Source organism: Mucilaginibacter sp. (genome assembly GCF_041660805.1).
In the GTDB taxonomy this organism is placed as follows: domain Bacteria; phylum Bacteroidota; class Bacteroidia; order Sphingobacteriales; family Sphingobacteriaceae; genus Mucilaginibacter.
The window spans coordinates 115343-230685 of the sequence record NZ_JBAZVP010000003.1 but is presented as its reverse complement, the minus strand read 5'-3'; the positions used below and the strand labels follow the sequence as shown (position 1 = coordinate 230685).

The 115343-nt window shown below is 44.1% G+C and carries 99 protein-coding genes and 1 tRNA gene (2 of these 100 running past the window's edge); 53 read left to right on the top strand and 47 right to left on the bottom strand.

Features of this window, described 5'->3' with window-relative positions; all coding sequences use genetic code 11:
- Positions 1–1262, bottom strand: the 5' portion of a protein-coding gene (locus WC743_RS06395) for a heavy metal translocating P-type ATPase metal-binding domain-containing protein (RefSeq protein ID WP_373011034.1). 1129 nt of this gene lie to the left of the window's left edge; the window shows 1262 of its 2391 coding nt (coding positions 1–1262); its start codon is at positions 1260–1262; its stop codon lies off the left edge, out of view.
- A gap of 441 nt (positions 1263–1703) precedes the next feature.
- Here WC743_RS06395 and WC743_RS06390 point away from each other — a divergent pair, with 441 nt between their 5' ends.
- Positions 1704–3485, top strand: coding sequence for a hypothetical protein (locus WC743_RS06390; RefSeq protein ID WP_373011033.1), 1782 nt, complete (start codon positions 1704–1706; stop codon positions 3483–3485).
- Between the two features lie 59 nt (positions 3486–3544).
- On the opposite strand, the gene WC743_RS06385 is transcribed toward WC743_RS06390, so the two are convergent.
- From WC743_RS06385 to WC743_RS06340, 10 genes are all read right to left on the bottom strand, one after another.
- Positions 3545–4390, bottom strand: coding sequence for a universal stress protein (locus WC743_RS06385; protein ID WP_373011032.1), 846 nt, complete (start codon positions 4388–4390; stop codon positions 3545–3547).
- Positions 4387–4821: a hypothetical protein gene (locus tag WC743_RS06380; RefSeq protein ID WP_373011030.1), complete on the bottom strand. Its 435-nt coding sequence runs from the start codon at positions 4819–4821 to the stop codon at positions 4387–4389. The genes WC743_RS06385 and WC743_RS06380 overlap by 4 nt, the downstream gene beginning before the upstream one ends.
- 89 nt (positions 4822–4910) lie before the next feature.
- Complete coding sequence (locus tag WC743_RS06375; RefSeq protein ID WP_373011028.1) at positions 4911–5363, bottom strand: pyridoxamine 5'-phosphate oxidase family protein; 453 nt, start codon at positions 5361–5363, stop codon at positions 4911–4913.
- Between the two features lie 672 nt (positions 5364–6035).
- Complete coding sequence (locus tag WC743_RS06370) at positions 6036–6440, bottom strand: hypothetical protein (protein WP_373011027.1); 405 nt, start codon at positions 6438–6440, stop codon at positions 6036–6038.
- Between the two features lie 10 nt (positions 6441–6450).
- Entirely contained in the window at positions 6451–6912 is a 462-nt protein-coding gene (locus tag WC743_RS06365; RefSeq protein ID WP_373011026.1) for an SRPBCC family protein, read from the bottom strand.
- A gap of 12 nt (positions 6913–6924) precedes the next feature.
- Entirely contained in the window at positions 6925–8028 is a 1104-nt protein-coding gene (locus WC743_RS06360; protein ID WP_373011025.1) for a ferritin-like protein, read from the bottom strand.
- 4 nt (positions 8029–8032) lie between these two features.
- Positions 8033–9604, bottom strand: a complete 1572-nt coding sequence (locus tag WC743_RS06355; RefSeq protein WP_373011024.1) for a GMC family oxidoreductase — start codon at positions 9602–9604, stop codon at positions 8033–8035.
- 5 nt (positions 9605–9609) lie between these two features.
- A complete protein-coding gene (locus WC743_RS06350) occupies positions 9610–10134 on the bottom strand; it encodes a hypothetical protein (RefSeq protein WP_373011022.1) in 525 nt (174 codons plus the stop codon).
- A gap of 23 nt (positions 10135–10157) precedes the next feature.
- Positions 10158–11789, bottom strand: coding sequence for a phospholipase D-like domain-containing protein (locus WC743_RS06345; RefSeq protein WP_373011020.1), 1632 nt, complete (start codon positions 11787–11789; stop codon positions 10158–10160).
- Positions 11790–12138: 349 nt separating this feature from the next.
- Complete coding sequence (locus WC743_RS06340) at positions 12139–12294, bottom strand: helix-turn-helix domain-containing protein (protein ID WP_373011018.1); 156 nt, start codon at positions 12292–12294, stop codon at positions 12139–12141.
- 268 nt (positions 12295–12562) lie between these two features.
- On the opposite strand from WC743_RS06340, the gene WC743_RS06335 reads away from it, so the two are divergent.
- From WC743_RS06335 to WC743_RS06320, 4 genes are all read left to right on the top strand, one after another.
- Positions 12563–13867, top strand: coding sequence for an NAD(P)/FAD-dependent oxidoreductase (locus WC743_RS06335; protein ID WP_373011017.1), 1305 nt, complete (start codon positions 12563–12565; stop codon positions 13865–13867).
- 175 nt (positions 13868–14042) lie between these two features.
- On the top strand, positions 14043–14525 hold the full coding sequence (locus tag WC743_RS06330; protein WP_373011015.1) for a hypothetical protein: 483 nt from the start codon (positions 14043–14045) through the stop codon (positions 14523–14525).
- Between the two features lie 632 nt (positions 14526–15157).
- Positions 15158–16738, top strand: coding sequence for a PAS domain-containing protein (locus WC743_RS06325; protein WP_373011014.1), 1581 nt, complete (start codon positions 15158–15160; stop codon positions 16736–16738).
- A gap of 377 nt (positions 16739–17115) precedes the next feature.
- A complete protein-coding gene (locus WC743_RS06320; protein ID WP_373011013.1) occupies positions 17116–17508 on the top strand; it encodes a VOC family protein in 393 nt (130 codons plus the stop codon).
- A gap of 191 nt (positions 17509–17699) precedes the next feature.
- On the opposite strand, the gene WC743_RS06315 is transcribed toward WC743_RS06320, so the two are convergent.
- The 6 genes from WC743_RS06315 to WC743_RS06290 all read right to left on the bottom strand — a co-directional run bounded on the left by WC743_RS06315 (position 17700) and on the right by WC743_RS06290 (position 21432).
- Positions 17700–17784, bottom strand: a tRNA-Ser gene (locus WC743_RS06315).
- A gap of 87 nt (positions 17785–17871) precedes the next feature.
- Complete coding sequence (locus WC743_RS06310) at positions 17872–18852, bottom strand: YihY/virulence factor BrkB family protein (RefSeq protein ID WP_373011012.1); 981 nt, start codon at positions 18850–18852, stop codon at positions 17872–17874.
- A gap of 11 nt (positions 18853–18863) precedes the next feature.
- Positions 18864–19271, bottom strand: coding sequence for an acyl-CoA thioesterase (locus WC743_RS06305; RefSeq protein WP_373011011.1), 408 nt, complete (start codon positions 19269–19271; stop codon positions 18864–18866).
- A complete protein-coding gene (gene mltG / locus WC743_RS06300; RefSeq protein ID WP_373011010.1) occupies positions 19271–20326 on the bottom strand; it encodes an endolytic transglycosylase MltG in 1056 nt (351 codons plus the stop codon). Before mltG ends, WC743_RS06305 begins: the two co-directional genes overlap by 1 nt.
- Before the next feature lie 19 nt (positions 20327–20345).
- Positions 20346–20654 carry a rhodanese-like domain-containing protein gene (locus WC743_RS06295; RefSeq protein ID WP_373011009.1) on the bottom strand — a complete coding sequence of 103 codons (309 nt, stop codon included), beginning with the start codon at positions 20652–20654 and terminating at the stop codon, positions 20346–20348.
- Entirely contained in the window at positions 20638–21432 is a 795-nt protein-coding gene (locus tag WC743_RS06290) for a PASTA domain-containing protein (RefSeq protein ID WP_373011008.1), read from the bottom strand. Before WC743_RS06290 ends, WC743_RS06295 begins: the two co-directional genes overlap by 17 nt.
- 208 nt (positions 21433–21640) lie before the next feature.
- Between WC743_RS06290 and WC743_RS06285 the strand changes: the two genes are divergently transcribed.
- The 5 genes from WC743_RS06285 (at position 21641) to WC743_RS06265 (ending at position 24892) form a co-directional block, all read left to right on the top strand.
- Positions 21641–22624: a D-alanine--D-alanine ligase gene (locus WC743_RS06285; RefSeq protein WP_373011007.1), complete on the top strand. Its 984-nt coding sequence runs from the start codon at positions 21641–21643 to the stop codon at positions 22622–22624.
- A gap of 84 nt (positions 22625–22708) precedes the next feature.
- The gene (locus WC743_RS06280) at positions 22709–23299 is read left to right on the top strand and encodes a TlpA family protein disulfide reductase (RefSeq protein WP_373011006.1); all 591 of its coding nucleotides are present in this window, start codon (positions 22709–22711) and stop codon (positions 23297–23299) included.
- Between the two features lie 52 nt (positions 23300–23351).
- Positions 23352–23810, top strand: coding sequence for a YciI family protein (locus WC743_RS06275; RefSeq protein ID WP_373011005.1), 459 nt, complete (start codon positions 23352–23354; stop codon positions 23808–23810).
- 173 nt (positions 23811–23983) lie between these two features.
- The gene (locus WC743_RS06270; RefSeq protein WP_373011004.1) at positions 23984–24445 is read left to right on the top strand and encodes a DoxX family protein; all 462 of its coding nucleotides are present in this window, start codon (positions 23984–23986) and stop codon (positions 24443–24445) included.
- A gap of 159 nt (positions 24446–24604) precedes the next feature.
- Entirely contained in the window at positions 24605–24892 is a 288-nt protein-coding gene (locus WC743_RS06265) for a hypothetical protein (RefSeq protein ID WP_373011003.1), read from the top strand.
- Positions 24893–24911: 19 nt separating this feature from the next.
- Here the strand turns inward: WC743_RS06265 and WC743_RS06260 are convergent, their stop codons facing one another.
- A complete protein-coding gene (locus WC743_RS06260) occupies positions 24912–25322 on the bottom strand; it encodes an acyl-CoA thioesterase (protein ID WP_373011002.1) in 411 nt (136 codons plus the stop codon).
- A 311-nt stretch (positions 25323–25633) separates the two neighbouring features.
- Positions 25634–27058, bottom strand: coding sequence for an MATE family efflux transporter (locus WC743_RS06255; protein ID WP_373011001.1), 1425 nt, complete (start codon positions 27056–27058; stop codon positions 25634–25636).
- Between the two features lie 325 nt (positions 27059–27383).
- Here WC743_RS06255 and rpsO point away from each other — a divergent pair, with 325 nt between their 5' ends.
- The 3 genes from rpsO (at position 27384) to WC743_RS06240 (ending at position 30357) form a co-directional block, all read left to right on the top strand.
- Positions 27384–27662, top strand: a complete 279-nt coding sequence (gene rpsO / locus WC743_RS06250; protein WP_373011000.1) for a 30S ribosomal protein S15 — start codon at positions 27384–27386, stop codon at positions 27660–27662.
- Positions 27663–27792: 130 nt separating this feature from the next.
- Complete coding sequence (gene pnp / locus WC743_RS06245; RefSeq protein WP_373010999.1) at positions 27793–29931, top strand: polyribonucleotide nucleotidyltransferase; 2139 nt, start codon at positions 27793–27795, stop codon at positions 29929–29931.
- 153 nt (positions 29932–30084) lie between these two features.
- Positions 30085–30357 (top strand): hypothetical protein, encoded by a 273-nt coding sequence (locus WC743_RS06240; RefSeq protein WP_373010998.1) that lies wholly within the window; start codon positions 30085–30087, stop codon positions 30355–30357.
- Between the two features lie 14 nt (positions 30358–30371).
- On the opposite strand, the gene WC743_RS06235 is transcribed toward WC743_RS06240, so the two are convergent.
- From WC743_RS06235 to WC743_RS06225, 3 genes are read right to left on the bottom strand one after another with little or no spacing between them, the layout of a single operon-like run.
- Positions 30372–31007, bottom strand: a complete 636-nt coding sequence (locus tag WC743_RS06235; RefSeq protein ID WP_373010997.1) for a uridine kinase — start codon at positions 31005–31007, stop codon at positions 30372–30374.
- Positions 31000–31989: a LysM peptidoglycan-binding domain-containing protein gene (locus WC743_RS06230; protein WP_373010996.1), complete on the bottom strand. Its 990-nt coding sequence runs from the start codon at positions 31987–31989 to the stop codon at positions 31000–31002. The genes WC743_RS06235 and WC743_RS06230 overlap by 8 nt, the downstream gene beginning before the upstream one ends.
- Positions 31990–32010: 21 nt before the next feature.
- The gene (locus WC743_RS06225) at positions 32011–32772 is read right to left on the bottom strand and encodes a DUF4905 domain-containing protein (RefSeq protein ID WP_373010995.1); all 762 of its coding nucleotides are present in this window, start codon (positions 32770–32772) and stop codon (positions 32011–32013) included.
- Positions 32773–32866: 94 nt separating this feature from the next.
- On the opposite strand from WC743_RS06225, the gene WC743_RS06220 reads away from it, so the two are divergent.
- Entirely contained in the window at positions 32867–33346 is a 480-nt protein-coding gene (locus WC743_RS06220; protein WP_373010994.1) for a Dps family protein, read from the top strand.
- A gap of 132 nt (positions 33347–33478) precedes the next feature.
- Here WC743_RS06220 and WC743_RS06215 read toward each other — a convergent pair whose 3' ends face one another.
- From WC743_RS06215 to WC743_RS06205, 3 genes are all read right to left on the bottom strand, one after another.
- Positions 33479–33721, bottom strand: a complete 243-nt coding sequence (locus tag WC743_RS06215) for a hypothetical protein (protein WP_373010992.1) — start codon at positions 33719–33721, stop codon at positions 33479–33481.
- An 896-nt stretch (positions 33722–34617) separates the two neighbouring features.
- Positions 34618–34956 carry a hypothetical protein gene (locus WC743_RS06210; protein WP_373010991.1) on the bottom strand — a complete coding sequence of 113 codons (339 nt, stop codon included), beginning with the start codon at positions 34954–34956 and terminating at the stop codon, positions 34618–34620.
- Positions 34957–34974: 18 nt separating this feature from the next.
- Positions 34975–35850 (bottom strand): hypothetical protein, encoded by an 876-nt coding sequence (locus tag WC743_RS06205; protein ID WP_373010990.1) that lies wholly within the window; start codon positions 35848–35850, stop codon positions 34975–34977.
- 107 nt (positions 35851–35957) lie between these two features.
- Here WC743_RS06205 and proS point away from each other — a divergent pair, with 107 nt between their 5' ends.
- The 3 genes from proS (at position 35958) to WC743_RS06190 (ending at position 39654) form a co-directional block, all read left to right on the top strand.
- The gene (gene proS / locus WC743_RS06200; protein ID WP_373010989.1) at positions 35958–37430 is read left to right on the top strand and encodes a proline--tRNA ligase; all 1473 of its coding nucleotides are present in this window, start codon (positions 35958–35960) and stop codon (positions 37428–37430) included.
- A gap of 123 nt (positions 37431–37553) precedes the next feature.
- Positions 37554–38693, top strand: coding sequence for a cystathionine gamma-synthase (locus WC743_RS06195; RefSeq protein WP_373010988.1), 1140 nt, complete (start codon positions 37554–37556; stop codon positions 38691–38693).
- A gap of 121 nt (positions 38694–38814) precedes the next feature.
- Positions 38815–39654 carry a TIGR02757 family protein gene (locus WC743_RS06190; RefSeq protein ID WP_373010987.1) on the top strand — a complete coding sequence of 280 codons (840 nt, stop codon included), beginning with the start codon at positions 38815–38817 and terminating at the stop codon, positions 39652–39654.
- Positions 39655–39664: 10 nt separating this feature from the next.
- Here the strand turns inward: WC743_RS06190 and WC743_RS06185 are convergent, their stop codons facing one another.
- Entirely contained in the window at positions 39665–40567 is a 903-nt protein-coding gene (locus WC743_RS06185) for an NAD(P)/FAD-dependent oxidoreductase (RefSeq protein WP_373010986.1), read from the bottom strand.
- A gap of 100 nt (positions 40568–40667) precedes the next feature.
- Here WC743_RS06185 and WC743_RS06180 point away from each other — a divergent pair, with 100 nt between their 5' ends.
- Positions 40668–41036 (top strand): hypothetical protein, encoded by a 369-nt coding sequence (locus WC743_RS06180; protein WP_373010984.1) that lies wholly within the window; start codon positions 40668–40670, stop codon positions 41034–41036.
- A 276-nt stretch (positions 41037–41312) separates the two neighbouring features.
- Here WC743_RS06180 and WC743_RS06175 read toward each other — a convergent pair whose 3' ends face one another.
- Positions 41313–42371: a nucleoid-associated protein gene (locus WC743_RS06175; protein WP_373011206.1), complete on the bottom strand. Its 1059-nt coding sequence runs from the start codon at positions 42369–42371 to the stop codon at positions 41313–41315.
- A 156-nt stretch (positions 42372–42527) separates the two neighbouring features.
- Here WC743_RS06175 and mnmE point away from each other — a divergent pair, with 156 nt between their 5' ends.
- The 4 genes from mnmE (at position 42528) to WC743_RS06155 (ending at position 46165) form a co-directional block, all read left to right on the top strand.
- The gene (mnmE, locus tag WC743_RS06170; protein ID WP_373010983.1) at positions 42528–43892 is read left to right on the top strand and encodes a tRNA uridine-5-carboxymethylaminomethyl(34) synthesis GTPase MnmE; all 1365 of its coding nucleotides are present in this window, start codon (positions 42528–42530) and stop codon (positions 43890–43892) included.
- Positions 43893–44306: 414 nt separating this feature from the next.
- Positions 44307–44864: a helix-turn-helix domain-containing protein gene (locus WC743_RS06165; RefSeq protein ID WP_373010982.1), complete on the top strand. Its 558-nt coding sequence runs from the start codon at positions 44307–44309 to the stop codon at positions 44862–44864.
- A complete protein-coding gene (locus WC743_RS06160; protein WP_373010980.1) occupies positions 44865–45359 on the top strand; it encodes a phage integrase SAM-like domain-containing protein in 495 nt (164 codons plus the stop codon). It abuts the gene before it with no gap.
- A complete protein-coding gene (locus WC743_RS06155; protein WP_373010979.1) occupies positions 45356–46165 on the top strand; it encodes a hypothetical protein in 810 nt (269 codons plus the stop codon). The genes WC743_RS06160 and WC743_RS06155 overlap by 4 nt, the downstream gene beginning before the upstream one ends.
- A 220-nt stretch (positions 46166–46385) precedes the next feature.
- On the opposite strand, the gene WC743_RS06150 is transcribed toward WC743_RS06155, so the two are convergent.
- The gene (locus WC743_RS06150) at positions 46386–48119 is read right to left on the bottom strand and encodes an alpha-glucosidase (RefSeq protein ID WP_373010978.1); all 1734 of its coding nucleotides are present in this window, start codon (positions 48117–48119) and stop codon (positions 46386–46388) included.
- 541 nt (positions 48120–48660) lie between these two features.
- On the opposite strand from WC743_RS06150, the gene WC743_RS06145 reads away from it, so the two are divergent.
- Both WC743_RS06145 and WC743_RS06140 read left to right on the top strand, forming a co-directional pair.
- Positions 48661–48903, top strand: a complete 243-nt coding sequence (locus tag WC743_RS06145; protein WP_373010977.1) for a hypothetical protein — start codon at positions 48661–48663, stop codon at positions 48901–48903.
- Between the two features lie 131 nt (positions 48904–49034).
- Positions 49035–49427, top strand: a complete 393-nt coding sequence (locus WC743_RS06140; protein WP_373010976.1) for a response regulator transcription factor — start codon at positions 49035–49037, stop codon at positions 49425–49427.
- Positions 49428–49640: 213 nt separating this feature from the next.
- Here the strand turns inward: WC743_RS06140 and WC743_RS06135 are convergent, their stop codons facing one another.
- The 3 genes from WC743_RS06135 to WC743_RS06125 form a co-directional block, all read right to left on the bottom strand.
- Positions 49641–51350, bottom strand: coding sequence for a sensor histidine kinase (locus WC743_RS06135; protein WP_373010975.1), 1710 nt, complete (start codon positions 51348–51350; stop codon positions 49641–49643).
- 69 nt (positions 51351–51419) lie between these two features.
- Entirely contained in the window at positions 51420–51860 is a 441-nt protein-coding gene (locus WC743_RS06130) for a hypothetical protein (RefSeq protein WP_373010974.1), read from the bottom strand.
- A 159-nt stretch (positions 51861–52019) separates the two neighbouring features.
- Positions 52020–52739, bottom strand: coding sequence for a LytR/AlgR family response regulator transcription factor (locus WC743_RS06125; protein WP_373010973.1), 720 nt, complete (start codon positions 52737–52739; stop codon positions 52020–52022).
- Positions 52740–53450: 711 nt separating this feature from the next.
- On the opposite strand from WC743_RS06125, the gene WC743_RS06120 reads away from it, so the two are divergent.
- Positions 53451–55289: an RICIN domain-containing protein gene (locus tag WC743_RS06120; protein WP_373010972.1), complete on the top strand. Its 1839-nt coding sequence runs from the start codon at positions 53451–53453 to the stop codon at positions 55287–55289.
- 58 nt (positions 55290–55347) lie between these two features.
- On the opposite strand, the gene WC743_RS06115 is transcribed toward WC743_RS06120, so the two are convergent.
- Positions 55348–59331: a two-component regulator propeller domain-containing protein gene (locus tag WC743_RS06115; RefSeq protein WP_373010971.1), complete on the bottom strand. Its 3984-nt coding sequence runs from the start codon at positions 59329–59331 to the stop codon at positions 55348–55350.
- Positions 59332–59696: 365 nt separating this feature from the next.
- Between WC743_RS06115 and WC743_RS06110 the strand changes: the two genes are divergently transcribed.
- The 6 genes from WC743_RS06110 to WC743_RS06085 all read left to right on the top strand — a co-directional run bounded on the left by WC743_RS06110 (position 59697) and on the right by WC743_RS06085 (position 70927).
- Positions 59697–62777, top strand: a complete 3081-nt coding sequence (locus WC743_RS06110) for a SusC/RagA family TonB-linked outer membrane protein (protein WP_373010969.1) — start codon at positions 59697–59699, stop codon at positions 62775–62777.
- A gap of 17 nt (positions 62778–62794) precedes the next feature.
- The gene (locus tag WC743_RS06105) at positions 62795–64270 is read left to right on the top strand and encodes a RagB/SusD family nutrient uptake outer membrane protein (RefSeq protein WP_373010968.1); all 1476 of its coding nucleotides are present in this window, start codon (positions 62795–62797) and stop codon (positions 64268–64270) included.
- Positions 64271–64292: 22 nt separating this feature from the next.
- Entirely contained in the window at positions 64293–65813 is a 1521-nt protein-coding gene (locus WC743_RS06100) for a SusF/SusE family outer membrane protein (protein ID WP_373010967.1), read from the top strand.
- Positions 65814–65860: 47 nt separating this feature from the next.
- Positions 65861–67624 carry a glycoside hydrolase family 66 protein gene (locus WC743_RS06095; protein ID WP_373010966.1) on the top strand — a complete coding sequence of 588 codons (1764 nt, stop codon included), beginning with the start codon at positions 65861–65863 and terminating at the stop codon, positions 67622–67624.
- Positions 67625–67642: 18 nt separating this feature from the next.
- Positions 67643–70321, top strand: a complete 2679-nt coding sequence (locus WC743_RS06090; RefSeq protein WP_373010965.1) for a glycogen debranching protein — start codon at positions 67643–67645, stop codon at positions 70319–70321.
- A 366-nt stretch (positions 70322–70687) separates the two neighbouring features.
- Entirely contained in the window at positions 70688–70927 is a 240-nt protein-coding gene (locus tag WC743_RS06085; RefSeq protein WP_373010964.1) for a hypothetical protein, read from the top strand.
- Between the two features lie 259 nt (positions 70928–71186).
- On the opposite strand, the gene WC743_RS06080 is transcribed toward WC743_RS06085, so the two are convergent.
- The 10 genes from WC743_RS06080 to WC743_RS06035 all read right to left on the bottom strand — a co-directional run bounded on the left by WC743_RS06080 (position 71187) and on the right by WC743_RS06035 (position 77007).
- Positions 71187–71795: a hypothetical protein gene (locus WC743_RS06080; RefSeq protein WP_373010962.1), complete on the bottom strand. Its 609-nt coding sequence runs from the start codon at positions 71793–71795 to the stop codon at positions 71187–71189.
- Positions 71796–71848: 53 nt separating this feature from the next.
- A complete protein-coding gene (locus WC743_RS06075; RefSeq protein ID WP_373010961.1) occupies positions 71849–72076 on the bottom strand; it encodes a hypothetical protein in 228 nt (75 codons plus the stop codon).
- Between the two features lie 125 nt (positions 72077–72201).
- Positions 72202–72399 carry a histone H1 gene (locus WC743_RS06070; RefSeq protein WP_373010959.1) on the bottom strand — a complete coding sequence of 66 codons (198 nt, stop codon included), beginning with the start codon at positions 72397–72399 and terminating at the stop codon, positions 72202–72204.
- Positions 72400–72605: 206 nt separating this feature from the next.
- Positions 72606–73007, bottom strand: a complete 402-nt coding sequence (mscL, locus tag WC743_RS06065) for a large-conductance mechanosensitive channel protein MscL (protein ID WP_373010958.1) — start codon at positions 73005–73007, stop codon at positions 72606–72608.
- Positions 73008–73117: 110 nt separating this feature from the next.
- Positions 73118–73534 carry a hypothetical protein gene (locus WC743_RS06060; RefSeq protein WP_373010957.1) on the bottom strand — a complete coding sequence of 139 codons (417 nt, stop codon included), beginning with the start codon at positions 73532–73534 and terminating at the stop codon, positions 73118–73120.
- A gap of 640 nt (positions 73535–74174) precedes the next feature.
- A complete protein-coding gene (locus WC743_RS06055) occupies positions 74175–75023 on the bottom strand; it encodes a helix-turn-helix domain-containing protein (RefSeq protein ID WP_373010956.1) in 849 nt (282 codons plus the stop codon).
- Between the two features lie 211 nt (positions 75024–75234).
- The gene (locus WC743_RS06050; RefSeq protein ID WP_373010955.1) at positions 75235–75522 is read right to left on the bottom strand and encodes a chaperone modulator CbpM; all 288 of its coding nucleotides are present in this window, start codon (positions 75520–75522) and stop codon (positions 75235–75237) included.
- Positions 75523–75524: 2 nt separating this feature from the next.
- Positions 75525–76454 (bottom strand): DnaJ C-terminal domain-containing protein, encoded by a 930-nt coding sequence (locus WC743_RS06045; protein WP_373010954.1) that lies wholly within the window; start codon positions 76452–76454, stop codon positions 75525–75527.
- A gap of 95 nt (positions 76455–76549) precedes the next feature.
- Positions 76550–76843: a hypothetical protein gene (locus WC743_RS06040; RefSeq protein WP_373010953.1), complete on the bottom strand. Its 294-nt coding sequence runs from the start codon at positions 76841–76843 to the stop codon at positions 76550–76552.
- A 23-nt stretch (positions 76844–76866) separates the two neighbouring features.
- Positions 76867–77007, bottom strand: a complete 141-nt coding sequence (locus tag WC743_RS06035) for a hypothetical protein (RefSeq protein WP_373010952.1) — start codon at positions 77005–77007, stop codon at positions 76867–76869.
- Between the two features lie 78 nt (positions 77008–77085).
- Here WC743_RS06035 and dnaK point away from each other — a divergent pair, with 78 nt between their 5' ends.
- The 8 genes from dnaK (at position 77086) to WC743_RS05995 (ending at position 87174) form a co-directional block, all read left to right on the top strand.
- The gene (gene dnaK / locus WC743_RS06030) at positions 77086–78981 is read left to right on the top strand and encodes a molecular chaperone DnaK (protein WP_373010951.1); all 1896 of its coding nucleotides are present in this window, start codon (positions 77086–77088) and stop codon (positions 78979–78981) included.
- A 261-nt stretch (positions 78982–79242) separates the two neighbouring features.
- Complete coding sequence (gene fdhD / locus WC743_RS06025) at positions 79243–80118, top strand: formate dehydrogenase accessory sulfurtransferase FdhD (RefSeq protein WP_373010950.1); 876 nt, start codon at positions 79243–79245, stop codon at positions 80116–80118.
- Positions 80108–80458 carry a hypothetical protein gene (locus tag WC743_RS06020; RefSeq protein ID WP_373010949.1) on the top strand — a complete coding sequence of 117 codons (351 nt, stop codon included), beginning with the start codon at positions 80108–80110 and terminating at the stop codon, positions 80456–80458. The genes fdhD and WC743_RS06020 overlap by 11 nt, the downstream gene beginning before the upstream one ends.
- 15 nt (positions 80459–80473) lie before the next feature.
- On the top strand, positions 80474–82849 hold the full coding sequence (locus WC743_RS06015) for an FdhF/YdeP family oxidoreductase (protein WP_373010948.1): 2376 nt from the start codon (positions 80474–80476) through the stop codon (positions 82847–82849).
- Positions 82850–82976: 127 nt separating this feature from the next.
- Positions 82977–84956, top strand: a complete 1980-nt coding sequence (locus WC743_RS06010) for a KUP/HAK/KT family potassium transporter (protein WP_373010947.1) — start codon at positions 82977–82979, stop codon at positions 84954–84956.
- Between the two features lie 6 nt (positions 84957–84962).
- Positions 84963–85760: a mechanosensitive ion channel family protein gene (locus WC743_RS06005; RefSeq protein WP_373010946.1), complete on the top strand. Its 798-nt coding sequence runs from the start codon at positions 84963–84965 to the stop codon at positions 85758–85760.
- 40 nt (positions 85761–85800) lie between these two features.
- Positions 85801–86166 (top strand): two-component system response regulator, encoded by a 366-nt coding sequence (locus tag WC743_RS06000; protein WP_373010945.1) that lies wholly within the window; start codon positions 85801–85803, stop codon positions 86164–86166.
- Positions 86167–86256: 90 nt separating this feature from the next.
- Positions 86257–87174 (top strand): bestrophin family protein, encoded by a 918-nt coding sequence (locus WC743_RS05995; RefSeq protein WP_373010944.1) that lies wholly within the window; start codon positions 86257–86259, stop codon positions 87172–87174.
- A gap of 11 nt (positions 87175–87185) precedes the next feature.
- Here WC743_RS05995 and WC743_RS05990 read toward each other — a convergent pair whose 3' ends face one another.
- Positions 87186–88109 carry a Dyp-type peroxidase gene (locus WC743_RS05990; RefSeq protein WP_373010943.1) on the bottom strand — a complete coding sequence of 308 codons (924 nt, stop codon included), beginning with the start codon at positions 88107–88109 and terminating at the stop codon, positions 87186–87188.
- Positions 88110–88224: 115 nt separating this feature from the next.
- Positions 88225–88671, bottom strand: a complete 447-nt coding sequence (locus tag WC743_RS05985) for a VOC family protein (RefSeq protein ID WP_373010942.1) — start codon at positions 88669–88671, stop codon at positions 88225–88227.
- 265 nt (positions 88672–88936) lie between these two features.
- Between WC743_RS05985 and WC743_RS05980 the strand changes: the two genes are divergently transcribed.
- From WC743_RS05980 to WC743_RS05915, 14 genes are all read left to right on the top strand, one after another.
- A complete protein-coding gene (locus WC743_RS05980) occupies positions 88937–89212 on the top strand; it encodes an AtpZ/AtpI family protein (protein ID WP_373010941.1) in 276 nt (91 codons plus the stop codon).
- Positions 89213–89297: 85 nt separating this feature from the next.
- On the top strand, positions 89298–91313 hold the full coding sequence (tkt, locus tag WC743_RS05975; protein ID WP_373010940.1) for a transketolase: 2016 nt from the start codon (positions 89298–89300) through the stop codon (positions 91311–91313).
- Between the two features lie 31 nt (positions 91314–91344).
- On the top strand, positions 91345–92799 hold the full coding sequence (gndA, locus tag WC743_RS05970; RefSeq protein ID WP_373010938.1) for an NADP-dependent phosphogluconate dehydrogenase: 1455 nt from the start codon (positions 91345–91347) through the stop codon (positions 92797–92799).
- A gap of 61 nt (positions 92800–92860) precedes the next feature.
- Positions 92861–94507, top strand: a complete 1647-nt coding sequence (gene pgi, locus WC743_RS05965; protein ID WP_373010937.1) for a glucose-6-phosphate isomerase — start codon at positions 92861–92863, stop codon at positions 94505–94507.
- A gap of 95 nt (positions 94508–94602) precedes the next feature.
- Positions 94603–95028, top strand: coding sequence for a DUF1003 domain-containing protein (locus tag WC743_RS05960; RefSeq protein ID WP_373010936.1), 426 nt, complete (start codon positions 94603–94605; stop codon positions 95026–95028).
- Between the two features lie 246 nt (positions 95029–95274).
- Complete coding sequence (locus WC743_RS05955; protein ID WP_373010935.1) at positions 95275–95862, top strand: RNA polymerase sigma factor; 588 nt, start codon at positions 95275–95277, stop codon at positions 95860–95862.
- A gap of 133 nt (positions 95863–95995) precedes the next feature.
- A complete protein-coding gene (locus tag WC743_RS05950) occupies positions 95996–97087 on the top strand; it encodes a FecR family protein (protein ID WP_373010934.1) in 1092 nt (363 codons plus the stop codon).
- Positions 97088–97291: 204 nt separating this feature from the next.
- Positions 97292–100741, top strand: a complete 3450-nt coding sequence (locus tag WC743_RS05945; protein WP_373010933.1) for a SusC/RagA family TonB-linked outer membrane protein — start codon at positions 97292–97294, stop codon at positions 100739–100741.
- Between the two features lie 23 nt (positions 100742–100764).
- Positions 100765–102621 carry a RagB/SusD family nutrient uptake outer membrane protein gene (locus tag WC743_RS05940; protein ID WP_373010932.1) on the top strand — a complete coding sequence of 619 codons (1857 nt, stop codon included), beginning with the start codon at positions 100765–100767 and terminating at the stop codon, positions 102619–102621.
- Between the two features lie 19 nt (positions 102622–102640).
- Positions 102641–103552 carry a DUF5017 domain-containing protein gene (locus WC743_RS05935; RefSeq protein ID WP_373010931.1) on the top strand — a complete coding sequence of 304 codons (912 nt, stop codon included), beginning with the start codon at positions 102641–102643 and terminating at the stop codon, positions 103550–103552.
- A 270-nt stretch (positions 103553–103822) separates the two neighbouring features.
- On the top strand, positions 103823–106531 hold the full coding sequence (locus WC743_RS05930) for a sugar-binding domain-containing protein (RefSeq protein WP_373010930.1): 2709 nt from the start codon (positions 103823–103825) through the stop codon (positions 106529–106531).
- 6 nt (positions 106532–106537) lie between these two features.
- A complete protein-coding gene (locus tag WC743_RS05925; RefSeq protein WP_373010929.1) occupies positions 106538–108142 on the top strand; it encodes a glycoside hydrolase family 28 protein in 1605 nt (534 codons plus the stop codon).
- Between the two features lie 45 nt (positions 108143–108187).
- Positions 108188–110164: a sialate O-acetylesterase gene (locus WC743_RS05920; protein WP_373010927.1), complete on the top strand. Its 1977-nt coding sequence runs from the start codon at positions 108188–108190 to the stop codon at positions 110162–110164.
- A gap of 273 nt (positions 110165–110437) precedes the next feature.
- A complete protein-coding gene (locus WC743_RS05915) occupies positions 110438–110767 on the top strand; it encodes a hypothetical protein (RefSeq protein WP_373010926.1) in 330 nt (109 codons plus the stop codon).
- Positions 110768–111024: 257 nt separating this feature from the next.
- Here the strand turns inward: WC743_RS05915 and WC743_RS05910 are convergent, their stop codons facing one another.
- The 3 genes from WC743_RS05910 to WC743_RS05900 form a co-directional block, all read right to left on the bottom strand.
- Positions 111025–112170 (bottom strand): glycoside hydrolase family 105 protein, encoded by a 1146-nt coding sequence (locus tag WC743_RS05910; RefSeq protein WP_373010925.1) that lies wholly within the window; start codon positions 112168–112170, stop codon positions 111025–111027.
- 72 nt (positions 112171–112242) lie between these two features.
- On the bottom strand, positions 112243–113673 hold the full coding sequence (locus tag WC743_RS05905; protein WP_373010923.1) for a RagB/SusD family nutrient uptake outer membrane protein: 1431 nt from the start codon (positions 113671–113673) through the stop codon (positions 112243–112245).
- A gap of 18 nt (positions 113674–113691) precedes the next feature.
- Positions 113692–115343: the 3' end of a TonB-dependent receptor gene (locus tag WC743_RS05900; RefSeq protein WP_373010922.1), read on the bottom strand. The gene runs 1846 nt beyond the window's last position; only the last 1652 of its 3498 coding nucleotides appear in the window; its start codon lies beyond the right edge, outside the window — the gene reads right to left on this strand; it ends in the stop codon at positions 113692–113694.

Genomic DNA, 115343 nt, shown 5'->3' with positions numbered 1-115343 from the left:
ACCCTTTCATTAAAGGTCTTCATGCGGTTATCCTGTTTGCGGGTAAAGGCCTCGTTGTTCCAGAGCTGGGTCAGGTAACTTTGGGAAACCGGCTTGATCACTTCCAGTTCAATTGCCTCGCCAGTCTGCCGGCCGCCGGCATAAACAATCTCGCCCAGAGTTTTATTGACCGGAACGGCTTCGCCGGTGACAAAGCTGAAATCAATTAGCGCCTCTCCCTGAAGCAGGATGGCATCGGCAGGAATAATTTCATTGTGACGGATCACCATGCGGTGCCCGGTCAGCAGGTCGGAGAGCGGTAAGGGTTTTTCCCTGCCTTCCTGCATGACCTGAACGGCAACGGGAAAAAATGAACGGTAGTCCCGTTCAAAAGAAATGTGGTGATAGGTTTTTTGCTGGACGAACTTACCGATCAACAGGAAGAACACTAAGCCACATAAGGTATCCGCGAAACCTGCGCCAGTATGGGTAAGGATCTCGGCCGCGGTCCTGATAAACAGCACCGCGATACCCAAGGCCAACGGGAAATCGATATTGAGGACTTTATTTTTCAGGTTGTGCCAGGCCGAGGCAAAATAGCCCCATCCGCTGTAAAACACCACCGGTATGCCAAATAATACATTCAGCCAGCCAAAGAAATGTTTAAATGATTCTTCGAAGGCAGATAGCCCGAAATATTCGGGGAAACTGAGCAGCATGACATTGCCGAAACAAAAACCGGCGACGGCGATCTTTTGTACCAGGTTGCCTTTTTCTGCTTTATTTTGTTTTTTGATGATATCCTGTAAACTGATCAGCGGTTCGTAGCCCACGTCATTTAACAATTCAACAAGTTGCTGGAGACTGAATTCGCGCGGATCAAACCGGACGACCAGCTGTTTTTTTAGAAAGTCTACCCGGGAATAATGAATAGCCGGATTAAAACGGTTCAATTGCTCCAGCAGCCATAAACAGGAACTGCAATGGATTTGCGGGATATAAAGCGTTATGATCGATAACCAGTCGTCCGTGTAATCCAGCAGTTCGGCCAGTATGGTGGGATCACTCAGGTAATCAAATCGTTTATCTGTCCGGATACGGGTCGTTCCCGGATGCTCATTATAATTGTAGTAGTTGCAAAGCCCGGCACCGGAAAGTATGGTATAAACACTCTGGCAACCCTGGCAACAAAATTGTTTATGATCTTTCTGATAGGTTGTGGTGAGGCATTCATCACCGCAGTGATAGCAACTGGTTTTAACATGCGTTTGGGTTTCCGGCATCTTCCTTGATTTTATTAGCCCAAAAATGATGTATTGGCGATGGTCCAGGAATGACCCGGATGGTTAAAAAAATGTGATCCCCGTCACTTTAGTGAGATGCTTTTTCGGATAGATACTGTTTCTTCTTATTTGCGGCTCGCGGGAACTGGCAGAGGGCTATAACGGTCAGCAATCTAAATACCCTTATAAAGCTGGTTTAAAAAACCTTATTTCATAGCCTTTTACAAGGAGCATGCAGGCCATACAAACTTGCTGTAAACAGGCCGGGAATAAAATAATCGCTGTTTCGGCGGTTTATGACCTGCGTCATTTATTTAACGGATTGCGTAGGATAGCTTTGCCGCAAATGCAATTATCAGAGAATTTAGATTTGAGTGCGAGCGCGCATTAACGAGCGTTTTATTGCAATGGGGATTAAATTGATCAGCTAAATAAAATAATATGAGCCATACATTTCACATACCAGTTTTAGGATTGGGCTACTCAATTGATACTCCATTAAAGATTGCCCGATACGGCATCTCATCAACTATGTCCATTGTTGACGACGATCTGATCGAGAGGATGCGTCAATATCATGCGCAGCTTAATGGCGAAGCCTATGTTCCCATTTATAAGAGGGAAGAAGACGCCCGTGCCCGGCGTATCACGCAGTACCTGGACCTGGTTGGCCGGCTTGTTGCCAGTCAATTCGATATGCTGAAAGCCATGCCATTCGAAGCGGGTAATGATCTGTGCCGTTATTTTGAATTACTACCTGAAAATACCAGGTTAAGACAAGGCTATGACCTGATGCTCGAATATCCGCCGGGTACCCAAAAAACGCATTTCCAGAATTTACTGAAAAGTGAAATGGTGCCGGGGGCCATTGATGTAAATATCATGTCCAAGGTCGATAAAATGAATTACACAGCGACCGGCGAATCTAGCGGGGAACAGAATACTGATGCCCTGGCGGCACTGCGGGGGTTTGCCATGAGCAGCCTCCGGTCTTCGGTGATCATGTCCGCCGGAATGAACCCCCGTTTGTACAGCTACCTGGAAACCTTTGCTGATTTTTATCCTTCGGCGGATGGACAGCTCCGTAAGAAGGTTATCCTGAAAGTAAGCGATTTTCGGTCCGCATTCATTCAGGCCAAATTCCTGGCCAAAAAAGGGATATGGGTTTCCGAGTTTAGAGTCGAGTCCGGCCTTAACTGCGGCGGCCATGCCTTCGCGACCGAGGGGTTCCTGCTTGGACCTATCCTGGAAGAATTTAAACAGAAGCGTCAGGAAATGGTGAATGAACTATTTACCGGTTATCAGCAGGCGCTGGTTGAAAAAGGGATCAGCTGCGCACAGGCGCCCGTTCAAAAGTTGAGCGTTCAGGGCGGGATCGGCACCGCATCTGAAAACGAATTTTTGCTGGACCATTACCAGGTAGATACGACCGGCTGGGGTAGCCCGTTCCTGCTGGTGCCTGAAGTGACCAACGTGGACAAAGAAACCCTGCAGGAACTGGAACACGCCTCTGAAGAAGATTATTATGTTAGCGGGGCATCGCCGCTGGGCATATTGTTCAATAATTTCAAGAAGAGCACCTCGGAATCACTTCGCCTGAAACGGCTGGAAAATAACCACCCCGGAAGCCCCTGTACGAAGAAATATTTATGTACGGATACCGAATTTACCGAAAAACCCATCTGTACCGCATCCCGCGAATATCAGCATTTAAAGTTGCAGCAATTAGCGGCTGCTGATCTGCCAAAAAACGAGTATGAACAGGCCTATCAGAACGTAGTGGAGAAAATTTGCCTTTGCGAGGGGCTTTGCGCTTCCGCCTATATCAAATATGACATACTTAAGCCCCGTGAAAATAAAGCGGTTGCCATATGTCCGGGGCCAAACCTGGCCTATTTTTCCCGGAGCTACAGCCTGGAGGAAATGGTTAAGCATATCTACGGGACCACTGACCTGCTGGAAAAGATCACGCGCCCACATATGTTTATCAAGGAGCTGAACCTTTATATCGATTACCTGCAGCGTGATTTGCAATCGCAGTTAAAAGAATTGACCGATAAAAAAAGGAAACAACTGACCAAATTTAAGCTACAATTGCAGGAGGGTATCGGTTATTACCAGACACTTTTTGGCGATTCGGCCAGCCAGACCTCCCAGCTTTTCCAGGACTGGGTCAGGGAGTTAGCCAGGTCTGAAGCCCAACTGGTTGGAATTAAGATCTGACCATACAACAAAGGCGGCATCGATAAGAATGCCGCCTTTGTTTAAATCACTATATCATTTCAGGGCCTTTTAGGTAAGATCATTACCGGCAGGGTAAGGTGGGAGGTAACCTCTTCATTTTGCCCTCTTTCGAAGAATCGCGCCATTTGCTCTCTGGGCTGCTGTACCACTGCCAGTAGTTCCGTTCTCTTATTAGCTTTCAGCCAGTCCCAATTTTTTTGTTTGTCTGTATCTGTTATACTGCGAAAATATACCCCACCGCAGTCCACCTTTTTATAGAGATCGCGGTTAAGTTTTTCTTCGATAGTCCGGATACCGTTATCTGACGGATCACTGTTTAAATGCGCTACCATCAGTTCGGCCGCGAAACTTTCCAGCAGGCTGCCGAGTTCGGCAATCGAATAGATATCCTCTTCATGAAGCTGCGATGCAAAGGCGATCTTTTCAAAATATCGTAGTGGTGCCGTTTCGGGAACAACAAGCACGGGAACTGTTGCCCAGTCAATGATCCGGTTGCACGCATCACTTAGTATATAAGTCGCCAGGTCATTTTCTGCCGTGGGTGCAGTAACTATCAGGCATATTTCCTCATTGCGCATAATGGCCGTCATGATATCCACGATCTCTGAGCTGTCGCAGTCCACGTTTACTTCCGGCAGATAGCACCCCGGGAAAGTACAGGCGACTAAGTCCTGCGCCATACGGCGACCGAAATCAACCAGGGCATGTTCATATTCAGGGAGTTGCTCCGGTTCGCCTGCAAGGAGAAGTTGCTTTGCAGACGGGATAGCACAGACACTGAACAAAAGCACTTTTGCTTTCATTTTTTTTGCCATATGGAAGGCGAACTGCGTCGCGTGTTCGGCGCTTTTAGAATAATCGGTCAGTACAGCAATGGTTTTCATCTTATCGGGTTTAGGTTAGCCGACGGATTTACAGGGGACATAAGAGATTCAGTGTAATGAAACAGTTCCTTTTTGGTCGTCTGTAACGCGTTAAAAAGTGCTTCCAGCTCGTTTTGAAGTGCATTGTACCGGTCAAGAAAATCCAGGTTCATTACTTTTTTTGAGTCACCGATAAAGGGTTCGAGGAAAGCCATAAATTCCGGAATTTTGGTTTTTAATTCTGCAAGCCGCGTGTCCTGGGCCTGGATATTTACATCAAATTCCTCCCTTCGGGAAAGAACGGCGGCTGGTGGTTGGTAACGTTTAATTATATTCCTGAAAAACTGCGTTTCGGTTTCCAGAAAGGAAATATCCTGTAGCCAGTGGGTTGCCTGCATGTAAACTTCCTGTAATTCGGTTTCCAGTTTTGTATCGGGAGCTGTATTTGTCATGGTTTTAGATTTTAAGTTTAAAGAATTATCAATTATCATGTAAGGGAAACACCAGCAGCCTTGTGGCGCCGCGTACGCTTCACAAGTTTTTAATTTTTTTCGAAACGCCCTGTTTTTTCTCTCAATTTGATCCTGTAAATGATCAACTCTACCGTCGTTCCGACATCGCTATCCTTCTCGATGATACCATGTGAAGGATGACTGGTCGGACTGGTTACCAATGGCATAATCCTGTGGATAATGCCCTGCATAGCCTGCTGCTTTTCTTCGGCATCCGTAATTTCTTCATAAGTGCCTTTGGCAATGACACTTTGCCAGCGGAAAACGCTATTGATATTGTCCACCTCGAAACAGACCTCGGGATTTTCGCGCATCATGCGGATCTTTTTCCCTTCTGCGGAATGGCTGTAAATGTAACCGTTACGGTATACATAGTTAACAGGAACAAGATATATATCACCATTCGCCTGGCAGGCAATCCTCCCGATTACCTGCTCCTTCAATAGATTTTCTATCTGGGTTTCATTAAGTTTACCTAACATGATTTTAAAAGTCATAAAAGAATTTTGTCAGCGAAAAAATGAAATCGGTTTTCAGGTTCCGAGAAGTGTGGCTGTTACCTTACCAGAAAATAAACCACCGCATCTACCGAAACTGAAATCATTCATTCGCCGGGTTTAACAAAATTAAATGATACACCTATACTGAAGATGACGACGGTTAGCCTATTTATGTGATCCTGATCATCTTTTATAAAAAAGCATGTTTGCCTCAATACAGGCCGGTAGAATAAGTACAACGGTAGCGCCTGGCATTTCCGCTATCGGCACAAGGGCATTTTTATGTGTCACATGAGCCTTGTTATGGTTTAAAGGATAGGGAACCCGAGCCGAGCACGGCAGGGATGGTAAGCACCGGTATATCGGTCACCATAGATTTACGGTAGGTAGACCGTCATCTCTTCCGTTTGCCACCGGGCCGGCGCCTGCTGCACCGTTAGTACTGCTGCAGCAGGTGGTGCGCGTGTGTGTAAATATAATAGGTAACCAGCGGACGGTGCTGGTGGGTGTCGGCACAAAGATTGAATTTCAAAGAAGGATACTTTTGTTGTAGCACCTTGGCATAAGCACTATTGATCTTCTGCGCCCCTGCACCCAGGGAGTTTAATAGGGCAAGTACAATTAGGATTGTTTTATAAAAGTCTGGAACGAACCTTATCGGATAAAAAAATTCCGGTCTGGCGGCGCTTCATGTAAGGTGAATGTTTTTTGATAATCGGGCGGGTAAATATCGATGATCTTATAAGTTCCCGAGGTTAACCAATCGCCTTCCTTCCATTCCCCGTTCTCTCCCAGCTTTTTATAGATACTTTGGCTCTGGATGAACACCCTTCCCCAGAATAACCACTTCCCGCCGATATTATGCACATAGTAAACCCGGCAGGGATCATATTGGAAGATGCGTGCACTCGGTTTGTCCTTGAATTCGAAAAGCATATCGCTCACTTCTTCGGTGGTCACCGGAGCACCGGTATGTTTTTCCAGGTTGAGCAGGTGTTCCGGAAAACCCTGCTCGGTTGTTAACTGTAGCGTGTCGTTGATTTCAATAAAGCTGCCCATAGCGTTTGGATTAAGGTTGGTTAGTGTGTGTTGCCGGCCCGAATATCTTTAACAGATTGTCAAAGCCGTTTTTATAAAATTGTGTCAATGCGTCTTCAAAATACCAAAAGGTTGACGACCATTGCACTACACAGGAATTCCCTGATGCGTCAAGTTCCAATATTTTAATCTCGGCTTTATATTGCTGGACCTGCTCACCCCAGGGACCGGCGTGCCACTTATACCGATAATGAAAATTTTCATTATCCATGAATACGAGCTGCTCTACCGTTGGTGCCTGTCCCGGGAAAGTGAGCACCCGCCTGATCTCTTTTTCATCCGGCTGTTTTTCAGGTACTTCGGATAAAGTAATATCCGGGTGCCACTGCGGCAGAATATAAAAGCCGCCAACCAGTTTCCATACTTCTTCTGCTGATGCACCAAGTTGAACGGTAGAGACCACACGCCAGTTTTGATAGGTTTTATTTTCCATTGGATGTTGATTTTATACCGGTATTAATCTGAAACATGGGCCGTAATTACCCTCACCGCCGGGTATAGGAAGCTGCATCAGGGGTAGGGCAAATTTTTCCAGGTCAAACATCACTTCTATGGCCTTCCATAAAGCGGCCTGCCCGCCATCACCCCAGGCACTTTCCAGCAGTTTGATCAGGCTGGAATAAGTGTGGTCGAAGCGCTCGAGTAATTCCCATACCTCCGGGCTGACGTTTTCTTTTTGATAACCGCCCGGGGGAACTACAGCCATAGGCCATACCTCCGGAAATGCCATTTCCCGGCCAAAAAAGAAATCGCCGGTTGCAGGGTCCTGTTCAATCTTTTTACGCTTTCGGATCTCCCAGAACCGGTAAAAGTGTGATAGCTTGCTAAGCCCGGTGCTCTGCGGTCCGTTCCCGATAGAACCCTCACCCTGTTCCTTGATCCAGTGAATGGCGCTGTCGATCTTTTGAACATTGTCCACGACAAACCAGGACAGGGGGCCTGAAACCTGCTTGTCAGGGCTCATTTTTGGCATCAGGCTTTTAAATTCGGTGTTAATGGCATCGTACAGCCCTCCGATGGTCTCGTTCTCCGCGTGCGCTTCCGCTGTACGGCTGGGATAATCACCGAACTCGACTCCATCCTGGGGCAATTCTATTTCCAGGAAATCATCTAAGGTTTTGTCGGTCAGGCCGGATAATTCAAGGAAAAGCTCCGGATGTACGCCGCCGGGCAGGTGCGTAGGATAGGACAGGCCGTTTTCGGACGGATCATATATTTTGGGAACCCCACCGATCGAGGCGAGCATATTGCTGGCCAGGGCCAGGTGCAGCATTTCTTCCTGAACAACGTTCCGGATGGATTTAGCCACCGGGTGCAAATTATCCTTGATAGACCATAGTGCGGAAAGGTAGATAGGAATAGTGGCAAATTCCAGCATCACGGCCCGCTGTAAGGCGGTCTTTAAATTCAGGAGCCGGGTTTCAGCTGACTCAGCCAGCCGGGCCTCATTGGTCAATACCGCTATGGCATCGGTGATACAAGGATCGGCAGCATTGATAAGCTGGCTCGATTTAATGTTATAATCCTGTTGTGCGAACTTAAGCGTCATGCGGTTATGATTTTTGATTAGCGATAAGATGATCTGCCAGCCTCATGGACAAGGCAGTTAAAGTGAGCGTTGGGTTAACAGCGCTTCCTGTTGGAAAAACACCATTAGAACATAGGTAGAGATTGTCGGTCCCGAATACTTTCATATGCAAATCGGTCACGCCATCCGCCGCCGTTTTCCCCATACGGCAAGTGCCGGTGGTATGATGTCCCCCCGGGTCTTCGGTTTTCGAATAAACGATTGCGTACCCCATGGCCTCGATTACCTTTTCCATTTGTTTTAAGCGGATCCCGGTATTAACCATTTCTTCCGGCGTACGGCTAAAGGTGATTTTTGTGAGCGGCAAACCAAATTCATCCGGTTCCCCGTCCATGATCTCCAGCCGGTTATCGAAGTGCCCTTTTTCTTCCATGAAGGCCTGCAGCTCCAGTTCCATCGGCCCGCTTAGAACCGCTTCGATCTGTTCCGGCGTGTTCCCGTCAATCATTAGCTGGGCAATATCCATGTTTGGCAGTACCCGGTTTTTAAACAGGAAGACCTTGCCGATATCCTGGTCAGCCGGTGTATCGTAAGAGCGGGACATGAGCGTAGGAAAATCGTATTCCTGGAACCATCTTTCCTTATTGGTCGGGAACCGCCCCCTTACCTTGAGCATCGAGTGGGAGATCAGGTAACGCCCTAAATGATCATGATCGTTGCCAATCCCGTTCTTCCAGAACTCGTTCTTTGATTTCATCAGCAGCTTAGGGGTTTCATAAGCCCCTGAACAGATGATAAACCTTCCTGCCTGGAGTCGATATTTTTCGGTTTGGGTTTTATCCCTGTTATCGGTTACATCAATCGATTCGACCTTGTTTTTGCCGCTGGTATGCACCTGAGTGACAACGCAACTTGTGCGAACCTCGAAATTAGTATAGCGTTTATTAGCTCTCAGTTCATCCAGCACGTACTGCGCCGAGAACCGCGAACCAAATGGACAATATTTACAGGTACCGGTAGTAAAACACTTGCGGTATCGGGCAACCGGCATTTTTCCGGGCATAATGCCCAGCTTACGAAAAGCCTTGATCATCACCCCGTCCGCTGCCGTCCATTGAAAGGCTGGCATCGGGTAGGGCTTGCTCCTTGGCGCCCAGTTTTCCGTATCATCGCCGCAAACAGAAAGATACTCTTCTGCCTGGTTATAATAGGGCTCAAGCTCGTCATAGCTAATAGGCCAGTCGGCACCCTTGCCGGTATTGGTGTATAACTGGAAGTCTTCTGGTTTGAAGCGTAATGCCCAGGCCCCCCAGTGCATCGTAGACCCTCCGTAAGCCTTTACCCTGGCGCCTTCTGAAATAAAATTGATATTACCCAGGTTGCCGGGCGCCTGACCGGGTTTGTCATAGGTGAAATCATAAGGGGTTTTCCCCAGGGTGATATAGTCCCACCAAAAGCGCCTGTTCTTGGCAGGTATCTCGGGGCCGGCCTCCAGGATCAAAATGGAGGTAAGGGGATCCGCTTCTAAAAGTCTTTTGGCAATGGTGATCCCTGCAACACCTGAACCAACGATAATATAATCATACACTTTGCTCATTGGTGCTATTTTTGATTGTATGTATTTTGTTGTAACTCTACAAACTCCCTCACTTCTGGGTTCAGGCTGTAGCGCGATCCCTTAACATAGCCGGCGTAATTTTCGCCGCCAAAGTGCTTAAACCCACTGGCCATGACCTGCATCCGGATAAATTCATTGATAACGAACTTTTTTGCGTGGGCCAATCGCGTGAGTTGTGTTGCCTTCGGGTCTTCTTTGCCAATACCATTGGCCAGGAACAAATTATAAAAGGCATGGGTTTCATCATAAATATTAATGAGTTCCAGAACGCATTTAATGGCGTTTAGATATTCGCCGGTATAACTGGGTGCTACCGTTGTTTTCGCCTGTACAAATTCGAGCCAGGAACTTTTGAGGTTCGATGATTCGTATTTAACATTCTTCCAGCAATAACCGATCTGAACAAAGATTTTCCATAAAAATTCGATGTTACCGGGTGTTAGCTCGAGCCCGTCCGAAAGGATCATTTCCTTCGGGATGTTTTCACAGCAATATTTTCCTCCTATCATGGTTTTTTAATTAAAGGTGATCATTAGGCAAACAGTTCCCGTTCGGTGGTCTTTTGAAACGCTCCGCCGTAGTATTTTTCTGTCCAGGTATCATCCGGGCTGAGATATGCAGCGCCGGCAGTAGCCTTGCTGGCATACTTATTGGCGATGTCGCGGAAATAGAAATGGTTCCACAAGCGCATAAACTCGCCCAGGTATATGTCCGCCACAACGGTGTCCCCTTTGATCAGCAGCATGTTTTCATCGTTGTTGATGGTTGAAGCATTACTGAAGTTGGCCGATCCGGAGATCACCAGCGGGTTGTCACTCAGCGGGTCTATAAAGAGGTATTTAGTATGCAGGTAGTTGACATTTTCATTAAGGTTAGACAAGGATTCTTTTACCCATTGCTGGAAATCCAGGTCACCGACCGCGGCTGAACCCAGTACCGCCCCAATCGAAATATAATTATTGGGATTAGCGGAGAACTGGTCATAGGTGTCGCCTGTCTTTTCCAGCATCACATACCTAAAGTTTACCTTGTTGCTTCCCAATACTGCAGCGATGGTTTTATTGACGCCGAACGCGGCAGTAAAACCGGATGATTTGGCGGCCTTATCCATTTGCTCGGAGTACCAGTTAAGTACATTGAGCGAGGTCCGCGGGCTGAAGATGGGAGATATGCCGGCGCTGGCCTGGACCGGGTCTGGCGTTTGCGTCACATTGAGCGGGCGAAGTACCTTGGCATCCGTATCGACAGCCAGCAGCTCCCAATAAGCCAGGTACTGGGCAGCGATATCCGGATCGCTGATGACGTGGACAACATTGGACTGGCCGAAAATGCCCCCTTCGGTGAAATTAGTTGAGCCCGACAAGACCTTCACCGGCTTGTTGTTTTTAAGCAGGACGATAAATTTGTTATGGGCAATGTAAGAAGGGTTCGCCTTACGGGGGATCATCAGATCGCCGATACCGGCTTTTGTGATACAGGCATCACTGGTTGTATGGGGCTCCGCTTTGCGGCAGTCGTAAACGATCTTAACATCAGCCCCCGACTTACGCGCACTTTGGAATGCCTGCAATACCGGCATCCAGCTAAACTCATAAACAGCGGCCCTAAGACTGTATTCGGCGCTATTTGCCTGTCCTATATATTTTAATATCGCCTCTTCCGCACCTCTGGATAACCATTGGTACGCTGCAGGTCCTGCATCTTTGGGCTTTTTATCTCCAAATTTACGTACATAAGCCTGACTGCCTGCAACCCCCCTGTTGAAATAAATGGCATGTTTGCCCAGGTCTTCATTTTCTGTTGAAACGTCTGCAATGACCGGGTCCCCGTAAATTAAGTTAGCCGGCGTGCCATATACCGGTACAACTTTGTAGCTGTATTGGTGATTGGGTTTAGCGGTATAGTCGCCCCATAGAAAGCCCTGTACGGGGTGCTGTTCGGTGGAGACCAGGGTGCCGGGCTTCGGGCTGGGTAAGGTGTCCTTGAAAGTTTTAAACCCGGCCAGCCAGTACTGCTGGTTTTCGGTGATGTCGTTTCTCCAGATCGCAAACCCCAGTAAGCCTTTTCTGGCCTGTTCGGTAGCGTTCATTCCCAGAAGTACAACATAGGTGCCGGCGACCGCATTTACGGTTACACCGTTGTTATTGGTGAATCTTTTTCTCATGATGAAGGTTTAGGCGAATTATTGGCAACAAACAACCGGTGCGGTTTCAATGGGGGGGATGAACCAAAAACGGAAATCGTATTGACATATAAACGTAAATATTATTTTTAATAAAACGGAAAAAAATAATAAAATTTAAGATTTAATAAATTAAATAACTTATAGTCAAATAATTAATTAATATGAATTTTAATTATTGTTTTCATTGTATCTGTTTAAATACTTCTCTTTTTTATAACGCTCCCCTTTACTTTTCTCAGTAACATTCCCTTTATACGTAAACCCGCCGGAAGGATATATTACGCCAGTTGTTGAGGCAACGGGTGCAACACCAATCAGATCAGAGCCCTTAAGTTCGATTGGTACGGTCTGTGGTATCATTGCGCTCGGCCAGTTCTCTTGGGGAAAACCCGAAAGACTTTTTAAAAGCAAAAGAGAAATGCGAAAGGTCCTCAAAACCAACTTCCAGGTACACATCGGATGCTCTCCGACCTTTTTTATCCATCAGGAATAAGCTTCTTATTTGATCGTTATTTCGGGTAGCCGGTGATCATAGCCAGTACATATCCAGTCTTTGTCATCCTCCTGTATACAAGAGGAATAAGGAAGCCCCTAAAACACCGGTAATAGTATTCTACATTTGCCTGAAAACCGGGCTATTACCGTCCTGCATCACTACTGTGTAAAATTAGGTATATTTAATAGTGTATAATGTACACTATTCGTAAATTTACACTGTCATTTATAACGGTGACAAACATAATAATAAAGAAATGAGCGATCTTTCTAACCCGGCAGATGCAACAGGCAATAGGCCTGGCACTGCTAAAAAAATTGTGGTTATTGGGGGAGGTTTTGCCGGTGTGAATTTTGCACAAAACGTGGCAAAAAACAAAAATTACCGGGTTACCCTGGTAGATAAAAACAACTACAATTACTTCCCCCCGCTGCTTTACCAGGTATCAACCAGTTTCCTGGAACCATCAAGCATCAGTTATCCTTTTCGTAAATTATTCCGTAAGGATCACATTAGCTTCCGTATGGGCGAACCGGTGAAAGTTGACCCGACCAGCAAAACCGTTTATTTAAAAGATGGTGAGATAAGCTACGATTACCTGGTGTTTGCAACAGGTGCTAAAACCAATTTTTTCGGTAACGAAAACATTGAAAAAAATGCCATCCCCATGAAAACCATTGACGATGGCCTGCGCATGCGTAACGCGTTACTAAAAACACTGGAACAGGCAACTATTACCCCAGACCCTGCCGAGCGTAAAAAAATGCTTACCATAGTAGTTGCCGGTGGCGGCCCTACGGGGGTTGAGGTATCGGGCATGTTAGCCGAAATGAAAAATTATATTTTCAAAAAAGACTACCCAGAACTTATCAATCAGCCAGGCGGTATATATATTGTTGATGGCAGCCCTAATCTGCTAGGCGCCATGAGCGAAAAAACGCATAAGGAAGCTTATAAAGTATTGACCAATCTGGGCGTTAAGGTTAAGTTGAATACCCGTGTGAGCGATTACATTGATGGTAAAATAACCTTATCAAACGGCGAAGTTATTGAATCAAAAACCTTGATATGGGCGGCAGGTATTACAGCAAATACTTTTGAGGGGATACCGGTAACCAGCCTGGGCGCGGGTAAACGTATGATAACCGACCAATATAATAAGGTACAGGGTTTAGATGATATATACGCCATTGGCGATTCCGCTATCCTTACAACAGATGCGGCCTACCCTACAGGCCATCCACAAATAGCGCAGGTTGCCATACAGCAAGGAAAAGCGCTTGCTAATAACTTTATAGCTATGGCCAAAGGTAAACCCTTAAAACCCTTTAAATACTTTGATAAAGGCGATATGGCTATTATAGGGCGAAACCATGCTGTGGTAGACTTGTTTAAACATAAACTACACTTCAGTGGCATAATTGCCTTGTTTATATGGTTGTTTATCCATTTGATATCATTGGTAAACTATCGCAACAAACTGCAAACATTGTATAACTGGGCGGTATCATACATTAGCCGCGATCAGTCGTATAGGATGATATTCCGGTCGGGGTTGTGATGATTGGTGATATTCGATGGAGCACCTGAATATTCAAAGAATGTTCGACTGGAAATTGATGTTAAGCTCCACAAATATCAGCATGGCTATTTATTGATCAGTTCGCCTGTTTGAATTGGCTTACCAAACGCCTCGACAACTCTAAATAGTAGGAGATATTACTAAATTTGCGGCAATGACCGACCTGAACGAATATGAATGCGAGATGCTGGATGCCATGCTGGAAGCCTTCGGCATTCCGGATAGCCTGACGCGCCTGCAATTACTGGAACTTTTTGACCAGGACGAAGCGTCTGCCTTTGCCATGGTACAAGTGCTTATCAGAGAGGGACTGATAACCGAGTCCGGTAAACATGGCGATTATGAGTTACCGGAGAAACTCATCCTCAAACCAAAGGGAGAAAAATTTCTTAAACAAGGCGGCTTTACCCGGCGCTACCAGATAGAGCAGCAAAAACCTGTTGAAGTTGGGGGCACACTTGCCAAATTGCAACAGCAGAACATGCGGCTGCAAAATCTTAAGCTGTCAAATGAAACAGAAATAAGCAATCTTAAAAAGCTCGTTAATGATCTGCAAACCCGGCAGTTTATTTGGTGGGTACTGATCGTTATAGCATTGATCATAGGATTCTTTGTTGGTCACGCGTTCAAAAGCTAAAATTCCCAAAACAAGGGAATATGCCATGCAAACCAGATGCCCCTATGATGATTATCTGCGGAGAGCCAGGATTTGTACCTGAAGGCAAAAACAGCCTTTATTAAACAAAAAATCCTCGCCAGTATTACGTGACAAGGACTATATTTATTCTTAATTATTGTCAACCTGATCTGTGGATGCATAAGGAATAACCAGCAACAACACCCAAACTAAGGCATGTATGGCAAAGGTGAACCGTTTAGCTTTCATCATAACTTAGAAGATAATCCGCAAACCAAAGGTATGTTTCTTTCTTCTCAAAAAAATTGAGAAAAAGGGCGGTAGTTTGTAGACGTAGGGGCTGGAATTGAATCGTTTTGTTTCAAAATACCTGCGATACAAGAATTATAACGGTAGAATATTAATTAACCGAACCCGGTAAGCAGAACCATGCAGACAATTTGAGGCGCTTCCCGCATCAAAGTCGGTTGATTAACCTTGCCCCCTTAAATAAATTAGACCGTATGTGATTTAATATTTAATCAGTGCGTTTGCTGGGTAATTATTGTATATTTCGGTGTCTACCTTCTCTTGCTCATTAAAGCGGATTAATGCCCGTAGCTTTTTTGCAAGCACACCCAAAATAAAGTGTTATGAAGAACTGTCCGCAACCTTTATCTACGTCCCTTACCCAAAACCTTCATTTTGGCGTGACCGAACGTTCTAACCGACTGATCAATTATTTCCTCGGCGGTTATTTTTTGCTGGGGCTTTTCCTGGCCCCCGTCTATGGCACCTGGCTGATTGCTTTAGGTGTCGGCGGACTTTCGCTGATCGCTTATTATTTGGTCAAGGTTGTTTTCCCCGTCTCCTGTCTGTACCAATATGTATTGAGCGTAGTGCTGGGTATTTTTATGGCGCAGTTCATCTACCAGATGCACGGGATGTTTGAAATGCACTTCTTTACCTTTATCGGCAGCGCGCTGCTGATCACTTATCAAAACTGGAAGCTACAACTTCCTTTACTGCTGTTTGTTTTACTACACCACACGCTGTTCAGCTATCTGCACGATATGGGCCTGCCCAACATATATTTCAGCCAGCCAACTCATCTTGACATGCAGACTTTTACCGCACACATCCTGCTGACAGGTGTGATCTGTTTCATCTCCGGTTTATGTGCCTTCCAGCTGCATAAATATCATCAGATCCAACTCATTCAAGCCGAGCAAATGACCCGGCTCCAGGAGGCAGCTCAACTGACCATCGTCCGTGAAAAGAGTGCCGAAGCGCTCGAAGAACGAAACATGATTCTGGAAAGTATCGGTGAATCTTTCTTTGCCCTGGATAAAGACTGGGCGGTAACCTATTGGAACCGGACGGCGGAAAAAACACTGCAAAAAACCAAGCAGGAAATGCTGGGCCGGAATTTATGGGACGCGTTCCCGACTGCGGTAAACTCGATATCTTACCGCCAATACCACCAGGCCACGGACACCGGCCGGGCGGTTCATTTTGAAGACTATTTTGCCCTGCTGGATTGCTGGTACGAGGTCAGCGCCTTCCCGTCGCCGGCCGGGCTATCGGTTTATTTTAAAGATATTTCAGAACGGAAAAAAAGCATCAGCGATCTGAAGGAATCCGAGCAACGCTACAGCGATGTATTCCATTTCAGCCCGCTGCCTATGTGGGTGGTGAACTTAGAATCCCTGACATTCATGGATGTGAACCAGGCCACGATCGATCATTACGGCTACACGCGAGAAGAGTTTTTAACCATGAACTTAAGGGATATCCGTCCTGAAGGCGAACCCGCGAATATGCAGCACGCGCTGGACACGGGTAACAGCGAGTCGGAAACCATCGCGCACCGGCAAATAATCCATCGGAAGAAGAACGGAGAACTGATGAACATGGAAATCCAACTCGCGCCTTTCCGGTTCAAAGGCGTGAAGACCAGCATCGTGATCGCCACCGATATGACCGAACGGCTGCGCTATATCAAAGCCATCGAGCAGCAGAATGAAAAGCTGCTGGCCATTTCCTGGATGCAGTCGCACGTTATCCGTGCGCCGCTGGCCAGGATCATGGGCCTGATACCGATGTTTATTGATCCAAAAACCACCATTAAGGAAAAGCAGGACATCAGTGCTTATCTGGTCTTATCCGCGAAGGAGATGGACGACGTAATCCAGCAGATCACTGATGCCACCGGATCGGTTCCGGTGTCCTGAACTTATCAGGTTTCCTTTATATAAAAACTTTTAATCCTTGGTTTTTATCAGTTGATTTTATTACCGTTATTTAACAGTGCTTGTAAATTCAGCCTTTCCTGTCGCCTGCAAGACCAGATAATGCACTAATCTTTATTGGTGGCCATGCTTATACAGACACCGAATAATCTAATGGCTCTAAAGGAATAAATGCTACTGTTATTACTCACTGATAAACAGTAAATTAAAACGAAAAAGAATGGAAAAGGTTCATTAAAGTTGTTATTGAAAAGGTCGCCGTGGGGTAACATGAATTAAAAATGTACTGGCCCGTTTGTTGTATAGGAAGATGGTAATTTGGTGTGCACTTACGATGATATTTACAAAAGAAAAATAATATGATGGCAAAACTTGACCCTATAATAGCTGTAAAAGATATAGAAGCCAGTTCCCAATGGTACAGGTCTGTATTTAACTGGAGAAGTTTGCACGGAGGCGACCACTTCGATACCCTGGTTGCTGAAAACGATGAAATTGTACTTTGTTTGCACCCGTGGGAGCAACATGAACATCCCACCATGATGAATCCAGGCATTACACCTGGAAACGGGCTGATCCTTTATTTCAGGACTGAAAACATGCGGATCATCCGGCAAAATGCCGAAAAACTGGGTTGTGTTATTGAAGAAGATATTCATTTAAATCCCAATTCAACTAAAATGGAATTTTCGTTGAGAGATCCGGACGGATACTATGTAACGGTTACTGAATTTCATCAATATGCTGGTTAGGTCACCAAAGCTACCTGATATAGTGTACTAAAGGTACAAACTACGGTGCATCATTGTCTCCAAACTGGTAATAGGTCTCGCAATAGGCCCGGGTCAGAATAGATTTTTATGGTTCAATTCGGTATGGGAAAAACAAAAAAGCCTTAAATTTTACATTTAAGGCCTTTTGAATTGATTTGGAATTTTAGATGCGGAGAGCTAGGGATTCGAACCCCAGGACCTGTTACAGTCAACAGTTTTCAAGACTGCCGCAATCGACCACTCTGCCAGCTCTCCGGGGACAAAAGTACAAATCCGGAGCGGATTGACAAACTTGATGTTAACTTTTTTTTAATTAATTGTAACCATTTGATAGTCATTGATTTATTGGCTATTTGAGTCAGTTTTTTTGTTGCGGAAGGTGTTAAAGCGAGGTTTTACAATGCGAATGTTGCGCTTAGAAAGGTCAACACTGGCGTTTAATTCAAACCCAATGAGCAATATCAGCGAGTTTAAATACAGATATATCATCACTACTATGAGTGTGCCTATAGTACCGTAAACCTTGTTATACGATGAAAAGTTATTAGTATAGTAAGTGAACCCTATTGATGTTAATATAGCCAGCGATGTTGCCAGTATAGAGCCCGGGTTAATAAATTTCCACTTTTGCTTGTTTGATGGGCCATACCGATACAGTATACAAACGCTCACAAAAAATATAATAAGGATAATGAGCCATCTTGATAAGGCGATAAGATAAATCCAAAAATGCGCCTCGCTGTTAAACTGATCCTGTACAAAATGGATCACCGTTTGCCCGGCTATCATTATAAAGATAGCAATGAGCAATGCAATACTTATTACCACGGTTAAAGTTAATGCTATTAGCCGCCTCTTGAGCCATGTACGTGTCTCCAGTATCAAAGACGATTTATTGAATGCCTGCATTAGGTTACTTACACCATTGGTAGCAAAATATAATGCAGTTATAAAACCTAATGATAATAGTTTTCCGTTCTGATTTTTAATAATATCTTCAATGGTTGATTTAAATGCCAGGTAGGCGTTAGTAGGCATTATTAAGGAGAACACACTCAACAAATCATCCTGAAAGTGATTTACAGGTATATAGGCTATCAGCGTGAACAAAAAAATAATAGCCGGGAAAAGCGCCAGCATAAAGTTATAAGCCAAAGCCGCCGCACGATTGGTTAATGAGGTTTTCTGGATCTCCTCAATAAAGAAAACAATTACCGTATATAATGGAAGGGGCCTAAAACCTGGAATGTAAACAGTTTTTGCCCAATCAGTTAAGAATTGGTAAAACCTAAAGCGAATAAGAATACGGTGCACCCATTTCATTAGGGTTAAAATTACTCAAAAAAAGGCTTTAGTTTATCAATAAAATCCTGGGGCGGCAGGCAGGGCCGGTTTGTTTTCATGTTGATGAATACCAGCAAAGTTTCGGCAACGTGTATCAGTTCCTGTCTTTCGTTATAGAGGTCATACTTGAAATGGATTTTCACGCCCGGCATTTTTGCCATAGAAACATTAACGGTGATCTCCTCATCATAACGGGCTGGTTTAAGGTATTTGCTATGCAGTTCTAATACCGGCATCATAATGCCCGATGCTTCCATACCACTATAGGTTAACCCAAGGCTGCGCAGCATTTCTACACGGCCTACCTCAAAAAATTCTGCATAGTTGCCATAGTACATATAGCCCATCTGGTCTGTTTCCCCATAACGGACTCTTATTCTGGTAGTGTGCTCAAACATTATTTCTTAATGTTTCTTTCGTTAAGCGCCTGCTGGAATTTACGCGCATTCACCCTATGATCGGCCTCATTAGTTGCAAAATTGTGATAGCCTGAAAAATCTTCCTTGGCGCACATATAAATGTAGCCGCTTTTCTTATAATCCAGTACGGCGTTAATGGCATTAACCGATGGCATCATAATAGGGCCGGGAGGCAAGCCGCTATGTAAATAGGTATTATACGGCGAACTGGCCACCAGGTACTTGTTCAGTACACGTTTAATTGTGAAATCGTTCACCGCGAATATAACGGTTGGATCTGCCTGCAGTTTCATACCCTTTTGCAGCCGGTTTAAGTATAAACCTGCTATTGCCGGCATCTCATCGTCATGCGAAGCTTCGGCATCAACAATTGAGGCCAAAACAGATACTTCCTGCGGGTTTAGGTTAAGTGCTGCAGCTTTTTGTTTGCGCTCAGGCGTCCAAAACTTTTCGTAATTGGCATACATCCGTTTAAAGAATTTTTCTGGAGTAGTATTCCAGTAAAACTGGTATGAATTAGGAATAAAAACGGTATAAATATTATCTCTTGTAAAACCATACTGCTCTGCAAACTTTGCAGAATCCAACAGCCTCAAAATAGATAAGGAATCGGGCTCCAGTTTTTTGGATACAAAACCGGCAAACTGTTCCTTCATTCGTAAATTATGAAAGGTGAGCGTAACAGGTTCCTGTGTGCCTGATTTTAGCATGTTAATAAGGCCGCGGTTACTCATGCCCGCCTTAAGGCGATACTTACCTGGTTTAACACGGCTAATGTATTTCATGTTATGCGCTGCCCACATAAATGTTGTAGTGTCTTTTACAATGCCCTGTTCGCGTATGTTTTTATATACATCATCAAACGTAGCGTTGGTACGTATGTATAGGTATTCCTGTTTATCGGTAACGTTAGGGCCAAATAAGCGCAGGTAATAAAATATACCTGTGCCGGCAAGCGCTATAACAATGATAATTACAAGCGCTATAATGAATTTTTTGAATACTCCGGATGATGACGATTTTTGATTAGTCATATATATGGGAAGATGTGTTTTATTTATTGTTCAGTTTTTGCAATGCCTTTAAGCCGCCTTTTAGGTTCACCACGTTTTCATAACCATTTTGAGTAAGTATGGTTTGTGAAGTTTCGCTCCTGATGCCGGCACTGCAAATAACGATTATCTCGTCTGTTTTGTTGTAGCTGATGCTGTTTATGTTTTCCTTTAGTTTTGAAACAGGGATATTTATACCACCAATATTAAAGGTGTGGTATTCAATTGCTTCTCTAACATCAAGCAGATTCAGCGCCTCGCCATCATTTATACGTTGCTGTAGTTTAGCTGCATCAATTATTTGGTACATCTGCAGGTTTTCCTTGTGATACAGTAAGGTTAATACGTGTACCAATGCTTGTTTTGCTGGTACTATCACTTCGCATTGGCGATTGTGATACCACCACCACATTGGTTGAATCGGTTATACTGCCTTCGTAAGTAATAGTTCCAATAGTTAACCCCGATCCTTTGATGGAGAACTTTGCCGCGTCAAGATCAAGGTTTACAAGTTCAGGAATATCTACTTCACTTGCACCTTCGCCGTTGCCTAATACCAGATCAAGTTTTGAGCCTTTTGGTAGTTTGGTGCCTGGTTTTATCACCTGCCCGTTAAAACGCACCTCCAAAACACGGTCACGGGCAATGTCAGACCGGTAGGTGGTATCACCTATCTTTAACCCGTAATTAGATAAAGTAGCTACTGCTTCGCGGAATATGCTTTGCTCGGTTATAAGATCGGGCAGGGAAACGTTTGGTGCCAGTTGGGTAACCATAGTTAAGTATATGGTACGTCCCTCTTTAACGTTGGTGCCTGCATCCGGGTCTTGCTCTACAACAGTACCGGGTGTTTCGTCGGGTACGTATACGCTATCTATTTTAATGTTAAAACCTTGCTCTTTTAAGGTGGCTATTGCCCTGTCAACATTTAAACCTTTAAGTTTAGGGACAGGTATGCCCGCTCCGTGGCGGGTATAATAACCAAGGCTAAAAAAGGCTATTAAAACTACCCCGATAACCGTGGCTATAACCAAAAGGATAGTGTTTCTGAATTGCCTGGTTTTTAAATAAGCCCAAAAGTTACTCATCTGTATATATAAGAAAATTACAACCAAACATAGGGAATAATTTCGGATTTGACAGTCAGGATTTAGGATTTGCTCTCCAGATTGGCAAATCAATTAAGAACTTAAATGGGAATAATTTTCTGTTTTAAGGTGTTTTTAAATAAAGAGTAATACTTTAGAGCGCTTATAACTAAATTCGGAATTGAACATCCGAAATTCGAAATAAAAGATGAAAACCATAAACGTAGCCCTTTTAGCCGGAGGATTTACCGGCGAATATGAAGTATCCATCAACAGCGCTAAAAACATCGCTGCCAATCTTGATAGTGATAAATACAAGGTATATACCATCCTGATAAATCGCGATGGCTGGGTTCATGAAACCGGTAAAGAAAGTATCCCGGTTGATAAGAACGACTTTAGCATCACACTTAATAGTGAAAAGATAACGTTTGATTTTGCGTTCATTACCGTGCACGGCACCCCCGGCGAGGATGGCAAGCTGCAGGGTTACCTTGATCTGATAGGCATACCATACAATACCTGCGATGCAACAACATCGGCCATTACCATGAATAAGGCTTATACTAAAGCTATTGTGCATGGCATACATGGGTTAAATACTGCCAGATCTATCCAACTGCACCAAAAGGACAGGCATGATACGGCAACAATTGCATCGAGCCTTAAGTTTCCGCTGTTTATAAAGCCAAATAATGGCGGCAGTAGCGTTGGCATGAGCAAAGTATATAACATAGGTGGCTTGCAGGAGGCCATTGATAAAGCTTTTCATGAAGACCCGCAGGTACTCATAGAGGAATTTATTAAAGGCCGTGAGTTTAGCATTGGCATTGCAAAGCTGAACGGTAAAATAACGGTATTGCCGGCAACCGAGATATTAACTACTAAAGATTTTTTTGATTACGAAGCCAAATACACGACAGGTGTAACCAATGAAGTTACACCGGCAGATCTGCCTGCCGAAAAGAACAGGGAGATTGCTGAGATAGTGACACAGGTTTACCTGCGCCTAAACTGCCGGGGCATGGTACGGGTTGATTTTATTTTGCTGGAAGATACACAAGAGTTTTACTTTATTGAGATAAACACAACACCAGGCCAATCAGCCAATAGCCTGATACCACAACAGGTAAGAGCAGCCGGCATGAAAGTGCAAGACTTTTACGGGCAAATAATTGAAGGGACGAGATAAAATCAAGAGCTAAGCATAAGATCGCCCGCTGTTCCGTTCCGCTAAAAGCGGAACAAGCCGGAACAAAAGCGGAACAAAACAAACATGGGAGAAAAAGCAGCAACCAAAAAATGGTTCAGTACGGGCAATATTTTAAACGCGCTGTTTTTTGCAGCGCTTATTGCTGTGCTTTTTATTCCTGCCGCGAAGTCTTTACTGATACGGGGGTTAATGGGAGTAGGGCTTTTTCAACCTCAAACGGAACAAACAGCAAGCCCGTTGCCGGCAATGGATGTTACCTTCAGAGATAGCGATGGTAAAACTATCAGCTTATCATCATTAAAAGGGAAAGTAGTTTTTATAAACATTTGGGCTACTTGGTGCCCGCCTTGCCTGGCAGAACTGCCATCAATTAATAGCCTTCATAAAAAATTAAGCAATAACCCTAACATCGTATTCTTAATTGTTGATGCCGATAACCAGCTCAATAAATCGGTACCGTTCATTAAAAAGCATGATTATAATTTGCCTGTTTTTGAAACTGTAACAGATATACCATCAGCAATGCTGGGTGGATCTATCCCAACCACAGTTGTCATAAATAAACAAGGGTTTATAGTTTTTAAGCATGAAGGGGTTGCTGATTATAGTGGCGATGAGTTTACTGGGTATCTGCAAAAACTGGCAGGGGAATAATCTTTAAAAATCTCTATTTTTTTGCTATCTTTCTTATCCAAAACCAATTATTATGAAAAAGTTTATCGTATTAACGCTGTTAGTTTTTGGCGGCATATATGCCAGTGCACAATCGGCAAAACCTGCCTATGATGCCGCCTTAGCCAAGTCTTTGGGTGCTGATGAATATGGGATGAAAATGTATGTTTTAGCTATCTTAAAATCCGGCACAAATAAAACAGATAATAAAGCAGTATTAGATAGCCTGTTTAGAGGGCACATGGCAAACATAGGCCGCCTGGCTGCAAACGGAAAACTGGTTGTTGCCGGCCCGATTGAAAAGAACGACAAGGCTTACCGCGGTATATTCATTTTCAATGTAAAAACCATTGCCGAAGCTAATGCCTTGTTAGTAACTGACCCTGCAATTAACGGGAAAGTGTTAGATGCCGAATTATACCAATGGTATGGTTCTGCAGCTTTGCCTGTTTACCTGGATACCCATAAAAAGATAGAGAAAACGCAGCATTAAGTATATGGTAACCAGGCCGGGCACATTTGTCAGGATAGCGTTACATTAACTCCACTGCGATCACAAAGAGTGTATAATTATATATATTTATTGGGTTAACATATCAACTTTACGTATTTGCCGGCCTGTTGCAAAAAAACGCGATAACCTTTTTTGCATTTAAACCATTTATTATGAAACTGATAAGCAATATCGAAAATTGGGGCGATAAGCATCATCCAAAATTACTTGATCTGATACGGATTTTATTAGGGGTGTTTTTGATATTTAAAGGCTCACTCTTTTTTAAGAATATGCCTTTTTTGCGCGACCTGATAATAGAGGCTAAACTTATAGATATCTCTCCCGAAACTATTACAGGTTTACTTTATTACGTTACTTACGCGCACCTTGTGGGTGGTGTGTTAATATTTCTTGGTTTAGTTACCCGCCTGGCATCTCTCATACAAATTCCTATTGTGCTTGCCGCCGTGTTTTTGGTTAACATTCCTAACAGGGCCGTTCATTCCGAACTGTGGTTATCTGTACTGATACTTGCGTTATTACTGCTTTTTGTAATTATTGGTTCGGGGCCAATATCTCTTGATCGTTTCTTAACTCCGGAAGAAAAAAGGCAACGCCGAAATAAACCTTAGGCGGTTGTTTTGTTGATGGTGGATTTGTGGTTATCGATTGATAACGAGATTTTTACAATTGGATTACTGTTTGGATATAATGTTTTGTAACTATTTAAGTTAACATTACGTCTATAACGTAATACTACTCGATACCATAATGTAATACCAGGCGATACCATGAAAAACACTTCCCGTAAATTAAACAATGCATTAACCCGCCGGGTTATTGATTTGCATGACAGAGGCTATACTCACGACTTTTTGCCAACAACAGATAATAAATTTTTATGCATTCAGGATTCCGAAGATTTTTCGGTAGAGGACTTGGATATAAAAGTTATTGATCAGCAGTTTGATCAGCTGACCAAAACCTACAAATACATTCATACCATTGAAACTATTAATGGGAGTAAAGGCTTGCTGATAATTGATTTTATTTGCACCAGCGGATTTTTGCTGAATTAAAATTTGTAAAGCCCCGGAATTATATTCCGTAATGCTCAATTACATCGTCAGGTACTTTTACGCCCCGGCCTGATATCATATCTATCATTACGTAATCAAAATAACCATCGCAGCAAACCTTTTTTGTTGCCTTATTGGTAATGACAAAAGCAACCCGGCAACCTTTATCATTAATACTTTCAATACCGGTCCTCACCAAAAAGTAGTCGCCCATAGTTAGGGCACGCTTATAATCTACATGGGCGGTACGCACTACCCAGCCAAAGCCCCGCTCCATAAATTTTTCCATTCCCATACCATAACAGGTTTCCATTTGCTCGTAACGTGCTGCCAGCACATAATCAAAATACTTGCTGTTATGCACATGCTGAAACATGTCTATATCATCGGGGCGTACGCGGTGTTCGGTTTCAAAAGTGGAGTAGGGCATATAAGTTGAAAGTTGAAAGTCAAAAGTAAAAAAGTAAAATTGATTTTATTGTTTTAGTAATATAGCAATTTCCCGGAATAGCTTGTCATCTGAGCCTGTCGAAGGATTTGCAAATGGGAAGTGCGCAAAATGGTTCGCCAAGTTTATCATGACAGATTGAATTCCCGCGTTTGGGATAGGAGCGGATACCGGCCCGTGGCTAAGGCTCGAGCGCGTATGAGCGCATAGCCCGGGCCGAAGGTAACGCCATTATATAATACCTATCGCTTCATTAACACACCCCTAACCCCTCTCAAGAGGGGAACAGCTTCCTAAACCAACGTTTTTTTCCATTTCCCCTTCTTAAACAACACATAAGCGGCTATGGTTAGGCCAACTTCGGCCACAGGGATAGCAATAAATACACCTGTTGGCCCCATTTCAAAATACTTCGCCAATAAATAAGCAAACGGAATCTGGAATAGCCAAAACGTAAATAAATTTATTTTGGTAGGTGTCCAGGTATCTCCGGCGCCGTTAAAAGCGCTGGTGAAAACCATACCCATGCCAAAAATAATAAAGCCTCCGCTTAAAATTTGCAATGACCGGGTAGCTACCTTTTTTACAGCATCGTCATCAGTAAAGAACGACGCGAATAAATGCCCGCAGGTTAAAAACAACACACTCACTATCCCTAAAAAAACTACGGTATATTTTATAGTTTGATATACTGATTGTTCGGCCCTGTCTACACGGCCCGCGCCAAGATTCTGCCCAACCAGTGTAGCCGCGGCGTTACTAAGGCCCCAGGCTGGCAACAGGAAGAACATCATTAACCGCAAGGAGGTTTGATAACCTGCAGAACCCACATCGCCCCCTGTGGTGGCAACCAGCTGCGCTAAAAATATCCAGCTGCAACTGGCTATTACAAATTGCAAAATACCCGGTGCCGCAACTTTTATGATCGCTTTGATCTGCGCCCAGTCGGGTATAAAGTAACTTAAACGTACTTTTAAAGCATTTTTATTATTAAACAAATTATAAACCTGGTACAACACCCCCAGGCCGCGACCAATGGTTGTGGCTATGGCCGCACCCGTTAAACCAAATGCAGGGATAGGGCCGAGGCCCCTGATAAATATGGGGCATAAAATAATGTTGGCTATGTTTGCTATCCACAGGCTTCGCATGGCAATGGCTGCATTACCTGCACCCCTGAAAATGCCGTTTATTAAAAACAACAATACGATTATAAGGCTCCCGCCCATCATAATACGGACGAATGGGGTGCCGTGATCTGCCGTTTCTGTTGAGGCACCCATAATCAATAATAGGTCGCGGGCATGCAGTAATCCAAAAATGCTGATCATTATGTTTATAACTACAGCAATTACAATGGTTTGCATCCCTGCTTTTGATGCCGCTTCAGGATTTTTTTCGCCAATGCGGCGGGCAACAACGGCTGTTGCGGCCATACTTAAACCTATGGCTAAAGAATATATTACGGTTAGTACAGATTCTGTTAAACCTACTGTTTGAATGGCATGACTACTGTTTTCTAAGTGGCCAACAAAATATAGATCGACCAATGCGAAAACGGATTCCATAGCCATCTCCAGCATCATGGGGATAGCTAATAAAACAATGGCCCTTTTAATGCTGATAGCAGTCAGGTCAACTTCTTCGCCTTTTAATGATTGCTTTAAAAGATTAAAAAATGAAAATACCTTACCTCTGGACTTAGCGGTTTGTGACATATAAAGGTTAATTGAACAGGTGCTTATTAAACATATTGCCTTTACGGCATAACGTAGTGAAATATAACTTATACAAATCTATATTTAAATTTAGTTACCCATGCAGTGTATAAATGACATAAACAAGGGGTGATTGCGACAATAAATGAAAACAGGAAATAACACTTTAGCACTGATAATGCCAGAATTATACGCATTTTAACCACTCTCATCAGCCCCTCAAACCTCACTAAATGACTTGTTAAAACTCTTGTACAATTAAAACCATAACCGTATCTTTGCGCCACAATTAATTAATTATTCACACTTTAGTATTATTCACGTAATGTATTTAAGTAAAGAAGCAAAGGCAGAGATCTTTGCAAAACATGGTAAGAGTGCTGCTGATACCGGTACAACCGAAGGTCAGGTAGCATTATTCACTTACCGCATCGCGCATTTAACCGGTCACTTGAAAAAGAACAAACATGATTTTTCAACCCAGTTATCACTGCAAAAATTAGTAGGTAAACGCCGCGGATTGCTGGCTTACCTGTTCAAAAAAGATATTGCAAGATACCGTGCTATCATCAAAGCTTTACAGCTTAGGGATATCATTAAGTAAGCTCTCTGAATATTTTTCAAAAAGCCGTCCGCACTATGCTGGATGGCTTTTTTACTTTTTGAAACAATATCCACACACATAAAAACCGGTGCGCTCCGAAAGATGAAAAGCGCATCACAAAACAAACAAGATGAGTTTAAACGTAATTAAAAAGGTTATTGATTTAGGTGACGGCCGCACCATTGAGATCGAAACCGGTAAACTGGCCAAACAGGCGGATGGCTCTGTAGTTATTAAAATGGGTGACACCATGTTGTTAGCTACTGTAGTATCATCGCAGGAAGCAAAAGAGGGGATTGATTTTTTACCTCTTTCTGTTGATTATCAAGAAAAATACGCTGCTACCGGTCGTATCCCCGGTGGATTTTTACGCCGTGAGGCACGTTTATCAGACTATGAGGTTTTAATCTCCCGTTTGGTTGACCGCGCATTGCGCCCAATGTTCCCTGGCGATTATCATGCTGATACACAGGTGATGATATCATTGATATCTGCCGATAAAGATATTATGCCTGATTGCCTTGCAGGTTTAGCTGCTTCGGCTGCATTAGCTTGTTCTGATATCCCTTTTAACGGGCCAATATCTGAAGTACGTGTAGCTAAAGTTGATGGCCAATTGGTTATTAACCCAACCTTAACCCAGTTGCAAACCGCAACATTAGAGTTTATAGTTGCAGGTAGCGAGCATGACATTAACATGGTTGAAGGCGAATCTGCAGAGATTCAGGAAGCCGAACTTGTTGAAGCTATTAAATTTGCACACACTGCTATTAAAATTCAATGTTTAGCTCAAAAAGAGTTAACTATTGAGCTTGGTAAAACCGAGAAACGTGTTTACAGCCATGAGCACAGCAACGAGGACTTGAAAAAAGCCATCTACGCTGCTACTTATGAGCAGGTTTACGCTGTTGCTTCTTCTGCATCTGCAAAAGATGAGCGTTCAGCTAAATTTAAAGAAGTTAGAGATGCATACATTGCTACTTTAGGCGAAATTGATGATATTACTAAATCATTAGCTAAAAAATATTACCATGATGTAGAGTATGACGCTATCCGTAACCTTGTGTTAGACGAGGGCAAACGTTTAGACGGCCGTACTACTACCCAGATCCGCCCAATATGGAGCGAAGTTGGTTATTTGCCATCTGCTCACGGTTCTGCAGTATTCACCCGTGGCGAAACACAATCATTAACCACTGTCACCTTAGGTGCTAAGGATGATGAGCAAATGATTGATGGCGCGTTCATTAATGGTTACCAAAAATTCCTGTTACACTACAATTTCCCAGGTTTCTCAACCGGCGAAGTTCGGCCTAACAGAGGTGCAGGCCGTCGCGAGATTGGTCATGGTAACTTAGCTATGCGTTCGTTAAAACGTGTTTTACCTGCCGAAGATCAAAACCCATACACTATCCGTATCGTTTCTGATATTCTTGAATCTAACGGTTCATCATCAATGGCTACGGTTTGTGCCGGTACATTGGCTTTGATGGATGCAGGTATCAAAATCACTTCGCCGGTATCTGGTATCGCGATGGGATTGATCACTAACGAAATGGGTGCTAAATATGCTATCCTTTCTGATATCCTTGGTGATGAAGATCACTTAGGTGATATGGACTTTAAAGTAACCGGTACCGAAAAAGGTATTGTTGCTGTACAAATGGACCTTAAGATCAACGGTTTATCATACGAAGTTTTAACCAATGCGTTAAACCAGGCTAAAGATGGCCGTTTACATATCTTAGGCGAAATGGCTAAAACCATTACTGCACCACGTGAGGATTACAAACCACACGCTCCGCGTATAGTAATGATCAAAATTGATAAAGAATTTATTGGTGCGGTTATCGGGCCCGGTGGTAAGATCATCCAGGAAATGCAGCGCGAAACAGGTGCTACCATCTCTATCGAGGAAAAAGACAACCAGGGCATTGTTCAGATATTTGCCGATAACAAAGCAGCTATTGACCAGGCTTTAGGCCGTATCCGCGCTATTGCTTCTAAACCAGAAGTAGGCGAGATATACGAAGGTAAAGTGAAATCAATTATGCCGTTTGGCGCATTTGTTGAAATTATGCCGGGTAAAGATGGTTTACTGCATATATCAGAAATTGATCACCGCAGAATTGAGACCATGGATGGTATATTTAACGTAGGCGACGAAGTACGCGTTAAATTACTTGATGTTGATAAGCAAGGTAAACTGAAGCTTTCACGTAAAGTTTTACTGCCGCGCCCTGAAGCAAATAAACCTGAGAATAATTAATCAGGATTAACCATAATGCAAAACCCTCTTTAGAGGGTTTTGCTATTTAGTTTAAGTTTTTTTTAAAAATGAAAACAAAACCCAACTCTGTTGGTTTGTTTTAGTTAAGTATAGTTATATATCGAGAAACAATAAGCAGGTTCTATATTGCAAATGACATCTACTTCTGCTAATGATCCTTTAGATTTTCTCAATAATGCACCAGGTATACAGGGTGGCGGACAAGCCGACCTCATACAAAAGTTATTGTACGAAATTATAAGGGTTAAAGAATTGATCACCTACTATGATTCCATCCCAAACGGGGCGGGGCAGCTTGGCTCGTCTATATTAAACGAGTTGGTAACAGAGGCATATAACTCCCTGGTTAATTACGATACTATACTAATGAAAAAGTATTACGATCTGTTGCTTAACTGCGATTGATACTTATTAGTGTTTTAGCTTAAAACCTTCTCGCGTAACTCCCTCGAAATCTCGTCTGTGATCTTTATAATATCAGCCGTTTCTTGTGTATTGTTGATGATTATCTTGTCGCACATGTCACGGTAGGGCAGCAAATACTCTTTATAAGCCGGTACAACGTGGTTTACCCATTTGTAATACGCGTCTTCATTAGAGTAGCCGCGCTCTTCAAGGTCGCGTTTAAGGCGGCGCTGCAGGGCTATATGTTCGTCGGCTTCAATAAACACCGTCATATCCAGCACCTCTTTTATTTTGCCAAAGTGCATAATAAAAAGGCCCTCTACAATAATAATAGGGGCGGGCTTTATCTCCAGCATTTTGGGAATGGCGTCCCGGTTGTTAAAAGTGTACTCCTGTTTAATGAACGATTCATTGTTCAGCAGCTTAAAAATATCATTTTCAAAGTGTTCATAATCTATGGTAGATGGCAGATCAAAGTTATATAGCTTGTTCTCCTCCTTGGTCATGTTATGCGCTACAGGTATATAATAGTCATCCTGCGATACAAGGCACACTTCATCGGCCGTAAAGTGCTCTAAAAAGCACTTTAAAAAAAAGGTTTTGCCAGAACCGCTTCCACCGGCAATACCAATAACATAAGGTTTATTCATTCGGAGTACCGTAACTAATATTTACATGAAAACGTTTATCAAGTGCGCCTAAGGCCTGAGCAACATTTTTGGTTACAACAATAATGGCATCTTTATTTGATTCATTATCAGTAAAACGACCAACCACTTTGGCAAATGTAATTTTGTTATTCATAGGGTTGGTTATACGCATTACCGTACCAATAGGGGCTGTGCGGTGCAATACTAAGGTTTTATTTGGGTCAAGGCTGGTATCGTCTATCCAGGTGGCAACGCCTTTTTCATTTTTTTCAAACAAGCCATATTTACTGGCAGGCATACTGCGGCTAAGGCTATCCGGCGCAACGTAGGTCGAATCGCGTTTGGCAGTATCTACCGTTGCAGCAGGTGGCGGAGGGGTAGCAGGTACGCCTGTTCTTACCTGCAAAACCTGGCCGGGTACTATTGTTGATGTTAGTTTATTAATGGTAGTTATATCTTCTACCGTAGTGCCAAAACGTTTCGCGATAGAATAAAGCGTTTCGTTTGCTGATACTTTGTATTGTTGTGTGGTGATGCCGCTTGCATTGCTGTTGGCTACTTCCTGCGCGGTTTTTTGTTCAATAGGTTTAGCTGCAGGCGGGTTGGTGGTTGCCGGTTGCTGCACAATAGGCTTTGTTTGTACCGTAGTTTGCTGCGTTGTTGAAGAAGGCTGAGTAGCTGGCTTTATTTGCGGCTGCGGTTGGGCAGGGCCAGTGCTTTCAACAATTGAACGTTCTGTTGGTACCTTTATAACTTTGCCAATTTGCATGCTGGCATTATTATTAAATTGTTGAATTATTTTGGGGCTGATGCCGTAACGGCGGCCTAATGAGTAGTAATTATCTTTAGGGTCAAGCTTGTGCAGGATAACTTTTTTACCATTAAGGTTCTCAATACCTACAGAATCTACAACAGTACTGGCATAAATTGACGAAGCGAGGGAGAGCAGTGTAGTAGATAATAGCAGTATTTTAAATTTCATAATAAATTATTAATCAGTAATTTATAGGTTTAAAACCTTTATTTCGGTTTTGTTTTTTATGTATACCAAAGCATTTTTATGTAATACAAACGCCTCGGGTTGCAATTTTTGTATATCAGTGTTTAATAAATCCTGGTATACAATATCAAAACCATCCATAATAAACAGGTGCTGTTGCAGTACGCCGTTTTTTAAGGTGTGCAAAGATACAATTCTGTACTTATTGTGATTGAGGTAATGTACTATATTTCCGTAGGTTTCGGCAGGTAATATCCCGGGGATCATTTGATCAGCGGTTGTAATACTAGGTATGACTATACTATTAACCAAAGGTTTATCAAGGTCTGCATTATATGGCTGTTTAATTTCGCCTGTTTTAATATCAACCAGTAATAATTTTTTTGTTTGTATGCTGGTATTGTACACAGCTGGCCCATTTATACTCAAATGGTCAAACGCGATGCTGTAGTTGCTCCAAATATCTACGGCTGTAGTGGCATCAATAGCAATTACCGCTTTATGCTCCGGGCCAGATTCATGTTTGTAATGGTGAAGCAGTATAATATTATTGTAAATTGCTTCAATACCGGTGAGCCATCTTTCGGGCGTTTTATAATCTGTAAAATTAACGTTGCCGGTTTGCAGGCTGATGGATGTAAAGGTGGTTTGCTTGTCCTGCTCGTTACGTACTTCAACCACCATGGTATCGGTCAGCTCGTCAATTTCAAGTCGCCATATGGTGCCATTTAAGCTTTGGGAAATGAATGGTTGCAGCATTGTCATAAAGTTTGCAAATATGAGGTATTAATATTAAAAGTGCTTAAATTTGATAAACAATATCAGCCAGACGCTGTTATCACAAAAACAAATAAATATCATGGACGCTAAAGAAATAAGCTTAGAAGAAGTTAAGGTAAAACCTGTAGTTGATCATTTGAACGATCTTTTGGCCAACTATCATATCCACTACCAAAAATTACGCGGTTGCCATTGGAATGTTAAAGGCAAAAGCTTTTTTACCTTACATATTAAGTTTGAAGAACTATATACCGAAGCTTTAACTACTATTGATGAACTTGCTGAAAGGGTACTTACCCTGGGTAAAGCACCATATAGTACATTTAATGATTATATTACTACATCAACCTTAAAAGAAATAAACACCATTGGTATGTTAGATACCGATATGGTGAAGGTAATTATTGAGGATATGGCAACCCTTATTGAAATGGAACGCCAGATCCTGGATATAACAGTGGAGGCAGGCGACGATGGTACCAATGACATGGTGAACCGTTTTATGCAGTTTCAGGAAAAAAACACCTGGATGCTGCGTTCATTTGTAAATGAAGACTAATAAGTTGTAATAAGTTGAAAGTATAAAGTCGAAAGTAAAAAGTCTTGAGACATAAAAAAGGCGATGAGTTTAACTCATCGCCTTTTTTATGTCTATCCTATCTGCAAACTGCGAACAGATTACTGCAAACTCTTAAAATCTGTAACCTAAAGTTAAGTAACCGTTATTGGTTGATCTGTTTAGCAAAGCACTCGGGCTAAGGCTGCCAATTTCATAAGGGAAAACGGTTTGGTTGCCTGTAACGTGTGTGTAAGTAGCATCAACATAATATGAGCCGAAACGTAAACCTATACCACCACTCGCGGTTTTAATATCGCTGCCGTTTTCTTTGCGGGCATCACCTTGTATACCGTAACCGCCACGGAGTAAAAACATACTGCTTATACGGGCTTCGGCACCAACGTGCGCGTTAATAGCCGATTGGTATAAGCTTTTGATAGTTGCATTATCTCCATTTGCATTAAAGTCTGGGTTGCTGCTTATATGTGCGCTGCTGTAATCAATATATTCAATATCACCGCTTATAAAGCCAAACTGTTTAATAAATACAGCTGCACCACCGGCAAGTTTTAAAGGCGTACGGAAATTATAATTTAAGCTATAGCTTTGTGGCCCGTCCTCGTAGCTTCCGTTATTAGTAATGTTGGTGGCAAGGCCTTCGCTATAGGTATCATCAATATTGTAAAAGGTTGGTGATGTAAAGGTAGCACCTAAACGTACCGCTTCAACGGGCTTATAAATAAGCCCTAATCTTGCACTAAAACCGTTACCCCTGGTAATTTGGTCTTGTGAATAAGCTGAACTATAGGCACGGTCAACGGGGATACCGGTTTCTAAGACAGATGCATTTCCATCTTCATAAAAAGTACTTGAAGAATTATACCTTAAGTTAGTAAAGCTTACACCTAAACCAATGTATAATTTATTGCTGTAATTACCGCCGATAGAAAAATCTAAAGCAGATTGCCCACCGGTACGTGATGTGAAACTTTCCTGATTGGTGCTGCCGAATGCATTACTGCGATACTCCTGGCCAACAGGGTTTGTGGTATTGTATAGGTCTATTAGATTTTGACCATATGCCCAACCGGCTAAACTGCCATCACTAACACCAAACTGATTAGCCTGGTCGGCATAATAGTTATTGATAGTGTTATTAGCATTAACACCATTATAATGTATGTTTTCGTAAAAATCATTGGTCCGATTGTAGGCGGCACCATAGTTTACGCTTAACCAGCCCTTGGTTTTATCAGCACCGCGGGGTTTAGCTACTGATTATAAATTGCAAATGCAGCATGGTTAATATTACCTGTGTTTTTTGTATCGGTAATGGTTTGACCAAAATAAGTGGCTTTTACCTTTGTGCCGTTAAATTCGGGGGTAATGCTTAATTCAGATTTTGTAAAAAAACCTAAACCGGCAGGGTTACCGCTTACCGAACTCAGATCGCCGCCTATGGCAGTACCTGCATTACCAATACCTTTAATACGTGCGGTAGAACCGGTTTGCCCGCCAGAAAAGCGAATAACGTCTTGAGAATATTGAGCAAAGCTATTTTTCGTGATTGCTACTATAGCAATCACACTAAGTATGTATTTTATTTTCATAATGATAGGTTGTTAAAATTAAGGTCTTACTGGTCTGCCGCCACCACCGCCGCCGCTGCTTGAGCCGCCGCCACCGCCGCCACTGTTTGATGGAGGTGAATAAGAAGGTTGTGGTGCACGTTCAATATTTGGTCTTGGCCTGTCAACCTGTGGCCTGTCTTCACGTACGGTACGTGCAGGGCGTGCACTGCCTGTTGAACCATAATTGCCCGGCCTGCCAACAGATGAACCACCGCTGCCCACTCTGTTTGGCCTTCCTGAATAATAACCGGTACTGCCTACACTGGCAGCCCTGCCACCACCGTAAGATGTACGTGGAACGCCAATTGAACTACCCGGACTGCCATTACCCCTGTTAGGGCGAGGGCCATAAGAGTTATTAGCTGATACCGGGCCCCAGTAGCCACCGCCACCATAACCTATACCCCAGTAAGAGTAAGGCGAATAGCCGTAACCGTATCCATAACCTACACCGTAACCAAAACCACCAAAGCCGTAATAGCCGCCAAAACCGTAACCTAAACCACCGTAACCAAAGCCACCGTAACCAAAGCCTAATCCATAACCAAAGGGCGCGTAGCCATAGCCACCGCCATAAACATATGGGCTGTAAGCATAATCATAATATCCAAAAGGAGAATAATAACTAAAACGGTTTATACGTGATGCATAATCATCATAGTAATAATAGTCGTCATCGTCGCTGTATTGGTCATCCGCCTCCTGGCGGTATACAGGTTTTTGTTGAACTGCATATTCTGGTTGTTCGCCCGCAGTAGCGTTTGAAAAATATACATCATCGCTGTTTTTGTTCGATGAGAGTTTGTTGACGGAGCAGGAACTCAGCACTACCGCGCTGATCAATATAATTCCTTTAATAAGGTTCCTTTTCATTTTTTGTACGGTGTAAAAGTTCAAGGTTCAAATAAACGTATAAATTTATAAATTTGGCGGTTACTAAGTATTTATATAAAGTCAAATTCTATTCCAAAATAAAGTATATGAGCAAAGGTGTTATAAGTAAAGACGAAGATTACTCGCAATGGTTTAACGACTTAATAATTAAATCTGATCTTGCGGAATATTCGCCGGTGAGGGGATGTATGATCATTAAACCGTATGGTTACTCTATATGGGAGAAGATACAGGCCGTGCTTGATAAAATGTTTAAAGAAACCGGGCACAGCAATGCTTATTTTCCGTTGTTAATACCAAAATCCTTTTTCTCAAAAGAAGCCAGCCATGTGGAAGGTTTCGCTAAAGAATGTGCCGTTGTAACGCACTATAGGCTTAAGAACGATGGAAGCGGTAATATTGTTGTGGATGAGGATGCAAAATTAGAGGAAGAATTAATTATTCGCCCAACATCAGAAACCATCATCTGGAACACCTACCGCGGGTGGATCCAATCTTACCGCGATTTGCCTATTTTGGTTAACCAATGGGCCAACGTAATGCGCTGGGAAATGCGCACCCGTTTATTTTTACGTACGAGTGAATTTTTATGGCAGGAAGGCCATACCGCTCATGCAACATCAGCAGAAGCTATAGCAGAAACTGAACAAATGCTGGATATTTACGCCGATTTTGCCGAAAACTGGATGGCATTACCGGTTGTAAAAGGCCGTAAAACGCCTAACGAGCGCTTTGCCGGCGCGCTGGATACCTATTGCATTGAGGCTTTGATGCAGGATGGTAAGGCTTTGCAGGCAGGTACATCTCACTTTTTAGGGCAGAATTTCGCCAAGGCTTTCGATGTGAAATTTACCAATAAAGAGAACGTTCAGGATTTTGTTTGGGCAACCTCATGGGGTGTATCAACGCGCTTAATTGGCGCGCTTATAATGGCCCACTCTGATGATGCCGGCCTGGTATTGCCACCAAAACTGGCCCCTATACAGGTTGTTATTGTACCAATTTACAAACACGACGAAGAACTGGAGAATATTACCACTTTTGTAAACGCCCTTTCAAAAGAGCTGCGCTCAAAAGATATCACCGTTAAGTTTGATAAACGCGATACCCACCGGCCCGGCGCAAAGTTTGCCGAATATGAACTTAAAGGGGTGCCTTTGCGGGTTGCAATTGGCAGCCGCGATATGCAAAATGGAACGGTTGAACTGGCCCGCCGTGATACCAAGACCAAAGAAACGGTTAATCAGGAAGGACTTGCCGCGCATATTGAAGCTTTGTTAGAAGAGATCCAAACAAATATTTACACAAAAGCAGCAGCTTTCCGCGAGGAAAATACGGTAGAAGTAGATACTTATGACGAGTTTAAACGCATGCTTGATGAACAGCCGGGATTTTTATCGGCGCACTGGGATGGCACGTCAGAAACCGAACAAATAATAAAAGATGAAACTAAGGCTACAATACGTTGTATACCTTTGAACAATAAACAGGAAGAAGGCAAATGCATTTTGACGGGTAAACCGTCAACCCAGAGGGTACTGTTTGCAAGAGCATATTAACCCCCCAGCCCCCTGAAGGGGGAGCTTTTTATTAGCAGGGGAACTAACATATTATTTAACCGGATGCCGGCGAGTTGCTGGGCATCGCAAAACCAAAATTCCCCCTTCAGGGGGGTAGGGGGTATGAAATTCGCAACAAAAGCAATACACGCAGGGCAGGAGCCCGATCCAACTACCGGCGCTATCATGACGCCGATATACCAGACATCAACTTACTGGCAAAAATCGCCGGGCGATAACAAGGGGTATGAGTACTCGCGTGGTACAAACCCAACCCGCAAAGCGCTTGAAGATTGTTTGGCAGCGTTGGAGAACGCAAAATACGGACTGGCTTTTTCAAGCGGTATGGGTGCAACAGATGCAGTTATGAAACTGCTTGCGCCAGGCGATGAGGTAATTACCGGCAACGACCTTTACGGAGGATCATACCGAATTTTTACCAAAATATATGCTAACTATGGCATCAAGTTCCATTTTTTGGATCTGAGTAACCCTGATATCATTAACGAATATGTTAACGATAAAACCAAGCTGATATGGATTGAAACACCAACCAACCCAACAATGCAAGTGGTAGATATTGCGGCTGTTGGTAAGATCAGCAAGGCTAATAATTTATTGTTTGTGGTTGATAATACCTTTGCTTCGCCATACCTGCAAAACCCAATAGATATGGGTGCCGATGTAGTTATGCATTCGGTTACCAAATACATTGGCGGCCATAGTGATGTGGTAATGGGTGCTTTGATGCTGAATGATGAAGAGCTTTACAAAAGGCTTTGGTTTATTTACAACGCCTGCGGCGCTACCCCGGGCCCAATGGATAGTTTCCTGGTGTTGCGTGGTATTAAAACGCTGCACCTGCGCATGAAAGCGCATTGCGAGAATGGCAGGCAAGTTGCTGAATTTTTAAAAGATCACCCTAAAGTTGAAAAAATATACTGGCCCGGATTCACAGATTCGCCAAACCATGAGGTTGCCAAAAAGCAAATGCGCGATTTTGGCGGTATGATCTCCATTGTGTTAAAAGGTGCCGATCTGCAGGAAACCTACCGAATCGCTTCATCTTTTAAAGTATTTTCACTGGCCGAATCACTAGGTGGTGTGGAATCACTAATTAACCACCCTGTAAGTATGACGCATGGCTCTATTCCAAAAGCTGAGCGTGAAAAAGCCGGTGTGGTTGATAATTTGCTGCGCCTGAGCGTAGGGGTAGAGGATATTGAAGATCTGTTGGACGATTTGAAACAAGCGCTGGCTTAAGCTAAGTGCATAACAATAACCGAGCGTCATTGCGAGGTACGAAGCAATCTCCCGATAGGCATAGTCCGCTATGCGAAGTTCTGAGATTGCTTCGTACCTCGCAATGACGCTTTGAGATACCATGAACGATAACCTCAAGTCCTTTCTCGACCAGAAAGTGGCCCAATACAATCGCCCCGAATTTATTGCGAACGACCCGGTGAGCATTCCGCACATGTTCACAAAAAAACAGGACATCGAGATAATGGGATTTTGGGCAGCTACACTGGCATGGGGGCAAAGGGTTACCATCATAAATAAGTGTAAGGAACTCATCACCCTGATGGATGGTGCACCCTACGACTTTATTATTAATCACGAGGAACCCGATCTGAAAAAGCTGCTGCATTTTAAGCACCGCACATTTAATGATACTGATACGCTGTACTTTATATCATTTTTCAGGAAGCATTATGAGCAATACGATACTTTAGAATCTGCTTTTATACCCCCTAACCCCCTGAAGGGGGAACAGGATTTTCAAAAAACTCCCCCTTTAGGGGGCTGGGGGGTTGAGGCCGCACTTAATCATTTCCGTTCTTATTTCTTCTCCCTGCCAGATTTTCCGCATCGTACCAAAAAACATGTATCCTCTCCATCGCAAAAATCAACTTGCAAACGGCTGAACATGTTTCTCCGTTGGATGGTACGAAAAGATAATGCAGGCGTTGATTTTGGGATCTGGAACAATCTAAAACCTGCCGATCTGATCTGCCCATGCGACCTGCATGTTGATCGCGTGGCCCGCAAGCTTAAACTCATCACCCGCAAACAAACCGACTGGCAAACAGCGATAGAACTTACCAACTGCCTGAAAGAATTAGACCCGCTTGATCCTGTAAAATACGATTTCGCCCTGTTTGGATTAGGGATAGAAGAACGTTGGGGTATTGAGGGAATATTGCCGAACTTTATTGATTGATCTTACCCATTTAAAAACGTTCCTGTATCAATTGCTTATCAATCACTGCTCCGGCTTTGTTACCGTCGGCTATTGCAATGGCTAATGACCTAAACATGGTTGCATTATCTCCCGCCGCAAAAACGCCGTCAATAGTAGTCGCCTGAAATCCATCTACCTTTATAAAACCCATGTCTGTTAATTCGCAGCCTAATAATTCTGGCAGATCACTATGCTGTTTTATTGAAGGGCGCGAGTATATGGCTTTTACATTTTGAATAGATCCATCTGCAAATTCAACATGCTTTAAAACGCCGTCACTATGGTTTAAGCTGGATATCGATTTATCGTTTATAGTAATTTGATGTTCCTGGAGCTTTTGATATTGCTCTTCACTCAGCTGCGATGTACCATTGGTAAATAGGGTAAGGTTTTTAGTCCAGTTGTTAATTAACCTGGCGTACTCAAAGGCCATATCGCCATTTGCTATAATGCCTGTAGGTTGGCTGTGTATCTCATAACCATGACAGTAAGGGCAATGTACAACGGTGATGCCCCAGCAATCGGCAAACCCGGGGATATCGGGCATTATATCAACAATACCTGTAGCAAATAGCAGTTTTTTGGCAGTGTAGGTTTCACCGCTTTCAGTTTGAATAGTAAACAGATCTGTTTGTTTAGAGGCTTTTATGGCCGATCCGTTTTTGAAAGTAACGGAGGGATACTGTAGCACTTGCTTTAAAGCATGTTCCTTAATGCTTGCAGGCGTATCACCATCATGTGTTATTAAATTATGGGCATTTGGAGTTTGCCTGTTACAAGGTTTGCCACTGTCAATGATCAAAATATCTTTTAAGGCCCGGCCTAAACTCATAGCTGCCGACAATCCGGCATAGCTGCCGCCAATTATTATTACATCATAGTTTGCTTTCATACCGGCAAATGTAATGAAGGAAATCAATTATGCAACATTGTTGCATTTGTTAATTTGAAATATGAGATTACTTTGATAAATTTAAGTCGAACAAATTAACATGACACCTGCAGAAGAACACGAGTTATCATCCTTTTTAACAGGTAAATCTGAACATACCTTACTGTTGTTCAATCATTTTGTGGCGCAGTTTAAAACTGTTGGTGATGTAAGCCTTCATCCGGCCAAAACCATGATAGGGGTAGCTAATTCGCACAAACGTATTGCCTGGATCACTCAATTGGGCAGGAACTTTATTCACGTAGTATTTCCGTTTAAACAGGAGTACCCGGATAATCTTTGCTTCCAGAAGATAGCACAAGTGCCGGGTGATGCCCACCAGTTTAACCACCATTTTAGAATGTTGAATTGTGATGATGTAAATGAGGAAGTGCTTAGTTTTATGCGAATGGCTTACGAGGAGAAGTGATGATCTGATGGGAGGGTAATTATTTGACCTGCACTTTCCAAATTATCATTTGTTATATGTTTTCTTTTATCGAAGTAGTTGGGCTCTTTTTTTAAGATAAAATAAATAAATATCGACCAAATAAAGGGGAGCAATAAAATAAGACAGATATTGAGTTGCTTTTGGTTTTTGGTAAAAGCCGTTGCTTTAAAAGTTTTGAAAATGGCCCATGACGCTACAAGTAAATGGGCAGATAGTGACACTAATAATAAAATTTGAGCACCTGTCATAAATGTCTTACGCCTCCTCCTTAAAATAAACCTTATAATAGTTCATCGATTTATCGTCATCAAAGCCTTTTTCAATCAGTTTATTATCACCATGTATATAAATGTGGAAGTTCTTATCCAACTTTAAAACGCTTTTGTAAACACGTGCCTGTTTTTTAACAGCATTGCCAGAGATCTCAAATGTATCGGCAATGGGGCTGTCATACTCTTCTTCGTACTGGCTTTTAAATGTTTTGAATGATGCTATCGCCTCGGGGTTGCTAATCACTTCTTCGCTGAATTCGTCAATATCAAATGTTTCTTTTTCTTTAAAGTACTTCATGGAACGGTTCAGCAGATCAATTTTATCAGCCTTGCTCATTTCAAACTTATCATCAAGCTTTTGGGTAACAAAGTTTTTATAGATACCCAGTGTATTGCTGGTTTGATTAAAACTATCGTTACGGATCTTCAATTGTAAAAACTCATCTTTCCAATAAACAGCGGCATCCTGGCCACCGGTTACTTTATCAATAACTACTACCTTGTAACCATTTTCCTTCTCAATATTAAAGATCAAAACACCTTTGTCCAATTTATTGATGTTAATGGCATCCTGCTCATAATCTACCGCGAAGCCACCCTGATCGGGATATACTTTTAGGTATGTTTCTTTATTTTCTGATTTGAAAATGCCAATAGCATCCAACGGGTTACCCTCAATTTGTACCTTATTAAAATAAACCACATATAATTCGCCGCCTTTAATGTTGGGGTGGGTACTTACTTTAAAAAGGTGTTTGGCAATCTGTTCTGACGCTTCATGAAATTGCTCTTTATTCTCAAATACCTTTGTGCTAAAATTATGCAACTCGTTAAGGACCAGGTCGCCGCTGCTATGGGTAAGATGATAAATCTCGTTAGCTTTTTCAAATGGCTTTAAAAAATATTGCATCAGCAGGGTAGGGATAATGTCATCCTTCAGCTCAAGCGGCTGACCCGACAAAGAATACATTTCATCCTGAGATTGGTTACCAACGTGGTGCACAGAAATAGTATCGAGCGAAGCTTCAAAAAAAGTTACCATAGTGTGGCGAAGGTAGGCAAATGTCATGGAGTCATTAAAATCATTGGGTCATTATTTTTCAACGTTGGCTGACGAGAATATGACTTAGGAAGATTGGGCTTAAATAACGATTTTTGCACCGGTGCGTTAGGCAATAACCTAATGAACCAATGAATAATGACAAACACAGAAGAAACCATTGTAGCGCTTGCTACACCTAACGGTGCGGGGGCAATAGGAGTTATCAGGCTTTCGGGTCCGGATGCTATTACTATTGCCAATAAAGTTTTCAAGGGAAAGAATCTGTCCGAACAGGCATCGCATACTTTGCATTACGGTAGCATTGTAGATGGTGATTTGGTACTGGACGAGGTTGTAGCATCGTTATTTGTGGCACCACGTTCTTATACCCGCGAGAATGTAGTAGAGATTTCTTGTCATGGATCCAATTATATTATTGAGTCTATCATTAAATTATTCATAAAAAATGGCGCACGCGCCGCTAAACCGGGCGAATTTACGCTAAGGGCCTTTTTAAACGGGCAACTTGATCTTTCACAGGCCGAAGCTGTAGCAGACCTTATCGCTTCTAACTCTAAGGCATCACAACAAGTGGCCTTGCAGCAGTTACGTGGTGGTTTTAGCAATCAGTTACAACAGTTGCGGGATCAGTTGGTGCAGTTTGCTTCATTGATAGAATTGGAACTTGATTTTGCTGAAGAAGATGTAGAATTTGCTAATCGCGATCAATTGAAGAAGCTGATACATCAGATAACTAAAATAATAGGCAGCTTAATTCAATCGTTCGAGTTAGGCAATGCTATAAAAAACGGTGTTAACACCGTTATTGCCGGTAGGCCAAATGCAGGCAAATCAACCTTGTTAAATGCTTTGCTGAACGAAGAACGTGCTATTGTGAGCCATATACCGGGTACCACAAGAGACACCATTGAAGAAGTGTTGAACATAAAAGGCATTAATTTTAGACTGATAGATACCGCCGGGATACGTGAGGCAACTGATGCCATTGAGCAGATAGGGGTGCAGCGAACTATGGAAAAAATAAGTCAATCTGCCCTGTTGTTATATATTTTTGATGCGGAGCAAATAACCGTTGCAGACCTGAATAGCGATCTGGAAAGCTTGCAAAAGCCCGGCATAACTATGTTGGTTGTAGCAAACAAAGCCGATTTATTAAATGCTGAACAGCTATCCGCATTACCACATACTGAAAGTGCGATCATCATTTCTGCTAAAGAAAAGCTGCACATTGAAGAATTAAAGTTTAAAATTTACAACGCAGCTGTAAAAGATCAGTTAACCGGCCACGAAACATTGGTAACCAATATACGCCACCTGGAAGCTTTGCAAAAAACTGAAGAAGCCCTTATAAGGGTACTTAACGGAATTGATAGTGTAACATCCGATTTCCTTTCAATGGATATTAAACAAGCCCTGCATTACCTGGGCGAAATAACAGGTGCAGTTACAACCGATGATTTGCTGGAGAATATCTTTAGTAAATTCTGTATCGGTAAGTAGCCCCTTCAGAAAACCCAAAATATCGACAACTACCGACAAGTAAATAACTCATTGTTAATAAGTTATATTGAATTCACTTGTCCAAATTCTTGGATAATTGGCAATGTATTTCCTATATTTGGTTCTATCTTGGTACTCAAAATAAAAAAGTTATGAGTCGTCAAGAATTGGGAGAAATTAAGTAGCTTATATATCCTTATTTACGCTTATTGCGCCTTATATACGCTTAATTGACCCCATAAGTGGAGAAATAACGACAGATGATTAATTACCCCAATCATCGGTTGTTATGACCCCGGTTATTTCGCCATAAGGAGATAATAATCTGATTATTAATGTTTTAAAAGTGGCGAAATTATCGTCCTGGAATTGCTTTGCCAAAAATTCGGTACCGCAGATTTAATTGAAATTGACATGAGTTCGAATTTTACAGTAAATAGGATATGTATTCAATGCGGGAACGTTTTTGTCGCTAAAACTACTGTGACGAAATTTTGCGGCAAACTCTGCGCAAAACGATACGGTGTGCAGCGCAAACGGGAAGCGAATATGGCCGAAATGGATCAGGCCGTAAAAAAAGTCATTGAAGAGAAGAATCCGGACCCGAGCTCTGGAGAGTTCCTCAATGTAAGTTCTGCTGCGAAATTGCTTAAAGCCTCCGATAAGATGATCTATTATCTTATAAATATTGGTAAGCTTAATGCGATCAACTTGTCGAAAAGAAAAACACTTGTCTACCGCAAGGATATCGACAAGTTATTTGAGCTGCCACCGGTAGTTCAACTGAAGGAGTTCAAACCTCCACCGATATCGGAATGCTATAATATGGGTGAAGCGCAAAAGATCTTTAATATTTCGGAGAAGGCGCTGTTCGATATCATTAAACGAAGTAACCTGTTCAAGTTTCAGGATGGTTGGTATACCTATGTCGCCAAAGTTGATCTGGACAGGATATTTAATCCTAAGCTTTAAATGGCTAAAGTACACATCCGTAAAAAGCCGCTTACAAAAGGGCGGCATTCGATTTTTCTTGATTATTCGCCTCCGTTAAGAAGCCCAAAAACAGGAAAACCTCAGCGGTATGAATTTTTGGACTTAATTATTTATGATAAGCCTGCAAATAGTCTTGAGCGGAGGCATAACAGCGAGACGCTGGCTTTGGTTGAAAACCTGCGTGCCAACCGGCTGCTTGACATTCAAAACAGGAAATATGGTTTTGTTTCGGATAGGGACAGGTCTGCAAGTTTTATTGACTATTTCAAGCAGTTCATCGCCACAAAAACAAGTTCGGATTGCGACAATAATGCGATGTCGTACCGATACTTCGTGGCTTTCGCGGGTCATGATCAGATCTTTAATGATCTTGATGAATTTCTTTGCGAAGACTACAAGAATTTTATGCTAAGCGGACCCGGTATCAGCCGGCGAGGACGCCCGATAAGCTTAGTCCCCTTTTTAAAGCTATGAAAGGCGAATTTGAAAAGAAAAATATTTACCGTAATGCCAATGCCTTTTGTGATTCGGTCGAGAGTTATCATCATCGGCTACACCTGGATGACAGTAGTTTTACCTTACGCTATTTAACTTACTGTAATCGAAATTCAGAACCGGCAGATGTTTTTCAGCAATTGTTACAAGCCTTTTATGCTGCAGACAGGGATAGTCTGGTGGTGGGTGTGAATATTTTATCGCCCGAGAATGGCGCTGTCGCTATGGCCGACTATCAGCTTCAGATGCGAATGTTCAGGTACTTTCATTCTCTTTTTCCAAAAGTGAGATATAGTATGCATGCCGGTGAACTTACCTTGGGACTTGTTAAACCGGAGGACCTCACGTTCCATATAAACGGGGCCATTCACACGGCAGGTGCAGCCAGGATAGGCCACGGGGTTGATATGGCTTATGAAACCAATAGCTATCAATTGCTGAGTTACATGCACGATAAAAATATAGCCATCGAAATAAACCTTAGCAGCAACGATTTTATCTTGAATGTAAGGGACGATGCGCACCCGATATCGTTATATTATAACTTTAAAGTACCGATCGTCATCAGCACTGATGATGCGGGCATTTTGCGTATAAACATGGTACGCCAATACGTTTTATTAGCGAGGCGGTATAAATTTATCTCATACACGGATATAAAACAATTTGTGCTTAACAGCATTAAATACAGCTTTATAAAAAATGAGGCTTTAAAACAAAGTATCACCCGTGATATAAATACCAGGTTTGATGTTTTTGAAAAGAACGTAGCTGCTGCCTATTAAGTCTGAAGGAATAACGTGAAAGCCAACCTGAAAGATTACGTAAACACGGGCAAAGTCTGGTAATACCCCAGAGTTCAAGAAGGCTGGTATGAACATGGTCTGTTAAAACGCTGCGAATACTAAACAGTGACGAAACCGATTGGAGCGGCCCGCGGATAGGTACAAAGCCTTGGCATTGCAAATTTTGCAGGCAGTACGATAAAATCATCGGTTTACCCTGTTATTTTAACTCATACACAATGGCCTCATAAGGCAATAACGTGCCATTTTTTGATGGATGTTCATAATTACCTATTAAAACATTAGCATTGCTGATATCGATACCGGTTTGCGTTTGTGCAGGTTTATCCCTAAAGTTTAATAACACAAGTAGTTTCTTCCCGTTTAGCTCGCGTGTATAGGCATAGGTATCTGGATTTTGCGCGTCAAGCAAAATGTATTTTCCGTAAACCAGCAACAGGTTATCCTTACGCAGCTTTACCATACGCCTGAAATAATTTAAAGCGCTGCCTGCGTCTTTTTCCTGCGCTGCTACATTAATGGTTTTGTAATTTGGGTTTACTTTTATCCAGGGCATACCTGTTGTAAAACCTGCGTTCGTGCTCCCGTTCCACTGAAAAGGCGTACGACCATTATCCCGGCTTTCAAAACCAATTCTTTGTAAATATTTTTGCAAATCAGCGCCGATGTTTTTTTGCCGCTGATATTCATTAAGCGTTTGCACATCGCGGTAATCATCAATGGTAGTGAAACCAGCGTTGGTCATACCCAATTCATCACCGTTATAACAGTACGGTGTGCCGCGCATTGTCATCAAAAAAGTGGTAAGCATTTTTGATGACAGCTCTCTAAACTTTGGGTTATCGTTGCCGAACCTGCTTACCAGCCTGGCCTGATCATGATTAGCCAGAAAAACAGAAAGCCAGCCCTTTGCAGCAAAAGCGCTATCCCATTTAGTGAATACCTGTTTAAAATGGGTAATGCTGTAACCCTCAGGCTTAGCAATGTCGACGCCTTCAAAAGCATAGGCCATATTTAATTCATTCCGGTCGGCATCAACTAAATTATGCGCATCCTCAAAGGAGTTGCCCGCGCCTTCGGCAACACTCATAACATTATACTTACTCAATACTTCCCGGTTCATTTCCTGCAGGTAACCATGCAAATTACCCTGCATGGCGTAGTATTGGGTAAAGTTTTTTTCAAATCCCCGGGGGAAAGCGGGAAAAGTGGTATCCTTGGCTGCAAACTGGAATGCATCGAGCCTGAATCCATCTATTCCCTTATCGCCCCAAAACTTCATAATCCCATATACCTCATTTCTAAGTTTGGGATTTTCCCAATTCAAATCCGGCTGTTTACGCGAAAAGTAGTGCAGGTAATAAGCATTCGAGAGCGAATCATAGCGCCAGGCATCGTGGTTTACATCAAACAAGCTATAACGATAAGGTGGTGTGCCTTTTTCAGCATTACACCAATGATAATATTCGCGATAGGGGTTATCGCGTGAACTACGGCTTTGCTTAAACCACTCGTGTTCATCGCTGCTGTGGTTCACCACCAGATCCAAAACCAATTTAATCCCGCGTGCATGCATACCTTTCAGCAAGGCATCAAAATCGGCCATGGTACCAAAATCCTTCATAATGTTCCGGTAATCACTTACATCATATCCGTTATCATCATTAGGCGAACTGTAAATAGGATTAAGCCAAACCACATCCACGCCCAGGCTTTTAATATAGTCGAGTTTAGATGTTATTCCTTTCAGGTCGCCAATGCCATCCCCATTATTATCTTTAAAGCTTCGCGGATAAACCTGGTACACCACAGCCTCTTTCCACCATTTACGGTTTATGCTGTCTTTGTCCGTAACGTTTTGTGCATAACCAATAGTGCCGGCAGCAATAAAGATAATAAGGCTTATAATTAAAAGAAAAAGTGGTTTGTTCATAACGGATCATTATAGCTATGTAAGGAATAAATAACTGCTTTTAAGGCCTGTTAAAAGGAAGTATTAAATTATCAATAATTTATTGAACCGGCAAACAGGAAGCATTGAATGCTCCGCAGAAATCAAAGATTCGCGTTCAGGGATAACAATGTATTTTTGACTTGATTAATCAATGCTGCCGGAATATTTTTTGTCGTACTCTCTTTATTATTTATAAATAATCTGTTTCTGTCCTCACACGCATTCCTGCTTCGTTTTTAAACAGATAAGAAAATGAACCAATAAACGCGTTTTCCCAAACTACAGCTTATTTGACAAGTTCAAAAATTCATACATAATTTACGATAGCATTTTCGCCATGATTTTAGCACATCATGGGCAAGCCCGGCTGCCTTTTACGCAACTCTTTCGGTTGGTTTTTATAACCGGATAGTCTCCATTTTAATTATACCAAGGCATGATTTCTCCGTTTTATTTAATAATAACAGATGAAAGGAATGTTTGACAACTCTTTTCTGTGCTTATTCGTTAAATTAGCTGTATGCTGACATTGGATGAATTTAATGCGCTTAACGGCCCCGAACAGGCCGAAGCTGTATGGAAGGGTATCTTCCTGGCTGACCGCGAGGAGAATGGCTTGATCATCAGGTTATATAGCCTGGATAACTTTTACGCTGAAGTATTCTATAATGTGCATACCAATAAGATACTTCGCTTAAGGGCTTTTAATGCCCTAAGTGAGCTGGCACCTTATCTGGCGGATATCAGGTTTAACCCCCGTTAAGACACTGATTCTTTAAGGTAAATTATATACTAACGAGATAGAGACAGCGTTCAATTATATATATTTATTCAACCAGCGCCAACGCTATTTCTACCGGGGTTTCTATTGTTTATTGATAAAAAATAAAGCCTATGGAAACGATCATGGTACAAGAAAACGATGCTGCCACATTAGATGTGATCAGCGCCGCATTACAAATGGAAGGATTCGGGGTTTGCAGCCCGGCTGATCAAAGCGAAAACATCCTGAACATGATCAGGCAGCACCATCCAAAGCTCGTCTTGCTGGATTGCCGGCTCGGTAATCAATCCGATAAGGAGATCTGTAAGAAAGTCAAAGTGCATTTTCCACGTTTGCCGGTCATCGCACTAAGCTGTGATAACCACATAGACGTACACTACAGAGAACTGGGCTTTGATGATTATCTTAAAAAACCTTTCGATCTGGATCAGCTTTACCAGGGAGTCAGGAAACAATTGTCAGGATATAAACGGAAAAAGATAAATAAGGAACTGACCCTGTAAATATCTTTTAATGGAAAGTCATGGATATCAATTATTGGCGGACGTCAAAACCAATTTTATTTCAACAGATCCAACCTATACCTATCGTGGGGGGAGGTGCTAACGTTTATTTTTGGAACCTGACACATTCAATATAAAAATATCAGCATTCGGGAAAATTTTGGTTCATTGCTTAAATACATCAATAGATATCCCAGTGCCTTTGTTAAAGGGCTACTCGTCTGTTGGATCGGGATGGCCGTCCTCCACAATCCCCTGTTTGTCATAAGGTATTGAAAAGCAAACCGTACAACCTTGTCCTGCTTCACTCGTCAGGTTAATCTCACCACCCTGAAGTAGTATCAACTGCCTGCAAAGATATAAACCCAGGCCGGTGCCTGACTTTTGGCCGCCTGCCTGGTAATATTGCGTAAATAGCCGCGCCTGCCGGTTTTTAGGGATGCCGGCTCCGGTATCTTTCACTTCTACGCTCAACCAAAGTTTGTCATCTCTTTCGGTCAGGTCTCCGGTCAAATCCACCTGGCCTTTATTCGTATATTTAATGGCGTTGCTCAGCAAATTAATGAGGACTTGTTTCAGCCTGAAGCCATCGCCCGTTACCAGAGCGCCCCCGACCATACCGTTAGTCTTGAGGTTAAGCTCAACCCCTTTATTTTCGGCCATAAAACGCATCGCATCCACTGAATCGGTCATGGCTTCAAGCGGAGAAAAATGATTTACGGCCAGCTCTGCGGGCTGCTGCTCTAATTTACTAACGTCGAGCACGTTATTTACGGTTTCAAGCAACAGCGACGACGCAAGATTAATAGAAGCTATTTTCTTCTCTTGTTCCGGCAGCAGGGCTGTCTTTTTCAGTGTGGAAACAGCCCCATTTATCGCCATTAATTTATTACGGATTTCATGGCTCATAATAGCCAGTATTTCAGATTTCTGACCGGCCAGCCTCACCGCTCGGGCATTCTCAACTTTGTAGCGCCGTTCCGCACCGGATGCTTTACGTATGTATACGAACAGCGAAATGATAAATACCAATACGAGCGCAGAGGCGACGCCAGTATAGGTATTCAAATCGCGCGTGGTTGATTGGTACTGCGCAAGTACCTGTTCCCTGCTTTTTTCGAAAGCTAGTTGTTCTATGTCCTGTAATTGCTGTATTACCTGGCGCAACTCGGTAAGCAGGTTTAAGTTTGCCAAAATCAATTCCTGGTTAGATTGTGAAAGACGGCCATATTGTTTTCCCAACTGCTTTAACAGCTTGCTGTCGTTCTGTCGGGCATCAGCCCTGGTCGCACCTGTATTGTGCTGACGTATGGTCAATACCTTCACAGCGTTTTTTTTGTTCAGCGCATCCTTTAACCTTTTTAACAGGCTGTTTTTAGCAATTTCCTCGCGGGTGGAAACCACAGTATCAGTTCTCAACCTGCCACGTGCCGGCAATTCCCTAGCAGGTAACCTAGCGTTGATTGAACCTGGTGTAGTGATATTAAGGAGTGAATCAAACCTTTTATGCAGGTCAAAAAGCTGTTGTGATATAGCCAGCTTTTGTTGCAACCCAAGGGCAATTTGCCGTTTACTTTCAGGCAAATAACTGTTACTATCGGCCCGGTAATGTTGACTGATAGCCGTCATCTGTCCAAAAATAGATTTAAGGTGCTGTTTATACGCCTCCAGGTCACCTGCATGGCCATTTGAACTGGCCTGCTGAAAGCTGTTTTCAGTTAAATTTAAATCAACAAGCAACCGACTTAACTCCGCTTGCTGTGATGATTGCCTAAGCTGGCTGCTAAGCCGCTCAAGCTTAGTATTGATCGTATGGCGTAATATAAATGATCCTGCTGTCACGACGAAGGTAAACAGCAGGAAAATAATAAATAGTTTTCTGATAATTCCGGTAAAACCTCCGGGTTGTTGTTGATTGATCATGAGGCGATTTACTGTCGGTATATAAATACGGAAAGCAAGGCCCCAGTTCTTCTAATGGTGAAGATATCTTTAGCTATCCTGCTGGAGCTTATTGATCTTTCCCTGGATTTTTTCAATTTCACGATTAATGCTCTTTACTTTCTCCTGATCCTTTTCCAATTTATGGCTCGCATCCTCTGCATCGCTGGTTTCGCTGGCGGCTTTTCGCGCTGCTTTCGCAGCTTTACGGGTATCACCGGCATCGCCCCCTACTGCTGCTGCCGCGTTTTTACGGCTTTTTTCCTGCGCGTTATTGGAACTTGACGCGGTTTGCTCTACTACAGCCTGTTCATCTGGAATACGATTCTGTATCTTGGTAAGCTCGGTTTGTAAGTCGACCAGTTTTTCGTTCAATTTCCTTACCTGCCTGTTGGTTTTTGCTGTATCCTTTTTTACTGAATCAATTGGCGCCGATGCTTTGGCGAACGAATATACACAGGCAAAAATTACAAAAAATAAAATTCTTTTCATTATAATCCTTAATTAATGAGCGGTTGTTAGCCGCTTGGTTAAAAAACGATTCAAAGAAAGGCGAGGACTTGAGCAAATAAAAACTCGTTCGACATAAAGCTCTGCTGGTTCGATGGAAACCAAGCGGCAATCGCTGGAAAATTATAGGATTTGAAATAACTAAACCCAAAGCTTAAAGTGTTCTTTAAACTGCTGGCGATATTGTTCGGTAACAGGTATGGTCGTCTTGCCAATTTTTACGGTGTAGTGCTGAATGGCATCTATCTTATCCAGGGCTACAATAAACGACCGGTGGATACGCATAAAACAATCCTGGGGCAGTCTTTCTTCCATTGCTTTCATGGTTGATAGCGCAATGGTCATTTCCCCGTCTTTAGTGAAAACTTTGATGTAATCTTTCAGGCTCTCAACATACAGTATCTCATTTAACGATACGCGAATCAGTTCATCCTTGACTTTGATAAAAATATGGTCATCTGCATCGTTTTTTTGACCTAATGACGAGGTATGCATTTTGGCTTTAACAGCAGCCTTGAAAAAGCTTTCATAAGTGAAAGGTTTCAAAAGGTAATCAATGGCGTCTACCTTATATCCATCTAAAGCATGATCACCGGAACCGCTGATAAAGATTATCCTTGGCATAGCCCGACGGGAACGCTCATAAAGGGTCTTTGCAAAGGTCATCCCGTCTATTCCGGGAAGATTAATATCAAGTATAATCAGGTTAATGTCCGAATGACTCAATATATCTATTGCTTCAGCGGGATTATTATAAGTCGATACAAGATGGAGAAACGGGGTTTCGCTAACAAAATCACTCACGATGGCACTTATGTCTGGATCATCGTCTATAATTATACAGTTGAGTTTAGTAATCATATCGCATTAATGAGGTGTCAGGGTTACGCTTACCGAAGTAAGCATACTGATTGTCGGTTCCAAGCTTGTTATTTATGGTATTAAAAATGGCGTTATTCCGCTGGAGGGGGAAAACGACTGTGATGAATAACGATGTTGACTGCTTAAATGAAACCATTCCAATGATGTATTATGATGCTCACAGGGTCTTCAATATATGGGCACAATTAGCCGTACACTCATAATATGCTTATATAAGTAAAGCTCCTGATGGGCAGGAGCTTTTACTAACCAATTATAAACCTAAATTATGAGAAGAATTTTTTATTTACTTAGTGTAAAGTTAACACTAAGTATTTGAAATTCCAAATGCTTTTTAAAAAAATATAGTTAGGTACATCAACCCGAAAAATTAGAAATTTTATTGCTGCTCTTGTATACAGCGTTTATTTCGGCACCAAAGTTTTTATTGGTGATAACCCAAAACGCTTCCATCACCTTGTTGGCTCTTTGTTTATGCAGATGTTATTGGCATTTTAATAAAAAGACCCTTTAAGAGCATAAAAACAGAAGTTTTGAGGCATTTGGAAAATATGTAATGCTTCAATTGATACGATTTGATAACATATTGATATTCAATGATTATTCTGTTAAAATATTAGCACCGTAATTTGTTTTGCACTGCCCAAAGTGCAATTAATTAACCAATTATATATTGTTAACCAAGTAATTATGATGAAAAGGCTATTTTTCTTATTAATGGCGCTGTGTGCCATTGTTTTTTCCTGCAAAAAGAATGTTGTATCAAAAGCTGACAGGCTTCTTGCGGATGCCGATGTCGGCAGAGCCCGTGCAGTTAATGCGGTAACCGTATCAACTAAGGCGCCCCTTTACTGGAACCCATATGAGTATAACATTGTACACGACGGATATATTCCTGAAGCAGAGTGGCAGGCCAATATTAACTGGGTAGACCAAAATCTGAAATCATACGGGTATAAGATGATCTGCATTGACGGCTGGGGAGATGATGCATCCTATAATGTTAATGGGTACCGAACCAAACATGCCAGCCAATGGACACATGATTACGCCTACTGGTCAACGTATATTCAGCAACATGGCATGACACTGGGAATGTATAACAATCCGCTTTGGGTAAACAAAGCCGCGGCCGATGCCGGCGTAAAAATTAAAGGCACTCAAATTCCCTTATCCAGTATAATAAATCCGGCAGAAAACGCGACATGGTTTACCTGGGTACAGGTTAACAATCCGGGAGCTGAACAATATGTAAAGGGCTATATCCAGTATTATGCCGATATGGGGGTGAAGTTTTTGAGGGTCGATTTTTTGTCATGGTATGAAACAGGCCAGGATCAGAACCTGGGAACAGTTGGTCCCTCAAGGCCGAAAGCTGATTATGATAAAGCGCTGAGCTGGATGCGTCAGGCATGCGATTCCAATGGAATATTCCTAAGCCTGGTCATGCCTAATCTGAAAAATGAGGGGGAGCTGGAAAATAAATATGGACGAATGATCCGGATCAATGACGACACCGGATTTGATGCCGCATGGGGCCGCTTCAATAATCTCAATCGCGGGACCAGGACTGTAGACGTTTGGTCCCAATATGACAATGCGTTTGACGGATATACCTATTGGTCAAAACTGTCGGGCAGGGGGAAACTGGTGCTCGATGGAGACTTTATCAGGCTTAATAAGTTTGCTAACGATGATGAACGAAAAACAGCAGTCTCGTTAAACCTTATTGCCGGCGGTCCGGTATCTGTGGCCGACCAATATAACAGCATTGGCGGGAGTTTATGGATCTATCAAAATACAGAGTTACTGGCCTTAAACCAGGACGGGTTTGTCGGTAAGCCCCTGAATAATGATCCAACGAACGCGCTGAGCCAGGTATGGAAGGGTCAAATGACAAACGGAGACTGGGTGGTAGGCCTGTTTAACCGGGAAGACGTCGCTCAGAACCGTACCATAAATTTTTCAACTGACCTCGGGATTACCGGATATGCAAAAGTAAGGGATATGTGGCAGCATACTGACCTGGGAAGCATGGACTCCTACACGATAAGCGTCCCGGCACATGGTTGTGTTATTTTAAAGGTAATACCTGAAATCATATCGGGTGGTATATACCGGATAACTAATCGTAACAGCGGTAAAGCGCTTGATATTTATCAGCAGTCAATAGCAGACGGGGCAATCGTACATCAGTGGGATTATTCAGGAATACCCAGCCAGAAATGGAAACTTGCCAGTACAGGCAGCGGCTATTTTACGTTAAGCAATACCAATAGCAATAAGAATATGGATGTATACCAGCAATCTGTTGCTGATGATGTGCAGATTCATCAGTGGACAGCATCAGGTGTCAACAGTCAGAAATGGATCCTTGTAACCGTTGGAGGCGGCTATTATAAAATTGTGAACCTTAACAGCGGCAAAGTGCTGGATGTTTATGGCGCGTCGACAGTTAATGGAGGAGTGGTTAAACAATTTACTTATACCGGCGGCACAAACCAGCAGTGGCTGGTAACAAAGTTATAAAAGATAACAAAACATTAATTTTGCTCAGCTCAGGGCTGCCATCTGGCGGCCCTGACTTTTATATCTGTTTTTGATCTCCTTTAAGATTATAAACATAAACAGAAGGGCTTACTCCAAACTGTCTTTGAAAGTCGCGTGAAAAATTAGTAGGCAATGTATAACCGATCATATTGGCAACCTCGTTGATCTTGTGGTCGCCTTCAGCGAGCAATTCTGCGCCTTTTTTAAGACGGGACAGATTGATCAGTTCATTAGGCGTCATGTCGGATATGCCCTTGATCTTGCGGTACAATGTAGGGCGGCTCATGTTCATCATGCCCGACAGCTGATCAACATCCAAATCCATATCCGTAATATGGTCGTAAATGATCTTGTTCAGGCGGTCAAGAAAATCCTTATCAGCCTTGGATACCGCTATTCCTTTAATGTGGGTCAGGGGAGACCGTGCAAAGTACTCCTTCATCATATTGCGGTTCATCAGCAAATTGTTCATTTGAGCCAGCAAATGTTCAAAGGCAAATGGTTTTTCAATATAAGCATCGGCACCAACCTCCAGGCCTTCAATTTTGGAGTTAAGTGAGTTTTTTGCCGTAAGTAAAATAATGGGTATGTGACTGTATTGCAAATCGCTTTTCATTTTTCTGCAAAGCTCAATACCATCCATTACCGGCATCATAATATCACTGATTACTATCTGCACATTTTCTTTTTGCAGCACATCAAGCGCCTCTTGGCCGTTATGGGCTTTAAGTATGTAATATGTGGCAACTAATTCTTTTGTTAAATAATTTAATATCTCTCTGTTATCCTCAACTAATAATATATAGGGTTTATTTGTATCAGTATCATTGCTAGCGGGCGTATTGGTTTCTTTTAATACTAAATCTTCCTTTTCGGTCAGGTCTATTTCTGTTTCCTGATGCATTGGCAGCGAAAGCAGGAAAATATTCTGCGCGTTAATGGATGGTTTTAGCTCCAATACGCCTTTGTGTAATAATGTTAATGACCGCGCCAATGGCAAACCAATACCCGTTCCAGCTTCTTTTTCAGTCTCTTTTATCCTGTAAAAAGGTTCAAATACTTTTTCCTGCAGATCAACAGGGATCAGGAAACCATCGTTGCGAACCTCTATCCTGAATAGCTCATCCTCGCTACTGAATGGTAACAGCTTAATCGCGGCAGTTTGAGCCGCGTATTTAATAGCATTATTAAACAAATTGCTCAATATCTTTTTTAAAGCCTCATGGTCAACATAAGCGTGCAGGGTTATACGAGGCAAGTCCAGCTTATAGGTGAGGTTTTTTAATTCGGCTGCCGGTTTAAAGGTGGCATAGACCTCGTTCAGTAACTCGTTAATATCTGTTTTTGAAAAATTCAGGCTGAACTTATTGGCCTCAGCTTTCCTGAAATCAAGCAGCTGATTGGTGAGCCCTATCAGGCGGTTAGCGTTTTTATTGATCATAGCAAGGTTTTCATTGGTTTCGGGGTTATCGAAGTGGCTGTTTATCAGTTTATCTAAAGGCATCTTTATCAGAGTAAGCGGCGTTCGTATCTCGTGGGCCACATTGGTAAAAAACTCTATCTTGGCATTATAGATCTCCCGTTCGGTATTAATTTCAATAGTTTCAATACGCCTTTTGTTTTTCTCGCTAACGGCTAAGTGGTAATATCTTACAATGGTAGTTATCACGCTGGCTACAATGATCAGGTAAAGTGTATAAGCCCAGAATGTGGCATAAAAGGGGGGTAATATCCTGATATTTAACTTCACTATTTTACCATTCCATACACCTTCGCTATTTGATCCTTTTAAGTTAAAAACGTAATTGCCGGCCGGTAATTTGGTATAATAGATCTTCCTGTTGTTTTTAAACTGTATCCAGTTTTTGTCGATGCCATCCATTTTATAGGCGTAACCATTCATTTCCGGGATAACATAACTTAAAGCAGCCACATCCAGACTAATATTGGAACTGTTGTAGGGAAGCGTGACGGCCTGCGTGTAAGTAATAGATTTTGACAGTGGGGAACCTTGTTTGTTTATTGCCAGTTCGGTATTGTTAACCTGCAATCCTGTTATATAGACGGGCGGCACATAGGGGTTCTTTACAAATCTGGCTGGTATAAAGCTCACCATCCCCTTTACGGTGCCAAAATACATGGTACCGTTTGTATCGTGATAGGATGAATTATAGTTAAACTGTTCGGTCGGCAAACCGTTCACGGTATGATAGTTACTGAATGAGCTGCTTGTCGGGTCAAACCTGGCCAGTCCTTTAGCTGTTGAGATCCATAATTTACCTGTTTCATCCTCTTGCATCCTGAAAACCTGGTTGTCAGGTAAGCCATTTTCTTTAGTATAGTTTGTTATTTGTTTGTTTTTGGGATTATAGCGGCTCAGGCCGCCCTCGGTGCAAAACCAAACCTGCTTGCGGCTATCTATAAACAAACCGTTCACATAATCATTCAGGATACTGTTGGTATTGCCCGGTTGGTAAAAAATATGCCCTTTTTTGTTTTTTGATTCATTATAATAATATACCCCGTTTCCATAGGTGCTTACCCATAAAGTGCCTTCATTGTCTTCATGGATAGATTGAATATGATCGCCAAAAAAGAGCAGCCAGTTAAAGCTATCGGTCGCCCTGTTATATTTAAACAAGCCATTCCAGGTACCTACCAAAATATCACCGCCCTGGGTTTTGTACAGGGCAACTATAAAATTACCATGAAAGCTTTTATCATCGGTATTGGACGAGTAATGTTTAATCACTTTTTCTGTTCGCAGATCCATCACATCCAGTCCGTGCTCATAGGTGCCTATCCATAATTGGTTGCCATCGGCAACAAGGCCATGAATATTCCGGTAAGATATACCGCCAGCTTCCTTTCCAGGTAAAAAATGTTTAATTAAACCCGTTTTATGATCTATTTTGTTCAGGCCGGCATCTTCTGTACCTATCCACAAGTTACCATACATGTCTTTGGTGATCTCGTGAACAATGTTCCCGCTCAGGCTGTTAATACCAGGCTCCGGGAAATATTTTTTAAAGTTGTTGTACTGGCCCGAGTAATAGTTCAGCCCGCCAAAATAGGTGCCAATCCAGGTCCCGCCCTCACGGTCCTTATATATAGCTGAAACGATATTATCGGTAATGGAATACGGGTCGCTGTATTGTTTTTGTACGATGGTGGTTTTACCGTTTACCAGGTTAAATATATACAATCCGCTTTCCGTACCAAGCCAATAAGTACCGTCACTCTGGTGAAAAACAACGTGTACGTGAATGTCAGCCTGTGTTTTTTGATCTTTAAAGATGTTGAACAGGCGGTTGGCTTTGTAGTTATATAAAACGACCTGGTTCATAGTGCCTACGATAACCGAGGTGTCCCCAACAGGGTAGATTTCCTGTATTGCGGAAAACTTACGCCCGCCATTGATCATTGAAATTTCGTAGCCCGCTATCTTTCTGCCGGCGGCGTTATAATGGTTGATAAAACCCTGTGAGGTAGCGGTCCAGACCGAGCCATCTGCGGCCATATTTAGGGTGATGGACTGGTCGTTTTTGAGCGGATAGGGAGTGATGATCTTACTCAGTTCGTCATAACGGTAAAGTGTAAGGTTTGATATGATCCAGATATGATGCTGATGGTCGCCTGCGATATACCTTACCTCCCCAGGAGGTATCTGTTTAAAGACTGTAAAGCTTTCCTCAAGCGGGTTAAACAGGTAAATTCCTTTGTAGGTACCCACCCAAAGTGTCTCGCTGCGGTCTTCGTATAAACTGAAAATTGAATTGCTCCCGATACTGGTGCTATCACCCAGTTTGTTGCCGAACAATTTAAATACATTACCATCAAAACGGTTAAGCCCGTTGCGGCTGCCAAACCACATAAAGCCTTTTTTATCCTGTAAAATGGAGGTAATGGTATTACTGGACAGCCCGTTTTGCACCTGATAGTTTTTAAAATAGTACGATGCCTGCTGTCCGCTGGCAGCCACAAAATTAAACAGAAGTAATATCAGGTATAGTTTTTTCAAAATTGGTTATACTAATCAGGTGCATTGCCCGCGTGGATTTCTCCTTCAGTTAGCGGGGCAGGTAACCGGGCTTAAATATAACCACATATTTCAACCTATATTTTCTCATTCGCAAATTGATACATTTTGAATTTAAATTGAAATGCTGTGATTGCGCCCTTTCTTTTCAAAGCCCTTATTTAGGGCTCATCAAAATACCGCCGCCAATCGGTATCAGATTAGTCCGTAACCAAAATATAAACTAAATAAATAATTATGAAGAAAATCTACGCTGCACATTTTCACGCTGTTCAATCCAGCGTCATCTAATCAATTCAAATAAGGCGGCCAATGCCTTGAAATTATAACCTGAAATCCTAAAAAATATGAAATTTCGTTTACGAAAATTACATTTTGGCGCGTCCAAAATAACAATGGCCATTAGTCCGCTGGTGTTGCTCATGGCGATGCCGGTATGCACTTTTGCGTCGGCAAAGGAGCGGGATGTATCGGCCCGGGTAACTGCCGGCCCGATGCAATCCATAAGTATCAGCGGTAAAGTTACTGATGCCGCCGGCGCGCTGCCCGGTGTATCGGTAACAGAAAAAGGCACCGGCAACGGTACCCTCACCGATGCTAACGGTAACTACAAACTGAACGTGAAAGATCGTAATGCCATACTGGTGTTCAGCTTTATTGGCTACATAAGCCAGGAGGTGCCGGTTGCCGATAAAACCTTCCTTAATATTATCATGACCGAAAACGCAAAGGCCCTTAACGAGGTTGTGGTGGTAGGTTACGGTACGCAAAAAAAGAAGGATGTTACCGGAGCCGTAACCTCCGTTAATATTAAGGAGATTTCCTCGCAGCCTGTGCCCGATATTGGCCAGGCTATTGAAGGTCGCGCTGCCGGTGTGCAGGCCATTACTTCCGGTTCGCCGGGCAGCAATGTTACCATCAGGGTGCGGGGAGTGGGTACCATTAACAATGCCGATCCCCTGATCGTTATTGATGGCGTGCCCACTGATGTTCCGCTGAATACGATCAATCCCGACGATGTAGCCTCATTTGATGTGTTAAAAGATGCATCAGCCGCCGCTATTTACGGGTCGCGCGGCGCAAATGGAGTGGTGCTGATCACTACCAAAAAGGGTACCGCAGGGCAAAGCCATTTAAGTGTTAATGCTTTTGCCGGCGTACAAAAAGCAACCAATATGGTAAAGCTCTTAAACGCGGGCCAGTTTGCACAGTTGAACAACGAGTTACTGGCCAATAATAACCAATCAACCAACCCGGCCTATGCCGATCCTAAATCATTGGGTGTGGGTACTAACTGGCTCGACGCCTTGTTCAAAACTGCACCTATCCAAAGTTATACCCTTTCCTATTCGGGCGGTACAGATAAGTCCGATTATTATGTCTCGGGTAGCGTTTTAGATCAAAAAGGTATTGTAACCAGTACCGCTTACCGCAGGTACACCATACAGTTTAACGGTAATAACAAAGTGTTAAAATGGCTTAAGTTTGGTAACAACATCACCCTAAACCATGACGAAAAGCCAAGCGGCTCGTATGATATTCGTGGGGCCATGTCGGCCAATCCGGCACAGCCTATCTTTAATGCAGATGGTACGTATGCTGGTCCGGTAGGGCAGCCGCAGTTTTATGGCGACGTGAAAAATCCCATCGCGACAGCAAACCTGGTTAAAAATAATACTGACGGTTACAATTTATTGGGGTCGATATATGCCGAGGCCACTATACTACCCGGTTTAACTTTTAAAACCACAGGCGGCATGCAGGCTTCATTCTTTAACAGCCGTACCTTTTCACCAAAGTATAACTACCAGCCCATCCCGCAGCCAAACTCCTATCTGGCCGAGCAGTACAATAAAAGCATTACCTATACCTGGGATAATTTTTTAACCTACGATAGGTTTTTTGGGAAAGATCATCACCTTACCGTATTGGCCGGAACCGACGCGCAGAGCAATGCCTACCATTTTGCAGGCGGTAACGTAAGCGGTTTTGCCAGCGATGTTACCCAGCAGCTTAACAATGGCACGCTTAACCCGGTATTACAGGGCGATGGATCAGAATGGTCGTTATTATCTTATGTTGGCCGCGCCAATTATGCTTATAAAGACCGCTATCTGTTTACCGCTACCGTAAGGCGGGATGGTTCATCCCGTTTTGGCGAAAATAATAAATACGGAACCTTTCCATCGGCATCATTAGCCTGGCGCTTAACCCAGGAGCCATTTTTTAAGAATATTACTTTTTTTGATGATCTGAAGATCCGTGCGGGCTACGGCGAAACCGGTAATCAAAACATCGGTAATTATTCCTTCGCATCGGTATTAACAACGGCGGTATACAACTTTAATGGTACCGTGGTACCTGCCGAAATAGCCCTTAATGCCGCCAACCCCAACCTGCATTGGGAAACCGTTAAGCAGAGCAATTTAGGTATTGATGCAACCTTCCTACACCAGCGTATTACGTTAAATGTAGATGGTTATATTAAAAAAACAACTGGTATGCTGGTACCAATTAACCTGCCCATCTCTACCGGTTACTCTGGCGCGGCCCCTTATGGCAATGCAGGTAATGTGGAGAATAAAGGTATCGAGATTGCTGTATCCTCCAGGAACTTAACCGGCGCGTTCACCTGGACAACCAATGCCAATATCTCCTTCAATAAAAATAAAATCACCGCTTTAAGTGATAATAATTCCTTGTTTGGCGGTAGCATCGGTTTAAATGGCAATATCAATATCAATTCGGTTGGGCATCCCATTAATAGCTTTTATGGCTTTGTAACACAGGGTATTTTTCAAACCCAGTTTGATGTAGATGCCCATGCTGCCCAGCAAACCGGTGCTGATCCTTACAATCGTACCTCGGCAGGCGATATCAGGTTTAAGGATCTGAATAACGACAACGTGATCAATGATGCCGATCGTACCTATATCGGCAACCCCAACCCCAAATTCATTTACGCTATGAACAATACCTTCAGCTATAAAGGTATCGACCTGAGCATATTTTTACAGGGTGTGTATGGCAACAAGATATTTAATGCCAACAATGTGTACCAGGAAAGCATGGCCGTTGCCCAAAACCAAACAACAAGGGTTTTAGGCAGATGGGTGGGAGAGGGCACCAGCAATACTATCCCGAGGGCCATTTATAACGACCCTAACAAAAACTCCCGCATATCTGATCGTTTTGTGGAAAATGGTTCCTATCTGCGTATCAAAAGCGCCACATTAGGTTACACCGTTCCGCAGCTTTATATGAAGCGGATAGGTTTCAGCAGTGCCCGCTTGTACGTTACCGGGCAAAACCTGTTCACCTTTAGCAAATACACCGGTTTTGATCCGGAAGTGGGCAGCAACGGCATCGATTTTAGCGTGTACCCTGTAACCCGTACCATTAGCTTAGGTATCAATTTAACACTTTAATTTTTAAAGCATTAATAATGAAAACCAATAAATATATAACCGCTTTAGTGCTGTTTGCCGCATTAGTGAGCTGCAAGAAAGATTTTCTGAATAAGGCCCCTTTAGATTCTGTGAACACAGCCAACTACTATAAAACTGCCGAGGACGCCGTAAATGCAGTGAATGCTGCCTACCAGCCCCTGCAGCGTCCCAAACTGTATAACTTCAGGATCTGGACAACGGATATCATGGCCGGCAACAGTGTAACAGGCGCCGGCGGCGGTACCGACGGTATTGAAACCCAGGACGAACAAAACTTTGTAACTACATCGGCCAACGCCGGGGTACTGGATGTTTATCGCGGCCCTGCGCCGGGTATTTTGCAATGTAATATTGTACTGCAAAAAGTACCCGATATAAGCATGGATCCCACTTTGAAGAACCGCATTATAGGCGAAGCTAAATTTTTAAGGGCGCTGTATTATTTTAATCTGGTAAGGTTATTTGGCGATGTACCGCTCATCACCAAACCGCAGATAGTGGGTGATGACCTTAAAGTAAAGCGTTCGCCTAAGGCAGATGTTTACGCTTTGATCATCGAGGATCTTACGGATGCCATGGGGCTGCTTCCAGCTGCATCAGCCTATTCCGGCGCCGATATTGGCAGGGCATCAAAGGGCTCGGCAACCGGCTTGTTAGCTAAGGTTTATTTAACCCTGGGCAACTACCAGCAAACGGTTGATCTGTGCAAACAGGTAACTGCTTTAGGTTACTCCCTGAATGCCAGTTATGCCGATAATTTTTCAGCTACCAAAAAAAATACAGCCGAATCGTTATTTGAAGTTCAATATAGCGGTGCCACCACTTATGGTTTCTTTGATGATTTTAACCAGGCAGCCTGGCCAAGCACTTTTACAGGCCCGCGTAATTCAGATTTTGTAGGGGGCTCCTATGGCTGGAATCAGCCAACGCAGGAGTTTGTAAATGCTTATGAAAGCGGCGACGTGCGTAAGGACATTACCATATTGTATCCCGGTTGCCCGGCATTTGACGGTAAAGCCTACAAGGCATCTTACTCGACCACCGGCTTTAACCTGCGTAAGTTCTTGGTGCCGAAATCCATATCGCCTGATTATAATACCAACCCCGAGAACTTTCCGGTTTTGCGCTACGCGGATGTTTTGCTCATGCAGGCCGAAGCCATGAATGAACTGGGCCAGGCCGGCACCGAAGTGCCGCTTAATGTGGTGCGCCACCGTGCCGGAATAGCAAATATCGCCACCGGATTATCAAAAGATGCTTTCCGCACCGTGGTTTTGCACGAGCGCCGCATGGAACTGGCTTTTGAAGGCCAGCGCTGGTTTGATCTTATCAGGGTAAACAACGGCCAGTATGGGCTGGATTTCCTGCATTCTATTGGTAAAACAAATGCCACAGCCAAATTCCTGTTGCTGCCAATACCCCAGCAGGAGATAGATTCAAACCCTAATCTTGTACAAAACACAGGCTATTAATTAATCAACATAAACCTCAATCATGAAAGCTTTCAACTTCAGTGATGTTTATTCATCACGATATAAAAACAGCAGATCCACACTTTGGGGCTTGCTGCTCATATCTGTTTTTGCCCTGCTCACGTTTTCCTGTAAAAAGGATAATATCATGCCGCAGGTTACCTCAACCCCGGTGTTATCGGCATCATCAAGCACTATTGTGCTTACAAGGGATAATAAAGATCAGCCGGCTGTTACCCTGAAATGGTCGGCGGCGGCGGTAAAGGGGATGCAGGGTTCCGTTACCTACTTTTTGCAGTGGGATTTAAAAGGCAGCAATTTTGCCAACGCCACCAATATTAAATTGGGCCGGGATACCCTTACCAAAACCTATACGCAGGAAGCATTGAACAACCTGTTTAATACACTGCCCATAGCTGCAGCCACACAGGTAGAGGTGCGTATCGTAATTGCCACTTCTGATGGTTCCGTATCGCCGTTTAACTCCAATACGGTTGTCTTAACGGTTACCACTTACAACAAAGTTATCCCGCCGCCATACAGCGAGCTTTGGATGGTGGGTGATGCCACGCCAAAAGGTTGGGATATTAGTAACGCCACCCCGATGGTGCAGGATGCTGCCGCCCCTTATTTGTTTACCTATACGGGCTTACTGGTTGCGGGCGAATTTAAGATAGCTACCGTGAAAGATTTTGGCGGCGCGTTTTATCGTCCTTTAACCAATCACCCGGCATTAACCGAAACAACCGCTCAGGTAAGTTCCGGCGATCCTGATAATAAATGGCAGATTGTCGCGGCCAAAGCCGGTAACTACAAAGTAACGCTTAACCTGCATAACAGCAGCATCAGCATTGTAAGTACCGATCCGCCCAAAGCACCGTACAGCCAGTTATGGTTATTGGGTGATGCCTCGCCGGGTGGCTGGAGCCTTGATGCCGCTACACCTTTAGTGGTTGATGCAAGCGATTCATTCATCTTTACCTGGACCGGGCCGCTGGTTGCCGGCGACTTTAAGATAGCTACCGCCAAAGATTTCAGTGCGCCGTTTTACAGGCCAGCTACTAATGCGCCCGATCTTTCGGCTACAGCCATACAGCTCAACGCGGGCGATCCGGATAATAAATGGCACATTACAACGGCCAGTACCTATAAAATTACGCTTAACCTGCGCACCAATACCATCAGCATTGTAAATACCATTGTAAGCACACCGCCTTACACCGCGCTGTGGATCATTGGCGATGCCGCGCCGGGAGGATGGAGTTTGGACGCCGCTGTGCCGATGGTAAAAAGCGCCACGGATCCCTTCGTATTTACCTGGACCGGCCCGCTGGTTGCCGGGGAGTTCAAGATTGGTACGGCAAAAGATTTTGGTGCAAAATTTTACAGGCCGGTAAGCGATCATCCTGCACTTTCGGCCACAACCGTGCAGCTCAGTTCCGGAGATCCGGATAACAAATGGGTGGTTACGGCTTCAACAGCAGGCAATTACAAGATAACGCTCAATATGAAAGATTTGAGCATTGCTATAGTAAAACAATAAACTATAATCGTCCCCGGTTTTTCGGGGCATAAAAAATAAAAAAGCAAATGAAACATTACTGGATAGGTGGATTAATGATGGCGGCCATAAGCTGCGGCTGTAAAAAAGATAAATTGGTCGATAATACCGGCTTAATAAAAACAGCAACGGCTAATGGCCTTACTAATATTACAACAGATAAAGCTTTTTATAAACCGGGCGACCAGGTGAATTTCACCATTGATAAGGCTTTGCCGGCTTCTGTGAAGATCAGGTATAAACAATCGGGAGCGGTTGTTCAGTCGGCGGCGCTAACCGGCATCAGCTGGAAATGGACAGCCCCGGCAACCGATTTTACCGGTTACATGATAGAGTTGTTTGACGGTACCGATGACCAGGAAAAAATTTACGGAACCATAGCGGTTGATGTGTCATCAGATCCGGCGCGTTTTCCCCGGAATGCATTTTTATCTGCCTATGGCAAATTGAGCGATGCCGATATTAAAACTGTCATGAGTTCATTGAACCGTTACCATATGAACTATGTGCAATTCCAGGATTGGGAGGATAAGCACCATAAACCATTGGCCGGTACTGTTGCCAGGCCCGATGCCAGCTGGAAAGATATTGCTAACCGCGATAATTACGGAGCAACTGTGAAAGGTTATATTGATGCCGCGCATAGCTACAATATGAAAACGCTGCATTACAACCTGGCTTATGGTGCTTTGAACGATGCCGCTGCGGATGGGGTAGCCGAAAGCTGGTATTTGTTTAATGACGGCAGCCATACCAAAAAAGAAGTGGCCACCTTACCGCAGCCTTTGTTTAAAAGCGATTTGTATTTGATGGATCCATCAAATACGGGTTGGCAGCAATATATAGCCGCCAAAACCAATGAAGCCTTCCAGGTATATCCTTTTGACGGTTACCAGATAGACCAGTTGGGCAACCGGGATAAAACGTTATATAACTATAACGGAGGTACTGTTGATTTGCCAACGGCTTTTAACTCCTTTATTAAAGCGATGAAATTAGCTATGCCAACCAAAGCCCTGGTGATGAACGCGGTGACCCAATACGGCCAACCGCAGATTGCTGCCGCGCCGGTTGATTTCCTGTATTCGGAAGTGTGGGCACCCAACGAAGCTTATAAAGACCTGGGCAATATTATTAGGAGTAATGATGCATTGACCGGCGGAGCCAAAAAGAGCGTACTGGCAGCCTACATGGATTATGACCTGGCGGGCAGCCCCGGCTATTTTAACACCCCGGGCGTATTGTTTACAGATGCGGTGATCTTCGCCCACGGTGGCTCGCACCTGGAACTGGGCGAGCACATGCTGGGTAAGGAGTATTTTCCAAACAGCAACCTCCAAATGCACGCGGATCTGCAATCAGCCATGATTAGTTATTACGATTTTTTGACCGCTTATGAGAATTTATTGCGTGATGGCGGCGTGTTAAATAACCCGGCAATAGCGGCTGGCGATAGCAAAACCAGGTTAAATAACTTTCCGCCAGTCACAGGCCAGGTATCGGTAATAGGCAGGGACCTGGGCAGCAAACAGGTGATCCATTTGATCAACTTTGCCAACGCCAATAGCCTTGACTGGCGTGACCGAAATGGAACGCAAACAGCGCCTGTTCCTGTAACCAATGGCCGTTTTAATTTTACATCGGCCAAAGCCATCAAAAAAATATGGGTAGCATCACCGGATATTGATGGCGGGGCATCCAAAATCGTAACTTATACCCAGTCTGGAAGTTCGGTTACCTTCACATTGCCAATGTTAAAATACTGGGATATGGTTGTGGTCGAGTACCAATAAAAATCATAAAGACATATAATGAAATATTCAATTCCTGTAATTTTGAACTTACTGCTTGTAGCTGGTTATGTGAACGCGCAAAGCAGTAAGCCCATTTACACTTCCAAAGCCTATACCATATACCCGGATAGGGTGATACAGGGAAAATACCTGGCCAAAGCAATTTCAGCTACTGAACTACAGTCAAATTACCAGAGCCCTATCAACCTGTACAAAAGCCCTGTTGTAGATTTCAAGTTTAGCATTAATGGTAAAGACAATGAGCTGCCATCGGGTAACGATCATCATTTCAGCTGTATTGCCCAGGCGAATGAAACACCGCTCCTTAAATTTGGTGAAAGCTATGCCGATCATAAGGCCATACCGCAAGGCAGCTACCTGAAACCTTTTACCAGTTTCAGGATCAGGCTGGATATGCGCGCCGTATTGGATGCCTTTAAAACCAAGGGATATTATACCTGCTTTAATGGCGATAAGATATATAAAGCTGATTTTAAAGGCGTATATGTAGCAGGCAATACGGCGCCCATGATATGGGATTTTAATAACATCCATAACCGCCCCGAACTGGAACTGAAGGACCCGGACGGAGACGGCATCTATGAAACTACCCTGGTGCTGAACAAACCCCAGGATGCAAACAGTACAGCCTCGTCATGGAAAATGACTGAAGACGTAAGCGCTTTTCCTCAATATCATTCGGGATACAAGATCAGCGATGCGCTGTATAACCTTGCTTTGGAGGAAATGCAGAACGCTGTTGAACCCGATAGTACTTTCCGCACAGGAAAGGAGTGGGGAGGAGTTTGGACAAGAGACATTAGTTATAGTATTATCCTCTCGATGGCTGTGTTGCAACCCCGGGTCGCAGTTTACAGCCTGATGAAGAAGGTGAAAAATGGCAGGATAATTCAGGATACCGGCACGGGCGGCGCTTATCCTGTGTCGTCAGACAGGATGATCTGGGCTGTAGCCGCCTGGGAGGTTTACAAAGTAACAGGTGATAAGGATTGGCTGGAAAAAGCTTACAGGATCATCAAAAAATCGGCTGCTGATGATGTGCTGAATGTGTACGATAAACAAACCGGCATGGTACGTGGTGAATCCTCATTTCTTGACTGGCGTGACGAGACCTACCCCAAATGGATGCAGCCAGCCGATATCTATGAGTCGGAATGCCTGGGTACCACGGTGGTACATTACCAGGTGAACAAGGTGTTAGCCTCTATGGCCGGTTTATTAAATGATAAAGCTGCGGCTGCAAGCTATACTCAGCAAGCCGCGGGGATTAAAAAAGGATTGAACAACCTTTGGTTGCCTTCCAAAGGATACTATGGCCAATACCGGTATGGCCGTAATTATAAAACAGTGTCACCCAGATCTGAAGCATTGGGCGAGGCCTTAGCCGTGCTATTTGACGCGGCCGACGCGGGTAAGCAGCAAAGCGTTATCAATAATACTCCTGTAAATGAGTTCGGTATCCCGTGCATCTACCCACAGATCCCTAATATACTGCCTTACCATAACAACGCCGTATGGCCTTTTGTAGAAACCTACTGGGCAATGGCATCAGCCAAAGCGGGTAACGAAAAATCGGTTATGAGGGCCATCAGCGCCATATACCGCCCGGCAACTTTGTGGCTTACCAACAAGGAAAACTTTGTGGCCAGCAATGGCGACTTTGCCGGTACACAAATAAATAGCAGCAATATGCTCTGGAGCTTATCTGGCAACATCGCATTGGTTTATAAAGTACTGTTTGGGATCCATTACTACGAGAACAGCTTGCAATTAAAACCATTTGTCCCCAAAGCACTGGCCGGCACCCGCTCATTGGATCATTTTAAATACCGTGGGGCAATGCTAAATATTACTATGGAGGGATATGGCAACCAAATTAAAAGCATGGCCCTTGATGGTAAAACTATAACAAGTGCAATTATTCCTGCTGATCTGACCGGAAAGCATAGCATCAAAATAATATTAGCCAATAATGTGTTAACAGGTAAAAGCAATCTTCGGCCAGGTTACACCGCACCAGAAACTCCCGTTGCGGTGTATGCTAAAGACAAACTTAGCTGGCCAAAATCAGATGGGGCTGTAAGCTATCGTATCATTAAAAATGGGCAACCTGTTGCCAATAGTAAAACGACTGGATATACGGTAAATGCTAATGAGTATGCCGAGTACCAGGTTATTGCTGTTGATACAAAAGGTGTGGGTTCATTTGCAAGTGAACCTGTACAGGTTGTTCCCGCCGGTTCGGTTCAAACCATCGAGGCTGAAGGCTCGGTTGATCAGTCGCCCTTGGCTTACCAGGGTTTTACGGGCAAAGGTTTTGTGGAGATCAGCAAAACGGTAAACACCAGTTTAAATGTCGCAGTTAAGGTTGATCAGGCTGGTATTTATGCCATTGATTTTAGGTACGCCAATGGTAACGGACCTATCAATACAGAAAATAAATGCGCCATACGTACATTGGAAGTGGATAAGCATTTTGCCGGCACCGTGGTACTACCACAAAGAGGAAAAGAGGAGTGGAGTAACTGGGGATATAGCAATGTTGTTAAAATGAAACTAAGTAAAGGTCGGCACCTGATATCATTGCAATTGAAGAATGCTAATGAAAATATGAATGGCGAGGTTAATCAGGCAATGGTTGATCATGTACGCCTGATAAGGCTTAGCGATCATTGATACATATTGATTTGAAATTGATATGTGCTGAATATGATAAGTTGAAAATATAGACTTCTTTTGTTATAAGGTCAGCATGAGATTGAGCTGATGTAATTGATATAAATATTTAATGCGTTTCGGGGCTGAGATCCGAAACGCATTTTTTGTTTGGTTTATAATTATTACAACTAAAGTTAAATATTTAGCGCCTTTCATATTTCAATATCAAAGAACACACCCGCCCATTGCGTATTTCGGTAGATGCCATTGCGGAAGTCGTAGACCAAGATTTCATTGAAGGCGCCCATCAGTTGAAAAATAACCAGGCTGAAAAGTACAAGGTGACCCTACCGCAGTAATACAATTCACATTGGTGAATATTGTTTGAAAAGCTGCGCAAACGAACGAATCGCAAATGGCCATTACCAGGTGAACGTTCAGAGTCGTTTCATGAAAGATAAAAAAGAAACCAAACGAAAACTGATCAATGCCGTAGCCTTCATTTTCCGCAATAAAGGCTACGCAGGGTTAGGTTTGAACAAAGTAGCGCGACTGGCTGGTGTAAACAAAAAACTCATAGATCTGAAGAAGGAAAGACAGGGAGCCTTAGCAGCAGAAATTTAGAAAAATGGTAAGACATTGACCAGTCCGATGTAGCTAATGCACGGGAGCCAGCCAATCTTCAAAAGGCCGGGACCGCGTTTAATTAATAATCTCTATTTGACTATTCGATATCGGGTTTTGAGGCAGCCCACGCAAAAATAGCGCCTGAGGGGCAAAAAATACCGGATCTTCCGTAATAGCCAGCCAGGAGGCAGCTCATAGCGGAACTTTTGCCGGCATTCCCGGCAGTATACGGCAGGTGTTTTTACTGGATCATTCATCAAACCGTATTCCCCGTGTCTTTAATATCAAGTTGACCAAGCAAACCACCGCCGGAACGGATCAGAATATTGTCCAGATCGGTAAGCGATAAGACAAGCCGGGTAACCTGCGTTGCTTCTACAACATGGATTGCGCCGCCGCCAAGGATGCTGCTGTTCGGAAAGAAAACAACATTGCGGCCTCCCTTTTCATCAACCAATATGCCTAATTGCTGTGAGTCGCGCCATTGAACCAGGACAGGTATGCCGTCATTTTGCTTGACATGCAGTTTTTCCTCCATCATTGATTTAAGAAAATCGTAACCAGGCATCATATCCAGAACCTGGTGTTCAAGCCAGTTTTTTGCGCGGCTTAGTATGGTAATATGAACCAGGATACCTAATGCAAAAACAAAGGCGATCAATAGCAGGAAAACGAGCGGAAGCAGCAAGAGTAACCCGCCATGCACTTTTACCCAGGGATTATTTTGCGCATTGCCGACAAAGGTCAAAATACCACTTATAGCGCCGCTGAAAACCCAGCCGAGCGCAACGAGCGGAATTAAAAAAATGATCCCGTTGATAAATGTGTTGCGGATAATGCCGCTGGTTTGCCGTAGGATGCTCATGATGTTATCGCTTTTAAAATGTCCGTCCGGAAGCGGCGTGAATTGCCTCTCCTTTATTGCATAAAAATAATAAAGCAGGCGAAAAAAAAGGCCTGCTCTGTTATTTTAGCGGAAAGTTTAGCCGCGATTCTTTTTTGCCGCTGTGCTAAAGTGCGCAGCGGCCATCGCAAATTTGCCGGACTACGATAAATATGCCCCGGAATTTGCTCAGCTCGCTCACCGGCTGACTTGGCGTTATGATGATGGCAGCCTTCTTGTTGGCTGTCTTGTGTAATTACCATAACATTATTGTTTTTATTATTTATTAATTGATAATGAATGCATTACAATATTAAATAATAAACAAGTGGCTGTTTGCGGATAAAACTGTCGAGATCGGTGAGTATACTATCGAAAAATAAGATGATTAACGGGCGTTCTTTTTGTTGCTTATTTCATTTCGCAATAGCTGTGCGGTCGTTTCCATTTGCTCTAAGGTCTTGCTCAACCGTGCACCCGCTGCATCATTCTCTTTAAAATATTTGTCTGCTTCAGCCTCAACGATTGCCATCTGTTCCTTAAGCTCGGTCATCTTTTCCGTATTGTAACTATTAAAGTTTTTCATCCTGTAAAAATTAATTATGCAATAATGGTGGCTTGTTAACGCCGGCATTGTTAATGCTATACAATAGTAGCTAATAACCGATACAGGATTTTAAGCTAAGTGTATTGAAATCTGTGAAAACAATATCGATAATTATTTATTACATCCTTTTTATGCCAATCAACCTGGCACCACTTCCTGCAGACGCCGCGGTTTGCAACAGGACCTTATCGCTTTGACAAGATATCCCTGATCTCGGTAAGCAAAGTTTCTTCTTTGCTGGGGACCGGCGCAGGGGCGGGAGCAGCCGCTTCTTTCTTTTTAAGTGCCATGATGCCTTTAACGATTATAAAAATACAGAAGGCTACAATTAAAAAATCAATGACATTATTGATGAACAGGCCGTAATTGATGGCCGTTTCGGGTACTTTTCCTTCTGCTGATTTGAGCACATATTTCAGATCCTTGAAATCGATGCCGCCGGTAAAGTAACCAATAGGCGGCATCAGGATATCATTGACCAATGAGGTCACGATCTTGCCAAAAGCCGCGCCGATAATGACACCGACTGCCAGATCAACAACGTTGCCACGCATGGCAAATTCCTTGAATTCTTTTACAATAGCCATTTTTTTGTTTTTTAGTGTTTAATGTATTTGTTAATTATTGTTATTAATAAACTATCTGTTATTTGGGCCCCAGCAGGCAGCTCCTTGCTGAAAGGCCCTGAATTAAAACCTCAATAAACGTTTAATTGCGGCAAATGCTGTTGTGTGGCAAGCCGCCGGCCCTCAAACTGGGGCGGCAGCAGCAATTTCTTGCCCAGTCCTTCCATGGGTTCATCGACCGCAAGACCGGGCTGATCCGTAGCAACACTAAACAACATACCGCCCGGTTCCCGGAAATAGAACGAGTTGAAATAGTGACGGTCATGTTCTGCACTGACCCCACAGCCCAAAGCAGCGATGGTCAGACGATAAGTCGACAGCGCTTCTTTATCGTTGCTGTAATAAAGATGATAGACATTGGGGTTATTAAAATGAACTGTGCTCTTGACCAGGTGCGGGTCCAATACCCTGATGTAAAAATCCAGGTTACGTTGTAAACTTCCCGCCACCGTCGTGATATGATGCAATCCCTGGATCATCTCTTTCATAGCTTATTTATTATATATAATGGTACATTAAGGGTGCTGTGGCGGCAAACGCTGAATAACGTTGGAGAACGAGTGGGAAAAGCGACACATCTATTGTCCAGGCGGTAAAGCCCAAATTGAACTTTACCCACACTGAAGACAATATGAAGGCAATATATATTCGCTGGAGCTGTAGATAACAATATATATATAATGGTAGTCAGCAATAAAAAAGAGTTCTTCGTTGAAATTTTTATTAGCAAGTCGCAATAATCCGATGGCATTCCGGCAAAGCTCCAATCGATATACAGTGCAATACAATATTAGCTGATATCAATTAACAGATTCAGGAAAAAACTATCGAAAATGGTGAAACATCTGTCATAAATCATTCTTGATTAAATATGGCAAAGTTTACTGCGCTGTTCTATGTGAAATCGTGACTGGTTTAACCGGTATATCGATATCTATACGCCTTTGGAAAGATTGAAACACCGGCCTCGTAACAACTGACATGACGAAAAGAACTTACGGGCGAATTATTATTCGCGGCGATCTTGTGACAATGCGGGAGCACAAGCTTATGCGCGCTGTTCCACAAGCCGGCCATGAAAGACTCATCCATCAGGACATAAAAATGGTCATTCAATCTTAGCCCGGCTTAACAGTTTTGCATCAGGCTCCGGTATTCACTTGGTGTCAGGGTCGTTTTAGTTTTAAAGAAATAGGAGAAATAAACGAGGTTTTTGAACCCGAGGTGAAATGCGATCTCTTTGATGGACAACGTCGAGCTATGTAATAATCTTTTGGCCTCAAGCAAAACTCGTTCCTGGATCATTTCCAGTGCCGACATGTGGAATTGCTTTCTGCAGATAATTCCCAGATAATTAGGCGTAATGCAAAGGTGATTGGCGTAAAAGGCAACTGATTTCTGTGTCCTGTAATGGTGGTCCACCAAAGAATGGAATTTAAAGGATAACGGATTTGAATGGTAAGCGATTACGTCCCCAAATTTATCTTTTGCCCACAGGGTGATCATCAGTGTAATGAGCCGGCACCTGGCATTGATCAGCTCCGTAAATACTGCGGTCGAGCCTAATTCTGTCTTAATGGCCAAAAACTCGGCGTTTAACTGCTTGAATGTTTTTGAATCCAGGTTTAATACGGCGTGCTGGATAAATTGCGTAAAAGAAAATTGCAGTTTGGAGGAAAAAGTTTCTGTCAGTGCCCTGTTGATAATAAGCTCTTTTCCTTTGATTTCCGGGCCAAACTCCCAATGGTGCGTTTGGCCTGGCGAAACCATCTGGATCTGCCTGGGCATTATTTCGTGATCGTTATTGTCAATACGGTGCACGCCGCTGCCCTGCTCAAACAAAAGCAAAACGAATGAGTCATCTTTGGGGAACTCAATGCTTTTCCCGCTCTCAAATTCGTGGTAAATAACATAATCATTCCTTTCAAACTCCGCATCTTTGATCGCCGGAAGATAACTTTTAACTTTTTTCCTCATTAAAAAATAAAATAATCTCACTATGGGTAACTGATACCACAGGGTATCATCATTCCCGTACACCACTTTGAGTTAGAACTATAGCTAAATTAAACAATAATATTTCAAAAACCTGCCCTATCATCCGGCATACCTGCCATGACGGCATGACCGCCCGGAATAGGAATAATAAAAATAAAATAATAAATCGCGGGCAGCGGCAAATTTTATTTTATTGCTGACCATGATCGTTGCGCAGCCGCCGGAGTTCCTGTTGCAGTTGCTGTACCCTGTTCAATAAATGCGTTATGGCCTCCAGGCCTTCCATGTTGATCTCCAGCTCGTAATGAAGATGGATATATTTTTCAATATCGGCAAGCTGTTCAAAGTCGATCATATCGCCTTGATCTGAGCGCATCAGCTCTATTAAACCATGATCACTCAACGAGTACACAAATGTCGTCTCGACCTGATAATAGACACAAAATTGGTCAACTGATATTTTTGTAGGTGTAGCCATAATTACTTCTTTTGACGCTCCTCGGCCAGTTTATGAAACAATTCTTTTTCCTTGTCTGAAAGATTCCTGGGGACCTGTACCTGATAGGTAACATACAGATCTCCGTATACACCTTCCTTTTTATAAACGGGAACCCCCTTGCCTTTCAAACGGACCTTGGTGCCATTTTGGGTTTCAGGTGCCACTTTTAGTTTGACCTTCCCACCGACGGTATTAACCATTTCCTCACCACCCAGTACGGCAGTAAAAAGGTCCAAGGGCTGGTCTGCATAGAGATCATTGCCTTTTCGGATAAATCCGGTATTGTTGTGAATGGTAAAAGTGATATACAGGTCACCATTCGGGCCTCCATGCTGGCCCGGTGCACCATAACCGGCGATCTTTATTTCCTGACCGTCCTCAATGCCCGCAGGCACAGTCACCCGGATATTTTTGTCATTAATGGTAAAAGTTTGTTTATGGGTTTTGAAAATATCTGACAAATTCAGCTGAACGGATGCGCGGTAGTCCTGCCCCTTAAAACGGGTCTGGCGGCCGCCGCCGCCACCGCGGTTACCGAACATGGAGGCGAAAAAGTCGGAATAGTCGCCATCGTCGCCGTCAAAAGAATAATACTGCCCGCCCTGGTTCTGGCCCTGCCCGAAGGGATTTGCCCTGGAACGCCCCTGCGACTGTTGCTGCCGGCGCGCCTCTTCAAATTGTTCCCCATGTTTCCAGTCAGCCCCGTACTGATCATATTTTTTCCTTTTTTCAGCATCACCCAGCACCTCGTTTGCCTCGTTGATCTGCTGGAAGAGCTTTACGGCTTCAGGATCATTCGGATTCAGATCAGGGTGGTGCTTACGTGCCTGCTTTCGATAGGCTTTTTTGATATCATCAGCTGACGCCGTTTTATCTAATCCTAAGATCTTATAGTAATCAACATATTCCATTCTTTAAAAGATAGTCTTATTTATTATAATATGTTTTTTATACAATTTATGCAATATTATTATTTATTGGTATGGCTTATTATAGGTTTATTATATTATAATTTGATAATACCTGTTATCAGATCAGCTGCCCCCTGTTCCTCTCCGGGTAATTCCGCGACAATACAGAAACCCACCTCACCGCTGACCGGTACTTTCCTGAAACCGGAGGTAAACAGGCTTTTTCCACTTAATAATTGACCCGTCCGGCAACCATAGCGCTTAGCTCTTCCCCATGTGCCTGGGTTGCCTAAACGCATGCCGAAGGTAACAAATGGCGGAGGTAAAGTAATTGGCCCCATGGCCTGATGAATGATTTGCGATATCAAATTCACTCTTTTCGACACCATTATTAAAAGGTGGCTTTTTTTTATTAATTATTATTGCAATATCCGATTCGTAATTTATTGGCATTGATTTCGCCGTTTGCCAGCGGCCATTTCCGGTCAGGTAAAATGGCCAGAAAAAGGTCGTAAACAACAGGAGTCATTTTGTCCGCAATTTTTACATCCATCGGGTTACATCGTAATCATTAAAAAAAACAAGCAGTAAAAGAATTTTAATTAATTGTTCAACTAATCACTTATATATTATGGGAAAAATTATTGGAATTGACTTGGGAACCACTAATAGTTGCGTAGCAGTAATGGAAGGCAGCGAACCGGTGGTGATCGCAAATGACGAAGGACGCCGCACAACCCCTTCTGTTGTTGCGTTTTTAAAGAATGGGGAACGTAAAGTAGGTGATCCTGCTAAAAGGCAGGCGATTACCAACCCGCAGAATACGATCATGTCCATCAAACGCTTTATGGGACGGCGTTTTGATGAAGTGACCGAAGAGATCAAGCACTGCAGCTATAAAGTTGTACGTGGTGATAATGATACGATACGCGTCGATATTGACGGCCGTTTATATACACCGCAGGAGATCTCGGCTATTATCCTGCAGAAAATGAAAAAAAATGCGGAAGATTATCTCGGGCAGGAAGTAACAGAAGCGGTAATTACCGTACCGGCCTATTTTAATGATGCACAGCGCCAGGCGACAAAGGAGGCGGGGGAAATCGCCGGTTTAACCGTTAGGCGTATCGTCAACGAGCCAACCGCGGCAGCATTGGCTTACGGGCTTGACAAAGGTGACAGGAGCCACAGGGCCGCCGTATTTGACCTGGGTGGCGGAACCTTTGATATTTCGGTTCTGGAGCTGGGCGACGGCGTTTTCGAAGTAAAATCCACGAATGGCGATACCCATTTAGGTGGCGACGATTTTGATAAAGTGATCATGGATTGGCTGGCTGATGAATTTAAAAAGGAAGAGAACATAGACCTGCGTAAAGATCCGATGGCTTTACAACGCTTAAAAGAAGCCGCTGAAAAAGCAAAAGTGGAATTGTCGTCGGCCACGGAAACGGAGATCAACCTGCCCTATGTTACCTCTGTTGACGGGGTTCCGAAGCACTTGGTTAAGAAACTAACCCGTGCGATCTTCGAGAAACTGTCTGATAAACTTTTTACCCGTTGTTTGAAACCATGTGAGGCGGCCCTGAAAGATGCCAAATTGAAACCTGCCGATATCGAGGAGGTGATCCTTGTCGGAGGTAGTACGCGAATCCCGAAAGTACAGGAGATCGTTGAAAAGTTCTTTGGCAGGAAGCCCAATAAGAGCGTTAACCCGGATGAAGTAGTTGCACTGGGCGCAGCCATCCAGGGCGCTGTACTGACCGGGGATGTGAAGGATGTTGTTTTACTGGACGTTACCCCGCTTTCTTTGGGGATCGAAACCATGGGCGGCGTAATGACCACACTCATCCCGGCAAATACCACCATTCCGGCCAAAAAATCAGAAATATTCTCCACCGCGAGTGATAACCAGCCGGGTGTACAGGTACATGTTTTACAGGGGGACCGTGCCCTGGCAAAAGACAATAAAAGCCTGGGTATCTTTAACCTGGACGGGATACCACCGGCACCAAGGGGCATACCGCAGGTCGAAGTGACCTTTGATATTGATGCTAATGGTATCTTAAATGTCAGCGCTAAAGACAAAGGCACTAATAAAGAACAAAAAATACGCATCGAGGCAGGCAGCGGGCTGAGCAAGGAAGAGGTCGAAAAAATGCGGGAAAGTGCCAAAGCAAATGAGGCTGCTGATAAAGCGGCTAAAGAAAAGATCGACAAACTTAATCACGCGGATAGTCTCGTATTCCAGACAGAAAAACAATTGAAAGAGTTTGGTGATAAAATCTCCGGCACCAATAAGGAGGCGATTAACGGTGCATTGTCTGCTTTAAAATATGCGCATGAGCAACAGGATATCGCCGGCATTGACCGCGCTATGGCGGATCTGAACACGGCCTGGAGCGCCGCCAGTGAAGAGATGTACAAAACGGCGGATAACAAAGGTGCGGGCGCAGGTCCGGAGTCAGGCGGACAACCGGCCGGCGGGGATGACGAGGCCACAGATGTACAGTTTGAAGAAGTTAATTAATTGGGCCTGGCAATTATCGTAACAGGTATACTATGCGATACCTGCCTAGATATATTTCTGGTTGTTTATATGACGGGTAGCTTTAAATTTAAATAAGTGATACCCGTCATATACTTTTTTATAGAAATTGACACATACGTTCGCGTTTCTCAATGACAGGGAGCCCGATCTGATTAGATATCCTTATATTTATTATTATTTATTTTGATAGCTGCTCTCCCATGACGGGCAGCCCTTTATTCATCATAATAACGCACCAATATGACCGATCTGCCATTAGTTGGAACAAAACACAAACCCATACGGAAAGTGAACGGCTTTATCGGGTCTCCCTCGCTGGACATCCTTTCGATCGAGGAACCGCTCGAAATAAGAATAGGCTATGGACCGGGTGCGGACAGGATCCAAAAAAGCATCTCCGTAACCATGCGTACCCCCGGTAATGACCTGGAACTGGCGCTGGGCTTCCTGTTTACAGAAGGCATCATTTCCTCTTACCATGACGTAGCCAATGTTTATCATGTGGATACGGCCTGTTCTTCGCAAAAAGAGAACATTGTTCACGTAGAACTGGCAGAGGCTTTCAGTCCGCAGCTCCTGCAATCGGAAAGGAATTTTTATACAACTTCCAGCTGCGGTGTTTGCGGAAAAGGGTCTATCCAGTCGATAAGAACAGTTAGCCCGTTCAGCGGCTGGGCCAAACCCGAACTGAGACTGCCGACACCGGTGCTCTATGACCTGCCCCGGAAATTAAAGGCGGCACAGGGCGGGTTCGCTGTTACAGGAGGTATCCATGCCTCTGGTTTGTTTTCCCTGGACGGCGAACTGCTCTTACTCCGGGAAGATGTCGGGCGGCACAACGCCCTTGATAAATTGATCGGTAATGCGCTGGCCTGCGACATGCTGCCTTTAGATCAGCACATTTTATTACTTAGCGGCAGGGCGAGTTTTGAATTGATCCAAAAAGCCGCGATGGCCGGAATCTCCATTGTCGCCGCCATTGGTGCGCCATCAACGCTTGCTGTTGAACTGGCCACGGAATTTGATATGACGCTTTTGGGCTTTTTAAGGGAAGACCGTTTCAATATTTACAGTTCAAGTGACCGGATCTTAATACCGACATCGTATGAAAATTAGAATAAAAGGCAATTCACTCCGCTACCGGCTGACACAATCGGACGTAACCCGGCTAAACCAGGATGGTTTTCTCCAGGAACAGACGGAATTTGCCGGAAAAACATTAACCTATGGTATTGAAGTGACCATCAATGATAGCCTGGCCTCCGATTATATTGGCGACCAGATCTTGCTGAGTATGCCCAGGACAATGATCGAAGAGCTGGCAACTACTTCCAGGGTTGGCTTTGACGACAAGACCGGCCCGGTAAGCATCCTGGTCGAAAAAGATTTTACCTGTCTGGATAACGTGGAAGAAGATCAAAGCGATAATTTCCCCAACCCCTTACTCACCCAATAATCAAATACGCAGGCCATGAAAAAGACAAAAAAAGAACCGTCGGCAGAGCCGCCCTACAAACTATTAGATCTGAAGGTCTCCCCGGTAAAAAAATGGGCGGCAGGCATACCGGCGGTCATGGCGGCTTTCAGCGACCTGTTTGAAGAAGGTGTTCCGGTCAGGGGCACCCGGGCCTTATTCTCCATGAATCAACGCGGCGGTTTTGACTGCCCGAGCTGCGCCTGGCCCGATCCTGACGACGAACGGTCACCGGTGGGTGAATACTGTGAAAATGGCGCCAAAGCACTGGCAGATGAAGCCACTACCAGAAAGGTCACGGCTGAGTTCTTCAAAAGAAATTCGGTGTATGATCTTGCTAACCTCACAGATTTTGAGATCGGCCGTATGGGCAGGTTGGCTGAGCCCATGTATATGCCTGAAAACGGCACACACTACCAGCCGATCAGTTGGGATGACGCCTTTAAAAAGATAGCGGACCACCTGAACCGTTTGCAATCACCGGATGAGGCCGCTTTTTATACCTCCGGGCGAACAAGCAACGAGGCATCCTTCGTCTATCAGCTTTTTGCCAGGGAGTTTGGCACCAATAACATGCCGGATTGTTCGAACATGTGCCATGAAACATCGGGAACGGCATTATTGCCCACTATCGGGATCGGCAAAGGCACCGTAAAACTGGATGATTTTTATGATACCGATGTTATCGTGATCATTGGTCATAATCCCGGTACCAATGCTCCCCGGATGATGAGCGCGCTGGAGAAAGGCAAAAAAAATGGCGCTAAGATCATTGCTATCAATCCCTTGCCCGAGGCCGGCCTGATGGCCTTTCGCAACCCGCAGCAGCTCAATGGCGTGATCGGGAATGGGGTTCAGCTCGCAGACCTTTACCTGCCCGTGAAAATAAATGGCGATATGGCGCTTTTAAAAGCCCTTGAACTTTTATTGCTTGATTTTGAAAGAAAATCTCCCGGCGAGGTTTTTGACCACGAGTTCATTAATAATAAAACGGCGGGTTATGAAGCTTTTATAAAGCAGTTTGAGGATTATGAACTGGATAAACTTGCTGAAGAATCCGGTTTATCGGCGGCGGATATTTACCAGGCCGCACAAATGCTGGCCTTTAAAAAACGCATTATTTTTTGCTGGGGCATGGGACTTACCCAACAGCCTAACGGGGTGGATATGATCAAGGAGATCGTTAACCTGCTTTTGCTTAAAGGAAGTATCGGCAAACCCGGTGCCGGGGTTTGCCCCGTTCGCGGTCATAGTAATGTACAGGGCAACCGCACGATGCTGATCAACGAAAAGCCCACGAATGAACAACTGGACCGCCTGCGGGATTACTATGGATTTGAACCTCCGCGGGAGCATGGCTACGACGTGGTCAGGGCCATTAAAGCCATGCATGCGGATAAATTAAAGGTATTGTTCTGTATGGGCGGCAATTTTTTATCTGCAACACCCGATACTACCTATACTGCCGCTGCGCTCAGAAAACTTCATCTGAGTGTCTGTGTTTCAACGAAATTAAACCGGACACATTTAATACACGGCCGGGAGGCTTTGATATTGCCAACCTATTCACGAAGCGACCTGGACATCGTGAACGGCGAGGCCCAGTTCATCAGCACCGAAAGCTCCATGGGCATCGTCCAGTCCTCCAAAGGGATCCTGAAACCCATATCGGATGACCTGATCAACGAGACGCAGATCGCTTGCCGGATGGCAATGGCGACTTTAGGTTCCAGATCGGTAGTTGACTGGCAGCGGTATGCAAATAGCTATGATGCGGTCAGGGATGCTATCGAAAAATGCATACCGGGCTTTGAAAACTACAATAGCAGGGTTCGCGAACGCAACGGGTTCTATCTGCCCAATGCTGCCCGGGACGGCAACTTCGTTACGGCGGCCTATGGTGACCGTGCGCCATTTAGCCTGACCAGTGTACCGGACAATACACTTGCCAGGGATGAATACCTGATGGCGACTACGCGTACACATGATCAGTTCAACACGACGATCTATGGCCTGGAGGACCGGTACCGCGGGATCAAAAATGAACGCCGCGTTGTTTTCATGAATCAAAAAGATATTGACGCTGACGGATTTGTGAACGGCGAAAAAGTTGACCTGTTCAATTACGATGACGGCATTGAACGGATCGCACCGCTTTTCATTATTGTGGCCTACCCGATACCCGAACGCAATACCGTCACCTATTTTCCGGAAACCAACGTACTGGTGTCCATTAATAATGTCGTTGGTGAAAGCAATATGCCGGCTTCAAAATATGTGAGGATCAAGATCAGGAAGCATGTTCCGGAGATTTTTGAACAGGTAGAAAAAACGCAACAACGCGAACGCAGGAATGAATTGATGCCTGTCTGAATTCGCTCAGCCGTCCGGAAGTTGACCGGTACCCGTCCTTTCGGGTGGGATCTTTTGGCCGGCTTTTATGATCAAGTGCTATTACCATGCTGAAGAAAACTATTTTAAGCTGTCCGGATTTGTCGTTATGGATACCCGTATAAAAAGGCTGTCTGCCGGGGGCATGCTGGTCGCTTTAGGTATCATTTTTGGCGACATCGGGACATCCCCGTTATATGTTTTCCAAACCCTGCTGGAAGAAGGCGGCCGGATCAACCAGGCTTTTGTTTTAGGATCGATCTCCTGTATCTTCTGGACGCTGACGCTCCAAACGACATTCAAATATGTTTTTATCACCCTGCAGGCGGACAACCAGGGGGAAGGCGGCATCTTTTCGCTGTATACCATTGTCAGGCACCATGGCAACTGGCTGGCGATCCCGGCCATCATCGGCGCCGCCACTATGCTGGCTGACGGAATTATAACCCCGCCCATTTCCGTTACCTCGGCCATCGAAGGCCTGCATTTGGTGAATGGCTTGTCGAAAATTATAACGCCCGGTAATCACAACGTCATGCTGATAGTCACGGGCATTCTGTTCCTGTTGTTTTTTGTACAGCAATTTGGTACCCGTCGAATAGGCTCTGCCTTCGGACCCGTCATGTTATTGTGGTTCCTGATGCTGGGCACCTGCGGTTTTTGTCAGCTGTTCCGGGCCCCGGGGATCATGAAAGCTTTAAATCCCTATTACGGGATCAGCTTATTGATAGAGCACCCGCGCGGCGTTTTTCTGCTGGGTGCGGTATTCCTTTGTACGACCGGGGCTGAGGCGCTGTATTCCGACCTCGGGCACTGCGGAAAGAAGAATATTCAGTTCAGCTGGCTGTTTGTCAAAGCGAGCCTGCTGTTAAATTATCTTGGGCAGGGCGCCTGGGTTTTGTTGCAACCGGCCTCCAAAGACTTCAGTAATGTAAGCCCTTTTTTTCAGATTGTTCCCCATTCCGTGCTATTGCCTGCGATCATCCTGGCGATGTGTGCCACGATCATCGCAAGCCAGGCTTTGATAACCGGCTCGTTTACGCTGATCAATGAGGCCATCTCCCTGGGGTTCTGGCCCAGCATCAAAATTAAATATCCGACCGATATCCGCGGACAGGTCTATATCCCGGCGATCAACTGGTTTTTGTGTGCCGGCTGCATAGCGGTGATGCTGCATTTCAGGACATCGTCGGCCATGACCGCCGCCTACGGTTTCTCCATAACGATCGCCATGCTCATGACAACGATTCTGATGTACTATTTTATGCGGGATGTGAAACGCTGGCCTCACTGGATAGTCATTCTCATATTAAGCGTATTCCTCTGCATTGAATTTTCCTTTTTTGTCGCTAACGCCATCAAGCTATCGAAGCTGTTGTTCTTCCTCCTGTTTGAACTGGCGCTAATCGGCATCATGTACATTTGGTTCCGGGCCAGCCGGATCAAGAACAAGCTGTTGAAATATGTAAACCTCAATGACCAGCTTTCTTCCCTGAGCGATCTGAGCAAGGATCAGGACGTCGCCAAATTTGCAACCCACGTCGTTTATCTGACCAGGGCTTGCATCAACACGAAGCAGATCGAACAAAGTATCATCTATTCCATCCTGATCAGGAATCCTAAGCGGGCCGATGTCTACTGGTTCATACATGTTGAAAAGGCGGATGAGCCTTATACCATGGAATATACGATCAGCGAAGTAAGCATGGATAAAGTCATCAGGATAGACTTCCGGCTGGGCTTCCGGGTTCAGCCCCGGATAAATGTGCTCTTCCGGAACGTTATTGAAAATATGGTGCGGGAGGGGAAACTGAACATCAGCAGCAGGTATCCCTCGCTGAAGAAACACCACCTGATGGCGGATTTTCAATTCGTGATCCTGGAGAAATTCCTTTCCAACAATAACGACCTTAACACCTGGGAAAAGTTCATGCTCAATTGTTATTTCAACCTTAAGAAATTTGCCCAGACCGAACAGGAGGCTTTTGGGCTTGATACCAGCGAAACGAAGGTGGAATTTCTGCCTTTGGTCTTTAAACCACTAAAGGTCCATCTGACCTGCGTCCCGGAACCGAACACAGCTATTTAAGATGAAATGAAAACTAACCTGGATCTGCAACAATTTTACGAACATACTTATAGCTGGCTGATCAGCTATGTTCCGCGTTTTATCATCGGCATGTTCATCCTGCTTGGCGGCCTCTGGCTGGTCAGGGTCCTGATGAATCAACTGCTCCTGAAAATGCACGCCAAAGAGATCGACCCTACGCTCAAGCCTTTCCTGATGAGCATGCTTGGGATCGCTTTAAGGATCTCCCTTATTATCGGGGTAATGGAGATCATGGGCATCCAAACCACGCTCTTTGCCACGTTACTCGGGACATTCGGCGTCGCGGTCGGTTTGGCATTGTCGGGTACTTTACAAAACTTTGCCAGCGGCATCCTGATCTTGTTATTGAAACCTTTTGCGGTAGACGACCAGATCAACACGAAAGGTATCGAAGGCACCGTGACATCTATCCAGATCTTTTATACGATCCTGACCACCTTCGACAACCTGGTCGTGATCGTTCCGAACAGCCAGCTTTCCAATCAGGTGATCACCAATATGAGCCGTCAGCTCACCCGCCGCCTTGATATCAGCTACCAGGTGCCGAACAATATCGATGCGGGCGACCTGACCCGGGTGATCAGCCAAACCCTGGAAAAATGCGGGCAATGTCTTAAATCGCCCGCGGTACGTATCGGCATAGGAGAATTACTGCCAGAAGGCTACGCTTTAAGCATTAGTGTTTGGACAAATGCCGCCAATTTTTACGAAAATAAGCTTTTGATCCAGGGCATGCTGCTGCAGGCCATAAAAGATGCGGGTATCAAGATACCAGGAATGTAAAGGATAGACTCCGTAGCTCCATAAATTCAGGCCAACACCTATGACAGAGATCATATACATATTAGAAATCGATACCGACGTTTCTGCTTTAATGCAGTCTGTGCTGGAAGACCTGGGCTATGAGGTGGTTACCGAAAGTATCGGCTCGTCCATGTTGAATTTCGAAAGGCCGAGGGCTGACCTGATCTTTCTCGATTACCGGATCGTTAAAAATCACCCGGAGGTTTGCCGCAGGCTTAAGGATGATCCCCTGACCGAACTTTGTCCTATTATCGTAACGACGACGGAATACCAGCCCGAAAAGCTTCTGCCATCGCTGATGGCTGACGACGTCTTATCAAAGCCTTTCGGTTTGGATGAACTGGTGGCAAAGGTGCTGTACTGGTTAACAAAAGCCCGGGAATAACAAATAAATCCCCCGGTCATTTGTCGGCCCGCCCATACGATATAAAAAAGTAAGTTAACTTTGTTATTAACCATCACATCGCGCTGATATATGATCATTAGAAAAAAAGAACATTGGTTTAAGATGCTGTTTGTCTGGCATGGCTCCGTACTACCCAGGATATTGCCGCGACTGTCCCTGCTCTTTCTACTATCGCTCATTGTGGTTTATCTCCACGGTATTATCTTCTCGTTTAAGATCCCCCTGAACCCGACGCCGTTGACTTTGTTTGGTTTTGTGCTGGCTCTTTTTCTGGGATTCCGCAATAACGTCAGCTATGACCGTTTTTGGGAAGGACGCAAACTTTGGGGCGCATTGCTTAACGATACCCGCTCGCTGGCCCGCCAGGCGCTGACGCTGCCTGAAAAACCGGGCGAACTGGAAAGCGCCAGGCCGTTCGTGCTGCTGCTTATCGCTTTTACCTATGCTTTAAAGCATCAGCTAAGGCATACGGACCCGTCGGGAGACCTGCAAAAACGCTTAAACGGGGAGCAGTTTGCATTGATCAAAGAGGCCCGGTTTAAACCGATCCTGATCATGAAGCTGATGGCACAATGGGTACAGCAAGCGCGTCAGGAAAAGAGATTGGATACGATTCAACAGTCCTGCTTCGATCAGAACTTTGATAAATTATCAGATATCGTCGGCGGCTGCGAACGGATCCAGTCTACACCGATGCCCTATTCCTACCGTGTCCTGCTACACCGTACGATCTATTTATATTGTTTTTTATTACCGTTCGGGCTGGTAGACAGCCTGCAATGGCTTACGCCTTTTCTTGTCGTTTTCATAGCTTACACCTTCGTTGCTTTTGAAGCAATTGCTGATGAGATCGAACAGCCATTTGGAAAAGAACCCAATGATCTTGCCCTGAATGCGATGTGCCGCATGATCGAATCCACATTACTGGAAATGATCGGTGAAAACCTGCCCGATGCAAAAATGAAGGATGGGGCGGTCATCGACTAAGCCCAGTCGTGTCAGGACGAGAAATCGTCCAGCATGTCAAACGAAGGCACAAAAAACATCGTCCCGGTTTTTGCCGTACTGAAATCGAGTATCCGGTCATAATTCCCTTCCGGGATCCCGATGAACATACTGTTCAGCATTTTCTGTACGGTAGAAAAGGTGCTCGCATAGGCGATAAAATAGGTACCCATATCGTTGGTAGACATGTTTCCGAACGGCATGTTATCCCGGACAATTTTGAAATCGTCGCCGACGTTAGCCAGTGCGCTATGTGAATTAGATGGCTTCACATCATCGGCCATTTCAATGTCGTTTTCCTTTGATCTTCCGATTACCTTTTCCTGGGCTTCCGTGGACAACCCTTTCCAGGCACTCAGGTTGTGCATGTATTTCTGCACGAAAAGATAACTGCCGCCCTTGTAAGCGGGATCGTCATCGCCCACAATGGCGAAGAATTCCCGGTCTATCCCATGCGGGTTTTCGGTACCGTCAACAAAACCTAAAATAGACCGGCTATCCCAATAACGGAAACCATGAATCTCTTCGGCACAGTCTGCTACCGGTGTCAGGATCCCGGCTATCGCTGCCGCCATATCATAACAGATACTTGCATTATCCGCCCTGATGTGCAAATGCAGGTCGCCCCGGGTCGCTACGGCAGTATGTTTTGAGCCTGTAACCGGGGCAAAATTCACCAGTTCTTTGGGTAATGGGATAGGAAGGCCGAGTCGTAGCCAGGCGTCATGTCCGATCCCGAGGACGCAGCTTGCCCGTGATACCGGGAAGCGGACATTGGCGGAGTTATTCAAATTAATGACCAGTTTACAAAGCCGGTTGAACTGATCTTTGACCTGGATATCCGCTTTAAAATTCCACACGAGGAAAATGGTGTTATTATTGGTATAGTCCGTTACGTTCTGTGAATCTGGTGTCATTAGGTGCGATTAGATGATGATGAAAATAAAACCGGCCCGCGGAAAATCCACGGAACTGTTTGATATGATAAATATAGACAAGAAAAATATATAATTAGAAAAAGGGAAGGCCGGATCAGTGCGTCCCCTTCACCGCATTTTTTTCATCGAAACTGATCCGCCAGTTGACGCCGAACTGATCAACAACCGATCCGAAGTAAGCGCCCCAAAAGGTATCCGCAAGCGGCTGCGATACCTGGCCGTATTGAGAAAGCTTATCAAAAATGGTTTGTGCTTCCTGTTTGCTGCCGGTCGAGACAGAAACAGCGAAATTGTTTCCCTGCACCAGCGAATCGCCATATTCATCCCCGGCGTCACATCCCATCAGCACCGTATTCCCTATCGGCAGGGCAATGTGCAGGATTTTATGCATATCACTCTGCGACACGACATAACCTTCGCTGGGCGGGATCGTATTGAACCGGGACAGGTGCGTAAATTCACCCCCAAAGGTAGCTTTGTAAACCGCAAATGCTTCTTCACAGAGGCCGTCAAATGTCAGATAGGTGCTTGCTGTTGCCATTGATTTATCTTTTTATTGTCTCGTGTACAACTTCCGTTCAAATTTAATTTATAAGGCAAACCATTTATGCTTTAAATGAAGTAATAAATGATATTCGATATCATTATCACGATTTGCGATAGCTATTGACTACGGGTACAATTTTCTTAGGAGCTATATTGGTAACTCAGGAGCGGGGTGTATTACCTGAGGGGTAATAGCGCTTTCTTCCCCTAAATTTTAACTGAATGTGGATACCATTTATCGGTACGTAAACACGGCACCTATGAGGAAAAACAACCGTAATAAAAAAACAACCGACCCTGATCCATATAAAAGCCCGCCTGATGAACCTGAAGAATCACCGGGTTATGGTTATGCGAAATACAGCGGGCTTGGTATCCAGATGCTCGTTATTATCGGGGCATTTGCTTATGGCGGTTACCGGATAGATAAAGCCGCCCATCACAGTATCCAGTGGGTTACCTGTATCCTGTCACTGGCAGGTGTTTTTATCGCGATCTACCTGGTCATTGCTTCCCTGAAAAAAGACAGACCATGAATAAACGGTCGGGAAATAAAAGACCAGAACACGTCACCGGTTAAGCCGGCTGGCTTTAATAAACTTAATACGATCATAAAGAAAGATGGAAGTAAGCAGTCAACCGATTCAAACCCTGGCGATCGATACCGTGAGGGTACTGGCAGCCGATGCCGTGCAACAGGCAAACTCCGGGCACCCGGGTACGGCTATGGCGCTCGCCCCGGTCGCCAGTATCCTGTGGACATCATTCATGAATTATGACCCCTTTAACCCCCACTGGGCAAACCGGGACCGTTTTGTCCTGTCTAATGGCCATGCCTGTATTCTCCAGTACGCTATGCTTTATCTGACGGGTTATGATCTTACCCTGGATGACCTCAAAGCATTCCGCCAGTTGAACAGCAAAACCCCGGGACACCCGGAATATGGCCTGACGCCGGGAATTGAGGTGACCACGGGGCCCTTGGGGCAGGGTTTTGCCAATAGCGTTGGCTTTGCGATCGGACAAAAGCACCCGGCTGCCCGCTACAATAAGCCGGGCTTTGAGCTATTTAATTACAGGATATTCTGTATCTGCGGGGACGGTGATATGATGGAGGGGGTAACGTCAGAAGCGGCCTCCTTTGCCGGTCAGCTGGAATTGGGCAATATGATCTGCATTTATGACGATAACCATATTACCATCGAAGGGGATACCGATCTTGCTTTTACTGAAGATGTCGGTAAAAGGTTTGAAGCTTATAACTGGCACGTCCAAACAGTAGCCGACGGCAATGACCTGCCGGCTATCGCCGAAGCTGTGCGGACCGCGATCGGGGAAACCAGCCGCCCCTCCCTGATCCGGCTGCGTACCCAGATTGGCTATGGTAGCCCTAATAAGGTCAATACGGCTGCCGCACATGGCTCGCCGATGGGAGCCGGTGAATTAAAACTCGTTAAGCAGTTCTTCGGCTTTGACACGGAGCAATCTTTTGTGGTACCCTGGGAGGTATTGAAATATTATCGTGATGCCGGTACAAAAGGAACTGGCCGGGAAAAGCAATGGAATGATCTTTTTAAATCCTATAAAGAAAATTTTCCGGACTTAGCCGCGGAATATGAGCTGTTCAGCGGTGGCGGCTTGCCCAAAGGATGGGAAGCTGACCTGCCGGTATTCGAGCCGAACGAAAAAGGGATGGCCACCCGGGCTGCCTCCGGACAGGTACTCAATGCGATCGCAGAGCGCTTACCCGCCCTTATTGGCGGCGCTGCTGATCTTTCTCCATCCACCGATACGATCTTAAAGGATTACTATTCCTTTAATGCGGAACACCGGGAGGGCCGTAACTTTCATTTCGGCATCCGTGAACATGCGATGGGGAGCGCGCTCAACGGCATGGCATTGACCCGGGGTTTGATACCTTACGGCGCGACGTTCCTGATCTTTTCTGAATATATGCGCCCCCCGATCCGGCTGGCGGCCATCATGGAGATACGGCCTATATACGTATTTACCCACGACAGTATCGGCCTGGGCGAGGATGGCACTACGCATCAGCCCGTGGAACAATTGATCTCTTTGCGCTCCATTCCCAACCTGACCGTGATCAGGCCGGCAGATGCCAACGAAACAGCCCAGGCCTGGCGCGTCGCTTTGCAGCGCGACAATGGCCCGGTTGCACTGATACTGACCCGCCAGAATATTCCGATCATCGACCAGGCCAAATATGGCCATGCCGATGGTCTTGAAAAGGGGGCCTATATACTTTCGGAAGCGCAGGCTTTCCCGGATATTATCCTGATGGCTTCCGGCTCCGAGGTCGCCCTGATCCTGGAGGCACAGGTCAGATTGCAACTGGAAGGCATTGCTGCCAGGGTGGTAAGCATGCCCTCCTGGGAATTATTTGATGAACAGGACAACGCTTACCGGGAGCAGGTATTACCGAAAACCGTCAGGAAACGCCTGGCAGTCGAAATGGGTTCCCCGCTCGGATGGCGTGAATATGTTAGCGACGAAGGTGCCGTACTGGCTATGTCGACCTTTGGCAGGTCCGCCCCGGCGGCTAATCTGTACGAAGAATACGGTTTTACCGTGGAGAATGTCATCCGGAGAGCAAAAGCGCTGTTAGAGGTCATTTAGTTTATTTTTTACATCCCCTAATCAATGAACCATGAGTAAAATAGAAGTTAAAAAAGAAGCGAAATACGATTTTGGATTGATCGGGCTTGGGGCCATGGGAATGAACTTACTTCTTAACATGGGCGATCACGGCATCAGTGCAACAGGCTATGACACCGACCCCGCCAAGTGCGAATTATTGGATCAGGAAGGTAAGCGCACCCATCTTAAAGGCTTCCATGATATAACAGCATTTGTTGCCGGTTTAAAAAAACCACGGGCCATCATCATGCTGGTACCCGCCGGCAAAATTGTAGATGATGTGATCGCGGAACTGGCTTTCCTGTTGGAAAGAGGGGATATCCTGATCGATGCCGGCAATTCCTATTTTAAAGATACCGAGCGCCGCTCAAAAGAGCTGTCGGCGAAGGGTTTTCATTTTATAGGCATGGGTATTTCCGGTGGTGAAGAGGGCGCACGCAGGGGACCGAGCCTGATGCCTGGCGGCGACAGGGAGGCTTTTGATGTGATCAAACCTGTTCTAACAGCAATTGCGGCGAAAGTTGACCGCACGCCTTGCGTGGCCTACATTGGCCCGGGGGCGTCGGGCCATTTTGTAAAGATGGTCCATAATGGTATTGAATATGGTTTGATGCAGCTGATCGCGGAAACTTATGAGATACTGAAAAAGGGACTTCATATGAATAACGAGGTCATAGGCGCGCTCTTTAATAAGTGGAATACCGGCAGGCTGGGATCATTTTTACTGGAGATTACTGCCTATATTTTCACGTACAAGGAAAGCGGGCAGCAACATTTTCTGTTAGATGAAATAAAAGATGAGGCCAGGGGAAAAGGGACGGGGAAGTGGACCTCGCAGGTTGCCATGGACCTGGAAGTACCCGTTCCGACGATCGATATCGCGGTGTCTATGCGTGATCTTTCCAGGTATAAAAATTTAAGGGAACAGGCAGCAGAACTTTATAATGAGCCGGCCAGGCTTGGCCTTGTCCCGGTCGGCTTTTTGAACGCGTTGGAAGAAGCTTTTTATATCTCGATGATGATGACCTACGCGCAGGGTATGCATTTACTGGCCAAAGCTTCCGAAATCTATGGGTATAAACTCGACCTTGGCGAGATAGCCCGGATCTGGCGGGGCGGCTGTATCATCAGGTCGGCATTTCTAAGCGATGTCGCCAAAGCTTACCAGGCAGAACCCGCGCTCCCTCACCTGTTACTCGATAAACATATACAACGCCTGGTCGCGAACGCTGAAACAGGTGCACGGAAAGTGTTGTCCGCAACGGTCACTGCCGGTATTGCCACGCCGGCCTATGCCGCATCAATAAGTTATTTTGATGCTTTCAGGAGCCAGCGGATGCCCGCCAACCTGATCCAGGCGCAACGTGACCTTTTCGGCGCACATACTTATGAACGGACCGGACAAACAGGCGTTTTCCATACCCAATGGGTAATAGAAGAAGAACGCGATCATCGGCTTATTTAGTTGACGGCCAAAAGTTAAATGCGATCAGTTGATGGATGAATAGTCAGTTAAAAAAGAAAATATGCTGCCAAAAACAGATTTTACAAAAACCCCGGCTTACGAAAAGTTGGCTAAACATTATAAAAAGATTTCAATAAAGCACATGAGGGAACTCTTTGCATCAGACCGGGATCGCTTTCAAAAATACACCCTGGTCTTCAATGATATCTTGCTCGATTACTCGAAAAACCGCATGGATGATGAAACCCTGGCGCTGCTGGTACAGCTCGCACGGGATTGTTCCCTGGACACGGCGATCCGGGAGATGTTCACCGGGGAGAAAATAAACCTGACGGAAAACAGGCCGGTACTGCATATCGCTTTACGCAACCGCAGCAACACGCCGATCTTCGTAGATGGGAAGGACGTCATGCCGGAGGTCAACCGGGTGCTTGACCAGATGAAGCATTTTAGCGAAGCTATCATTTCAGGAACCTGGAAAGGGTTTACCGGCAAAGCCATCACGGATGTCGTTAACATCGGTATCGGCGGCTCGGACCTGGGGCCGGTTATGGTAACCGAAGCCCTCAGGCCCTATAAAAATCACCTGTCCATGCACTTCGTCTCTAACGTAGACGGAACGCACCTGGTGGAAACGCTGAAAGGCCTGGACCCGGAAACCACGCTGTTTCTGATCGCATCCAAAACCTTTACGACGCAGGAAACCATGAGCAACGCCCACAGTGCGCGGGAATGGTTCCTGAAAAGCGGGGCAACAGAAACGGATGTGGCCAGCCATTTTGCGGCATTGTCAACCAATGCTGCCGGCGTGGCGAAATTCGGGATCGATACGGAAAACATGTTTGAGTTCTGGGATTGGGTAGGCGGGCGCTATTCGCTATGGAGCGCGATCGGCCTTCCGATCGTGCTAAGCATCGGTTATGATAATTTTATTGAGCTATTGAGCGGCGCGCACGAGACGGACGAATATTTCAGGTACGCTGACTTTGAAGAAAATATACCCGTAATCCTTGCGCTGATCGGTATCTGGTACAACAATTTTTTTGATGCGCAAACCATCGCCATCCTGCCTTATGATCAATACCTGCATCGTTTCGCCGCTTATTTTCAGCAAGGCGACATGGAAAGTAACGGTAAACATGTCAGCCGCAACGGGGAGCCGGTCGACTATTCCACCGGTCCCGTTGTCTGGGGGGAGCCGGGAACCAACGGCCAGCACGCATTTTACCAGTTGATCCACCAGGGTACAAAATTGGTTCCCTGCGATTTCATCGCCCCGGCACGATCGCATAACCCGCTGGGCGAGCATCATGAAATGTTGCTTTCCAATTTCTTTGCCCAGACGGAGGCGTTAATGAACGGTAAAACCACTGTTGAGGTCGTTAACGACATGATAAAAGCAGGCGTCCTGGATGATCAAATCGAAAAAATAGCGCCGTTCAGGCAATTCGACGGGAACAGGCCAACGAACTCATTCCTGCTGAAAAAAATTACGCCGCGAACTTTAGGGTCCCTGATCGCCATGTATGAACATAAGATATTTGTGCAGGGTATCATCTGGAATATCTACAGTTTTGACCAGTGGGGTGTTGAACTCGGGAAGCAACTGGCCGGGAAAATTCTGCCTGAACTAACGAATGCAGGTGAAGTTAACAGCCACGATGCATCAACCAATGGGCTGATCAATCAATACAAGGCCTGGAAATAGCGCAGAAGCATTTTCGGGTGACCTTTTAGAGCGTTTCCCAATTTAAAATACTTAATTCATCCTATAAATTTAAATCCTTTAAACCACACTTTACAATGGCAATCACTCCAAAAAACTGGTTTCAAAAGCACAATGACTCCATGACCTTCGGCGAACGTTTGGCCGATTCCGTAGCAACCGGCATGGGTTCATGGCGGTTCATTATCATTCAGACCATCATTGTCGCCCTATGGATGACGCTTAACGTTATCGCGATCATCTATCACTGGGATCCCTACCCGTACATTTTATTGAACCTGCTGTTCTCGACCCAGGCCGCCTATGCTGCACCGATCATCATGATGGCACAGAATCGCCAGAGTGACCGCGACCGTGTTAAGGCTGATGAGGATTTTAAAACCAATGTCGAGGCAAAAAAAGATATCGAGAACCTGCAGATACGTCTAAACAAGATCGATGTAGATAAACTGGATAAGATCCTGGCCCTGCTCGAAAAAATGGATCAAAGATCAACTGGCTAAGCAGGAGGACTAATTGTCCTCTTATTTTATTTCATCCTGCATTAGGATCATTCTTCTGAACATTTAATCGCATCCGGTTAAAAGCATAACTTCTCAAAACGATCTGACAAACATTTACGCCTTGTTCTTGCTCAAATTGGTGAGGTGGGTTAGCATATTTATTAAAAGTAATCAGATTAAATTATTTAATTTGCTGATTGTCCCTATTCTGTTTTAATAAACCAATTTAAGATGTCCTCCGGACGTATGAAAAATTCAGCAAATGATTCAGAACTTTGGAAACTTTTCAGAGAAGGCGACTCCCTGGCATATACAAAACTGGTGGAAACATATTCACGGTCGCTCTATGACTATGGATACCGAATTGTTCCGGATAAAGATTTTATTAAAGATTGTTTGCAGGATGTTTTTATGGAACTGTGGAATAGGCGTATCCGGATCAATGATACGGCCTCTGTTAAAAACTACCTGTTTAAAGCCATAAGGCTCCGTATTTTCAGACAGCAATCCAAATGGTCGCTTCCGGAGCAAATTTCTGAAGATTATCATTTCAGGTTTGAAATTGACACTGAAGCCAGCTGGATCGAAAATGATGAAACGGACAGCACCCTGAAAAGGCTCAATACAATTCTTCATACGCTTCCTGCCCGTCAGCGGGAAATTATATACCTTAGGTTTTATGAAAACCTGGAATTTGAGACCATAGCCCAAATCCTGAACATCAGTAAACAATCCATTTACAACTCCCTTCAGAAATCATTCAAAAAATTCAGAGCTGAATGGTTAATACAGCTTATTATGCTCCTGTTGACATGTCAGGTCAGAAATTTCTGAATTAAATATTCAGTTGATTTACAGTAGTTTATGTTTTATCATTAAATATTGTTGATTTTTTTAAAAAAATCAGGGGTAGATTTCTTGTTTTCAGGAATATATAAGTTAGAGAACCATATATAAACTTTTTTTCATGACCGATTATGCCAAATATGAAGTGGAAGACTTCATGACTGACGACTTTTTTATTGAATGGGTGATTGGTGGTTCCGTTGAATCCAACCAGTTTTGGGAAGAATGGCTTGCTATACATCCGGACCGCGGGTTAATTGTGACTAAAGCAGGCCAGCTGATCAGGAGTATGGCCTTTAAACCCAATGAAGAACAACTATCATCGGCTGAGATACGGTCTATGGCAGAGCAGCTCGGCGCATATGCCATGAATGGAAAAACGCGGGTATACTCCATGCGGCCATTTAAAAGGTCGTGGTTGGGTTATGCTGCCGCAATCATATCTATATTTATTTGTATTACTTTGCTTTTTACTCAAAACAAGACTGCCGTCTCCACGTCGGAAATCGTGGATTTAACGAAAAAGAATGCGTTACAGCAGGTAAACAACCATACGGCGCTGCCTAAATATATCCTACTGGCAGATGGCAGTTCTGTTATTTTGAAAAAAAATTCCAGTCTTACTTACCCCCTGACATTTGCCGGTAAAAACAGAGAAGTCAAACTTATCGGTGAGGCTTTTTTTGAGGTGAGTAAGGATGCCGCCCACCCTTTTTATGTACACAGTGGAAAGATGCTGATAAAAGTATTGGGAACCAGTTTTACGGTGATTGCCGGTAAGGAGCTTAAAGTTGTGGTAAACACCGGTAGGGTTAGGGTATCAAAGGATAAAGACCAAACCATTGGTTCAATAAGAACGGATAGTACGGCTGTCGTGCTGGTTGCTAACCAACTGGCAACCTACCAACCTGTTAAGGATGAGTTTAAAAAACAGATGTTAAGCACACCGCTCATGCTTTCCCCTGAAATTGCTGATAAAGAATTCAATTTTCATGATGCAGAGTTTAGTATGGTGATAGCCAAGCTCACCAAGGCTTATGGTGTGTCAATTGTGTATGATGCAAAAAAAATGGGACACTGCCTGATAACGGCCTCTTTATCAAAATACCATTTTGATGAGAAATTGAATTATATCTGTAAAGCATTAAACGCCCGTTATACCATTACAGACGACAATATCAGGATTGATGGAGAAGGCTGCAAGGAACAATAAACCAATTATATAAACCCTTAAATGAAAAATTATGAAAAGATTTTATACCTGAGTTAAATAGATAGAACCGGTAATATTCGACCACTACCGGCTCTATTATGCAGCCCCAAAATGATTGGAATCCATTATTAGCAACCCTTAAAAAGGATTGTCAGGGGCTTTTTGTGTCCAGTTAATAATTTATTACTAACCTATTTCAAATATATGAATAAAAAAGCTTTACTCGTAAAAATCATGCGTATAACATTTTTACAGTTTTTTATCATGTTTGCCTTAATAGGTAGTGTGATTGCCCATGATGGAAAGGCGCAGTCACTGCTACAGCTTAAAGTATCCGTAAATGCAAAAAACACAGAATTAGACCTTATATTAAGTAATATAGAACGGAATTATGGAGTGACTTTCATCTATAGTTCGCCGCTGATTGGTGCTAACCGGCTGGTTACCATTGATGCAACGGAAAAGCCGCTTCCCGAAATCCTTACACAACTTTTAACACCCTTAAAACTGATGTATGAAATAGAAAAGGATGCGGTTATTATTAAAAAAGCACCTGATCATATTTTATCAGTTGTTTTACCCACCCGTATGGTCACCGGCAAAGTTACTGGTATAAACGGGGAGCCTTTCCCGGGGGTGAATGTTAAGGTTAAAGGAACTACTACTGGCATAATAACAGATAACCAGGGACTGTATTCGATTAGTATCGACAATAACAATGCTGTACTGGTATTTAGTTTTATCGGGTTTAAAACCGAAGAACGTGCCGTAAACCGGCAAACGATAATTAATGTGATACTTACAGAACAGTCTAATAATCTGAACGAAGTGGTAGTAGTTGGTTATGGACAGGTCAAGCGTAAAGATCTTACGGGTAGTGTTGGTTCGGTGAATATTGCAGACCTGAATAAGGCCCCTGTGCGTTCTTTTGATGAGGCTTTAGCCGGAAGGATCGCCGGCGTGCAGGTATCTTCTAATGACGGACAGCCCGGCGCACCTTATAACATTGTCATCAGGGGTAACAATTCACTTACCCAGGATAATTCACCTTTATATGTAGTTGATGGCTTTCCAATTGAGGGGGCTGACAATAATGCCATTAATCCTGCTGACATCGAATCGATAGATGTACTTAAAGATGCTTCAGCCACCGCTATTTATGGTGCCAGGGGCGCCAACGGCGTGATCATTATCACCACAAAACGAGGTAAATCACGAACGCCCGTTGTGAGTTTTGATGCGTTTTATGGTGTTAATCAAACAACAAAACAACAGGCGGTACTAAGTCCCTATGAATTTGTAAAGCTGATGAAGGAAACTTTTTCAGCATATACCGATTCCACTTATTTACGAAATACCACCCTGGATGCTTATAACAATGTTAATGCTATCAATTGGCAGGATCAGGTACTGCGCAATGCTCCTTTTCAAAATTATAGCATGGCGTTAAGAGGTGGAAGCAATGGGTCAAATTATTCGGTTTCCCTCTCATCCTTAAACCAGAATGGAGTTGTTATTGGTTCCGGTTTTAAACGTTATCAGGGACGGCTGGTAATAGACCAGAAAGTTAGTAATAAACTTAAAGTCGGCATGAATGTTAATTTTGCTTATACTAAATCCTATGGTTTGGTAATTAGTTCGTTTGGGGGCAATGATCGTTCAAATGCTTATCTTTCAAGTGTATGGGGGTACCGGCCCATTGCCGGTTCAGCGGCAGATCCTTTATTGGATAATGAAACTGATGCCCTGATCAATTCAGACCTGGATCCCTCTGTCAATACAACCAGTGATTACCGTTATAATCCAGTTTCTACTGCCAGCAATACCCTGAACGACCGTTTTTCTAACGCTTTATTTGCCAATACCTACCTTCAATATGCAATAACTTCAGATTTGTCCATAAAAGTAAGCGGAGGGGTGAACCGGACAACCAATAAAGCGAATGTCTTTTATAACAGCCATACCCGCCAGGGAGATATCAGGGTTGGCGGAACCGGGCCTTATGGCTCTGTAACGAATGTAGAAACCAACAATTATTTAAACGAAAACACCCTGAATTACCGGAAGGCCTTCAAACGTCATCAGTTGGATATACTGGGAGGTATAACCTTGCAGGAACAGGATCAAACCACAAACGGTTTTACCAGCGGTACCTTACCTAATGAAGGTCTGGGTATCAGTGGTCTTGATGAAGGAACGCCTTCCGGCGTGAGGTCCTCCATCTCCAATAATACTTTATTTTCATTTTTAGGCAGGGCAAACTATAATTACAATTCAACTTATTACTTTACAGCCACCTATCGCGCCGATGGCAGTTCCAAGTTCGCCCCTGTGAATCACTGGAGTTACTTCCCGTCGGGAGCGGTTTCCTGGCGATTGACCAACGAAAAGTTCATGAAAGAACTGCCGGTTATCAGTGATGCCAAGTTACGGGCGAGTTATGGAATTACCGGAAATAACCGGGTTTCCGACTTCCCTTATTTGTCAACGATAACCCTTCCTACGGGTAACAATTACTCTTTTGCGGGATCTTACGTCAGTGGCGCGAGCCTTGCCTCACTGGGGAATAAGGACCTGAAATGGGAAACAACCGCTCAAACTGACATTGGCACCGATATCGAGCTTTTGAGGGGAAGAGTTGCTTTGACGGTGGATTATTATGATAAACGCACTTCTAATCTGTTATTGAATGCAGCTTTACCAGGCTCTACAGGATACATTTCCGCATTTGCTAACATCGGAAAAGTGAAGAACAGCGGCTGGGAATTCTCTTTAAATACAGTAAATATGAAAACGGGAGGTTTTATCTGGAGCAGTAGTTTCAATATTTCTTTCAATAAAAGTAAAGTATTGGAATTGGTGGACGGCCAGGAAAGTCTGCTTTCTTCCGTTCCCTGGTCAAAGAATGGCTATGGTTCTGCGCCGGCCTACATCGCTAAAATTGGTCAACCGGTATCCCTGATGTATGGCTATGTATTTGATGGTCTCTATCAGTACACTGATTTTGTTAAAACAGCTGCCGGAACTTATGTACTCCGGGATGCTGTCCCCAATAATGGAAGTGCCAGAAGTGCCATACAACCAGGCTATATCAAGTATAAGGATCTTAATGGAGACGGGGTACTGGATTCAAAAGATCAAACGATCATAGGAAATCCGAATCCTGTTCATACCGGCGGTTTTTCAAACAATTTCAGTTACAAAGGTTTCGACTTGAATGTGTTTTTTCAATGGTCTTACGGTAATCAGATCATGAATGCCAATCGATATACTCTTGAAGGGGAACTGGCCATCAACAGGAACCAGTTTGCTTCTTACGCAAACCGTTGGACGCCAGAGAACCAAAATATGTTAATACCGGTTGTAAGAGGGAACGGTCCCCTGGTTTATTCCTCCAGGGTAATTGAGGATGGTTCGTATCTGCGATTAAAGACCGCTCAATTGGGCTACTCCCTTCCGAATAGGCTAATAAAAAAAATGAGCATAAAAAGTTTCAGGATTTATGTGTCGGGTCAGAACCTGATTACATGGACCGGATATACCGGGCTTGATCCTGAAGTATCCGCTTATAATTCTGCGCTTACCCCCGGATTTGACTACTCTGCCTACCCAAGAGCGAGAACGATTACGCTGGGGTTGAACATGACATTGTAACCATTAATAAACTAATTCAAAACATGAAAAAGGTTCATTATAAAATATTCATAATCTTCATTACGCTATTTGTAATGCAGTCCTGTAAGAAAATTCTGAATACCAAACCAGCTGATTTTCTGACGCCTTCACAATATTATCAAACCGCCAGCCAGTTAAATATCGCCTTGAACGGCATATATGATGAATTGGGCAGCCAGAATCTGTATGGGCAGGGATGGTGGAACCAGATCAATGGCGGCACAGATATTGAATTCTGGCGTAATAATACCGCTGTTCCGACTACCACCAGCACAAGAATTTACAATGAAAATAGCTCTGATGCCTGGGTAACCGGCGCCTGGAATACGCTGTATGAAGGTATAAACAGGGCAAACTCCCTGTTGGATGCCATAGATGCTTCACCCGTGGATGTTCCCACGAAGTCGCCGATAAAAGCGCAGGCGCAGTTTCTGAGGGGTTATTACTACTTTCTGCTGGTATCCAACTGGGGGGGTGTCCCTCTAAGGTTGCATGCAACAACTTCAGTTAGTGATGCGAATCTTCCAAGATCAACGATCGCAGCAGTATATGCCCAGGTATTAAGCGATATGACCGCCGCTGAAGCAGGATTACCTACCATGACACAATGGGGGGCCGGCGGCAGCGGCCGGGTATCTAAAACCACGGCTGAGGGAATTCTTGCACGTGTTTGTCTGACAATGGCGGGTGTTCCCCTCAAAGATGTTTCCAAATATCAGGACGCGAAAGACTGGGCATCAAAAGTGATTAATTCTGGTTTGCACACCCTGAACCCGGATTACCGGCAGATATTCATCAATCAAACAGCCGATATCTATGAGCCTAAAGAATCCATGTGGGAAGTAGAGTTTACTTTTGATCCTACGAATGCCCATCAGGAATTTGGCAGTGTCGGATATGCCAACGGTCTCAAATGTAACGACATCCCTTATGGGTTTGCCTCCGGGGATGCAGGGATTACGAGGAAATTGTATGATCTGGGCAATGTAATACCCAATGATTTGAGAAGGGACTGGAACACTGCGCCTTTTAATCTGACCGGAACGAGCCCTAATGTGAATAAGGCACCTATTGCTTCCACTTCAAACTATAATTTATGGGTTCGTTACCCCGGTAAATGGCGAAGAGAATTTGAAGTGGTTTTGCCAAAAAGCAAAACGCTTACCGGGACCAATTTCCCTATCTTAAGGTATGCAGACGTGCTGCTGATGTATGCTGAGGCGGAGAATGAATTAAATGGCCCGACTGCTGCTGCTTATGGCGCTATTAATAAAGTGAGGGAACGCGCACAGGGAACCGGCTTCCGGATCAGCGGTTTTACGGTTACCAATGGTGGTTCAGGTTATACCTCGGCACCTGCGGTTACCATCTCATCACCTACGTCGGGAAATGGGGCCACAGCTTCTGCAACCGTATCCGGCGGAAAGATTACCGCCCTGGCCCTTAGCCCCACGAACCTCGGCGGAGCTTTTTATACTACCGCACCCACTATTACCTTTACGGGCGGCACTGGTTCGGGGGCACTGGCGACAGCTATACTAACTGCTATTAATCCCTCAGGTGCGGATCTGGCGGCCGGCCTGACTAAAGATACTTTCCGGGCTGCACTACAAGATGAGCGGGCAAGGGAATTATGCATGGAGGGATTAAGACGGCCCGATCTGATCCGGTGGGATCTATTGCTTTCCAGTTTAAAAGCATTAACCAATGATCCCAATATCAGCGCCGCTACTAATCCAACATTTACCTATGCGGGCCTGTCCGGATTAAATGCCGGCACCAAGGACATGTTTTTACCGGTACCTGTCAGTGAACTGACCCTGAATAAATCCTTTGGCGCTCAGAACCCGGGATTTTAACCACTAAATAAAAGTCAACATGAAAGTATTATATTATATTTTATCAATCTGCATAATTTCTTTGGTTGCCTGTAATAAAGACAGGATTTCCACAGTTAATTCACCCAATTTTGAGGTGGCCGCAAATAAGCTGTCCGTTAAAGCAGGAGATACCATAAGATTCAATTTTTCGGGGAATACGGATTTTATTACTTTTTACTCCGGGGAAACGGGTCATAAATATACCAATATCAGTCGCACGATTATTGATAATGGTAAACCGACCCTTCAGTTTTTCACTTATGCGAGCACAGTCGGAACACAAGCTAATTCTTTAAAAATATTAGCTTCTACTGATTTTACCGGAGTTTACGATACCCTGAATGCCAGTATTAAGAATGCTACCTGGATAGACCTCACCAGCCGGGCCGTTCTATCAACCGGAACTGATAATACCAGCTCGGGTGTTATCGATATTTCGGATATCAATCCTTCAAAAAAGACCCTGTATTTTGCTTTTAAAAAGCATGATGACAATTCGGCCTCTTTAAAACCCTATGCCTGGACTATCAGGAGCTTTGCGGTAAACCTTTTTTCTCCTGCTGACAGTACTACTTACTCCATTGCAAGCCTGGCCAACGCTGGCTGGTATGCCACGGATATTTTAAATCCAACCTATAAATGGAGCATAACAGGTTCTGTCCTGACCATAGGTGGGGGAAGTATAAATACCGCGGAAAATGATGATTGGGTGATTACTAGTCCATTAAATATCTATAGTGTTCCTCCCGATGTAGGCGTTGCCATAAAAAGCATAGACGCACGATTAAGCGCATATACCTATGTGTTTAAAACAAGCGGCACTTATAGAATGACCTTTGTGGCATCGAATCAAAATATTAACGAAAAAAAACAGGTAATAAAAGAAATGACAGTCATTGTGGCTAAATAACATTGGAATGATTGGCCATTAAAAGATCATGCTGGCCAGATCTCCAACTAAAAGGAAGTGTTCATTCCCATGAAGGTATTATTATTTATAGTGTGATGTTGATGCAACAGTTTCCTGTCGGTAATTGATGCATCACAGAAAGCTTGTCAAGATAATTTCTGTCAATTTCAATTAGCTAAGTCAAATAGAATGATGCAGTTCCCCGAATATTTTCAATATCCATCCTTGAAAAACTCAGGCTACATCCAATAATCGTTACTACCAATATTTATGAAATACATTATCATTGTTCTATTTATCACGCATAGTTTTTCTGGTTTTTCACAACAGGTAGCAGGCTGTAAACCATCATCTTCCAAATCTATGTTTCTAACTTCAGCGACGGGGCATCGCGGCGGGTATCACTGGCAGATGCAACGTTATAGCAAGGTAAATGCTGATGGAAAGAAAATATCAGATGCCAATTATAACAGCAAAATGTGGCTCAATGCGGTCGTGCCGGGAACGGTGCTGACCTCGCTGGTTACCGATAAAATATATCCAGACCCATATTATGGCGATAACAACCGGAAATCCAGAAAATTAATACCTGATATGGCCGATGTAGGCCGCGGGTTTTATCATTACTGGTTCCGTACCCAGTTCGGGATACCGTCCCATCTTTCGGGTAATCGTACATGGCTGAAATTTCACGGGATTAATTATCGCTGCGAAATATGGCTTAACGGTAAAAGGTTAGGCAGTATGGCCGGCATGTTCAATACGCAAAGTTTTGACATCACTGATGTTGTGCATCATAAAGGAAAAAATATATTAGCCGTGAATGTGCAAGCTGTGGATGTGCCCGGCTCATACTTCAAACCCGGTTTAACCCAAACAGGCGCGGTAGGTGAAAACCACAACGGGGGGGACGGGGAAGTTGGAAAAAATGTAAGCATGCTAATGAGCGTAGGCTGGGATTTTACATCCCCCGACGGGATTAGGGACAGGAATACGGGTATCTGGCGTGATGTTGAAGTATATGCCACCGGAGATGTGGTTCTGGAAAATCCTTTTGTTCAAACTAAACTGCCTTTACCTGATACACTTACATCCAGACAAACCATAACAGTTGAAGTTAAAAACGCGTCTGACCATGTGCAAAAAGGGATATTGTCAGGGAAAATCAATGAAAGCCAGGGGACATTCACGAAAAACATAACACTCGCTCCGCACGAGGTGAGATTGGTAACTTTTAGTCCACAGATTTATCATTCGTTGACGATTCAGCACCCCAAACTGTGGTGGCCAATTAACAAGGGTAAGCAAAACCTATATACTTTGTCGCTAAAATACACGCTGGTTACAGGACAAATAAGCCATACCAGCAGTATAAAGTTTGGTATCAGAGAAATCAGGTCAGATCAGAACACGCCCGATCGATCACGGCGGTTTTATGTAAACGGGGTGCCACTATTCATCCGCGGCACAAACTGGGTACCCGAAGCCATGCTGCGTAATACGCAGCAGCGAACTTATGCCGAATTGCGTTATACCAAACAAGCCGGGGTTAACCTTTTGCGTCTTTGGGGAGGTGGTATTGCGGAGTCAGATTATTTCTATCAGCTGTGTGATGAATTTGGTTTTTTGGTATGGAATGAGTTCTGGATTACAGCTGATACCCGATTTCCAACAGATACTGCGTTGTATTTTAAAAACCTTGCCAATACGGTCAAACGAATTCGCAATCATCCGTCACTGGCTTATTATGTAGCAGCAAACGAAGGGAGCGAAATTCCGGGTACTGGCGTACTGCTAAAAAGACTTGATCCCAGCCGTGACTACCAGGAACAATCAGAATGCTGCGGCGTACATGACGGTAGCCCTTATAAATATGAAAACCCGATGCAGTATTTTGAAAATACAGCTTCAAAGCGCGGCAGCCGCGTGGATGGGTTTAATCCCGAATATGGTACGCCATGTATACCTATAGCGGAATCCATAAAAAAAATGATGCCCCTAAAAGATACCTGGCCAATTAATGATTCTGTTTGGAATTATCTTGACGGCAACGGTTTTCATCAGATCACTACCAAATACCGTCAGGCGGTTGATGCGTTCGGACAATCATCTTCTATAGAGGAATTTACTAAAAAAGCGCAATTTGTAGGTGCCCTTAACTTCCGGGCCATCTGGGAGGTGTGGAACTATAACAAGTTTAACTACGGGGACCGTTTTGCCTCAGGTTTTTTATTTTGGTATCATAACAGTCCGCTACCGCAAACCGCGTCGCGTATGTACGATTGGTACCTGGAGCCCACTGCAGCGCTATACTACTCACAAAACGGATTGGCACCGTTACATCCACAGTATGATTATTTAAAAAACACCGTATCCGTTTATAATGATTTTCGCAAAGCGTATCCCGGCTGTCAGGTTGAAGCTACGGTTTATACCCTTGATGCCAAAGCGGTATGGACAAAAACCGCCGCCGTTGATATACCTTCAGACGGTGTAGTGAACGATGCCATCAAAATTGAATTCCCCGATAACTTAACGCAGGTTCATTTTATTAAGCTGAAATTAAAAGATAAGACAGGTACGGTGATAGCGGATTCCTTTTACTGGCGATCAAAAGATCCTTATCGGGGTGCCTGGACCATGACAGGGCCGGCTGTATCTGGATTTGAAGATATTAATAAACTGAACAAGGCCAAAATACATACCAGCGCCACTTTTGATCAGAAAGGCACCATTCGTGCGGTCATTAGTAACCAATCCAAATCGATTTCATTTTTTACGCAGCTGAAGCTGCAGGATACCCATGGCAAAAGTATCAGCCCGGCTTATTATACCGATAACTTTTTTTGCCTGCTGCCGGGAGAAAGTAAAAAAGTAACTATTAAATTCAGCCGGATCGACCTGCCTGAACATCACTTTCAGCTGGTGACCGATGGGTTTAATGCCAGTCCGCAAATCCAATACTTTAATTATAATTAATAATTTATGCATACGTTAAGATCAATCCTGTTAACAGGAATAGCTCTATTATCAGGTAACCTGCTTTTTGCCCAGGTATATAATATAAAAGACTTCGGCGCCGTGGCTGACGGAAAGACCATGAATACAAAAGCCATACAGCAGGCAATTAATAAATGCAGCAAACAGGGCGGCGAAGTGCTGGTCCCTGAAGGCACATTCCTAACCGGAACCCTGTACCTGCGCGATAATGTAAAAGTTAGTATCAGCGAAAATGGCAAACTGCTGGGCAGCGCTTCATTTGCCGATTATCCAGACAATGAGGTGACCGGATATAAAAATGCCTTTACCAATTATCCGGATGGCCGTTCACACACCAATAAAGCAATGTTTTTTGCAGAGGGAGTAAAAAACATCATTCTGACCGGCAAGGGTACCATTGATGGTAACGGCAAAAGCCCGGCGTTTGATCTGGGCAATGACAGCCGCTCGCCCCAGAGCCGTTCCCGGCCGTGTATGATCCTGCTTGTGGATTGTAAAAACATAGCGGTGACTGATCTGCACCTGAGCAACTCCGCTTATTGGTTACAAAACTACCTGGGTTGTGATGGCCTGCAACTGAAAAGGCTGACTATTTATAACCATGCTAACTGGAATGTAGACGGGATAGATATTGACAGTAAGAATGTACTGGTTGAGGATTGTAAGATTGATGTGGATGATGATGGTATCTGCCTGAAAAGTCATGATGCCAGCCGGGCCTGCGAAAATGTCGTGGTGCGTAACTGCGAAGTGGCCAGTAACTGCAACGCAATTAAATTTGGCACAGTTGGTATGGGTGGCTTTAAAAATATCAATATCAGTAATTGTATTATTCACAAAGCTTCTGAAGACAAGATCCGTCACTGGCAGCAAAATTTGAAGTTTATCGGGGAGCCAATAACCGTTATAGCGGGGATCGCGCTGGAAGCTGTGGATGGCGGCATAATTGATAATGTGCGGATTAACAATATTCAAATGCAGGATGTGCAAACGCCAATCTTCATTGTATTGGGGAATCGCGGAAGCAAGCAGGTCAACAGTACCGCCCCGTCACCCGTATCACAGATCCGGAACATTATTATTAGTGACGTGACCGCCAGTTCCCAAAGCAAGATGTGCAGTTCTGTTACTGCATTTCCAGGCTATTATGCAGAAAATATAAAATTAAGCAATATCAGCCTGAACGATATGGGCAATGGAACACGCCAGGAAGCGAATATCACATTAAAGGAAAATCCTAAAGCTTACCCGGAAAACAGGATGTATGGTGAGGTATACCCGGCAAGCGGTTTATTTGTGCGGCATGTGAAGAATCTCAAACTGCACAATATAACGTTTAAAACACAGCATCCGGATGGAAGGCCGGTAATCATGCTGGATGACGTGCAGGGGGCGCAGCTGAATAAAGTTGTCCTCCATGCCCCGCAATACGCTATGGAGGCTATAAGGCTAATGAACAGCAGGGGGATTAGTGTCAGCTCACCAACGCTTTCTCCTGAAAAAGCACCCCTGTTACGCCTGATAAATGTAGAGGAGAAACAGGTAACGGTAAAGGGCATGGAAACTTATCCAGGATTAATTAATCATTGAAGCCTGAACTAACTAATGAGATTTAAAGAACTTAAAAGAAATAAAATGATGTTACATAAAATGCTAAAATGTGGTAAACTGATCGTATTCATACTTGCTGTTTTTACAGGGAAAGTTTACAGTCAAATCAGGCTTCCCCGCCTGGTGAGTGATGGAATGGTATTACAACGGGATATGCCGGTTAATGTTTGGGGTTGGGCATCGGCCGGCGAATCTATAATGATAACATTTAACCATAAAACCTACCATTGTAAAACAGATGAAAATGGTGAATGGCGTGCGAAACTCGGTGCCATGGAAGCTGGCGGGCCTTATGTTATGAAAATCAGCGGTAATAATGAAATTCAAGTTAAAGATGTGCTGATAGGTGACGTTTGGGTTTGTTCCGGTCAGTCCAATATGGAATTCTGGATGGGCCGGGTTAAGGAAAAGTATGCCGGTATGATTACGACCTCCACTAATGATCATATCCGTCAGTTTCTGGTCGAACCACAATACAATTTTCAGTCGCCCCAGCAGGATGTACGCTCAAAGGCAGGCTGGCAGGTTGCCAATCCGGAAAATGTATTGCAGTTTTCGGCTGTGGGTTATTTTTTTGCGCGTGATCTGTACGCTAAATATCATGTACCCATCGGCCTGATCCATTCCAGCAGGGGGGGAAGCCCGGCAGAAGCCTGGCTGAGCGAAGATGCACTGAAACAGTTCCCCAACTATTATAGTCAGGTTCAGTTATTAAAAGACAGCGCAAAGGTTAACCATATCAACAGCAGTGACAGGCTACGGAGTAAGGATTGGAATGACCAGGCAAACGCCGGCGACACAGGAATGATAAATAAAGATCATCGTTGGTATGAACCAATGCTCCGTGATAATGATTGGAAGAAGATCGCTGTACCGGGATATTGGGAAGAAACTTTGGTAAAACCGCTCGATGGTGTGGTATGGTATAGAAAGACGGTTGCAATACCGGCGAACATGACTGGTAAAGCGGCAATATTACGCCTTGGTAGCATTGCTGATAATGATATTACCTACGTAAACGGAGTAACAGTCGGGAGAACCAACAGCCGGTATTTCCAGAGAGCATACTCCTTACCTGCCGGTTTGCTAAAGGCTGGTGAAAATGAAATTGTGGTCCGTATTGTTAATACCTCCGGCCCGGGTGGCTTTATCAAAGATAAACCCTACCTGCTGGAAGCTGGCGGGCAACAGGTCAGTTTATCCGGCGAATGGACATATAAACCGGGTATAATCATGCCGGCACTAAAAGGAGGAACGACCTTCGCCTATAAACCACTGGGCCTGTATAATGCCATGGTGGCCCCGTTGTTAAACTATGCCATTAAGGGTGTAATTTGGTACCAGGGAGAGGCTAATACCAACAGAGCAATGGAATACCGCAGCCTGTTTCCAGCGATGATAGCCAACTGGCGCAAAAATTGGAAAGAAGGTGATTTTCCATTTCTATACGTACAGCTGGCAGGTTATCTGCCGCCTTCTCCGCATCCTGCACCCAGCCAATGGGCCGAGTTAAGAGAAGCGCAGCTGATGACGTTAAAAATTCCCCATACGGGTATGGCCACAACCAGCGATATTGGTGAATGGAATGACGTGCACCCGCTTAATAAGGAAGACGTCGGTGCCCGGCTGGCGCTTACGGCCCGAGCGGTGGCTTATCATGAAAAGGACGTCGTAAGTTCCGGTCCGATTTATAAAAGTATAAGAAAAGAAGACAATAAGATCATCATTAGCTTTACCAGTACAGGCAGTGGCTTAACCTCCAAAGCCGGACAGCCATTAAATGGATTTGCAATTGCAGGTGCCGATGGGCGGTTTGTTTGGGCAAAGGGCAAAATTAATCATGCGGAAGTAATTGTTTGGAGCGAAGAAATTAAAAACCCTACAGCTGTTCGTTATGCCTGGGGCGATTTTCCGGCAGGTGCTAATCTTTACAATAAAGAAGGATTGCCCGCATCTCCTTTCAGAACGGATATAAAAGATCAAACAGAAGTCAACCCATAAAAAACGATCATGATGGCAAGTTTGCTCACCAGTTCAAATATATACCATTGAAGTAGCGCCGTCCACCACAGCTTTGTCGGTATGTCGCCATAACGACGAGGACCGTCAAGTTCCGCCTGTAGGTGGACGGTTCGCTAAAAGGTTAGTCAAATATGCCGTCCCTTCCCGATATAAAACCGCCATCTAGGTAGATTTCGCACGTCAATAAATGTTTCGCAAGAAACGGGTTCTTTGAAGGGTTACATTATTATAATATTGCTTCAAAAATTAAAAATGCGACTATTGACTTTTGTCTTATTACTTATCCTAAACGGCCATAGCAAAGATAACGACCTGGATAAATTTTTAAGCGCTTACAGCAAGCAATGTATAAGCGTTGATGGTTTAGACCAGCTTAAGAGCCACGTGCGGTTTAGCAACGGACACAGTTGCCCGGAAGTCATTATAGCGGTATTTTCTAAAACCGACCGGCAGATTTTATGGGAACCTGCATCTATAGCTAATGCGCAAAAATTCCTCAGTGCCGGAAATAAAAAACTGGTTAAAGGCAATACATTAATTCTGATCTTGAAAAACCGCGTCTTTGTTCATCGTGTTAAGTGAATCGGTTATGAAATGTCTATATGCTTCTAAATTTCATTATCTCAAAGACTGTAAACTTACGCATTACCTGGCACTTGGAAGACGGGTTCGGGGTAGCTTAATACAAAGTTGCAGGTGGTCAACCAGTGGGTTAGACAGGGCTTAATTGTATATGCCAGATCTATTAAGAAAAAATGAACATCGATTAAATGCTCACTAAAATGCATTTAATCGATGTTCATTCAGTAATTTGTAATCATCATACAATTGTTTTTTTGTTATTGCAATAAAGCAGCAGCAGCCCATAAAACAGGCGCCTGTCCATGCCAATCACCTGTTACTTTTTTCCTGTCCAAATAGTATTGCCGATCATTCTTTTTGTTAGTGCCCTGGCAAATGTCCGTAATGTCGCCATTAGTATCAAGATGTTTAACCAGTCCTATCCAGGCCTTTCTGGCGGCCGGGCCATATAAACTTTGTTTTAGCCAGCCTTTTTTTACACCGGTTATTATTGCATAGGTGAACATCCCCGTACCTGATGTTTCTTCCCAGGCTTCCGGCACATCAATTAATTGTCGCCATAAACCTGATGCCGTTTGATATCTTAGTAAAGACGCCATCATCATCTTATAGGATTTTAAAATTCGGGGCCGGTAAGGATGGTTAACCGGCATAGAGGTTAATAGTTCTGTCATCCCGGCCGCCATCCACCCATTGCCCCTTCCCCAATAAAAAGGCACATCCGGGGCATGGTAGAATAGCCCGTTGGGTCTTTGTAGTAAGTTCAGGTAAACGACCATCTCGCGTGCTGCACGGTCCAGGTATTTCTTTTCACCGGTCGCCCTGTACGCCTGTAATTGAATGACGGAAATCATAAACATATCGTCTATCCACATCCGGGTTTGCCAGCTTAAACCTTTTTTTTGTAACGCTGCCGCATGCGTACCCAGACTATCTTTTGGTAACATCCACTGCTCATCGGCAAAGCGTATTCCGATTTCTTTGTATTTATTTTTTTGGGTTTGCCTATAAATCTGTAATGGCACAGCCCCAAACACTGTAAAATCAACATGGTTTGGCTTAGGTACCAGATCAGGTCGTTGCTTAATTAAGGTATCGAACTGAGCGATAAGCTTATTTTGCAGTATTTGGTCTCCGTTTGCTTTTGAAAACGTCAAGGCACCATACCAGGAACAAACTTCCTGGTAAACAATTACAGGTTGCTTTGATGCGATCATCATAGAATCTTTATTCTGCAGAAATCGCAATGCCAGTTTATTCCCCACAATTCGCGGAGAGGTGTTCACTGGCCAGTTGGTTAAGTAATTGACCGGCTTAGTTTGAGCAGCAGCGGTTGAAGCTGTGATTAATATTTGCCCGACAAAAGCAAATATGATGGATAAGGTATTCTTAAAGTTAATCATTATACAGATATGTTTAGTTAACGAAAATATAATTCGGCGGGGAGCTGCAGCTCCCCGCCGAATTATATACTGTTAGTAACCGGGGTTCTGGGTCAATTTTGAATTGAGGGTAGTCTCCCTACGCGGGATAGGGAATAGATTTAACGTAGGTAAAACATTAGCAAAACTGCTGCTCGGTGGCGTATATTTATCTTTATAAGCCTGCATTACCTGCACGAAAGTGCCATATCTAATCAAATCAAACCACCTTTCACCTTCAAAGCATAGTTCAACCCTTCGCTCATTACGAATAGCTATTCGGGCATCGGCTTGTGAAAGCCCGTTTTTTGATGGAAGACTGGAGCGATTACGTATGATATTTAACTGTGTTAAGGCATCAGCTGTTTTGCCATTCTCATTCAGGGCTTCAGCATACATTAGTATTGCATCTGAATAACGCAATATGGGCCAGTCGTTGTCCCCTTCATTGCCTGAGGGGACCGTTGGATATACAAACTTTTTACAATAATAGTAAGCAATCGTACCGGCTGTAAATGTGCCGATATAGTTTAGACGGTTATCTCCTGGCTCAAATGCATTGTACAAATCGGGTGTACCCAAATTAAAGCTGACACCGCTAACGCTAATGATACCAGTAGCCGGAACGGGGATGAATTGACTGGCAAACAAATTCCCTTCTCCTAAACCACCGCCGAGGTACTGAACGGAAAAGATAAATTCTTTGTTGTTGTCCTTACTCAAGCCGAAAACCTGGTCGTAGCTTAACAACGGCAAAGAAACAGAAGCAACAACAGACGCCAGTATAGGTTCTGCTTGCTGAAATTTATGCTGAAAAAGTTGCACTTTACCTAATAAGCCCCGGGCTGCAATGCTGGTAGCCCTGCCCATGTCGGTACCACCATATGATGCCGGTAATAAGGCAGCTGCTTCGGCCAAATCTTTTTCCATTTGGGCATATACATCAGCTACAGGACTGCGTTCATAAGTGTATGCCTGCTGTTCTGTTGTAATTTCGGTTAATACCAGAGGTACCCCACCAAACATGCGCACTAAATTAAAGTACATGAGTGCCCTGATAAACTTTGCCTGTCCGATATAGCCATCACGGGCGGCCTGCGTCATGGGTGGGGTGGCTACATGTCCTAAAACGATATTACAATAGGCAATAGTAGCATAATGTCTGTTCCAAACGTTTTGCAAGGTTCCTGAAGCAGATGTCCAGGTAAACTTATCCAGCTCCCCAATGTTGGCATCGGAATCGCCATAAGATTGCGTATTGTCAGAGGGGATCTCGCAGTACGCCCATTGAAAATTGTAAATGGGCCGCAAACTTGTGTAAGCGCCATTCAGTGCTGTTCTGATATCAACTTCTGTATTATAATAAGTGGTAACCGGCACAATTCCCTGGGGAGTCAAATCGAGGAATGACTTTTTACATGAGGCCAGTGTTATTGACAATATAGATACCAAAAGATAGCTTATGATGAGTTGTTTAGTTTTCATGTTATTTTTATTAAAACTTTAAAATCCAAAGGTTATACCAATAATGAAAGTACGGGCAACAGGATAGGTGCCTTCATCAACACCAGGCCTAAGGGGATCCCCGCCGTATGAACTGGATTCCGGGTTGTACCCACTATACTTAGTGAACAGGAAAGGATTTTGAGCGGTTAAATATATTCTGGCGGTTTTGGCGGCTATTTTTTTAGCCCATGTCTCACCTAAACGGTAGCCGAGCGTGATGTTTCTAACCCGCAGGTAAGCGCCATTCTCCATTGACTTATTGGTAAATGCGTTTCCTCTGTTGACACTGCTTCCCGATCCGGGAATGGGGAAATCTACATCACGGTCTGGCTGAGCTGGATCAAAATAGTTATTAGCGAATGCCTTTATGGTATTAGAGCTGCCACTGCTATTTTGTAACTGCCTGAAGTTGCCATTTACGATATTTACCCCCTGCACACCTTGTAATAATATGCTGAGATCGAAGTTTTCATACTGGAAAGTATTGGTTAATCCATAGGTAAAATCAGGAAGCCCGTGACCTAACACTTTCAAATCGTTGATATCAATCTTGCCATCGCCGTTCTGATCCTGTATGCGCCAGTCGCCGACTTTATTACCGGATGTCGTTTGCGGAAAAGCGGCCAGTTCAGCGGCATTTTTAAATACACCGGATACCTGATAACCGTATATCAGACCTATAGGATCACCAACTTTGATCTGGTAGATGTTGCTCCATGCGTTTACAGTAAACAGCGATGGTAGCGAGGACGGCCCTCCCAGGCTCAGTACTTTTGTACGGTAGCTGGACAAGTTGCCATTAATGGTCCAGTGAATTTTTCCTATACTAAAATCGGTGCCGAGCGTAAACTCTATCCCGCGGTTTCGAAGCTTGCCCTGGTTGGCCTGGTAAGTAGTTGCATAGCCAACTATGGCGGGCAGATCCTTGGCCAATAACATACCGTCAGATATGCGATTAAAATAATCAACTGTAAAATTGATCCTGTTTTGTAACAAACCTAAGTCTATGCCAAAATCTGTCTGCGTATTCTTTTCCCACGTAAGGCTGGCGTTAGGAAAACCGGATTGTTGCACTCCATATTGTCTGTTGGGACCATAAGCATAATTGGTGTTTAAGCTTATAGAATTCAGATAACTGAAACTACCAATGTTTGCATTGCCGGTTTTACCATATCCACCACGCAGTTTAAATTCGTTGATTTTTAACTTATTTAACAACGGCTTTAAAAGTTCCTCCTCTCCAAGGCGCCATCCAAGCGAAAATGACGGAAAAACAGCATAGCGGTTATTGGGACCGAATCGTGAAGAACCATCTCTCCTTACAGCAGCGGTTAATAAGTACTTTCGGTTAAAATCATAAGTCAAACGTGCTGCGTAACTTACAAAGTCGTTATCATCATAACCAATAGTACCTACGCGGTTGGGAGAGGCCAGGGGATTTTGGATGGCTGTGGTAATGTAAGTTCCCGGCAATGCTCCGGTATAATTAATAGTTGATGTCAGCTTTTGGGCTGAGAATAAACCTAACAGGTTAAGGTGATGCCCGCCTATTGATTTATCATAGGTGGCGGTGTTTTCCCATACCCAGTCAAAGGTTGTACGGGCATTTTCTGAGGCAAAGATACCAGTTAAAACAGGATTGGACAGGT

Coding starts and splice junctions, on each gene's coding strand:
- WC743_RS06105 (WP_373010968.1), top strand. CDS start 62,795: ATGAAAACCAATAAATATATAACCGCTTTAGTGCTGTTTGCCGCATTA.
- WC743_RS06360 (WP_373011025.1), bottom strand. CDS start 8,028: ATGACGCTTAAGTTCGCACAACAGGATTATAACATTAAATCGAGCCAG.
- WC743_RS05910 (WP_373010925.1), bottom strand. CDS start 112,170: ATGATTAACTTTAAGAATACCTTATCCATCATATTTGCTTTTGTCGGG.
- WC743_RS06165 (WP_373010982.1), top strand. CDS start 44,307: ATGAGTTCGAATTTTACAGTAAATAGGATATGTATTCAATGCGGGAAC.
- WC743_RS05980 (WP_373010941.1), top strand. CDS start 88,937: ATGAGGAAAAACAACCGTAATAAAAAAACAACCGACCCTGATCCATAT.
- WC743_RS05960 (WP_373010936.1), top strand. CDS start 94,603: ATGGCAATCACTCCAAAAAACTGGTTTCAAAAGCACAATGACTCCATG.
- WC743_RS05950 (WP_373010934.1), top strand. CDS start 95,996: ATGACCGATTATGCCAAATATGAAGTGGAAGACTTCATGACTGACGAC.
- WC743_RS06045 (WP_373010954.1), bottom strand. CDS start 76,454: ATGGAATATGTTGATTACTATAAGATCTTAGGATTAGATAAAACGGCG.
- WC743_RS06310 (WP_373011012.1), bottom strand. CDS start 18,852: ATGAAATGGGTGCACCGTATTCTTATTCGCTTTAGGTTTTACCAATTC.
- WC743_RS06355 (WP_373011024.1), bottom strand. CDS start 9,604: ATGAGCAAAGTGTATGATTATATTATCGTTGGTTCAGGTGTTGCAGGG.
- WC743_RS06015 (WP_373010948.1), top strand. CDS start 80,474: ATGAAAAAGACAAAAAAAGAACCGTCGGCAGAGCCGCCCTACAAACTA.
- WC743_RS06035 (WP_373010952.1), bottom strand. CDS start 77,007: ATGGATGTAAAAATTGCGGACAAAATGACTCCTGTTGTTTACGACCTT.
- WC743_RS06305 (WP_373011011.1), bottom strand. CDS start 19,271: ATGTTTGAGCACACTACCAGAATAAGAGTCCGTTATGGGGAAACAGAC.
- WC743_RS05940 (WP_373010932.1), top strand. CDS start 100,765: ATGAAAAAGGTTCATTATAAAATATTCATAATCTTCATTACGCTATTT.
- WC743_RS06385 (WP_373011032.1), bottom strand. CDS start 4,390: ATGAAAACCATTGCTGTACTGACCGATTATTCTAAAAGCGCCGAACAC.
- WC743_RS06125 (WP_373010973.1), bottom strand. CDS start 52,739: ATGATTACTAAACTCAACTGTATAATTATAGACGATGATCCAGACATA.
- WC743_RS06050 (WP_373010955.1), bottom strand. CDS start 75,522: ATGGCTACACCTACAAAAATATCAGTTGACCAATTTTGTGTCTATTAT.
- WC743_RS05995 (WP_373010944.1), top strand. CDS start 86,257: ATGATCATTAGAAAAAAAGAACATTGGTTTAAGATGCTGTTTGTCTGG.
- pgi (WP_373010937.1), top strand. CDS start 92,861: ATGCTGCCAAAAACAGATTTTACAAAAACCCCGGCTTACGAAAAGTTG.
- WC743_RS06095 (WP_373010966.1), top strand. CDS start 65,861: ATGAAACATTACTGGATAGGTGGATTAATGATGGCGGCCATAAGCTGC.
- proS (WP_373010989.1), top strand. CDS start 35,958: ATGAGCAAAGGTGTTATAAGTAAAGACGAAGATTACTCGCAATGGTTT.
- WC743_RS06150 (WP_373010978.1), bottom strand. CDS start 48,119: ATGAACAAACCACTTTTTCTTTTAATTATAAGCCTTATTATCTTTATT.
- WC743_RS06350 (WP_373011022.1), bottom strand. CDS start 10,134: ATGATAGGAGGAAAATATTGCTGTGAAAACATCCCGAAGGAAATGATC.
- WC743_RS06080 (WP_373010962.1), bottom strand. CDS start 71,795: ATGAGCATCCTACGGCAAACCAGCGGCATTATCCGCAACACATTTATC.
- pnp (WP_373010999.1), top strand. CDS start 27,793: ATGAGTTTAAACGTAATTAAAAAGGTTATTGATTTAGGTGACGGCCGC.
- WC743_RS06220 (WP_373010994.1), top strand. CDS start 32,867: ATGGACGCTAAAGAAATAAGCTTAGAAGAAGTTAAGGTAAAACCTGTA.
- WC743_RS06135 (WP_373010975.1), bottom strand. CDS start 51,350: ATGATCAATCAACAACAACCCGGAGGTTTTACCGGAATTATCAGAAAA.
- WC743_RS06240 (WP_373010998.1), top strand. CDS start 30,085: ATGACATCTACTTCTGCTAATGATCCTTTAGATTTTCTCAATAATGCA.
- WC743_RS05945 (WP_373010933.1), top strand. CDS start 97,292: ATGAATAAAAAAGCTTTACTCGTAAAAATCATGCGTATAACATTTTTA.
- WC743_RS05935 (WP_373010931.1), top strand. CDS start 102,641: ATGAAAGTATTATATTATATTTTATCAATCTGCATAATTTCTTTGGTT.
- WC743_RS06230 (WP_373010996.1), bottom strand. CDS start 31,989: ATGAAATTTAAAATACTGCTATTATCTACTACACTGCTCTCCCTCGCT.
- WC743_RS06270 (WP_373011004.1), top strand. CDS start 23,984: ATGAAACTGATAAGCAATATCGAAAATTGGGGCGATAAGCATCATCCA.
- WC743_RS06320 (WP_373011013.1), top strand. CDS start 17,116: ATGATGGCAAAACTTGACCCTATAATAGCTGTAAAAGATATAGAAGCC.
- WC743_RS06365 (WP_373011026.1), bottom strand. CDS start 6,912: ATGGAAAATAAAACCTATCAAAACTGGCGTGTGGTCTCTACCGTTCAA.
- WC743_RS06235 (WP_373010997.1), bottom strand. CDS start 31,007: ATGAATAAACCTTATGTTATTGGTATTGCCGGTGGAAGCGGTTCTGGC.
- WC743_RS06195 (WP_373010988.1), top strand. CDS start 37,554: ATGAAATTCGCAACAAAAGCAATACACGCAGGGCAGGAGCCCGATCCA.
- WC743_RS06280 (WP_373011006.1), top strand. CDS start 22,709: ATGGGAGAAAAAGCAGCAACCAAAAAATGGTTCAGTACGGGCAATATT.
- WC743_RS06285 (WP_373011007.1), top strand. CDS start 21,641: ATGAAAACCATAAACGTAGCCCTTTTAGCCGGAGGATTTACCGGCGAA.
- rpsO (WP_373011000.1), top strand. CDS start 27,384: ATGTATTTAAGTAAAGAAGCAAAGGCAGAGATCTTTGCAAAACATGGT.
- WC743_RS05925 (WP_373010929.1), top strand. CDS start 106,538: ATGCATACGTTAAGATCAATCCTGTTAACAGGAATAGCTCTATTATCA.
- dnaK (WP_373010951.1), top strand. CDS start 77,086: ATGGGAAAAATTATTGGAATTGACTTGGGAACCACTAATAGTTGCGTA.
- WC743_RS06040 (WP_373010953.1), bottom strand. CDS start 76,843: ATGGTGTCGAAAAGAGTGAATTTGATATCGCAAATCATTCATCAGGCC.
- WC743_RS05920 (WP_373010927.1), top strand. CDS start 108,188: ATGATGTTACATAAAATGCTAAAATGTGGTAAACTGATCGTATTCATA.
- gndA (WP_373010938.1), top strand. CDS start 91,345: ATGAGTAAAATAGAAGTTAAAAAAGAAGCGAAATACGATTTTGGATTG.
- WC743_RS06120 (WP_373010972.1), top strand. CDS start 53,451: ATGATGAAAAGGCTATTTTTCTTATTAATGGCGCTGTGTGCCATTGTT.
- mscL (WP_373010958.1), bottom strand. CDS start 73,007: ATGGCTATTGTAAAAGAATTCAAGGAATTTGCCATGCGTGGCAACGTT.
- WC743_RS06290 (WP_373011008.1), bottom strand. CDS start 21,432: ATGAGTAACTTTTGGGCTTATTTAAAAACCAGGCAATTCAGAAACACT.
- WC743_RS06210 (WP_373010991.1), bottom strand. CDS start 34,956: ATGAAAATAAAATACATACTTAGTGTGATTGCTATAGTAGCAATCACG.
- WC743_RS06375 (WP_373011028.1), bottom strand. CDS start 5,363: ATGTTAGGTAAACTTAATGAAACCCAGATAGAAAATCTATTGAAGGAG.
- WC743_RS06330 (WP_373011015.1), top strand. CDS start 14,043: ATGACCGACCTGAACGAATATGAATGCGAGATGCTGGATGCCATGCTG.
- WC743_RS06175 (WP_373011206.1), bottom strand. CDS start 42,371: ATGGTAACTTTTTTTGAAGCTTCGCTCGATACTATTTCTGTGCACCAC.
- WC743_RS05985 (WP_373010942.1), bottom strand. CDS start 88,671: ATGGCAACAGCAAGCACCTATCTGACATTTGACGGCCTCTGTGAAGAA.
- WC743_RS06255 (WP_373011001.1), bottom strand. CDS start 27,058: ATGTCACAAACCGCTAAGTCCAGAGGTAAGGTATTTTCATTTTTTAAT.
- WC743_RS06160 (WP_373010980.1), top strand. CDS start 44,865: ATGGCTAAAGTACACATCCGTAAAAAGCCGCTTACAAAAGGGCGGCAT.
- WC743_RS06265 (WP_373011003.1), top strand. CDS start 24,605: ATGAAAAACACTTCCCGTAAATTAAACAATGCATTAACCCGCCGGGTT.
- WC743_RS06145 (WP_373010977.1), top strand. CDS start 48,661: ATGCTGACATTGGATGAATTTAATGCGCTTAACGGCCCCGAACAGGCC.
- WC743_RS05990 (WP_373010943.1), bottom strand. CDS start 88,109: ATGACACCAGATTCACAGAACGTAACGGACTATACCAATAATAACACC.
- WC743_RS06000 (WP_373010945.1), top strand. CDS start 85,801: ATGACAGAGATCATATACATATTAGAAATCGATACCGACGTTTCTGCT.
- WC743_RS06380 (WP_373011030.1), bottom strand. CDS start 4,821: ATGACAAATACAGCTCCCGATACAAAACTGGAAACCGAATTACAGGAA.
- WC743_RS06005 (WP_373010946.1), top strand. CDS start 84,963: ATGAAAACTAACCTGGATCTGCAACAATTTTACGAACATACTTATAGC.
- mltG (WP_373011010.1), bottom strand. CDS start 20,326: ATGACTAATCAAAAATCGTCATCATCCGGAGTATTCAAAAAATTCATT.
- WC743_RS06185 (WP_373010986.1), bottom strand. CDS start 40,567: ATGAAAGCAAACTATGATGTAATAATAATTGGCGGCAGCTATGCCGGA.
- mnmE (WP_373010983.1), top strand. CDS start 42,528: ATGACAAACACAGAAGAAACCATTGTAGCGCTTGCTACACCTAACGGT.
- WC743_RS06140 (WP_373010976.1), top strand. CDS start 49,035: ATGGAAACGATCATGGTACAAGAAAACGATGCTGCCACATTAGATGTG.
- WC743_RS06010 (WP_373010947.1), top strand. CDS start 82,977: ATGGATACCCGTATAAAAAGGCTGTCTGCCGGGGGCATGCTGGTCGCT.
- WC743_RS06390 (WP_373011033.1), top strand. CDS start 1,704: ATGAGCCATACATTTCACATACCAGTTTTAGGATTGGGCTACTCAATT.
- WC743_RS06055 (WP_373010956.1), bottom strand. CDS start 75,023: ATGAGGAAAAAAGTTAAAAGTTATCTTCCGGCGATCAAAGATGCGGAG.
- WC743_RS06130 (WP_373010974.1), bottom strand. CDS start 51,860: ATGAAAAGAATTTTATTTTTTGTAATTTTTGCCTGTGTATATTCGTTC.
- WC743_RS06190 (WP_373010987.1), top strand. CDS start 38,815: ATGAACGATAACCTCAAGTCCTTTCTCGACCAGAAAGTGGCCCAATAC.
- WC743_RS06020 (WP_373010949.1), top strand. CDS start 80,108: ATGAAAATTAGAATAAAAGGCAATTCACTCCGCTACCGGCTGACACAA.
- WC743_RS06260 (WP_373011002.1), bottom strand. CDS start 25,322: ATGCCCTACTCCACTTTTGAAACCGAACACCGCGTACGCCCCGATGAT.
- WC743_RS06275 (WP_373011005.1), top strand. CDS start 23,352: ATGAAAAAGTTTATCGTATTAACGCTGTTAGTTTTTGGCGGCATATAT.
- WC743_RS06180 (WP_373010984.1), top strand. CDS start 40,668: ATGACACCTGCAGAAGAACACGAGTTATCATCCTTTTTAACAGGTAAA.
- WC743_RS06110 (WP_373010969.1), top strand. CDS start 59,697: ATGAAATTTCGTTTACGAAAATTACATTTTGGCGCGTCCAAAATAACA.
- WC743_RS06075 (WP_373010961.1), bottom strand. CDS start 72,076: ATGGTAATTACACAAGACAGCCAACAAGAAGGCTGCCATCATCATAAC.
- WC743_RS05955 (WP_373010935.1), top strand. CDS start 95,275: ATGAAAAATTCAGCAAATGATTCAGAACTTTGGAAACTTTTCAGAGAA.
- WC743_RS06340 (WP_373011018.1), bottom strand. CDS start 12,294: ATGGATAAAAAAGGTCGGAGAGCATCCGATGTGTACCTGGAAGTTGGT.
- WC743_RS06215 (WP_373010992.1), bottom strand. CDS start 33,721: ATGTTTTTACTCCGTGGCGGTTACGGTATACAAGGTGATGCCCGCAAA.
- WC743_RS06325 (WP_373011014.1), top strand. CDS start 15,158: ATGAAGAACTGTCCGCAACCTTTATCTACGTCCCTTACCCAAAACCTT.
- WC743_RS06060 (WP_373010957.1), bottom strand. CDS start 73,534: ATGAAAGAGATGATCCAGGGATTGCATCATATCACGACGGTGGCGGGA.
- WC743_RS06070 (WP_373010959.1), bottom strand. CDS start 72,399: ATGAAAAACTTTAATAGTTACAATACGGAAAAGATGACCGAGCTTAAG.
- WC743_RS06090 (WP_373010965.1), top strand. CDS start 67,643: ATGAAATATTCAATTCCTGTAATTTTGAACTTACTGCTTGTAGCTGGT.
- tkt (WP_373010940.1), top strand. CDS start 89,298: ATGGAAGTAAGCAGTCAACCGATTCAAACCCTGGCGATCGATACCGTG.
- WC743_RS06155 (WP_373010979.1), top strand. CDS start 45,356: ATGAAAGGCGAATTTGAAAAGAAAAATATTTACCGTAATGCCAATGCC.
- WC743_RS06100 (WP_373010967.1), top strand. CDS start 64,293: ATGAAAGCTTTCAACTTCAGTGATGTTTATTCATCACGATATAAAAAC.
- WC743_RS06295 (WP_373011009.1), bottom strand. CDS start 20,654: ATGTACCAAATAATTGATGCAGCTAAACTACAGCAACGTATAAATGAT.
- WC743_RS06335 (WP_373011017.1), top strand. CDS start 12,563: ATGAGCGATCTTTCTAACCCGGCAGATGCAACAGGCAATAGGCCTGGC.
- WC743_RS06205 (WP_373010990.1), bottom strand. CDS start 35,850: ATGAAAAGGAACCTTATTAAAGGAATTATATTGATCAGCGCGGTAGTG.
- WC743_RS06370 (WP_373011027.1), bottom strand. CDS start 6,440: ATGGGCAGCTTTATTGAAATCAACGACACGCTACAGTTAACAACCGAG.
- WC743_RS05930 (WP_373010930.1), top strand. CDS start 103,823: ATGAAATACATTATCATTGTTCTATTTATCACGCATAGTTTTTCTGGT.
- WC743_RS06345 (WP_373011020.1), bottom strand. CDS start 11,789: ATGAGAAAAAGATTCACCAATAACAACGGTGTAACCGTAAATGCGGTC.
- WC743_RS05905 (WP_373010923.1), bottom strand. CDS start 113,673: ATGAAAACTAAACAACTCATCATAAGCTATCTTTTGGTATCTATATTG.
- fdhD (WP_373010950.1), top strand. CDS start 79,243: ATGACCGATCTGCCATTAGTTGGAACAAAACACAAACCCATACGGAAA.
- WC743_RS05915 (WP_373010926.1), top strand. CDS start 110,438: ATGCGACTATTGACTTTTGTCTTATTACTTATCCTAAACGGCCATAGC.
- WC743_RS06225 (WP_373010995.1), bottom strand. CDS start 32,772: ATGACAATGCTGCAACCATTCATTTCCCAAAGCTTAAATGGCACCATA.